This is a genomic window from Kocuria sp. LHG3120, assembly GCF_049897445.1.
Taxonomy (GTDB): Bacteria; Actinomycetota; Actinomycetes; order Actinomycetales; family Micrococcaceae; genus Kocuria; species Kocuria rosea.
This window is the reverse complement of sequence record NZ_JAFCWG010000002.1, coordinates 285,269-396,602: the sequence shown is the minus strand read 5'-3', so window position 1 is coordinate 396,602 and position 111,334 is coordinate 285,269. Positions and strand designations below refer to the sequence as shown.

Here is a 111,334-nt window from a genome sequence, read left to right as displayed (position 1 = left end):
GGAGGCCGCGGACCTCGTGAAGGTCGACATCCTCCTGCAGGGCGAGCCGGTGGACGCCTTCAGCGCGATCACCCACCGGGACAAGGCGTACGCCTACGGGGTGATGATGACCGGCAAGCTGCGCGAGCTCATCCCGCGCCAGCAGTTCGAGGTGCCCATCCAGGCGGCCATCGGCTCCCGGGTGATCGCCCGCGAGAACATCCGGGCGATCCGCAAGGACGTGCTCTCCAAGTGCTACGGCGGCGACATCTCGCGCAAGCGCAAGCTGCTCGAGAAGCAGAAGGAGGGCAAGAAGCGGATGAAGATGGTCGGCCGGGTGGAGGTCCCCCAGGAGGCGTTCGTCGCGGCGCTGTCCTCCGACGAGTCCGGGGCGAAGGACAAGAAGAAGTAGTGGCCCCCGCCCAGCCGGAGGGCCTGCCGGGCCCGCTCGACGGACTGCTGCCGCCCTCCGCCGCGGTGGGCTCCGCCGACCGCACGCTCAGCCTCTACGTGCACGTGCCGTTCTGCGCGGTCCGGTGCGGCTACTGCGACTTCAACACCTACACGGCCGTGGAGCTCGGGGCGGGGGTGTCCCAGGACGCCTACGCCGGGGACGCCGCGGCGGAGGTCCGCTGGGCGCGCCGGGTGCTGGAGGACTCCGGGGTGGCCCCCCGCCCGCTGCACAGCGTGTTCTTCGGCGGCGGCACCCCCACGCTGCTGCCCGCCGAGGACCTCGCCGCGGTCCTGGCGCAGGCCGCGGAGAGCTTCGGGCTCGCGGCGGGCGCGGAGGTGACCACCGAGGCCAATCCGGACTCCGTGACGCCCGAGTCCCTCGCGGTGCTCGCGGCGGCGGGGGTGACCCGGGTGTCCTTCGGGATGCAGTCGGCCGTCCCGCACGTGCTCGCCGTCCTGGACCGCACGCACGACCCCGACAACGTGCCGCGGGCCGTGCGGTGGGCGCGCGAGGCCGGCCTGGGCGTCAGCGTGGACCTCATCTACGGCACCCCGGGGGAGTCCCTGGCCGACTGGGAGCACTCGGTGCGCACGGCGGTGGGCTACGAGCCCGACCACGTCTCCGCGTACTCGCTGATCATCGAGGACGGCACGAAGCTCGCGGCGCGGATGCGGCGCGGGGAGGTCCCGCCGATCGACGAGGACGACCAGGCCGACAAGTACGAGCTCGCGGACCGGGTCCTCGCCGAGGCCGGCTTCGAGTGGTACGAGGTGAGCAACTGGGCCCGGCCCGCCGAGGGCGCGGACGCCGGTGCCCACCGCAGCCGGCACAACCTCGCCTACTGGCGCAACCAGGACTGGTGGGGGATCGGGCCCGGGGCGCACTCGCACGTGGGCGGGACGCGCTGGTGGAACCTCAAGCACCCCGTGCCCTACACGAACCGGGTGCGCGCCGGGCAGTCGCCGGCGGCCGGGCGCGAGATCCTCGACGCGGACACCCGCCACCTCGAGCGGGTGATGCTGGAGGCCAGGATCCGCGACGGCCTGCCCACGACCGCCCTGGCCGGCGGCGGGCGGACCGCGGTGGCCGGGCTGATCGCCGACGGGCTGGTGGAGCCCGCGGCGGCGCTGCGCGGCTCGCTGGTGCTGACCCTGCGGGGCCGGCTCCTCGGCGACGCCGTGGTGCGGCGGCTGCTCGCCTGACGGGGGCACCCCGGCCGGGGCGCCCGCACGAGGAACGGACGCACCCGTCGGGAACGGATGCGTCCGTCAGGGACGTCCCCGGCGCGGACCGGGATCAGCCGCGCGCGGCGCGCCCCCGGGACCGCTCGCGGAGGCGCTCGACGAGCCGGTCGTAGAGCCGGGTGTTGAAGCGGTAGAGGTGCGGTTCGCCGCGGTTGACCCGGACCCCGCCGATCAGGGAGCCGACGGCGAGCAGCAGCCACGCGGCGGCGGCGGCGAGCGCGAAGAACCAGCCGATGAACGGCACCGGGGCGAACAGGATCCCGGTGACCACCACGAGGGTCGGCAGCAGGGTGAAGTTCATGGCCTCCATCGACTCCTGCTCCGTGAACGGGCCGCGCCCGCGGAAGACGCGGTGGACGAGGAACGAGGGGAGGAAGCCGATGACGCCGCCGAAGTGCGCCAGGGTCGCCCACTGGTGGTCCTCGGTGACGGTCAGCGGCTGGGCCACGGGGGAGAGGCCCTCGAACGGGGCCCCGGCGTCGTCGCGGCTCGGTCGGGGGTCGGTCTGCACGGGCACGGATGTCCTTCGGCGGTGGGACCGCGGCGGGGCCGCGGACGGTGGGTGGGACACGACCATCCTACCGACCGGCCCGGAGGGCGGAGGATCGGCCCCGCGCACGTGTGCCTTTGTGACGATCTGCTGGGCGTTGCCCGTGCACGCGGGGCGCCGGGTCAGGCCCCGGGGGCGGTGAGGAAGTCGATGAGCTCCTCGACCCGGCCCAGCAGGGACGGCTCGAGGTCGGCGTAGCTGTCCACGCGGGACAGGATGTGCTGCCAGGCCCGGCCGAGGTCGCCGGGGGTGCGGTGCGGCCACCCGAGGGCGGCGGCGGTGCCGGTCTTCCAGTCCGTGCCCCGCGGGACCACGGGCCAGGCGTCGATGCCGAGGGTGCGCGGCCTGACCGCCTGCCAGATGTCGACGTACGGGTGGCCCAGCACCAGGACGTTGCCCGCTGCGCCGGGCAGGCGCATGGTCTCCGCGGCGATCCTCGACTCCTTGGAGCCGGCCACGAGGTGGTCGACGAGGATGCCGAGCCGCCGCCCGGGGCCCGGCCCGAACTCCCGCACGGCGGCGGGCAGGTCGTCGATGCCGTGCAGCGGCTCCACGACGATGCCCTCGACCGCCAGGTCGTGGCCCCACACCTTGGCCACCAGTTCGGCGTCGTGGTAGCCCTCGACCCACACCCGGGAGGCCTTGGCGGTGCTAGCGCGCAGCCCTTCGACGGCCACGGAGCCCGAGCGTGTGCGGGAGGGCTTGCGCGCCGCGGGGGCCCGGCGGGGCTCGACGACGACCACGGGCTCGCCCTCGAGCAGGAACCCCGGTCCCAGGGGGAACGCCTTGACCCGCCCCCTCCGGTCCTCGAGTCCCAGCACGCGCATCCCACCGATGGTCTCCAGGGACACGACCGCGCCGACCCAGCCGGTCGCGACGTCCTCCAGGATCATCCCCGGGGCGACCGGGACCTCCGCGGAGACCGGCCGGCGGCGGGCGAGGGCGTCGTCGTCGAGGCTGCGCGGCCCCCAGCCGTGGTGGCTCATGGTCGTCCTCCCGGGTCGCGGTGCCGCGCGTCCGGCGCGGATCAGCCGGAAGCGTACCAAACCGCGGGGGCGACCGGCCGTCGGACACGGGGGCTACACTGGACGCCGTTGGCACTGTGGCCACCCGAGTGCCAGGGCATCTTCGGGGGCGTGGACGAACCGGGGAGGAGCGACGTGAACCATCCGAGACGACTGCAGATCCTGCAGGCCATCGTGGAGGACTACGTGCACTTCCGCGAGCCGGTCGGCTCCAAGGCCCTCGTGGACCGGCACCGGCTCGGCGTCTCCTCGGCCACCGTGCGCAACGACATGGCCGCGCTCGAGGAGGAGGGCCTGATCACGGCCCCCCACACGAGTTCGGGCCGGATCCCCACGGACAAGGGCTACCGCACGTTCGTCGACCAGATCGCGGCCGTCAAGCCGCTCTCGGGTCCGGAACGGCGGGCCATCCAGCGGCTGCTGGACGACGCCGCGGACATCGACGACGTCATGGAGCGCACCGTGCGGCTGCTCGCGCAGCTCACCCAGCAGGTCGCGGTCGTGCAGTACCCGCACGCCTCCGGGGTCACCGTGCGCCACGTCGAGGTCGTGGACCTCGGCGCCGGCCGGGTGCTGGTGGTGCTCATCCCGACCAACGGCCGGGTGGCGCAGCGCGTCGCCGTGCTGCGGGCGCCGCTCGAGGAGTCCCAGCTGCTCGAGCTGCGCGCCCGGGTGCTGGCCGCCGCGGTCGGGCGCTGCCTGACCGCGGTGCCGGACGCCCTCGCCGTGATGACCGCGAGCACGGCCCCGCCGCTGCAGCCGGCCGCCGCCGCCGTGGCGGAGGCCGTCGGCGCCCTCGCGGCGGGCGGGGCCGAGCACCGCATGGTCATGGCCGGCACCGCCAACCTCGCCCGCTCCACCGGGGACTTCCACCTGAGCATCGGCCCGGTCCTCGAGGCCCTCGAGGAGCAGGTGGTGATGCTCCGGCTGCTCTCCGAGATGGAGCAGGACGCCCGCGGGGTGGCCGTGCGGATCGGCACGGAGAACGCCGAGGGCCCCCTGTCCGAGGCCGCCGTCGTCGCCACCGGCTACGGGCCGCAGTCCAAGGTGGGGGTCGTGGGCCCCATGCGCATGGACTACCCGTCCACGATGGCCGCCGTGCGCGCCGTCGCCCGCTACCTCTCCCGTATCCTCGGGGGCTGAGCCCCCGCGGGCCCCGTCCCCCGGGGCCCACCAGCGAAACCCACCACAGACCTCTCGACAGAACGGACCACGGTGAGCGATCACTACGAGACCCTGGGCGTGTCCCGGGACGCCAGCCAGGAAGAGATCAAGAAGGCCTACCGCAAGAAGGCCCGCCGGCTGCACCCCGACGTCAACCCCGGCCCGGAGGCCGCCGAGGACTTCAAGCGCCTCTCCCACGCCAACGACGTCCTCTCCGACCCCGAGAAGCGGCGCGTCTACGACGCGACCGGCAACGAGAACGGCACCGACACCGGCTTCGGCGGGGGCTTCCCCGGCACGGGGTTCGGCTTCGCCGACATCTTCGACACCTTCTTCCAGGGCGCCGGCGGCGCCGGCTCCGGCCGGCGCGGACCCGCGTCCCGCACCCGCCAGGGCCAGGACGCCCTGATCAACGTCCGGGTCACCCTCCGGGACGCGGTCTTCGGCACGGAGAAGAAGATCACCGTGGACACCGCCGTGGTCTGCCCCACCTGCGACGGCACCTGCTGCCAGGCGGGCACCCAGCCCGAGACCTGCGACGTCTGCCACGGATCCGGCCAGGTGCAGCGCCAGGTCCAGTCGATCCTCGGCACCGTGGTCACGGCGGCGCCGTGCTCCACCTGCCAGGGCTTCGGCACCGTCATCAAGCACCCGTGCCACGAGTGCTACGGCGAGGGCCGCGTGCGCGACCGCCGCCCGCTGACCGTCAAGATCCCCGCCGGCGTCTCGACCGGCAACCGGATCCGCCTCTCGGGGCAGGGCGAGGCCGGCACAGCCGGCGGGCCGAACGGCGACCTCTACGTCGAGCTCAAGGTCGATCCCGACCCCACGTTCGAGCGCCAGGGCGACGACCTGCACGCCCGCGTCCGGGTGCCCATGACCTCCGCGGCCCTCGGCACCACCGTGACCCTCGAGACCTTCGACGGCGAGCGCGAGGTGCCCGTCGCCCCCGGCACGCAGACCGGCCACACCGTCACCCTGCACGAGCTCGGGGCCACCCGGCTGCGCGGCGGCGGCCGGGGCGAGCTGTTCGTCCACCTCGAGGTCGAGACCCCCACGGCGCTCGACGACGAGCAGCGCGAGCTGCTCGAGCAGCTGTCCCGGCTGCGCGGCGAGGACCAGTCCACCGGCACCACCCTGAACTCCCCGGCCGGCTCCGGCGGCTTCTTCTCCCGGCTCAAGGACCGGTTCTCCGACCTGTGAGCCTGCCGGTCTTCAAGGTCGAGCCGGGCCGGCTCGCCGGTCTCGGCCCCGGGGCGGCGCTCACTGTCACCGGCCCGGAGGCCCGGCACGCCGTCACCGTGCGCCGGCTCGCGCCCGGTGAGCGGCTCGAGCTCGTCGACGGCGCGGGGACCCGGGCCACCGGGGAGCTGCGCGCGGGGGACCGGGACAGCATGGAGGTCGGCGTGGTCTCGGTGACCACCGAGCCCGCCCGCACGCCCCGGCTGGTCCTCGCCCAGGCCCTCGCGAAGGGCGACCGGGACCTGCTGGCCGTGGAGACGGCCACCGAGCTGGGCGTCGACGCCGTGGTGCCCTGGCAGGCCGACCGCTCGATCGTGCGGTGGAAGAAGGAGCGCGCCGCCAAGAGCCACGAGAAGTGGGTGCACACCGTCGCGGCGGCCGCCAAGCAGTCGCGGCGGGCCGCCTGGCCCGAGGTGCTGCCCCTGTCCACCACCCGCGAGCTCGCCCGCCTGCTCGGGGAGCCGGGGACCCGCGGCCTCGTCCTGCACGAGGAGGCGCACGACTCCCTCGCCGACCTGGCCGGCGCCGCCGGCGCCCCGTGGGCGGGGGCCGAGCGGATCGTCCTGGTGGTGGGGCCCGAGGGGGGCGTCGCGCCGGCGGAGCGCGAGGTCCTGGCCGGGGTGGGGGCCCTCGCGGTCCGGCTCGGCCCGGAGGTGCTGCGCAGCTCCACGGCGGGACCGGCCGCGCTGGCGGTGCTCAGCGCCGCGCTCGGCCGCTGGGCGTCCGGGACCTGATGAGTCCCGGGCGGCCGGTTCAGCCGGGGACGACCTCCACGTCCTTGTCGTCGCGCACGGTCCCGCCCTCGGCGTCCCGGCCGACGACCGTCACCACGTAGGGGCCCGGCTCCAGCTCGAGCTCGGCCCGGAACCCGGCGGTCCCGTCGCCCCGCGGGACCTCGTCCGCCGCGCCGCTCGAGACGCGCTCCCCGTCCGGTCCGGCCACGGTCCACCGGCAGTCCCGCACCTCGTCCAGCGCCCGTCCCGAGAGGGTGAGGGTCCCCTCGGACCGTTCGTCCTGCCGGGGCTCGTCGAGCCACAGCGGGGCCTCCAGCGCCTCGTCGGGGCGGAGGGGGCCGTCGAGGCGCACGGAGCCGAAGACCTCCTCGTCGGGCCGGCCGTCCACGAGCACCACGACCTCGGCCGCGGAGCCCTCCGGCAGCAGACCCGCCGTGGCCGCCGTGGCGGTCACGGTGTGCGCGAGCTGCTGGAGGGCCAGCCGGACCTCGCGGTCGTCCAGGTCCGGGCGGAAGGCCTCGGACGGCAGGTCCACGGTGATGGTCCCGCCCGGGGACGTCGAGGCGCCCACCCGGTCCACCGGGGACCACAGCGTCCGGTAGTCCGGGTCCTCCGGGGTCGCCCCGGTCATCAGCGCCGCCGCCGCCGCGATGGGGTCCACGGCCGCGGCCGCCTCGGAGGCGTCCCGGAACTCGCGGAACAGCCGCTCCTCGCCGTCCGCACGGCCCACCCAGTAGACGGGCAGCTTCGTGGTGGCCACCCGGCCGTCCGCGGTGCTCGCCGTGGTGGACGCGGCCGGCGCGGCGCCCGACGCGCTGACCGTTCCCTCGAGGGCGGTCTCCGGGCCGGTGCCGCACGCGCCGAGGACCAGGACGCCCGCGGCGGACAGGGCGAGCACGGGGAGCCGGCCGCGGGCGGACCGGGGCCGGGAACGGGCAGTGGCCATGGGGGGACGCGCACCTCGGCTTTCCGGGATCGGGTGGGGGGCGGTGCCGGCACCGGGGGAGGCCGCACCCGTCCCCCTGCCGGAGGACCGGACCATTCCAGCACAGGGCCCGTGGACGCCCCCAGCCGAGGAGCCCCGGCGGGCGTGACCGATACCAAATCGCAATGTGCGGCCGGCGACCTCCGGTGCCGGAGCCGCGCGGTACCCTGGGGAGAGGACGAGTCCCGTCCGCCGTCCCTACCACGGCGACCCACGAGAGAGCGAGAGCACGGCCCGCGCGGCCGGACCCATGACTGAGACGCTGCCCGGCACCACGCACCCCCTGACGGCCCGCACCGTCATCACCTTCCCCGACCGCGAGACGATGGTCCGGTGCCTCGGCTCCGGGGACGACACCCTGCGCCAGGTGGAGACGGCGTTCCCCGGCCTCACGACCAGCCCGCGCGGTCTCGAGCTCGGCATCGAGGGCCCCAGCGGGCCCGTGCGGATCGTCGCCACCCTCTTCGACGAGCTGAAGGTCCTGGCCGGCCGCGAGACCGCGGTCACCCCGCAGGTCATCACCCAGCTGCTCGAGCTGATCGGCAGGGACCTCACCGCCCGCCCCAGCGGCGCCCTGACGCAGAACATCCTCTCCAGCCGCGGCCGCAAGATCCGCCCCAAGACGCTGCACCAGAAGACCTACGTGGACGCCATCGACGAGCACACCGTGGTCTTCGGCATCGGTCCCGCCGGCACCGGCAAGACCTACCTGGCCATGGCGAAGGCCGTCCAGGCGCTGCAGGCCAAGGAGGTCTCCCGGATCATCCTCACGCGCCCCGCCGTGGAGGCGGGGGAGCGGCTGGGCTTCCTGCCCGGGACGCTCAGCGAGAAGATCGACCCGTACCTGCGCCCGCTCTACGACGCGCTGCACGACATGATGGACCCGGACTCGATCCCCCGCCTCCTGGAGGCGGGCACCATCGAGGTCGCCCCCCTCGCCTACATGCGCGGCCGCACCCTCAACGACGCGTTCATCATCCTCGACGAGGCGCAGAACACCACGCCCGAGCAGATGAAGATGTTCCTCACCCGGCTCGGCTTCGGCTCCAAGATGGTCGTCACCGGGGACGTCACCCAGGTGGACCTGCCGGGCAGCGCGTCCTCGGGGCTGCGCCAGGTCCAGCACGTGCTCAGCGGCGTCCCGGACGTCGCGTTCACGGAGATGACCGCGGAGGACGTGGTGCGCCACGAGCTGGTGGGCCGGATCGTCAGCGCCTACGACGCCTTCGACACGACCAACCGGCACCGCAACGAACGGCGCCGGCGCAAGGACGACGCCCGTGCCGCCCGCGACGCCGCGCCGGCGGCCCCGGACGCGGACGGGGCGGAGGCCTGATGGCCGTCGAGTTCGACCTGCAGGTCGACCCGCAGGACGTCCCCGCCGGGGACCGCGCGGCCTGGGAGGCGGTCGACGTCGAGCTGCTGGGCCGGCTCGCGGACCACGTCCTGGAGCGCCTGCACGTCCACCCCGACGCGGAGCTGTCCATCGCGGTGGTCGACGAGGACGAGATGGCCCGCCTGCACGTCGAGTGGATGGACCTGCCCGGCCCCACGGACGTGCTCTCCTTCCCCATGGACGAGATGCGCCCGGGGACCCCGGAGGAGCCCGCGGAGGGCACCCTGGGCGACATCGTGCTGTGCCCCCCGGTCGCCCGCCGGCAGGCCGAGGCCGGCGGTCACTCCGTCGCGGACGAGCTGTGCCTGCTCACCACCCACGGGATCCTGCACCTGCTGGGGCACGACCACGCCGAGCCCGAGGAGCGGCAGATCATGTTCGCCCTCCAGCGGGACCTGCTCACCGACTTCCTCGGCCGGCCCGCGCCGGTCGAGACCATGGAGTAGCGCCCCATGATGACCACTGCCGTCCTGGTCGTCGCGGCGATCGTGTTCCTGGGCACGGCGTTCGTCCTCACGGCCGCCGAGACGGGCCTCACCTACCTGCCCCGCGCGGACGCCGAGGCCATCGCCCGGGACGCCCCCGACTCCTCCGCCGCCAGGATCCTGGCCACCCCCACCGCGCACCTGCAGGCCCTGCGCTTCTGGAGCGTGTGGTTCGAGACGGCCTCCGCCGTAGCGGTGGCCCTCGCGATGTTCGACGGCCTCGACGACGTCTGGCTCGCCGGCCTCCTGGCCACCGTGGTGATGGCCGCCGTGGGCTTCGTCCTCACCGGGGTCTCCCCGCGCCAGGTCGGGCGAAGCCACGCCGCCGGCACCGTCCGGGCCACCGCCGGCCTGGTGCGCCTGCTGCGCATCGTGCTCGGGCCGGTCCCCGGGATGCTCGTGCGGCTGGGCTCCTCGGGCACCCGGGACGCCGGGAACATCGCCCCCGGCTACCTCACCGAGGAGGAGCTGCTCGAGTTCGTGGACCGGTCCACGGGCCAGGCCCTCATCGAGGACAACGAGGCGGAGCTGCTGCACTCGGTCTTCGACCTCGACGACACCAACGTCCGGGCCGTCATGGTGCCCCGCACCGACATGGTCTCCGTCGACGACGACGACACCGTGGACAACGCCCTGAACCTCTTCTTCCGCTCCGGCTACTCCCGCATCCCGGTGATCGGCGAGAGCGCCGACGACGTCCTCGGCATCCTGTACCAGAAGGACCTCGCCGAGCGGGTGCACCGGCTGGGCACCGGGCTGCGGCTCACCGGGCTCTCCGAGCTCGCCCGCGAGGTCCGCTACGTGCCCGAGTCGAAGAAGGTCAACGAGCTGCTGCGCGAGATGCAGCTCGAGTCGATCCACGTGGCGATCGTCGTCGACGAGTACGGCGGCACCGCCGGGCTGGTGACCCTCGAGGACCTCATCGAGGAGCTGCTCGGCGAGATCGTCGACGAGTACGACCGGGAGAAGCCCGAGGTGGCCGAGCTCGGCGACGGCCGCTACCGGATCTCCGCCCGGCTCAGCGTCGAAGACCTGGGCGACCTGTTCGGCCTCGACCTCGAGGACGACGAGGTGGACACGGCCGGCGGCCTGCTCGCCAAGTCCACCGGCCGGGTGCCCATCGTGGGCTCCCGCGCCACCGTCGAGGGCATCGTCCTCGAGGCCATCACCCTGGAGGGCCGGCGCAACCGGGTGGGCCAGCTCGAGGTCCGCCGGGACCCCGACTGGGTCCCCCCGGGCTCCACGGCCGTGGAGCCCGCCGCCCAGGAGTCCGAGGAGGAGACCCACCACCATGTCTGAGCCCACACCCGCCGTGCCCCCCGGGGTCGGCGATTCCACCACCGGGGAGCCGGTCCCGTTCCGCGCCGGCTTCGCCGTGCTGGTCGGCCGCCCCAACGCCGGGAAGTCCACGCTCACCAACGCCCTGGTCGGGCAGAAGGTCGCGATCACCTCGAGCCGGCCGCAGACCACGCGGCACACCATCCGCGGCATCGTGCACCGGCCCGAGGGCCAGCTCGTGCTCGTGGACACGCCGGGCCTGCACCGGCCGCGGACGCTGCTCGGCGAGCGGCTCAACGACCTCGTGGCGGACACCCTCGCGGAGGTCGACGTCATCGGCTTCTGCGTGCCCGCCGACGAGAAGATCGGCCCCGGGGACCGGTTCATCGCCCAGCAGCTCGCGGCCTCCGGCAACAAGCCGGTCGTGGCGATCGTCACGAAGACGGACACCGTCTCCCGCGCCGAGCTCGCCGAGCAGCTGCTGGCGGTCACCGAGCTGGGCCGCTCCGTCATGGAGGCCGAGCACCGGGTTCGCGCCGAGCGCGCCGAACGGGCCGCCCGCAAGCCCCGCCACCGCTCCGCGGCCGCGCACGCGCCCCGGCCCGACGCCGACGACCCGGGCTGGGCCGACGTCATCCCCGTCTCCGCCGTGGACGGCTTCCAGGTCGACGCCCTCGCCGGGCTGCTCATCGGCAGGATGCCGGAGTCCCCGGCCCTGTACCCCGACGGCGAGCTGACCGACGAGCCCGAGATGACGATGGTCGCCGAGCTCGTCCGGGAGGCCGCCCTCGAGGGGGTGCGGGACGAGCTGCCGCACTCCCTCGCGGTCGTGGTCGAGGAGATGGTGCCCCGCGAGGGCCGCCCCGCGGACCGGCCGCTGCTCGACGTGCGGGTCAACGTCTACGTCGAGCGGTCGTCGCAGAAGGCCATCATCATCGGCAAGGGCGGCGCGCGGCTGCGCGAGATCGGCACCCGGTCCCGGACCGCCATCGAGGCGCTGCTGGGCACGAAGGTCTACCTCGACCTGCACGTGAAGATCGCCAAGGAGTGGCAGCGCGACCCCAAGCAGCTGTCCCGCCTGGGCTTCTGAGCCACCCGGGGCCCCCGGATCGCGCCCCCACCCCGCCGCGTCGCCCGCCCCGAGTCCCGGGGCGGGCGACTAGCATGACACCCGGCGCCCCGGCCGGGCGCCGTCCCCCCGACCCCGGGCCCCGCGCCCGGGGCCTGCCAGGAGAGAGTCACCGTGTCCTCTACGCCCCCCGCCGCCCACGGACGCCACCGCGCCCGCCGATGGTCCCGGAAGCGCTGGGCCGCCGTCGGGCTGGTCGTCGTCCTGCTCGCGGTCCTCGGGGCCGGCGTGGCCGCGACCTGGCGGCTGCAGTCCAACCTGGACACCTCCCCGCTCGACCTCGGCGACGGGACCGGCCCCGAGGCCGGCCCGCTGGACATCCTCGTGATGGGCACCGACACCCGTGACGGCGAGGGCAACGACCGGTACGGCGACGACGAGGACAGCGCCGGCGCCGGCCTGACCGACGTCATGATGCTGGTGCACGTGAGCGAGGACCGCAGCGGCGTGACCGTGGTGTCCCTGCCGCGCGACCTGGTCGCGGACATCCCGCGCTGCACGGACCCCGAGTCCGGCGAGGTCCACCCGGCGGAGGAGGACGCGATGCTGAACTCGGCGATCGCCAACGGCGGCCCCGGGTGCACGGTCGCCACCGTCAACCAGATGACCGGCCTCAGGATCGACCACTTCATGCTCGCCGACTTCAACGCCGTCAAGGAGCTGTCCTCGACCGTGGGCGGCGTCGAGGTGTGCGTCAACGACGCCGTCGACGACCCGAAGTCGGGGCTGGAGCTGCCCGCCGGCGTCTCCTCCGTGGAGGGCGAGCAGGCCCTGGCGTTCCTGCGCAGCCGCGCCGCCTTCGGCGACGGCGGGGACACGAGCCGGATCCGCTCCCAGCAGTCGTTCCTCGCGTCCATGGCCCGCAAGATCAAGGACGAGGGGACGCTGTCGGACCTGCCGAAGCTCTACGAGATCGCCGACGTCGCCACCCGCAACCTGCACGTCGACGAGGGGCTCGGCTCCGTCCCGACGGTGGTCGGCCTCGGCACGGCGGTCCGGGGGATCGACCTGGGCAGCATGGTCTTCGTGACGGCGCCCACCGAGCCCTACGCGCTGGACCCCAACCGGCTCCAGCTCGACGCGGACCCGGCCGAGCACCTCTTCGAGGCGCTGCGCGAGGACCGGCCGCTCACGTCGCCCTCCGCGGAGCCGGCCGACGAGCCGACCTCCTCCGCGACCCCGTCGCCCGACGCCGCCGTCCCGGCCCCCACGGTCGACCCGGCCACGGTCCCGCTCACGGTCGCCAACGTCTCCGGCGTCGACGGCCGGGACGCGGACATCGCCGACGTGCTCGAGGACGAGGGCTACACGGCCGTCGAGTCCGGCCCGCAGGCCACCGAGCTGCCGGGCACGCAGATCTTCTTCGGCGCGGGGTGGTACGAGGCGGCCGTCGAGGTCGCCGAGCTGCTCGGCGTCCCCTCCTCGCAGATCGTGCCGACCACCGACGTGGTGGGGGTGTTCGTGTCGGTGGGCCAGGACTTCCGCGAGGGGGACCGGCTCGAGCTCGGGGCGGGGCTGCCCGGGGACCTCAACGGCCAGACCGCGGAGCAGTACACCTGCCAGCAGGCGGCCGGCGACTGGTGAGAACGCGACCCGGCGCGCCGGACACCCCGTGATAGGTTGAACACATGCGGACCGGGACGCTCCTCCTCCTTACGTGCCGCAACGGGGCCTGACCCGAGGACTGGATGGCCGGCCTCCCGTTGCGGAGTTCCTGATGCCCGGCCACCCGCAGACGTCTCGAGCAGAACAGGCCCCTTCCATGCGCAACTACCAGCAGCCCTCCGGCATGCCGATCCACAAGTACGTGCCGTACCAGCAGCAGTTCCCGTTCGACCTCTCCGACCGCACCTGGCCGGACCGGGTGATCACCGAGGCGCCCCGGTGGTGCGCCGTGGACCTGCGGGACGGCAACCAGGCGCTGATCGACCCCATGAACTCCGACCGCAAGCTCAAGATGTTCGAGCTGCTCGTGCGGATGGGCTACAAGGAGATCGAGGTCGGGTTCCCCTCCGCCTCCCAGACCGACTTCGACTTCGTGCGCCGGCTCATCGAGGAGGACCGGATCCCCGACGACGTCACGATCCAGGTCCTGACCCAGTCCCGCGAGCACCTCATCGAGCGCACCTACGAGGCCATCGACGGCGCCGACAAGGCGATCGTGCATCTCTACAACGCGACCTCCACCCTGCAGCGGCGCGTGGTCTTCGACCAGGACATGGACGGGATCGTGGACATCGCCCTCACGGGGGCGCGGCTGTGCCTGAAGTACGAGGAGCAGCTGAAGAACACGTCCGTGACCTACGAGTACTCCCCGGAGTCCTACACCGGCACCGAGCTCGAGTTCGCGGCGCGCATCGCCAACGCCGTGGCCGAGACCTTCGAGATCGGCGGGGACCGGGAGATGATCCTCAACCTGCCCGCCACCGTGGAGATGGCCACCCCCAACGTCTACGCCGACTCCATCGAGTGGATGTGCCGCAACCTCTACAACCGGGACGCCACCGTGGTCTCCCTGCACCCCCACAACGACCGCGGCACCGGCGTGGCGGCGGCCGAGCTGGGCTACCTGGCCGGCGCCGACCGCATCGAGGGCTGCCTGTTCGGCAACGGTGAGCGGACCGGCAACGTGGACCTGGTGACCCTGGGCCTGAACCTGCTGACCCAGGGCGTGGACCCGCAGATCGACTTCTCCGACATCGACGACATCCGCCGGACCGTCGAGTACTGCAACCAGCTGCCCGTCCCCGAGCGGGCCCCCTACGGCGGGGACCTCGTGTTCACGGCGTTCTCCGGCTCCCACCAGGACGCCATCAAGAAGGGCTTCGACCGGATGGCCCGGGACGCTCAGGAGCAGGGCCGGGGCGTCGACGAGCTGGTGTGGGCCGTGCCCTACCTGCCCATCGACCCCAAGGACCTGGGCCGCACCTACGAGGCCGTCATCCGGGTGAACTCGCAGTCCGGCAAGGGCGGGGTCGCCTACCTGCTCGCCAACGAGCACGGGCTGGACCTGCCGCGGCGGGCGCAGATCGAGTTCTCCCGCGTGGTGCAGGAGCACACCGACACCTCCGGCGGGGAGGTCTCCGGCGCGGAGCTGTGGAAGGTGTTCGCGGACGAGTACCTGCCCACCGTCCAGGACGGGGACGCCGGGCGCTGGGGCCGGTACCGGATCACCAACATCACCACGACCTCCGAGGAGGACGGGGAGAGCACCCTCGAGATCGGCCTGGACGTCGACGGCGTCCAGCACCACCGCACGGCGCAGGGCAACGGCCCCATCGAGGCGCTGCAGACGATCCTCGCGTCCGAGGGCGTGGACGTGCGCGTGCTCGACTACAGCGAGCACGCCCTCTCGGCCGGCGGCGACGCCCAGGCGGCCAGCTACGTCGAGGCCGCCGTGGGGGACCGCGTCCTGTGGGGCGTCGGCATCGACGCGAACACCACCCGCGCGTCCCTGAAGGCCCTCGTCTCGGCGGTCAACCGGGCCGTGCGGGACGCCCAGGGCTGAGCGCCCGGCGCACCGTGCGACGGCGGGCCGCCCCGGACGTGGGGCGGCCCGCCGTCGTCGTCCCGCCCGGCCCGTCCCGCTGCGCCGTCGGCCTGCGCCGTCCGCCCCGCGTGGGACAATGATGCGGTGGCCAGGACGACGTTCGCATCACGCAGCTACCGGGACGACGCCGTCGTGCTGCGCACCTACAAGCTCGGCGAGGCCGACCGGATCGTCGTGCTCCTGACCCGGGACCACGGGCAGGTCCGGGCCGTGGCCAAGGGCGTGCGGCGCACGACCTCCCGCTTCGGCTCCCGGCTCGAGCCGTTCAACGTCGCCGAGCTGCAGCTGGTCACCGGTCGCAACCTCGACATCGTCTCCCAGGCGCTGGGCAAGCGCGGCTACGGGTCGGTCATCGCCGCCGACTACGCCAAGTACACCGCCGCCGCGGCCATGACCGAGGCCGCGGAGAAGTTCACGGAGAACGACGACGAGTCCGCGGCCCAGCAGTACCGGCTGCTCGTCGGCGCCCTGTCCGCCCTGGCCCGCGGGCTGCACGAACCCGGGGCCGTCCTGGACTCCTACCTGCTGCGCGCCGTGTCCACGGCCGGGTGGGCCCCGAGCTTCACCGACTGCGCCCGGTGCGGCGCCCCCGGACCGCACGAGGCGTTCTCGGCCCCGCTCGGCGGCGCCGTCTGCCCGGCCTGCCGCCCGCCGGGGGCCGCCGCCCCCGACCCCGCGACCGTCGAGCACCTCTCCGCCCTGCTCACCGGGGCGTGGGAGCGGATCGACGCCGTGGAGCCCCGCACGGCCCGGGCCGCCGCCGGGATCGTGGCCACCTACGTACAGTGGCACCTGGAGAGGGCCGTCCGGTCCCTGAACCTCGTGGAACGGAGCTGACCATGCCCGGCTTTGCCGCCCCGCCCGCCCATCCCAGCGGCGCCAGCGCCCCGCCGATCCCGCGGCAGTTCGTGCCGCAGCACGTGGCCGTGGTCATGGACGGGAACGGGCGCTGGGCGAACCAGCGCGGGCTGCCGCGCAACGAGGGCCACAAGGCGGGGGAGGCGGCCCTGATCGAGGTGATGGCCGGGGCCATCGAGATGGGCATCCCGTACGTCAGCGCCTACGCGTTCTCCACCGAGAACTGGAAGCGATCCCTGGACGAGGTGACGTTCCTGATGAACTACACCGCCGACGTCATGGAGCGCCAGCTGCCCACCTTCCAGGAGTGGGGCATCCGGATCCGGTGGGCCGGGCGCAAGCCCCGCCTGTGGCGCTCGGTCATCAACCGCCTGGAGGAGGCCGAGCGGGCCACCCGCGACAACGACGTCGTCACCCTCACCATGTGCGTGAACTACGGGGGGCGGGCCGAGATCGCCGACGCCGCGGCCGCCATCGCCGCCGACGCCCGGGCGGGCGTCCTGAACCCGCGGAGCATCGACGAGAAGACCGTCCAGCGCTACCTCGACGAGCCCGACCTTCCGGACGTCGACCTCTTCCTGCGCTCCTCCGGGGAGCAGCGGATCTCCAACTTCCTCCTGTGGCAGTCCGCCTACGCCGAGCTCGTCTTCCAGGACGTGCTCTGGCCGGACGTCGACCGCCGCACCCTGTGGGAGGCCGTGGAGGTCTACGCCCGGCGGGACCGGCGCTACGGCGGAGCCGTCGACCGCGTCGCCGGCCCCGGCGCCTCCGCCTGAGGCCGGCGCCGTCGCAGACCGCGCAGCCAGGCGGCGAGATCCCTCTGCGCGGCCCGGCGCACGGCCTGCCGGGAGAGGCGCACGTCGTGGACGGCGCCCTCGTAGGAGCGCAGCGTCACGTCGGTGCCCAGATCGGGCGCGTGCCGGCGGATCTGCCGGACGTCCAGCACGGTGTCGGCCGAGCGCATCCGCTCGCTCCACCAGGGGCGGATGCATGAGCGGGCCGAGGTCTGCACCAGCACTGGAAGGTGAAGGTTCAAACCCTTCGCCACTTCACCCTGAGCCTGAAGGACAGCGTTGAGCCACCCCGGGGTGATGTCGAAGCTGGTCTCGGGCCGCCACCGGGCGTCGATCGGCCACTCGCCCTCCGCGTGCTCGCTGATCACCCGGTAGTAGTGGCTGCGCAGCCGGGCCCGCACCGGGACGTCCGGGCGCTGCTCGGCGAGCCGGGCCACCAGGGGGCGCAGGACGGCGCCCACGGCGTCGGAGCCGTGGCTGCCGATCCAGGGGGCGTTGAGGGCCAGTCCGTCGAGCCGGTCGGGGTGCCGTGAGGCCCACATCGCCGCGGTGAGCCCCCCGGTCGAGTGGCCCATCAGCACGAGCCGCCCCTGCGGACCGGGCAGACCGTCCTCGGCCATCACGCCGAGCGCCGCGGCGATGTCGTCGTCGTAGTCCGCAAGGTCCGTGGTGTGGCCCGGGCGGCCCTCCTCCACGGCGAGCACCTCGTCGGTGAGGTTCCGGCCGTAGCCGTGCAGGTCCAGGGCGTAGAACGCGTAGCCCGCGGCCGCGCACGTCCGGGCCAGCTCGGCGTTGAAGAAGTAGTCGGACCAGCCGTGCAGGTACAGCACGGCCCCGCGCAGCCGGCCCGGCACGAGCGGGACGTCCCCCGGCCGGTAGCGGACCACCGTGGCGGTGGAGTGGGGGGCGGAGCCGGGGTCCAGGTCCACGGTCCGCGCGCAGAAGCCGGGTCCCAGCACGTCGGGCACCCACGGGTCCGGGGGAGCACCCATGCCCTCACCTCGTGCGGGCGGCCCGTCGGGGCGCCGGTCCGTCAAGCCCCTCCGCGGCCGCCCGGCCGGAGGAGTGCCCTGTGGAAGACTGGGACCATGCGCTTCTACCCTACGTTCTTCACGGCTGTCTTCTCCCGGATGGACCCCGAACGGGCCCACCGGGTCGGCTTCCTCGGGATCCGGGCGGCGCGCGCCGCCCGGATCAGCACCGCGCTCCGGGTCTACACCCGGCCCGACCCCGCGCTCGAGGTGGAGGCGCTGGGCCTGCGCTTCCCGTCCCCGTTCGGGCTGGCGGCCGGTTTCGACAAGGGCGGTGAGGGGATCGGCGCCCTCACCGACCTCGGCTTCGGGCACGTCGAGATCGGCACCGTGACCGCCCAGGCGCAGCCGGGCAACCCCCGGCCCCGTCTGTTCCGGCTCGTCCGGGACCGGGCCGTGATCAACCGGATGGGCTTCAACAACGAGGGTGCGGCGGCCGTGGCCCCGCGCCTCGCGCAGGCGCGCCGCGAGCTCGAGGCGGACCACCGCGGCCGCGCCCGTCCGGTGCTCGGCGTCAACATCGGCAAGACCAAGGCGGTGCCGCTGGAGGACGCGGTGGACGACTACCTGCAGAGCGCCCGGGTCCTCGCCCCCCTCGCGGACTACCTCGTGGTCAACGTGTCCTCGCCCAACACCCCGGGCCTGCGCCAGCTGCAGGAGATCGAGAGCCTGCGGCCGCTGCTCGGCGCGGTGGGCCGCGCGGCCGACGAGGCCGCGGACCGGCACGTCCCGCTGCTCGTGAAGATCGCCCCGGACCTGTCGGACGAGGACGTGCTGGCCGTCGCGGACCTGGCCCTCGACCTGGGCCTGGACGGCATCGTGGCCACCAACACGACCATCGCCCGGACCGGGCTGGGGCTGGCCTCCGATCCCGCCGAGATCGAGGCGCACGGGGCCGGCGGGCTCTCCGGGGCCCCGCTGCGGCGGCGCTCCCTCGAGGTGCTGCGGCTGCTGCGCGAGCGCGTGGGGGACCGGCTGGTCCTGGTCTCCGTGGGCGGGGTGACCACGGCGGAGGACGTCCAGGAGCGCCTCGACGCCGGCGCGACCCTCGTGCAGGGCTACACCGCCTTCCTCTACGAGGGACCCTTCTGGGCGCGCCGCATCAACCAGGGCCTGGCGCGCCGGGCGGGCCGCGCCTGGAGCTGACGGCTCACCGGGGCTGACGGCTCCCGTCCAGACGGGGCGCCGCCGACGGCCGTCCCGTCGTCGGAAACGGGACTGCCCCCGGACCGTGCGGTCCGGGGGCAGTCCTGTCGCGGCCGGGCCCTGCGCCGGGCGCGGGCCGACCGGGGCTCAGGAGGGGCGCTCCCCGCGGGCGACCTGGGGCTTGGGCAGGCGGAGGCGGCGCATCGTGAAGGAGCGCATCGCGGCGTACCAGCGCACGCCGCGCTCCACGGTCCCGAACTTCGCCTGCATGGCCTTCTTCATCCGGGCCGTCGACAGCACGGCGTCCACGATGCCCAGGATCATCAGCGCCCAGATGAGGTAGACGCCGTAGGTGGCCACGTCCTGGACGGGGAAGAACAGGATGACGAGCGCGAGCAGCGCCACAACCATGAGGTACTCGCCCACGTTGATCCGGGAGTCCACCCAGTCCCGCGCGAACCGGCGCTGCGGGCCGCGGTCCCGCGGCCCGAGGAACCGCTCGTCCCCGGCCGCCATGCCGGCCTGCGCCCGCATCCGCTGCTCGCGCGCGGCGTCGCGGGACTGCGCCTTCGCAGCCTTGCGGTCCTCCGGGACCAGGGGCCGGCGCCGGGCCGCCTCCTGCTGCCGGCGGCTGGGCGTGGGCCGGCCCTTGCCCGGGGTCTGCCGCGGGGCGGCCACCGGTTCCGTCGGGGCGGCCGCAGCGGTCACCGACGTGGACCCTGCGCGGTCTGCTTCCTTCTTGCGTCCAAACACCCGTCAAGGATAGCCGACGGACCTGCCGGCCCCTGCCGGGCCCCGGACATAGGGTGGGTGCCATGAGCGAGCCCTGTGCCCCGACCGTCCCCGTCCCCGTCGACACCGTGCGCGCGGCCGTGCGCGCGGACATGCCGCGGACCCTCGAGCAGCTCGTCGAGCTGGTCGCGATCCCCGGCATCGCCTGGGAGTCCTTCGACGCCGCGCAGCTCGAGCGCAGTGCGGTGGCCGTGGCCGGCGTGCTCGCGGACGCCGGCCTGGAGGAGGTGGAGATCCTGCGCGTGCCCCTGGGCGACGGGCCGGGACACCCCGCCGTCGTCGCCCACCGCCGGCCCGCGCCCGGCCGGCCGACCGTGCTGCTCTACGCCCACCACGACGTCCAGCCCCCGGGCCGGCGCGAGCTGTGGGACTCCGAACCGTTCGTCGCCGAGGAGCGCGACGGCCGCCTGTACGGGCGGGGCGCGGCCGACGACAAGGCCGGGGTGATGGCCCACGCCGCCGCCCTGCGCGCCGCGACCGCCCACCGCGGCGACGACTTCGGCCTCGGCGTGACCGTCTTCGTGGAGGGGGAGGAGGAGGCCGGCTCCCCGTCCTTCCGGGACTTCCTGGAGGCCCACCGGGAACGGCTGGCCGCGGACGTCATCGTCATCGCGGACTCCGCCAACTGGGAGGTCGGCGTGCCCGCCCTGACCACGAGCCTGCGCGGGATGGTCGGCGCCGTCGTGGAGCTGTCCGTGCTCGAGCACGCCGTGCACTCGGGCATGTACGGCGGCCCGGTCCTGGACGCTCCCACGCTGCTGGCCCGGCTCATCGCGACCCTGCACGACGACGACGGCGCGGTCGCCGTCGAGGGGCTGCTCGCCGAGGACCGCACCGACCTGGTCTACGACGAGGAGCGGTTCCGGGCCGACGCGGCGGTCCTGGAGGGCGTCCGGCTGGCCGGGCGCGGTTCGATCGCCTCCCGGCTCTGGACGCAGCCCGCGCTGTCGGTCACGGGCATGGACGTCACGCCCGTGGACACCGCCGCCAACACCATCGCCGCATCCGCCCGCGCGAAGCTGAGCCTGCGCACGGCGCCGGGCCAGGACCCCGCCGAGGCCGCGGAGGCCCTCCGGCGCCACGTGGAGGAGCACGCGCCGTTCGGGGCGCACGTGCGCTTCGAGCTCGAGGAGACGGGACAGTCCTTCCGCACCGACATGAGCTCCGAGTCCGCGCGGATCGCCCGGTGGGCGCTGGGGGAGGCGTGGGGCCGGCCCGCCGTGGAGACGGGCATCGGCGGCTCCATCCCCTTCACCGCGGACCTCCTGGAGGTCTATCCTGAGGCCGGCATCCTCATCACGGGCGTCGAGGACCCGGACTCCCGGGCGCACAGCGCCAACGAGTCGCTGCACCTGGCGGAGTTCGAGCGCGCGGTGGTCGCGGAGACGCTGATGCTGCTCGCCCTCGACGACGCCGCCCGCCCCGGGCGGCGGATCCGGGAATGAACCCGATCGCCCATCCGTTGTGCCCGTGACAGACCCGCCGCCGGTCCGACCCCGTGCGGCACCCCTCCACAGAAAGTGAGCATCATGAGCGTCACGACCGAGAACGGCGCCGCAGTGGACGGCCTGCCCACCCACGGCGTCCAGCTGACCGACGTCGCGTCCCAGAAGGTCCGCGCCCTGCTCGAGCAGGAGGGCCGCACCGACCTCCGGCTGCGCGTGGCGGTCCAGCCCGGCGGCTGCTCGGGCCTCATCTACCAGCTGTACTTCGACGAGCGCATCCTGGACGGGGACTCCGTGCGGGACTTCGGCGGCGTCGAGGTCATCGTGGACAAGATGAGCGTGCCCTACCTCGAGGGCTCCACGGTCGACTTCGAGGACACGATCTCCAAGCAGGGGTTCTCGATCGACAACCCCAACGCCGGGGGTTCCTGCGCCTGCGGCGACTCCTTCCACTGAGTCCGTCCGCTCCTCCCGAGAGGCCCGTCGTCCGTCCGGACGGCGGGCCTCCCGGCGTTCTTAGGGGGTCCCGCGAACCGCTCCAAGAGGGGCCTCCGAGCGCCGCGCGGAAGCTGACACTGTGTCACCAGATGTCAGCGACACGGGGTAAGCTCGGAGGGAAACATTCCACCTGACTGTGTCCGGGCTCTTCGAATCGGGGCCTTCGGCGCGCAGACGACGAGCACGAGAAGAAGAGGAAGGGCCGTCTGTGAGTTCGCACACACGAACCGACAGCCTCCGGCGCCGCACGGCGAAGGTGTCTGCGGTAGCAGTCCTGGCAGCAACCGCGCTGACGGGTTGCTCGGAAGAGGCGAAGCTCGGCTGGATGCCCACCGAGCGTGGCACCACCGACAACGCCGACATGATCCTCGACCTGTGGGTCGGGTCCTGGATCGCGGCCCTCGTCGTGGGACTGGTGACCTGGGGCCTCATGCTCTGGTGCATGATCGCCTACCGCCGGCGCAAGAACGAGACCGGCTACCCGCGCCAGGTGGCGTACCACGCCCCGCTCGAGGTCTTCTACACGATCGTCCCGATCGCCCTGATCATGTCCCTGTTCTTCTTCACCGAGCGGACCCAGGCCGAGATCACGGCCCAGCACGACAACCCGGACGTGACCGTCCAGGTCTACGGCAAGCAGTGGGCCTGGGACTTCAACTACCTGACCGACGACGTCTGGGACACCGGCATCCAGGGCCACCTCGACGGCGAGGAGGGCGTCCCCGAGCGGGTGCCTACCCTGTACCTGCCCGTCGACAGCGACGTCGAGCTGCAGGTCACCTCCCGCGACGTCATCCACTCCTTCTGGGTCCCCGCGTTCCTCGAGAAGGCGGACATGTTCCCGGGACGCACCAACAACATCAGCATCACCACGGGCCGTGAGGGCGAGTACTTCGGCAAGTGCGCCGAGTTCTGCGGCGAGTACCACTCGGAGATGCTGTTCAACGTCAACGTGGTCAGCCAGGCCGAGTACGACGCCCACATCCAGTCCTTGCGCGACGCCGGCCAGACCGGGGCCCTGGGCGAGGAGTACAGCCGCGACTCCTACCCGGGCGCGGACGACCAGCAGCAAGAATCTTTTAACAACTAAGGAGTACCGGTGTCCACACTCGAGTATTCACGGGACGAGGCAGCCACTGTCGCTCCGCGCGTGGTGCCCCGGTCCAAGGGACGGATGGTCGTCAACTGGATCACGTCCACCGACCACAAGACGATCGGGTACATGTACCTGATCTCCTCGTTCGCCTTCTTCTGCATCGCCGGCGTCATGGCGCTGCTGATCCGCGCCGAGCTCTTCGAGCCGGGCATGCAGATCCTGGAGACCAAGGAGCAGTACAACCAGCTGTTCACCATGCACGGCACGCTGATGCTGCTGATGTTCGGCACCCCGCTGTTCGTCGGCTTCGCCAACGTCATCGTCCCGCTGCAGATCGGCGCCCCCGACGTCGCGTTCCCGCGGCTCAACGCCCTGGCGTTCTGGTTCTTCCTGTTCGGCTCGCTGATCGCCACCGCCGGGTTCCTCACCCCCCAGGGCGCGGCCTCCTTCGGCTGGTTCGCGTACACGCCGTTGAGCAACTCCTCGTTCTCGCCCGGCGCCGGTGGTGACCTCTGGGTCTTCGGCCTCGCCCTGTCCGGCTTCGGCACGATCATGGGCGGCGTCAACTTCATCACCACGATCATCGCGATGCGCGCCCCCGGCATGACCGTGTGGCGGATGGGCCTGTTCACCTGGAACACGCTCATCACCTCGCTGCTCGTGATCATGGTGTTCCCGCCGCTGGCCGCCGCGCTGTTCGCACTGGGCATGGACCGGACCCTGGGCGGGCACATCTTCGACCCGGCCAACGGGGGAGCGGTGCTGTGGCAGCACCTCTTCTGGTTCTTCGGCCACCCCGAGGTGTACGTGCTCGCGCTGCCGTTCTTCGGCATCGTCTCCGAGATCATCCCGGTGTTCTCCCGCAAGCCGCTGTTCGGCTACAAGGGCCTCGTGTTCGCGACCATCGCGATCGCCGCCCTGTCGGTGACCGTGTGGGCCCACCACATGTACGTCACCGGGGCCGTGATGCTGAGCTTCTTCGCGTTCATGACCATGATGATCGCGGTGCCCACCGGCGTGAAGTTCTTCAACTGGATCGGCACGATGTGGCAGGGCTCGATCACCTTCGAGACCCCCATGCTGTGGGTCCTGGGCTTCATGTTCACGTTCCTCTTCGGCGGCCTGACCGGCGTCATCCTGGCCACCCCGCCGCTGGACTTCCACGTCTCCGACTCGTACTTCGTGGTCGCCCACTTCCACTACGTCATCTTCGGCACCGTGGTGTTCGGCATGTTCGCCGGGTTCTACTTCTGGTGGCCCAAGTTCACCGGCAAGATGCTCAACGAGCGGATCGGCAAGATCCACTTCTGGCTGCTGTTCCTCGGCTTCCACATGACCTTCCTGATCCAGCACTGGCTGGGCGTGGACGGCATGCCGCGCCGCTACGCGGACTACCTGCCGGAGGACAACTTCACCTGGATGAACCAGATCTCCACCGTCGGGGCGATGCTCCTCGGCGTCTCGATGATCCCGTGGTTCTGGAACGTCTACACGACCTGGCGCAACGGCACCAAGGTCGAGGTCGACGACCCCTGGGGCTTCGGCGGATCGCTGGAGTGGGCCACGTCCTGTCCGCCGCCGCGGCACAACTTCACCTCGCTGCCGCGCATCCGCTCCGAGCGGCCGGCGCTGGACCTGCACCACCCGGAGCTGGCCGCGGAGTCCCCGCAGCAGTCCCCGGTCGACGACGGCGCCATCGCCACGCGGAAGGGCTGAGCATGAAACTCTCCATCAAACTGTTCATCCTCATCGGGGGCTTCAGCCTCCTGGTGGCCGTGGTCTACGGCTTCCTCACGCGGTTCGACGAGCTCGTCGGGTTCCCGGCGCTGCTGGCCGTCGGCGCCATGTCCTTCATGCTGGCCGTCTACCTGTGGCTCGTGAACCGCAACACCGGTGGCGTCCTCCCCGAGGACAAGCTCGACGGCGAGATCGTCGAGTCCGCCGGCGAGTACGGACACTTCTCCCCGTGGAGCTGGTGGCCCCTGCTGCTCGGCACCGGCTGCGCCCTCGCGTTCACGGCGCTGGCCATGGGCTGGTGGATCCTCGGCCTCGCCGCCCCTCTGGCGGTGCTCGGCCTGGTCGGTCTGATCTTCGAGTACTCCCGCGGCGACCACGCCCACTGACACGGGCGGCTGAACGCCGACCGTCGACAAGGCCCCGGACACCCCAGGTGTCCGGGGCCTTTCGCGTCCCCGCGCTGCGGGCGGCCGTGGCCCGTCCCGGGGGAGACCTGGGCGGGCCACAGCGTCCTCGGGGACGAGGCCGACGGCCGGGGAGCCTCTGCCGCGGCAGGCCCTTGAGCAGGCCGGCGACGACGCTCCGTGCGACGGGTGCCTGGTGCCCCAGGGCCCGAGGCAGAACCTCGGGTGGAGCCGGGGCCGGGTTCCCGGGAACCGGGGCCAGCTGCCGCCCGCGACCTCGACGACACGGTCCGGAGCAGCGGCCCGGTCACTCCGCCCTGAGCGGCCCGGTGCGTCATCCAGAGGCTCCGGTGCGCCGTTCAGGGGTTCCGGCGCGATCGGACGGACGATGCCGGATGGCACGTGGTGCACCGGTCGAAGGTCGAGGCGCAGGACCATCCCCGGGCGGTGCACCCTGGCGACCGTCCGTACTGCGTCCTCTGCCTGGTCATGGTGCGCCTCGAGCGGCTCGGTGTTCCGCGCGGGACCGTTCTCGACGCTGACCGGGTCGTCACCGCCGCGCCGTAGGCTCCGCGATGCCAGAGGACACGGAGCGTCCTCCCGCGTCCGTCCGGTGCCGGACCAGCCCGCCCGGCCCGGGGCCGCCGGAGACGCCTCGGAGACGCCTGTCGACGCCGGACGAATACTGAGCAGATGCGACGGTCGAAAAGTGAGCACTCGACGATTGGAGTGTGATCACTGTGGAAGATTGGGCGTTGATCCGTCGGCTGCATGCCGAGGGGGTGCCGAAGTCCCAGATCGCCTCGCGGCTGGGGATCTCGCGGAACACGGTCGCCAAGGCCGTGGCCGCCTCCCGGCCACCGCGCTACGAGAGGTCTGCGGGGCCCAACGCGTTCACCGATGTCGAGCCGGTCGTGCGGGCGCTGCTGGCCGAGCACCCGTCCATGCCGGCCACGGTGCTGGCCGAGCGGGTGGGGTGGTCGGGGTCCATCACCTGGTTCCGGGACAATCTCCGAGCCATCCGCAGCGAGTACGCCCCGCCCGATCCGGCGGACCGGTTGTCCTACCGGCCGGGGGACCAGGTCCAGTGCGATCTGTGGTTCCCGCCGGCACGGATCCCGCTGGGTGACGCTCAGCAGGGATCACCGCCGGTGCTGGTGATGGTCTGTTCCTCCTCGCGGTTCGTCACCGCGGTGATGATTCCCTCGCGCACCACCGGTGATCTGCTGGCCGGGATGTGGCACCTGGTGGTCGAGCAGATCCAGGGCGTGCCGCGGCGGTGGGTCTGGGACAACGAGTCCGGCATCGGTCGCGGGGGCCGCCCGGCCGAGGGGGTGGCCGCGTTCATGGGCACGATGGCGGCGACCCTGGTGCAGCTCAAGCCCTACGACCCGGAGTCCAAGGGCATCGTGGAGAGGGCCAACGGCTATCTCGAGACCTCGTTCCTGCCCGGACGCAGTTTCGCTTCCCCGGCCGACTTCAACGCCCAACTGCGCCAGTGGCTGGTGGGTGCCAACACCCGGCGGGTGCGGGCCATCGCCGCCCGGCCGGCGGAGCTGATCGCCGCTGATCGGGCCGCGATGCTCCCTGTGCCGCCGGTCGCCCCGGCGATCGGGCACCGCTGGTGGGTGCGGCTGGGCCGGGACTACTACGTGCGGGTCGCCGGCAATGACTACTCCGTGGACCCGTCGGTGATCGGGGCCATGGTCGAGGTCACCGCTGATCTGGATCGGGTGCTCGTGCGTCACCAGGGCCGGGTCGTGGCCGAGCACGCGCGCTGCTGGGCGTCAGCGACCACGGTCACCGACCCGGCGCACGTGGCCACCGCCGCGGTGCTGCACCGGGCCTACCAACAACACCCCCACCCGGTTGCCGAGCCGGATCCGCTGGTACGGGATCTGGCCGACTACGACCGCGCGTTCGGGATCGAGGTCGCCTGATGGCCACCACACCGGCCGAGACGGCCAAGACCCTGGAGTACCTCACCGCGTCGCTGAAGGCTCCGCGGATCCGTGAGGCCGCCGCCCGGATCGCCGACACTGCCCGTGCGGGGCACTGGTCCTACGAGGAGTACCTGGCCGCGGTGCTCGAGCGCGAGGTCGGCGCCCGCAATGCCTCCGGGGCCCGGTTGCGGATCACTGCCGCAGGGTTCCCCGCGATCAAGACCGCCGAGGACTTCGACTTCACTGCCCAGACGGCGATCACCCACACCGACTACGCCGCGATGGCCTCGGGGCGGTACCTGGCCGAGGCCGGCAACATCGTGCTGCTCGGGCCCCCGGGTACGGGCAAGACCCACCTGGCCACGGCCCTGGGCATCACCGCCTGCCAGCAGGGCCACCGGGTGCTCTACGCCACCGCCGTGGACTGGATCCACCGGCTCAAGGGCGCCCACGACACCGGGCGCCTGGAGGCAGAGCTGCGCAAGCTGGGCCGGTACCGGCTGATCATCATCGACGAGGTCGGCTACCTGCCCTTCGAGCAGGAGGCCGCGAACCTGTTCTTCCAGCTCGTCTCGACCCGCTACGAGAAGGCCTCGCTGATCCTCACCAGCAACTTGCCTTTCGCCCGGTGGGGTGAGGTCTTCGGCGACGTCACCATCGCCGCGGCCATGATCGACCGCATCGTCCACCACGCCGAGGTCCACACCCTCAAAGGCGCCAGCTACCGGCTCAAGACCCTGGGCACCGACTCCCTGCCCAGCACCACCCACCAAGCCAACTAGCGACATCCACTGCTCACTTTTGGGCCGTCGCTACTGCTCACTTTTCGACCGTCGCTACTGCTCACTTTTCGACCGTCGTTGACAGACGCCGGCGAGCACGGCGGCGACAACCGCCCCCGGTCGTCCGGGCCGCCCCGGCACGGGCTCTCAACGACCGCGCGGTGGCCATCGCGCATCTCCACGCCCGGCCCGGTGCATCGACCGGTGCCGGTCCGAGGGCGGGCTCCGACGGTCCCGGGCTGGTACCGGTCGCTTGCGGCCGCAGCGTCCCGCCAGGAGGGCGTGGACGCGGTCCTGCGGGCCTCCGGGGCAGCAGACCCGGGAGAATGCGGTTCGCAGGTCCTGTCCCGACAGAACGGCGCTGAGGGCCGTCGGAGGAGTCATGCGGTCATGTCTCAGCTGTGTCCGAGCGCCGACGACGGATCCACAGATGCGACAGGGCCCCGAGAGGATCACTCCTCTCGGGGCCCTGTCAGGCGTGCTGCCGGCTCAGCGCACGAGCTCCCGGTCCTGGGAACCCGTGGTGAGGGCGTCGGCCTCGTGGTGGTGGTGCGCCGCCTCGAGCTCGGCGGGGGTGACGGGGGCGACACGGTCCTCGAAGAAGAAGCGGCTGATCCGCTCGCGCGTCTTCTCCGTGGCCGTGATCTTGCCCTTGGCGTTCGGCTGGGCCGGCTCGACCTGGTAGTCGGGCATGTTGACCAGACGGTACCGCTTGTACTCGTCGAGGGGCTCGTGCACCTCGATGAACTCACCGTGGGGGAGCTGCTGCACCCGTCCGGTCTCCCGGCCGTGGAGGACGATCTCCCGGTCCTTGCGCTGCAACGCCAGGCAGATCCGGCGGGTGATCATGAAGGCCAGGATCGGGCCCAGGAAGTACAGGGCGCGCAGCCAGTACAGGACGTCGTTGACGGCCAGGTTGAAGTGCGTGGCGATGAGGTCGCCGCTGGCCGCGATGAGCATGATCGTGTAGAACGTCACGCCGGCGGCGCCCATGGCGGTCCGGAACGGAGCGTTCCGGGGACGGTCGAGGATGTGGTGCTCCCGGTCGTCCTTCGTGACCCAGCGCTCGATCCAGGGCCACGCGGCCATGAGCCCGAAGAGCACCGCGAGCGGCGCCATCGGCAGCAGCACGTTCATCGGGATCGACATGCCCCAGAACGTCCACTCCCAGTTGAACGGCCAGGTGCCGGGCATGAGGCGCACGGCGCCGTCGGTGAAGCCCATGTACCAGTCGGGCTGGGAACCGGCCTGCACCGGGGAGGGATCGTACGGACCGTAGTTCCAGATCGCGTTGATGGTGGTGGTGCCCGCCATCAGGGCCATGATGCCGAACACGATGAAGAAGAACCCACCGGCCTTCGCCGCGTAGATCGGTCCCACGGGGAAGCCGACGACGTTGTTCTCGGTGCGGCCCGGGCCGGGGAACTGGGTGTGCTTGTGCACCACGACCATGAACAGGTGGACGACGATTAGCATCAGGATGATCGCCGGGATCACGAGCACGTGGAGGATGTAGAGGCGCGCGATGATGTCGTGGCCGGGGAACTCGCCGCCGAACAGGAACATCGACAGGTAGGCGCCCACGATGGGGAGTGCCTTCAGGATCGCGTCGGCGATGCGCAGCCCGTTGCCGGAGAGCACGTCGTCGGGGAGCGAGTAGCCGGTGAAGCCGGCGACGATCGCGAGCAGGAAGAGCGCGACGCCGACGAGCCAGTTGAGCTCGCGCGGCCGGCGGAAGGCCCCCGTGAAGAACACGCGCAGCATGTGCACGGACACGGCGGCGGCGAAGACCAGCGCGGACCAGTGGTGGATCTGGCGCAGGAAGAGCCCGCCGCGGATGTCGAACGAGATGTCGAGCGAGGAGGCGTAGGCCGCGGACATCTCGACGCCCTGCATCGGGACGTAGGAGCCCTCGTACTCCAGGGCCGCCATCGACGGCTCGAACCACAGGGCCAGGAACGTGCCGGAGAGCAGCAGGATGACGAAGGTGTACAGCGCCACCTCCCCGAACATGAAGGACCAGTGGTCCGGGAAGATCTTCCGGCCGAACTCCTTGACGATAGGCGACATGCCGACACGGGTGTCGACGAAGTTCGCGATCCGGCCGGTGCCCGTCTGGGGCTTGTACTCGTAATCAGTGGACGTGGACATCAGTTCGCCTCACCCTGCATCTCCTCGACATGGGTACCGCGCTGCGAGTAGGTCGGACCGACCGGCTCCTGGAAGTCGCTGCGGGCCACGAGGTAGCCCTCGTCGTCCACAGTGATCGGCAGCTGGGGAAGGGGCCGGGCAGCCGGCCCGAAGATGACCTCACACTCGTTCGTGAGGTCGAACGTGGACTGGTGGCACGGGCACAGCAGGTGGTGGGTCTGCTGCTCGTAGAGCGCGACCGGGCAGCCGACGTGGGTGCAGACCTTCGAGTAGGCGAAGATGCCGTCGACGTTCCAGTCGGCCCGCTCGGGCGAGACGTTGACGGTGTCCGGGTCGAGGCGCATGAGCAGCACCACGGCCTTGGCCTTCTCGTCGAGGTAGCCCTCGTTGTGCCCGATGGCGCTCAGGTTCTCGGGGACCACGTGGAACGTGGAGCCGAGGGTGACGTCCGAGGCCTTGATGGGCGTGCCGGAGGGATCGCGCACCAGACGGATCCCCTCGTCCCAGATGGTCTCCTTGAGGACGTCCAGATCGGTCGGGCCGAGGTCCCGCAGCAGGCCGACGAACGGCAGGGGAGCGAGCACGGCCGCGCCGATGAGGGTGTTGCGCAGCAACGGCCGGCGCTTGATCCCGGACTCGTCGTAGATCGTGGTCAGGATGCTCTGGGCCTCGGCGCGCTGCTCCTCCGTGCGCACCGCGTGCCGGTTCTCGACCAGCTCGTGGTCCGGCATGAGGGTGCGGGCCCAGTGGACCACGCCGAGACCGATGCCGAACATGCCCAGGGCGACGCCGAGGCCGAGCAGCAAGTTCTGCAGCTGGAGGGCCTGCGTGGGCGCGGTGTTCGTGACGTCGTAGATGGGTCCGTCGACGCGGACGCCGAAGTACCCGACGAAGAACAGGATCGATCCGATGATCGAGATCAGGAACAGCAGGACGACCTGCCGTTCGGCGCGCTTGGCGGCCGTGGAGTCGATGTCCGTCAGGCGCGGGCGGTGCGGGGGCAGTCCGGGGTCGGGGAAACGCTCCATTGCCGTGGTGCCCGTGGTGGCAACGGTTCCCGACTGGTGGGGAGTGCCGTCACTGTGGCTTCCCATGTGGTCCCTCATTCTTCTCTTGGTGCAGTTGATCGTAGCTTCGGGGTCCGACATCCGCTGCCGGCACGGCCCGTCAGGCGGAGCGCGAGGTGAGCCAGACGGTGAACCCGATGATGACGGCGAGCCCGATGGTCCAGACGAACAGGCCCTCCGACACCGGGCCGAGGGCGCCGAGCCCGAAGCCGCCGGGGTTGGGGTTGTCCTCGAGGGTCTTCAGGTAGGTGATGACGTCCCGCTTCTCCTCGGGGGTGATGTTCGCGTCGTTGAACACCGGCATGTTCTGCGGGCCGGTCTGCATGGCCTCGTAGATGTGCTTCTCCTCGACGTCCATCACCGAGGGGGCGTACTTGCCGCGGGTCAGCGCACCGCCGGCACCGGCGGCATTGTGGCACATGGCGCAGTTCGCGAGGAACACCTTCGCCCCGTTGGCGGCGTTGCCCTGGGCGACGTCCAGGTACTGCTCCTCGGGGATGCCCGGGCCGGCGCCGAGGGTCGCCACGTAGGCGGCGAACTGGCGGACCTGCTCGTCGTTGAACTGGACCGCCTTCTGCTCCGCCTGGGGACCGTTCGCCTGCATGGGCATGCGGCCGGTGCCGACCTGGAAGTCGACGGCGGCGGCACCGACGCCGACGAGCGAGGGGCCGGAGGGGGTCCCGGCGCCGTCGAGGCCGTGGCAGGTGGAGCAGTTCGCGACGAACAGCTTCTCGCCCTCCTCGATGTCCTGCGCGGTGTAGGACTCGGTCTGGGCCTTGGCCTCGTTGGTGGTGGTGGCGACTGCGTAGAGCCCACCGCTGAGGAGCAGGGCCAGGACCATCAGGACCAGCACGGCCAGAGGGTGGCGTCGCTGCTGCGAAAGTGCCTTCACGTCAAACGTTCCTTTAACTCGGTGTTGGGTTGCTTGGTGCGTCCTCCGGACGGCGCGGCCTACCGGAGGAAGTAGACCACGAGGAACAGCACGATCCAGACGACGTCCACGAAGTGCCAGTAGTAGGACACGACGATCGCCGAGGTGGCCTCGAAGTGGCCGAAGCGCTTGGCGATGAAGGCCCGGCCCATGATGAACAGGAACGCGATGAGACCGCCCGTCACGTGCAGGGCGTGGAAGCCCGTGGTGATGTAGAAGGCGGAGCCGTAGGAGTTGGCCGGGATGCTGATGCCGTGGGCGACCAGCTCCGCGTACTCGAAGGACTGCACCGCCACGAAGATCGCGCCCATGAGGAAGGTCAGGGCGAACCACTCGACCATGCCCCACCGACGGACGTCGAACAGGCCGCCGGCCCGGCGGGGCTGGAGGCGCTCGGCCGCGAAGACGCCGAACTGGCAGGTCACCGAGCTCAGGACCAGGACGATGGTGTTGGCGAGGGCCAGCGGGACGTTCAGCTTGGCGGACTCCTCGGCCCAGAGCTCCGGGGCGGTGGAGCGCAGGGTGAAGTACATGGCAAAGAGGCCGGCGAAGAACATGACCTCGGAGGCGAGCCACACGATGGTGCCCACTGAGGTGAGGTTGGGTCGGTTGATCGACCCGCCTACCGGCTTGGCTGGGGTATGGGTTGCAGTCGTCACAGAGACATTATGTCGCCAAAACTCCCGGTGGACCAACCAGGGGCGGGGTCGGGCGGTTCGCGTGTCCGGGCCCCGAGGGCCCCCGCTGACCAGGCGCGCCGTCTCCCCGCGCGTCCGGGCGCGGGAGGCCGGGGATCCGGGGGCCTCCGGGACCCTGATGTGATCCGTGTCACAAGTCCTCGGCGAGGGACATCCCACGCCCGGGAGCCTGTTCGGGCCGGTCCGGCGGCGGGCGATACGATCGGGGACGTGAACACGACGACACCGACGACCGCACCGCACTTCGAGTGGCCGGACCTGATCACCGCCCTGATCTCCGGCACCGATCTGACCCGTGACCAGGCCTACTGGGCCATGGACACGATCATGTCGGGCGAGGTGTCCGACGTCGTCATCGCCGGTTTCCTCGTGGCCCTGCGGGCGAAGGGGGAGACGGTCGAGGAGCTGACCGGGCTGGCCGACGCCATGGTGGGCAACGCCCGGCCGGTCGACATCCCCGGCCCGGCCCTGGACATCGTCGGGACCGGCGGCGACCGGCTCTCCAGCGTCAACATCTCCACGATGTCCGCCCTCGTGTGCGCGGGCGCCGGGGCGAAGGTCGTCAAGCACGGCAACCGCGCGTCGTCCTCGAAGTCCGGCTCCGCCGACGTCCTGGAGGCGCTCGGGGTGCGGCTGGACCTGCCGGTCGAGATGGTGGAGTCCGCGGCCCGGCACGTGGGCATCACGTTCCTCTTCGCCCAGACCTTCCACCCGTCGATGCGCTTCGCCGCGGCGGCCCGGGCTCAGCTGCGCGTGGCCACCGCCTTCAACTTCCTGGGGCCGATCACGAACCCGGCGCGGGTCGAGGCCTCGGCCGTCGGCGTGGCCGACCGCTCGCTGGCGCCGCTGATCGCGGGCGTCTTCGCGGCCCGCGGCGACCGGGCCCTCGTCTTCCGGGGCGGCGACGGCCTCGACGAGCTCACCGTGACGGCGCCCTCCGAGGTCTGGGAGGTCCGGGACGGGCGGGTCGACCACCACGACCTCGAACCGCTCGACCTCGGCATGCCCCGGGCCACGATCGAGGATCTCCGGGGTCAGGACGCCCGGTACAACGCGGGCGTGGTCGAGCGGGTCCTGGCGGGGGAGAAGGGGCACGTGCGCAACGCCGTGCTGCTCAACTCCGCCGCCGGCCTCGTGGCCTTCGACACCGGTGTTGAGGGGTCCTTCCAGGACCGGATGGCCGCGGCCGTGCGGCGCGCGGAGGAGTCGGTGGACAGCGGCGCGGCCCGCGCCGTCCTGGACCGCTGGATCGCCCACACCGCGCGCTGAGGCGCCGCGCCTGCGGAGGGCCGACGACGACGGCGGCCGGCGGGGCGTTCCCCCGCCGGCCTCCTGCTGTCCGTGCGCCCGACCGCCGCGCGGGCTCCGGCCGGGTGGCACGAGGCCGGACGGCGGGTGGCCGTCAGTCGATGCCGAGCGAGAAGGCAGCCTCCAGGTCGTGCTTGCTGTAGGTCCGGAACGCGATGTTGGTGTTCGTGCCCACGACGCCCTCGACCTTGGAGAGCCGGTCGGCGATGACGTCCGCGAGGTCCTCGTGCCGGTGCACGCGCACCATGGCGATGAGGTCCCAGTCGCCGGTCACGGAGTACACCTCGCTGATCCCGGGGATGTCCGAGATCTGCTCGGCGACCTCGGGGATCCGGTCGGCGGAGGTCTTGATGAGGACGATGGCGGTGAGCATGGAGCACCTTTCGCGGGAGCGGGGCCGGCAGGACCGGCGGGACGGAGGGGTCAGCGCGGGCGGCGGGAGCGGGCCGCGCGCAGCCCCGAGACCAGGGCGCGGGGGCCCAGCAGGAAGACGCCGAGCACCGCGAGCGTGACGAGGACGAAGCTCGGTGCCGTGCCCTCGCCGACGAGCAGGCGCAGAGCCATGCCCACGGCCACGGCCGTCGACCACAGCGCGACGCCCCGCGGCCAGACGGCGAACGGGGCGCGGTGCACCCGCCACCCGACCCAGCCCAGGAAGAGCCCGGCCAGGAACGGCCACGCCGTGATGAGGAGGCCGGCCGCGTCCAGGGCGTGGGTGCTGCGGCCCAGGCCGGCGAACAGCAGGACGAGCAGCACGTCCACGGTCAGCGCCGCGGCCCAGGGGCCGGGGTGCGTGGTGCGTTCCTCGGGGCGGGCGGTGAGGGCGGCGGACGTGTGCATGCTGGCAGTCTAGTGCGGTGTCCGCGGGTCGCGATCCGGGACTCCCGAAGCCTCAGGTGCACCTTGAGAGTTGAGGGCTGAGGGCGAAAAAAGTCTCAACCTTCCACCAGGGGTCGATGGTCCGGGCCCGGAGGCCAGGGAGGGCCGCCGGACGGCCTCGGGTGCCGGAATACGGGTCGGGACGGCGGGGCGATCGAGGAGAATCACGTTCTCGTGCGGCGCGGCGCCCCGGTGGAGCGGCCGGTGCGACGAGCAGCGGAGGCATGCGGGAGAACGGATGCGCATGGGTGGTACATAGTTGCAGGAACACACCGGAGGGGAGCCTCCGCTCCACACTACTTTACATAATGTCGATTATCGGCGCTTTGCGGAGCAGGCTGTCCGGGGGGCAGCGCTCAGCATCCGTGTCCGCGCACGCCGTCGTTCCGGCTGTTCCGGTGAGCTCCGGACGCTCGGCTCTTCCGTGACGACACGACCCCGTCCTGCAGCGCGGATTCATCACGCGGCTCCGGGGCCGGCAGGAGCGACCCGCCGTGAGATCCCGGACGACGACGGGCCGGTGGGCCGTGGGCCTCTCCGCCGCCGGGCTCGTGCTGGGCTCGGTCGCGCCCGTCCTGACAGTCGTCCGACAGGACACTGGCACCGAGCCCGCGCTCGTCGTCGTCGCGCCGATGCTCGCAGCACCGTTACGACACGGCGGACCGGCCGTCCCGCTCCGAACAGACCGGCGCCTCTCCCCTGTCGACGCCGTCAGCAAGCCGATGTCCTCGTGTTGCGCCGCCCGGCCCTCCTTTTGTGGCCACTTGTGGGGGGATTCCCCCGTCGACCCGGCCTCGGGGGCCGGCCGCCGATACGCTCGCCGTGGCCGACCTGAATTCGCGTCGGCAAATTCTTGGTTCAAGGGGAGGACATCCGTGGGACGACGGAACACTGTGATCGTGACGGACGGCCGGGGGCGCCGGCTGGTGACCTCCGTGCTGGCCCTGTCGGTGCTGGCCCTGGCCGGCTGCGGACAGGACGACGCCTCGGACGCGCCCCCCGCGACCGCCTCCGGATCGGTCGCCCTCTCCCCCTCGCACGGCGGCCTGCAGGGCGGGAACCTGGTCCTGGCGGACACCGGCGGGGGCACCGACGGCCCGGTCACCGTCCGCTTCGGCGAGACGGAGGTGGAGTGCGAGTTCGACGACCGCTCCGCGCGCCACGCCTGCGTGGCCCCGGCCCGCGGGACCCCGGGCACGGTGGAGGTCTCCTTCGCCTCCGGCGGGAGCGACGTCGGGGAGAAGACCGCCTACACCTACACGACGCAGGGCACGCAGGACATCCCCCTCCTCACGGTCAACACGGAGACCGTGCGCAGCAACGCCGAGGCGATCCGGGCCGACTTCCCGTCGAACGTCCAGCTCGGCGCCGTGCTCAAGAACGGCGAGCCCGTGGACGTGTTCGGCAAGGTCATCGAGGACGCCGCCGAGGTCGACTACATCTTCGTGCCGAAGCTCGACGACGCCATCGCCCTGCGCGAGGCCGGCGTCGAGGCCAAGATCGCGGTGCTCTACGTCGCCCAGATCGAGGACATCCCGCTGCTGATGCACTACGACGTGGAGGTCGCCGCCACGGACCCCGCCTGGGTCGAGGCGGCGGAACAGGTGCTGTCCACCACGGGAGGGACGCTGAAGGTCCACCTGTGGGTCGACACGGGAATGGGGCGCGAGGGCGTCGTGCCCGAGGAGGCGCTCCCCCTGGCCCGAGCCGTCGAGGACGCCCCGCACCTGGAGCTCGCCGGCATCGCCACGCACTTCTCCACCGTCACGGCGGAGGACAAGGACGCCATCGAGCGCAACGACACGGCCAACACCACGGTGGCCCAGAAGAACCGCTTCGACGGTGCGGTGGCCGCGATCCGGGACGCCGGCCTCGGGCAGGACGCCCTGATCCACGCGGGGGCCAGCGACGTGCTGGACCAGGAGATCGACTCCCTCTACTACGACCTGCTGCGGGTCGGCGGCATGTTCTTCGCCAGCAGCCCGCCGGAGACGACCCTCTACTCCTGGACCACGGAGCTGAGCCAGGTCAAGACGCTCCCCGCGGGCTGGTGCATCGACTACGGGTGCACCGAGCCGACCACCGAGCCCAAGAAGGTGGGTCTCGTCAACCACATCCCGTCCCGGGAGAACGAGCTGACCTACACGGTCGGCGGCAAGCAGGTCCCGGTGCTGCTCGACCACGGCACGGTCCTGACCCTCGACCTGTCCGAGGTGCCGGAGGCGGCCGCCGGGGACGAGGTGGCCATCGACTTCAGCGCGGAGGCCTTCCACCTGCTCGACGCCACAGCACCGCTGCCGGTGACGACCACCGGCGGGTGACCGGCGCCGTTCAGGACCGACCGGCCGGGTCCTCGACGTCGTGGTCCAGTACGAGGTCGGCGTGGAAGTCCCGCGCCAGCTCCCGGGCGCGGGCGGCCCGGCGCGCGGAGGCCTCCGGCCCGACGGTGAGGTCCACGTAGACGACGGGCCGGCCGCAGGACTCCTCGAGCCGGGCCCGCAGCACCTCCGCCCGGTCGTCGCCGGGCGCGCAGCGGCCCGTGCCGAGCAGGACGAACGCGCGCTCGAAGTCGGGCTCGGCGGGAACGCCCCGCGCGATCAGGGCGGGCAGCCGGGACTGCAGCGCGGAGAGGCCGACCACGGCGGTCGCCGTCCCGGCGAGCCAGGCGCCGGCGGCGGAGACCGCCACCGAGGTGATGAGTTTCATGGATCTCCTCCTCCCGCGTGCCGGGGGTCTGTGGGGCGGACCGGCACCGGGCCGGACCGACGGACGGCGGCGTCCCGCGGTCCCGGGAGAGTCCGGCGCGACCACCGTAGAGATCCCAACGCCCCCGGAACAGCGCCTATTCCGGGGACCCCGGCCGCGGCCCTGCCGCCACGCCGCTCCAGCGTCCTGTCAGGCCCGTGGGGCAGAATGGGTCCAAGGCGAGGGTGCCCTCGCGGACGCGGATTCGGAAGGCCGGGGACGGACATGTGGGAGTGGCTGGTCGAGAACTCGTGGGTCCTGTGGCTGATCGTCGTGATCGCTCTGGCCGCCGTCGAGATGCTCACCCTGGACTTCCTCTTCCTGATGATGTCCGCCGCCGCGCTGCTGGCGTTCGGGGTGAGCTGGGTGACGGACAACTTCGTGCTCCAGGTGGTGACGTTCGCCCTCGCCTCGGTGCTGCTCATCTTCGCGGTGCGGCCGGTGGCCCTGCGCCGCCTCAACCGGTCCACGCCTGGGACCGCGTCCAACGCCGCCCGGCTCATCGGCCTCCCGTGCCAGGTCCTGGACCCCGTGACCGGCCGCAGCGGGCTGGTGCGCCTGGAGGGCGACACCTGGAGCGCCCGCTCCGTCACCGGCGAGCAGCTGCCCCCCGGCACCGACGTCTTCGTCCACGACATCGAGGGCGCCACCGTCCTCGTGGCCCCGTACCCCGCGCCGGCCGCCGACGGCGGGCCGGCGCCGCGCCCGTCCTTCTGACCCCCAAGACCGCACCGGCCCGGCGGGAACGCCGCCCGGAGCGGCACCACCGAGAGAGGCACCCGTGGACCTAGCCGTCATCGTCCTGCTCGCCATCCTGGTCGTCCTGGTCTTCATCATCCTGCTGAGGTCGGTGCGGATCATCCCGCAGGCCCGGGCCGGGATCGTCGAGCGACTCGGCAAGTACCAGAGCACCCTCACCCCCGGTCTGCACTTCCTCATCCCGTTCGTGGACCGTCTCCTGCCCCTCATCGACCTGCGCGAGCAGGTCCAGTCCTTCCCGGCGCAGTCCGTGATCACGGAGGACAACCTCGTGGTCGGCATCGACACGGTCGTCTACTTCCAGGTCATGGATCCGCGGGCCGCCACCTACGAGATCGTCGACTACATCCAGGCCGCCGACCAGCTGACGTCGGCGACCCTGCGCAACGTGGTGGGCGGTCTGAACCTCGAGGAGGCGCTGACCTCCCGCGACAAGATCAACGCCGAGCTGCGCGGGGTCCTGGACTCCACCACGGGGCGCTGGGGCATCCGGGTGTCGCGGGTGGACATCAAGGAGATCACTCCCCCGCCGTCCATCCAGGACTCGATGGAGAAGCAGATGCGCGCCGAGCGGGAGCGCCGCGCGGTGATCCTCACGGCCGAGGGCGACAAGCAGTCGCGGATCCTCATGGCCGAGGGCCAGCGGCAGGCGGCCATCCTGTCCGCGGAGGGCGAGGCGAAGGCCGCGATCCTGCGCGCGGACGGCGAGGCCCAGGCCATCCGGAAGGTCTTCGACTCGATCCACCGGGCCCGGCCGACCCAGAAGCTGCTGGCCTACCAGTACATCCAGACCCTGCCCAAGGTCGCCGAGGGCAGCGCCAACAAGGTGTGGATGATCCCCGCCGAGCTCGGCGACGCCCTGCGGGGCGTGGGCGACTTCCTCTCCAGGCCGGACGAGGACGGCCCGGACCGGACCTGGTCGGACGCGGACGAGATGCCGGAGCCCGAGTCCGCGGACGAGCCCCTCGTGAAGCCGGACGCCGTCCAGGTGACGGAGGAGGACCTGCAGCCCAACCTGGAGCGCACCACCGTCGACCCGGACGAGTTCACCATCCCCCGGCCCTCGACCATCGACCCGGAGGCCCCCGTGCGCCTCGACGACCCGATGCCGCCGCAGGACGGCCCGGCCGCCCGCTGACGCGGCGGACCCGGGCCCCGGGGAACAACCCCGGGAGCCCGTGCGTTGCACCCAGCGGATCCCGGGTCCGTGCGACCCGCCGTCAGCCCGAGCGTGCGCCACTGCCGTGGCCACCGTCAGTTATGGAGGAACCACCACAATGAGCGACCGCAGCCTCAGGGGAATGCGTCTGGGCTCCCAGTCCATGGAGACCGAGGCCGGTGTCGAGCCGGCCCCGCGCCAGCGCGTCGAGTACCGCACCGCGGACGGCGAGAAGGTCACCGTCACCTTCGCGGCGGAGGCCGAGATCCCGCCGGTGTGGGTGTCGAAGACCGGCAAGGAAGCGATCATCGTCAACGGCGAGAAGCCGGTGAACCCCAACGAGAAGCACCAGCGCACGCACTGGGACATGCTCCTGGAGCGGCGCAGCACGGACGAGCTCGAGGAGATCCTGGCCCAGCGCGTCGAGTTCTACCGGGAGAAGCACGCGATCTGATCCTGTCGCCCGGCACATGCGGAGGGTCCCACCCGGTTCGGGTGGGGCCCTCCGCATGTGCCGGGCAGCGCGCCGGTCAGAGGCTCAGCGGCGGGTGAGCTTGCCCGCCAGGGTCCTGGCGCGGGCTGTGAGCCCCCACTGGGCCACGCGCACGACGGCCTCCCGGGTCACGTCCGGGCTCATCTTGGACTCGCCCTCGGCGCGCTCCACGAAGGTGATCGGCACTTCGACGACGCTCAGGCCGGCCCGCTCGGTGCGCCAGCCGAGATCGATCTGGAAGCAGTAGCCCTTGGAGTCGACGGTCTCGAGACCGATCCGCTCGAGGGTCTCGCGGCGGAAGGCGCGGTAGCCGGCGGTGATGTCGTGGATCCGGGAGCCCAGGAGCGTCCGGGCGTAGAGGTTGCCGCCGCGCGAGAGCAGCTGGCGCTGCAGGGGCCAGTTCACGGTGCGCCCGCCGGGGACGTAGCGGGAGCCGATGGCCAGGTCGGCGCCGCGCTCCACGGCGTCCAGCAGCAGCGGGAGCTGCTCGGGCTGGTGGGAGCAGTCAGCGTCCATCTCGACCAGGACGTCGTAGTCCCGGGCCAGGCCCCAGCGGAAGCCGGCGATGTACGCGGCGCCGAGGCCCTCCTTGCTGGTGCGGTGCAGGACGTGGATGTTCTCGTCCGCGGCGGCCATCTCGTCGGCGAGACGGCCGGTCCCGTCCGGGCTGTTGTCGTCCACCACCAGCACGTGCCCGTCCGGGACGGCCTGGCGGAGCCGGTCCATCACGGTCGGGAGGGACTCGTGTTCGTTGTAGGTGGGGATGACGGTCAGTACGCGCACCGGGTGGTTCCTTTCGAGGTCTGCCTGCCGCACCACAGGGCAGGCTCCCTCGTCTTCGGACCAGTCCGGCCCTGAGGGGATGCCGGCCTGTTTTCTAAGGACGAGCGAGCCCACCCGGCAGCAGTTGCCCAGCCTAACCTGCCCCGCGCCTGCGACCAAGATCCGAACGCCGCGGGGTGGCCGGGCGCCCCGCGGCTCAGAACCCGGCGGAGCGGTACAGCTCGACGCCGTCGAGCACGGTCTGGCGGCACACGGGCAGGGACGCGCCGTCGAGCGCGGGGAGCAGGGGGGTGCGGGCGCGCGGGTCGGTGCTCCAGGCGGAGCCGGTCCCCTCGGCCTGCTGCACCATGAGGGCCTCGACGTCCCAGACGGCGAACGTGGCCGGGGTGCCGGGCGCGAGCTGGCCCTGCATGGGGTCGGGGTGCCGGGCGGCCCGCCACGCGCCCCGGGTGGAGGCGAGGAACGCGGCCCGCGCGGAGATCCGCTGGTCCGGGTCGTGGTGCTGGAGGCAGGCGCGGACGGTCTCCCACGGGGACAGCGGCACCACGGGGGCGTCGCTGCCGAGGGCCACCGGGACCCCGGCGCGGTAGAAGGAGGCCATCGGGTTCATCGCGGCCGCCCGGTCGGCCCCGAGGCGCTGCTCGTAGAGCCCGCCCGGTCCGCCCCAGGCGGCGTCGAAGCCCGGTTGCACGGACACGGTCACGGCGTGGTGGGCGAGTCGCTCGATGCCCTCCGGGTCGATCATCTCGGCGTGCTCCAGGCGGTGGCCGGCGCTGTGCAGGGCCCGCTCCCCCACGAGCGCCTCGGCGCGGTCGAGGCCGTCGAGGACGATGTCCATCCCGGCGTCCCCGATAACGTGGAAGCCGCCCTGCAGACCGGCCTCCGTGGTCGCGGCGAGGTGGGCGGCCACGGCCGCGGCGTCGAGGTAGCGGTCCCCCAGGTCGCCGGGGGCGTCGGCGTAGGGGGCGCGCAGCGCGGCGGTGCGGGAGCCCAGGGCGCCGTCGACGCACAGGTCCCCGGCGAGCCCCACGAGCGACTCCCGCCGCTCCACGGGGCGTCCGAGCAGGTCCGCCAGGGCGGTGTCGAACCGCTCCGCCACCGCCAGCGCCTCCTGGGCCGTGGCCACGAGCTCCCCCCGGTAGGGCAGCACGCGGGGAGTGGCGCCCTCGGCGCCGACCCCGTGGTTGGCGAGGGCCGTCAGCCGCACGAGGTCCTCGAAGGGGGCGACCTGCTCGGCGTTGGCCTCGACGAGGGCCACGTAGCCCTGGGCCGCGGCGTGCCGCAGGGCGAGCCGGTGCAGCTCGGCGCGGCGCCCGGCGTCGAAGTCGAGGGCCGCGGCGCGCACCCGGTCGTGGGCCAGGTTCTCCACGCGGCCGTCGCCGAGCCACCCGTCGGTCCCGGCGAGGCCCAGCCGCCGGGCCAGGGACGAGGACACCACCCCGGAGTGGACGTCGATGCGGGTCAGGTAGACCTCGCGCCCGCCGGCGGCCCGGTCGAGCTCCTCCGCCATCGGCGCCCGGCGCTCCGGCCACACGGACTCGTCCCAGCCGGAGCCCAGGACCGGGCCCGTGCTCGTGCGGGCGGCACCGGCCACGGCGTCGAGCACCTCGTGCAGGGAGCCGGCCGCCGTGAGGTCCAGGGTGGACAGCGCCAGGGCGGTCTCGGTCACGTGCACGTGGGAGTCCACGAACCCCGGGGCCAGCAGCCGCCCGTCGAGGTCGACCACGTCCATGGAGGAGTCCTGCAGGGACTGCGCCGCCTCCTCGGAGCCGACCCAGGCCACGCGGGTGCCGTCGACCAGCAGGGCCGTGGCGAACGGGTCCGCGGGGCTGTAGACGGAGCCGTTGCGGTAGAGGACGGGACGGGCGGGGACGGTGGTGCTCACGGGTCTCCTGTTCGGGGGCGGTGGTGCGCGGGGGTCGTGCGGGGCGGTCGTGCCGGTGGACGGGGCGGCGCGGGGCGGGAGGGCGCGGCTCAGTCCTCGAACGCGGAGTGGGCCACCACGCCGCGGCGCACCAGCGCGATCGCGCGCTGGCACTGGGCGCGTGTGCCGGCGTCGAGGAGATCGATCTTGGCGAGCTGGTCGAGCATGTCGATCACCTGCTTGGCCCAGCGCACGAAGTCGCCGGCGGCGAGCTCCGTGCCGGACAGGGCCGCGCTCAGGGTCGCCCCGCGCGCCCAGAGGTGCATGGCCTCCACGAGCCCGAACTCCGGCTCCGCGGTGGCCGGGAGGTGGTGCTCCTGCTCGCGGTCGGTGAGCAGGGACCAGTTGCGCACCACGGTCTGTGCGGCCCGGTCCATGGCGGCGGTCGGCAGGACCGGCTGGATTCCCTGCTCCTCGCGCTTGGCCTGGTAGACGAGCAGGGTCACGAGCCCCGCGGTGGCGGCGGGGTCGAGGTCGTCGAGGAAGCCGTCGCGCAGGCTCAGGGCGAGGAGCAGGTCCCGATCCCCGTAGATCCGCCGCAGCTGCTCGCCGGCGCGGGTCGGCCGGACCTCCCCGTCCGGGAGGGTCTCCAGGTAGCCGAAGGAGCCCAGCACCTCGGAGACGCGGTCGAAGGTCTTGGCGATCGTGTTGGTGCGGCTCTCGATCTGGCGCAGCAGCCCGTCGGTGTCCCGGCGCAGCGCCCACCAGCGCTCGGCCCAGCGGGCGTGGCTCTCGCGGTCCGAGCAGCCGTGGCAGGGGTGGCCGCGCAGGGCCTTGCGGACCTCCGTGATGCGCCGCTCGGCGGCGCTGGTGCCGCGGTCGAACTGGATGGTGTGCCCGCGGCCGCCGCCGCGCGGGGGCCGGTGCTCGTGCAGGGCGTTGCGCACGGACGAGGCGAGGTCGCGCCGCTCCTTGGGCGTCCGGCCCGTGAACTGCTTGGGGATCCGGATCCGCGAGACCGGCTCGAGCGGCCCGTCCAGGTCCTGGGCCCCCACCCGGCGCAGCTGGTGGTCGAGGGTGAGGATCGAGGGGCGTGGGTCGTCCCGGTTGGGGTCGGTGGACAGGATCACGGCGTAGCCGGCGTTGCGCCCCCGCGGGATCTCCACGACGTCCCCGGGCAGCAGGTCGTGCAGGGACGCGACGGCGTCCGAGCGCCGCTGCCGGGAGCCGGCCTTCTCCTCGGCGCGCTCCAGGTCCTTGAGCTCGCGGCGCAGGGCGGCGTACTCGGAGAAGTCCCCCAGGTGGCAGGTCATGGCCTCCTCGTAGCCCTTGAGGGACTCCTCCTGGGAGCGGACCCGGCGCGCCAGGCCCACCACGGAGCGGTCCGCCTGGAACTGGGCGAAGGAGGACTCGAGGATCTTGCGGGAGCGGTGCGCGCCGAACTGGGCCACCAGGTTCACGGACATGTTGTAGGTGGGCCGGAAGCTCGAGTTCAGCGGGTAGGTGCGCTTGGAGGCGAGACCGGCGACGGCGTGCGGGTCCATCCCGGGCTGCCACAGCACCACGGCGTGGCCCTCGACGTCGATCCCCCGGCGCCCCGCGCGCCCGGTGAGCTGGGTGTACTCCCCCGGCGTGATGTCCACCCGGGACTCGCCGTTGAACTTGTCGAGCTTCTCGAGCACCACGGAGCGGGCCGGCATGTTGATGCCCAGGGCCAGGGTCTCCGTGGCGAAGACGGCCTTGACGAGCCCCTCGGCGAACAGCTCCTCCACGAGCTCCTTGAACGCCGGCAGCATCCCCGCGTGGTGGGCGGCCACGCCGCGCAGCAGGCCGTCGCGCCACTCGTAGAAGCCGAGGACGTTGAGGTCCGCGGCCTCGAGCGAGGCGGCGGTCTCGGCCACCCGGGCGCGGATGGTCTGCTGCTCCTTCTCGCCGGTCAGCCGGATGTCCGCGGCGACGCACTGCTGCACGGCGGCGTCGCACCCGACCCGGGAGAAGATGAAGGTGATGACGGGCAGCAGGCCCTCGGCGTCGAGGCGGCGGATCAGCTGCGGGCGGGACACCCGGCGCGTCTCGGGGCTGGGCCGGAAGCCCTCGCCGCCGTTGCGGCGGGAGAACCGGTCCCGGGAGCGTCCCCCGGGCCCGCGGCCGCCCCGGCGGCCCCCGCGGGGGTGCTCGGCTCGGGCGAGCTGGAGCAGCTCGGGGTTGACGTCGGGCTCGTCGCTGCCGGGCCCCTCGAGCCGCTCGGCGGCCTCCTCCACCGTGGTGTCGTCCAGGAACAGGTCGAGCAGCCGCCCGCCCACCTGGACGTGCTGCCACAGCGGCACGGGCCGGTGCTCGGAGACCACCACGTCCGTGTCGCCGCGCACCGTGTCCAGCCAGGCCCCGAACTCCTCGGCGTTGGAGACGGTCGCGGACAGGGACACCAGCTGGACGCTGTCCGGCAGGTGGATGATGACCTCCTCCCACACGGCGCCCCGGAAGCGGTCGGCGAGGTAGTGCACCTCGTCCATGATCACGAAGCCCAGGTTCAGCAGGGTGGGCGAGTCCGCGTACAGCATGTTGCGCAGGACCTCGGTGGTCATCACCACGACGTCCGCCTCGGAGTTCACCGAGGTGTCGCCGGTGAGCAGGCCGACCCGCTCGGCGCCGAAGGCCCGGGAGAACTCGTGGAACTTCTGGTTGCTGAGCGCCTTGATGGGCGTGGTGTAGAAGGCCTTCTGCCCGCGGGACAGGGCCAGGTGGACGGCGAACTCCCCCACCACGGTCTTGCCGGCGCCGGTCGGCGCGGCGACGAGCACCCCCCGGCCCTCCTCGAGGGCACCGCAGGCGGTCGTCTGGAAGTCGTCCATCTCGAACTCGAGCCGGTGCTGGAACACGGCGAGCTCGGTCCTCGCGTGGGCGGCCCGCTGCTTGGCGGCCAGGTATCGGTCGGCGTAGGAGGACATGCATCCACCCTACTGCGCGACCCGGACGTGGCCGGGCCCACCGGGGGCCCGTTCGCGACGGGCCGAGCGGGTCAGGTGCGGAACCCGCCCTCGGGGTCGTGGCCGAGGAGGCCGAGCTCGTCGGCGGGGGTCGCGACGTCGGCCGACGCCCCCGTGCCCGCCGCGAGGCGGGCCTCCTTCCGGGCCCGCCGGCGGTCGAGGAGCAGGCACAGCCCGACGGCCACGAAGAAGAGCGTGAGCAGCGGCACGGCGAGGTAGAACATGGTCATCGGGTCGGGGCCCGGGGCGGCCATCGCGGAGACCACCATCACGAGGACCACGACGATCCGCCAGCTCTTGAGCACCGTGCGCCCGGAGAGCACGCCCAGCATGTTCAGGCCCACCAGGAACACGGGCAGCACGAAGGCGACGCCGAAGGTCAGGATCAGCTGGAGGAAGAACCGCAGGTACACGTCCGCGGAGATGAAGTTGGTCCCGCCCGCCGGGGTGAACGCGGTGAGGGCGTAGACGGCGGTGGGCAGGGTGAGCACGGCGACCGCGATCCCGCTCAGGAAGAGCGGGACGGCCGCGGCCAGGAAGCCGACCGCGTAGCGCCGTTCGGTCCGGTGCAGGGCCGGGGTCACGAACGCCCAGAGCTGGTAGAGCCACACGGGGCTGGCCAGGACCAGGCCGAGCACCAGGGAGACCTCCACCATGATGTTGAAGGACGAGCCCACCGCGGAGTAGTTGATGGAGGCCTCGCTGCCCTCCGCGGAGGCCAGCCGCTGCAGGGGCTCCGTGATGTAGGCCATGAACGGGATGTACAGGAAGAACCCGCCGACCATGCCCACCACGGTGGCCACCGCGGACTTGATCAGCCGGTTGCGCAGCTCCCGCAGGTGCTCGGCCAGGGCCATCTGCGCCTGCGGATTGGCCTTGCGCGCGGTCCGGCGCTTCTTCGGACCGCGGGGGGACTGCGAGGACATGGGGACCTTCGGGACTCGGGGCCCGCCCGGGGTGGCGGGGCCGGTCGGGCGGCCCGCTCCCCGGGCGGGGGCGCGGACCGGCCGGTGCGGCGGATCGGGGCGGCGGCGGACGCCGGGAGAGGGAGAGGGGGCGGGGGTCAGGCCGGAGGGCGGCCGGGGTGCTGCTCGGGGTCGCGCGGGGTGTCCGTGCCGGAGGCGGTGCCGGTGGCGCCGTGGTCACGGTCGGTGGTGCCGTCCCGGCCGGGCGCCACGGCCTTGCCGTCGATGACCACGTCCGAGCCGTCCGGCTGGTCGTCCTTCTTCATCTCCTTGACCTCGGACTTGAAGATGCGCAGCGACTGGCCGAGGCTGCGGGCCATGCCCGGGAGCTTGGGCGCGCCGAACAGCAGCAGGATCACCAGCAGGATGATCAGGATCATGAAGGGGCTGTCGAAGAGCCTACCCATGGAACATTCCTTTCCGTTCAGCCCGGCGGAGGTCGCTGATCCGCTGCGGCTGGCCCATCCGGTCCTTGCGCTCGATGCGGCGTCTCAGACGGGCGGTTTCTCGTTGGTCACGGCCGACCCGGTAGTCGGCCACGGCTTGCCCCACCGGTGTGAACAGGGCCGGGTCCGGGACGGCCCGGACAGGGCGCTGCACCCCGGCGGCCGCGTCGTCCCACCGCTGGGCGAACTCCCCGGCCACCGTCTCGGTGTCCCGGAGCAGGACGAAGAAGGTCTTCACCAGCCGCCACAGCATCAGTCCGAGGAACGCCGCGCCGAGCAGGACGAGGACCGTCCACAGCAGGACCCAGGACCACCAGAGCATGCCTTCCAGTATAGGCGGGCGGATCAGGCCGGCTCGGACGCCCCGTAGGCGCCGAGCGCAGAGTTCACCCAGAGTTCCACCTGCGCCACGACGTCGTCGGGCCCGATGACCGCGAGCTGGCCGCCGTAGCGGGTGACGAGCGCGCACACGGCCTCGGCCGTCTGGAACCCGATGAGCGCGGCCTCGTGGTCGGCCGCCGGCCCGGTGCGGGCCCCGCCGGGGACCCGGACCACGGCCGTGCGGGTGGCGTGGTACTGGTCGGCGATCCACCGGCTGCGCCGGTCGGTGACGAGCACGACCTCCACGGTGTCCGGGGTGCCGGGGGCGGGCGGGGACGCGGCGGCGGCCTCCTGGGCGGCGGGGCGCTCCCCCGCCGGCCCGGCGTCCTCGACGGCGGAGATCCGGTCCAGCCGGAAGTTGCGCATCCCCTCGGAGCCGAGGCACCAGGCGCGCACGTACCAGTGGGTGTTGGAGGAGAACACCTGGACCGGGTCCACGACCCGCTCGGTGAGCTCGTCGCGGGACGGGACCACGTAGCCGATCCGGATCCGGCGGCGCTGCTCCACGGCGCGGCGCACCGCGGACATGACGTCGGCGAGGGCGGGCGCGGGCGTGTCCGTGATGGGGCGGGCGCCCACCGCATTGGCGAGCACCCCGGCGTCCCCCGCGGCGCCGGCGACCTTCGCGATCGTGGACGCGACCGCCTCGGAGTCCCCGCCGGGCACGGTGCGCAGCGTCTGCAGGCCCACGAGCAGCGCGGAGGCCTCCGGCTGCGTGAGCCGCACGGGGTCGGAGAGCTCGTCCGCGTTGGACAGGTAGACGTGGCCGTCGTCCCAGGACGCGTCGATCAGCTGGTCCGGCATGTGCCCGGGCTTGCCGCACACGAACAGGGTGTTGAGGTCCGCGATCAGCTCCTGGTCGGTGATCCCGAACCGGCGGGCGGTCTCCTCGAGCTCCGCGCCCTGGTGGGCGTAGACCCAGCGGACGATCTCGAGCAGCCGCGAGAGGTGGTCCGCGGTGGAGAGCTTGTTGCGCGTGCCCTTGCGGGACTTGTTGTTCCAGTCGACCTGCACGCCGCGGAACCGTGCCACGGCGGACTCGGCGCTCCGCAGCCGGCGCACCACCGCGGCGCGCACCTCGGCCTGCATGGTGGGGGCGGTGCCGTCCCCGTCGCGGGGCACGACGACGCCGGGGCCCGCCGCGGCGATCTCCTCGGCGAGGATCTCGGTCTCCGCGAAGGGGATGTGCAGCCGGTCCCACCGGTCCACGCCGTCCCCGGCGCCGACGCCGGGCTCCTGCCGGGCGGCCATCCGGCGCAGCATGTGCGCGTGGCCGGGCCGGGCCAGCACCTCCACGGTGCGCGCGGGGGCGTGGGAGACCATCTGGGACAGGGACTCGTTCATGGAGAAGCCCTCGGGCGGGTCGAACTCCTTGCGGGTGACCGTGACGTCGGACATGATCCGCGACAGCCGGAACGTGCGGGAGTCCTTGCGGTCCAGGTCCCAGCCGACCACGTACCAGTTGCCGTAGCGGGAGCCGATGCCCCACGGCCGCAGCCGCCGGGTGGTGAGCTGGTCGGTGCTGCGGGCGAGGTAGTCGAAGCGGACCTCGCGGTGTCGCACCACGGCCGAGAGCAGCGGCTCGAAGGACGGCTCGTGGGCGGTGAGGGTGGGCTGCAGCAGCGGCGGGGCGTCGTCCTCCGGCAGGCCGCCGATGGCGGGCTCGAGCTTGCGCAGGGCCCGGCGGGCGAGCTCCCCGAGGGAGGCGTCCGTCCAGGCGTTGGCCGCCAGGGCGAGCACCGCGGACTCCTCCGCCGTGAACTGCAGCGGCGGCAGCGTGAAGGACCCGCGCGGGATCCGGTAGCGGTGGCCGTGCGTGTCGTCCGGGAACAGGGGGTCCTCGGAGACCTCCTCGATGGGGTAGCCGAGGTCGCGCAGCTCCGCCTTGTCGCGCTCGAACATGCGCTCGAACGCCTCGTCGGACGCGGACTCCGCGTACGACGGAACGGCCTCTCGGAGCTCGGCGCGGGTGTACCCGCGTTCGCGGGAGACCAGGGCGATGAGCAGGTTGAGGAGCCGCTCCGTCGATCGGGCTGCCATCCGGTGGGTCCTCAGCGCACGTCCAGGAGGTCCACCACGAAGATCAGGGCCTCGTCCGGGCCGATGACCCCGCCGGCGCCCCTGGAGCCGTAGGCCTGGTCCGCGGGGATCTCCAGCCGGCGGCGGCCGCCGACCTTCATGCCCAGCAGGCCCTTGTCCCAGCCCTCGATGACCTGGCCGATGCCCACGGTGAAGTCGAGGGGCTGGCCGCGGTTCCAGGAGGCGTCGAACTCCTCGCCGGCGGAGAACGTCACGCCCACGTAGTGGCAGGAGATCTGCTTGCCGGGGGTCGCCTCGGCGCCGGTGCCCTCCACGAGGTCGGTGCTGACGAGCTCGGTCGGGGCCTCCCCCTCGGGGAAGTCGATCTCGGGCTTGCTGCGGTCGAGCTTGCGCTCTCCGAAGGACATGGGTGCTCCTGTTCGTCGGGTCGTCGACGGGTGGTCGTCGGGATCGGAGGGGCCTCGGGGCCCACCGGGCCACCTTAGCCGACCGGGGGCTACTCCTCGGTCGCGGAGGGGGACGGCGAGGCGGAGGCCTCGTCCTCGGCCGGCGCCTCGGGGGTGTCCACGGCCGCCAGGATGTCGACGACGAAGAGCAGGCTGCCGGCCGGGTAGTCGGAGTCCTCGCCCAGGTCCTTCTCCGTGCCGTAGGCCTGGCCGACGGGCACGGAGAGGATCACGCGGGAGCCCTCCTTCTTGCCCTCGAGGCCCTCCTGCCAGCCCTCGATGACGTTGTCGAGCGGGAAGGACGCGGGGGCGCCGTTCTCGTAGGAGGAGTCGAAGGTCTCGCCGTCGGACCACTTGACGCCCACGTAGTGCGCGATGACGGTGTCGCCCTCGGCGACCTCCTCGCCGTCGCCCTCGATGAGGTACTCGGAGACGAGCTTCTTCGGGGCCCTGCCCTCCGGCTTCGCCACGGCCGGCACGCCCTCGTCGTTCTCGGTGATCTCCGGCAGCCCCTTGGGGCTGTCCTGCATGTCGCCCTCGATCTCGGTGGGGATCTTCCGGACGACCTCGTAGACCTCCACGGAGGTCGACTCGTCGCCGGCGGCCCCGGAGGTCTCCGGGGAGGAGTACGCGATGATCGCGCCCTCCTTGGCGCCCACGAGCGCGTCGTACATCTCCGGGATCGACTCCTGGAGGCCCTGCTCGAGCTGGAGCACCTGGCCGGCGCCGCGGGAGTAGGTCTCGCCGATGGACGTGCCGTCGGAGCCCTTGAAGAGCGCCGCCTGCAGGAGGATGGTGTCGCCCTCGGCGAGCTCCTCCCCGTCGCCCTCGCGCAGCTCCTTCGCGCCGGCCTCCTCGGCGTTGAGCGGGGTCTCGAACGTGACGGACGGGGCCGTGCCCGGGTCCGGCTCGTTGCTGAGCTCCACGGAGTCGACGCCGGGCCCGGAGCAGCCCGTGAGGACGAGCGCCAGGGACAGGGCGGCGCCGGAGGTGGTCAGGGTCTTTCGCACGGGTGTCTTCCTCAGAGGTCGGCCCGGGTGGGGGCGGTGGGGTCGGACGGCTCGGGCCGGGACGGCGGCCAGCCTAGTGCAGGGCGCTGGGCGTTGACTGGACGGGGCGCCCCCGCGGCGCGGCTCAGACCACGGGGGCGTCCCCGTGGGCCCGCCCCGCGGTGTCGCGCTCGCCGAGGGCGGCGATCAGGGCGTCGGCCTCCGGGTGCGCCACGGCGAACGGGTCCTTGCACAGCACCGTGCGCCGGCCGCGGTCGTTGACCTTCAGGTGCACCCAGTCGACGGTGTACTCGTGCCCGGACGCGAGCACCGCCTCGATGAACCGGCCGCGCACGGCGGCCCGCGTGGCGGGCGGGGTGCGGGCGGCCTCCTGGACGCGCTCGTCGGGGACGAAGGTCGCGGCCCGTCCCCGGCGCTGCAGGAGGTTGAAGAGCCCCCGCTCCGGGGCGGTGTCGTGGTAGGCGAGGTCCAGCTGCGCCATCCGGGGCGCGGCGAGGTCCAGGCCGTCGCGGGCGGCGTAGCCGTCGAGGAGCTTCTTCTTGATCGCCCAGTCGATCTCGGTGTCGATCGCCGAGGTGTCCTGGCGGGCCACGGCGTCCAGGGCCCGCTCCCACAGGTCGAGCACCCACGGCACGCGGTCGTGGTGGGCCCCCTCGCGGTCCACGAACCGGCGCACGGACTCCAGGTGCTCGTGCTGCAGGTCCAGGGCGGAGCGGCGGGTGCCGTCGGCGAGCAGGACCGGGCGGGTGCCGGTGAGGTCGTGGGAGACCTCCCGCAGGGACCGGACGGGGTCCGCCATGGTGCGGTCGGGCAGGATCTGCCCGGCCTCGATCATCCGCAGCACGAGGTCGGTGGTCCCGATCCGCAGCGCCGTGGTGGTCTGGGACATCGTCGAGTCGCCCACGATGACGTGCAGCCGGCGGTAGTGCTCGGCGTCGGCGTGCGGCTCGTCCCGGGTGTTGATGAGGGGCCGGGAGCGCGTCGTGGCCGAGGAGGAGCCCTCCCAGATGTGGTCGGCGCGCTGGGAGAACGAGTAGCTGGGCGTCCCGGCGTCGTCGCCCATCCGGACGGCGCCGAAGTCCTCGGGCCCGGCGGGGTGCACCCTGCCGGCGCCGACGAGCAGCTGGCGGGTGACGAGGAACGGGATGAGGATCTGCACGAGCCGGGCGAACTCGGTGCGCCGGGCGATCAGGTAGTTCTCGTGCGAGCCGTAGGAGTTGCCGCGCGAGTCCACGTTGTTCTTGAACAGGTACAGCTGCCCGCCCACCCCCTGTTCCGCCAGGGCGTCCTGGGCCTGCCGCCGGAGGTCGTCGACGATCAGCTCGCCGGCCTTGTCCTGGGCGACGAGGTCCTCGAGCGTGGCGCACTCCGCGGTGGCGTACTCGGGGTGGGAGCCCACGTCCAGGTAGAGGCGCCCGCCGTTGGGCAGGAACACGTTCGAGGACCGGCCCCAGGCCACCACGGGGCGGAAGAGGGTGCGCGCGGCCTCCTCCGGGCTGAGCGGACGGGCGCCCGGGGCGCTGTGGGTGAGGCCGAACTCGGTCTCGACCCCGTAGATCCTGCGGTCCATGGGGGCTACTGGCCGCCCTTCTGGACGAAGCCCTTCACGAACTCCTCGGCGTTGGACTCGAGCACGCCGTCGATCTCGGCGAGCAGGTCGTCGGCGCTGGTCGCGGTGGTCTGGGACTGGGCGGTGGGTGCTGTGGGGGCGGGGGCTCCGGGCTCGGGGAGCTCGGACTCCTCGCGGCGCTGGGCGCCGGTGCCGAAGATGCGTTCCTGGGCCATGACGGGGTTCCTCCTGGGGATGGTGGTCGGGGTGCTCAGCCGAGGGAGCCGGTGTGCACGAGGGCGGGTCGGGCGGTGGCGAGGGCGCGGACGAGGTGCTCGGTGTCGGGTGCCGCGCTCAGCAGGGGGTCGACGTCCTCGCGGGTCAGCTCGAGCGGCTCGGGCATCGCGATCCGCGCGCCGCGGCGGACGCCGGGCAGGGTGAGCGAGACCGAGTCCCAGTTGGCCGTGAGGACGTCGTCGGGGAAGCGGGTCATCAGCCGGCCGCGGAACCACGCCCGGGTGTCGGCGGGGGGCAGGCCGGCGGCGCGCTCCACCTCCTCGGCGGTGAAGAGGGTGCGCATCCGGCCGGCCGCGACCAGCCGGTGGTGCAGGCCCTTCTCCGGGCGCACGTCCGCGTACTGCAGGTCGATCAGCGTCAGGCGCGGGTCGTCCCAGGCCAGGCCGTCGCGCTCGCGGTAGCCCAGCAGCAGGGCGTGCTTGGCGACCCAGTCCAGGCGGTCCGCGAGGGACAGGGGGTCCGTCTCGAGGGCGTCGAGGACCTCCGCCCACAGCTCGAGCACCTCGCGGGTGTCCGGGTCGGGGCCCCCGGTCGCGTACTCGTGCGCCCGGGCGGCCTCGAGGTAGAGCCGCTGCAGCTGGACGCCCGTGAGCCGCCGGCCGTCCCGGAGCAGGACGGTGGTGGTCAGCCCCGGGTCGTGGCTGATCGCCTGCAGGGCGGCCACCGGGTCGGCGAGGGCGATGTCCGGGGCGGCACCGGCCTCGATCAGGCCGAGGACCAGGGAGGTGGTGCCGAACTTCAGCAGGTTCGACGTGTGGGAGAGGTTGGCGTCGCCGATGATGACGTGCAGGCGCCGGTGGCGGGTGCGCTCGGCGTGGGGCTCGTCGCGGGTGTTGACGATGGGCCGGTGGACGGTGGTCTCGAGGCCGACCTCGCGCTCGAAGAAGTCGGCGCGCTGGCTGATCTGGAAGCCCGGGCGCCCGCCGCGGTCCCCGATGCCGACGCGACCGGCGCCGCACACCACCTGGCGGGAGGCGAAGAAGGGCAGCAGTCCGGCGGCGAGGGCGGCGAAGGGCACGGCGCGGGGCACGAGGTAGTTCTCGTGGGCGCCGTAGGAGACGGACTTGTTGTCGGTGTTGTTCTTGTAGAGGTTCACGACGTCGAGGCCGGTCGTGGCCGCGCTCGCGGCGATCGCCCGGACCGCGTCGAGGGCCACCCGGTCCCCGGCGGCGTCCCAGAGGACGGCGTCGCGGGGGGTGGTGACCTCCGGGGAGGAGTACTCGGGGTGCGAGTGGTCCACGTAGAGGCGGGCGCCGTTGGGCAGGACGGTGTTCATCACGACCTGCCGCCAGTCCAGGGACTCGGCGTGGGACCCGATCTCCCGGAGGGCCTCGGCGGCGACCTCCTCGGCCGTGAGCACGGGCGCGACGTCGGTGAGCTGCGAGGGGTCGGCCTGGTCGCGGGGGACGGTGAAGCCGCGGGCGTCCTCGAGGGGGGTCTCGCCGTGGTAGTCCCACCCGGCGGCGGTCCGGGACGCGCCGAGGCGGCGCCGCACGAGGGCGGCGTAGGTGGTGACCACCTGGCTGGAGAGCACGGTGGCGTTGGCGTGCGGGTTGCCGGTGGCGAGCACGCCGAACTCGGTCTCGGCGCCCATGACGCGGCGGACGCTCACGCGGGCCCCTCCCCCGGGACCGGTCCGGCCGGCGTCGGTCCGGTCGGCGCCGGGGCGTGGCGCCCGCCGGGGCCGGCCGGGTGCGGGTCGCGGTGCAGGACCACGCGCAGGTCGGTGATGGTGTCGCCGCGGCGCCCCGAGATGCGGGCCCAGTCCTCGGGATTGGAGGTGTTGGGCAGGTCCTGCTGCTCGTGGAACTCCTCGTCCACCGCGCGGACCAGGTGGTCGCGGCCCAGGCCGCGGACCCCGGTGGTGAGCAGGTCCTTGATGGCCTGCTTCTTGGCCCGGTCCACCACGTTGCGGATGACCGCCCCGGAGGTGAAGTCGCTGAAGTAGAGGGTCTCCTCGGTGCCGTCCCGGTAGCTGAGGTGCAGGAACCGGGTGCCGGGGCTCTTCTCGTACATCCGGGCCACGGCGGCGTCCACGAGGGCGGCGACGGCCCCGGCGCGGGAGCCGGCGGCGTCGACCTCGTCCTGGCGCAGCGGCAGGTCCTCGGTGACGTAGAGCCGCAGGATCTCGGCGGCGCCCTCGGCGTCCGGGCGGTCGATGCGGATCTTCACGTCGAGCCGGCCCGGGCGCAGCACGGCGGGGTCGATCATGTCCTCGCGGTTCGTGGCGCCGATGACGATGACGTTGTCCAGGCGTTCCACGCCGTCGATCTCGGTGAGCAGCTGCGGGACGATGGTGGTCTCCACGTCCGAGGACAGCCCGGAGCCGCGGGTGCGGAACAGGGAGTCCATCTCGTCGAAGAACACGACCACGGGGATGCCGCGGGCCGCCTGCTCGCGGGCGCGCAGGAAGATGGAGCGGATCTGGCGCTCGGTCTCCCCCACGTACTTGTCCAGCAGCTCGGGGCCCTTGATGTTGAGGAAGTAGCCCAGGGCCTTTCCGCGCCCGGCGCGGTCCGCGGCGCGCTCGGCGAGGGAGCGGGCCACGGCCTTCGCGATGAGCGTCTTGCCGTTGCCCGGGGGCCCGTAGAGCAGGATGCCCTTGGGCGGGGTGAGTCCGTGCTCGCGGTAGAGCTCGGGGTGCACGAAGGGCAGCTCGACGGCGTCGCGGATCTGCTCGATCTGGGGGCCGAGGCCGCCGATGTCGTCGTAAGAGACGGCGGGGACCTCCTCGAGGACGAGCTGCTCCACGTCGGAGCGCTCGATGGGCTCGAGGGCGAAGCCGGTGCGGTGGTCGATGGAGACCGCGTCGCCGATCTCCGGGCGGCTCCGGCGCAGGAGCCCGGAGAGCAGCAGGACGCGCTCCTCGTCGGAGCGTCCCACGGTGAGGACGCGGTCGTGGTCGACGATCTCCTTGACGGTGGCGATCTCGCCGGTCTGCTCGTAGTCGAGGACGGCGCCGACGGTGTAGTTCTGGTCGAGGAGGACCTGGCGGCCCGGTTCGCAGGCGGCGAAGCTCACGAGCGGGCTGAGGGCCACGCGCATGCGGCGCCCGGCCACGAGGACGTCGAGGGTGCGGTCGGTGACGGCGGGACCGCTGCCCGTCTGCTCGCCGACCGGGGTGCGCCCGGGGTTGACCTGCAGCACGGTGCCCTGGCTCAGGGGCGGGACCAGGTCGTTCTCGAGGGCGCGCTTGAGCTGGGCGATCTCGGTGCGGGTCGCGTCGAGGAGCCGGACGAGCTTCTGGTTCTGGGTGCCGGCGGCGGCGAGCTGCTTGTCGAGGGCGCGCTTCTGGTCGCGCAGGATGTTGACCTGCCGCTGGGCGTTGGTCAGGGCCCGGCGGGTCTGCTCGGCGTCCGCCGGTCCGGTGCCGGCCGGTCCGGTGGTCTGCTGCGGGGAGGTCTCGTTCACGGGCGCTCCTCGTGGGGCTGCTCGGACGCGGCGTCGGGTGCGGGGTCCGCCGGAGCGGCCGCCGGTGTCTTGGCCCGGGCGGGGGCGTCGGCCGGCGGGGTCGCGCCGGCGGCGCGCTCGGCCAGGCCCAAGGCGTCGCGGCCGGCGCGGCGCAGCTTCTTGTCGGTGACGTCCCGCTCGCCGAGGGCCACGGGGGTCCAGGCCTGCAGGTCCTCCTCGCTGTACTCGGACTTGGAGGCCCGCCGCTTGGGCGCCAGCCGCTCGGAGCCGTCGGCCAGCCGGCGGGCGGAGAGCAGGAAGCCGGTGTGGGCGACCATGCGGTGGTCCGGGCGCACGGCCAGGCCCTCGACGTGCCAGCCGCGGACCATGGTCTCGGAGGCGTCGGGCTCGGTGAAGCGGCCGTCGGCGCGCATCGCCTCGGCGGTGCGGGAGAGCTGGGTGACGGTCGCGACGTAGCACATGACGACCCCGCCGGGGGTCAGGGCCGTGGCCACGGCGTCGAGGCACTCCCACGGGGCGAGCATGTCGAGGACCACACGGTCCACGGAGCCGGGTGCCTCGTGCTCGCCGAGCTCCTCGGCGAGGTCCCCGATGCTGATCTGCCACGCGGGGTGCGGGCCGCCGAACATGGTCTCCACGTTGCCGCGGGCGATGTCGGCGAACTCCGCCCGCCGTTCGAAGGAGTGCAGCCGGCCCTCGTCCCCCACCGCGCGCAGCAGGGAGATGGACAGCGCGCCGGAGCCGACACCGGCCTCGACCACCCGGGCGCCCGGGAAGATGTCGGCCATCGTGACGATCTGGCCGGCGTCCTTGGGGTAGACCACCGCGGCGCCGCGCGGCATGGACAGTACGAAGTCCTTGAGCAGCGGGCGCAGGGCCTGGTACCGGAACCCGGCGGAGTTCTCGACCACGGTGCCCTCCGGGCGGCCGATGAGCTCGCTGTGGCTGAGCACGCCGCGGTGGGAGTGGAACTCGCCGTCGTCCGCGAGCGTGACCGTGTTCATCCGGCCGCGCTCGTCGGTCAGCTGCACGCGCTCCCCGGCCCGGAAGGGCCCGCGCCGGTTGGCGGCGCCCCGCGGGGACGCGGGGGCGGGGGCGGCGGTGTGGTCAGCGGTTCCGGTCATCGGCTCACTCTCGGGGCAGGGCGTGGTCTGGTCTGGTCGTGCGGGGGCCGGCGGAGGCTCCACCGGCCCGGGGGTCCTCCCCCATTGTGTCACCGCGGCGCGGGGGGCCGGGGCGGGGGCCCGGCGTCAGCCGGCGAGCAGGCGCTCGAGGGCGGCGGTGCGCAGCACGCCCACGAGGGCGCCGTCGGGTCCCGTCACCACGTAGTGGGGGTACTCCCGGGCGGCGACGGCCCGCAGCAGGGACTCCTCGCGCAGCCCGGCGTCGAGCACGGCGTCGGCGGGCAGGTGCTGGAGCACGGACGTCAGCGGGGTTTCGGCCCGCCGGGCCGGGGGCACGGCGTCGGCCGCGGCCGGCAGGAGCAGACCGACGACCTGCCGGTCCGGGGAGACCGCCAGCACGTGCGGGACCGTCCCGCCCGGGGCGGCGGCACGGGCGAGGTGGTCGGTGACCAGCCGGTCGGTGTGGGCCAGGGAGGCGCCCTCCGGCACCGCCACGGCGGTCTCGGCCAGCGCGGCGGCGCTGACGCCGTGCACGCGGGACAGGACCGCCGCCCCGCGCAGGGACGCCCCGGCGCCCTGCCACATGAAGCCGGCGATGAGGACGACGAGCACGAGGGCGACGGGCTGGTTCCACAGGCCCGTGACCCCGGCCCCGACGACGAGGCCCACGGCGAGCAGCCGGCCCGTCCAGGCGGCCACCACCGTGCCGTGGTGCTCCCGGCCGGTGACCGCCCAGACCAGGGCCTCCACCACGCGGCCACCGTCCAGGGGCAGGCCCGGCAGCACGTTGAAGACGCCGACGATGAGGTTCGCCCACGTGGTGAGGTCGAGCAGCACCCAGCCGAGCGTGGGCGACGGCTCCCCGGTGCGCAGCAGCGTCCAGCCGGCCAGGCCGAGCGCGAGGTTCACGGCCGGTCCGGCCAGCGAGACCGCGGCGGAGGCCAGCGGGGTGCTGCGCACGTCCCCGAAGTGGGTGTGGCCGCCGAGCAGGCTGAGCACGATCCGGCCGGTGGGCCAGCCGAAGGCCCGGCCCGTCCAGGCGTGGGCCAGTTCGTGCAGCAGCACGGACAGGGCCAGGGTCAGGGCGAAGCCCAGGGACGCGGCGTAGTTGAGCGCGCCGAGCCGCGGGTAGGCGGTCATCAGCACGGGGGTGTAGAGGAGCACGGTGACCGCGGCGATCACGAACCAGGACCAGGAGAGCGTGATGGGGACCCCGCCGATCCGGCCCAGGGGGATGCCCTCGCTGCGGGGGCGGCTCACGCGCGGGCCCCGGCCACGATGCGGCCGAGGTCCTCGGGGCCCACGCCGGCGAGGCTCGGCAGCACGAGGTCGGCGCCGGCGTCGTCGAGCGGGACCATGTTGGGCACGCCCACGGTGAAGATTCCCGCGGCGGTCGCGGAGCGGATGCCCGTGCGGGAGTCCTCGACGGCCACCATGCCGGCGCGCGCCAGCGGCCGGCCGGCGCGCTCGGCGAGACCGGCGGCGCCGATCCGGTAGGGGTCGGGGGCCGGCTTCGCCGGGTGGCCGAGGTCGCCGGTGACGACGACGTCGAAGACGCCCGGGCCGCCGAAGGCGTCGAGGACGACCTCGGCCAGGGGTGCCTCGCTGCTGGTGACCAGGGCCAGGGGCACGCCGCGCTCGCGCAGGGCGGCGACCAGCTCCGGCGCCCCCTCCTTGTAGACGACCCGCTCCCGGGTGCGGGCCGCGACCCGGCCGATGAGCCGGTCGACGATCTCCCGGACACCTAAGCGCACCCCCTGACGCTGGAACACGGCGGCGGCGTCCTCCAGCCCGGTGCCGACCATGGCCAGGGCGTCGGCCTCGGTCCAGGTGCCCCCGTGGGAGCGGACGAGCTCGATCTCGGCCTCGATCCAGTACGGCTCGGTGTCCACCAGGGTCCCGTCCATGTCGAACAGCACGGCGGTGGGCAGGAGGTCGTCGGGGGACGCGGACGGGAGGCTGGACATGGCCTCCATCGTAGTGGCCGCAACACGGGCTCCTCGTGCCGGGGCCTCTTGCCGTCGATGTCCCGGCGCGTAGTGTGGGTTCTGTGAGCAACAACTTCGACGAGACGTTCCCCCGCCCCCAGGCGGGGCCGTTCGGCGTGGTCCGCGAGGACGGTGACCAGGAGCGCGTGACCGTGCTGGTGGCCGCGTTCGAGGGGTGGAACGACGCCGGGGACGCCGCCACGGACGCCGTGCAGTTCCTGGCCGCGCACTACGGGGCGAAGGACGTCTTCGAGGTGACGTCGGACGACTACTACGACTACCAGTTCTCCCGGCCCCTCGTGCGGCGGGGGGCGACCGGCGACGTGAAGATCGTCTGGCCCACGACCCGGCTCTCCACCGCCACCGTGCCCGGCACGAACCTCGACCTCGTGCTGCTGCACGGCTGGGAGCCCTCCTACCGGTGGCGCTCCTTCACCGCGGAGCTGCTCGAGCAGGCGACCCTGCTCGACGTCGACTTCGTGGTGATGGTCGGGGCGCTGCTCGCGGACGTGCCGCACACCCGGCCCATCCCGGTGACCAAGACCTCGGACACCGCAGAGCTCCAGGACGAGCTGGGCATCGACTCCTCCCAGTACGAGGGTCCCACCGGGATCGTGGGGCTGCTCTCCCACATGGCCTCCCTGGGCGGGTTCCCCACGGTCAGCCTGTGGGCGGCGGTGCCCCACTACGTGGCGCAGTCCCCCTCCCCGAAGGCCGAGCTGGCCCTGCTGCGGGAGCTCGAGGAGCTGCTCAGCATCACGCTGCCGCTGGACGCCATCGCCGAGGACGCCGAGGCGTGGGAGCGCGGGGTCAACGAGCTGGCCTCCGACGACCCGGAGATCGCCGCCTACGTCCAGCAGCTCGAGGAGGCCAAGGACACCACGGACCTGCCCGAGGCCACCGGGGACGCGATCGCCAAGGAGTTCGAGCGCTACCTGCGCCGCCGCCGCGACGAGAAGTGAGCGCCGCCGGCGCCCGGTGACGGGGACCGGACGACGGAGGGGCGGCACCCGGTCCCGGGTGCCGCCCCTCCGTCGTTCCTGCGCCGTGTCGTTCCTGCGCCGTCCGGCGGGACCGGGCCCGCCGGCGGGCTCAGAGCTCGATGCCGAGCCGGGCGTCCACCAGGTCCCGGACCAGCCGGGCGTCCGCCCCGCAGGACCCCGGGGTCCCGGTGGTCAGGGCGTCGGCGGCCCACGCGTCCAGCGCCGCCAGCGCCGCGGGGGCGTCCAGGTCGTCGGACAGGGCGGTGCGCACGGCCTCCAGCAGCGGGGCCGCGCTGCCCTCCGGGGCCACGGCCAGGGCGCGGCGCCACGCGTCCACGCGGGCGACGGCGCCGGCCAGCACGAGGTCGGTCCAGAACCAGTCGTCGGTGTAGCGGTGGGCGAGGATCGCGGTGCGGATCACGGCGGGATCGACCCCCTGGGCCCGCAGCGCGGAGACGAGCACCAGATTGCCCTTGGACTTGGACATCTTCTCCCCGTCGAGGCCGACCATCCCGGTGTGCAGGAAGTGCCGGGCCATGGGCCTGCCGGTCAGCGCCCAGCAGTGGCCGGCGCCCATCTCGTGGTGCGGGAAGACGAGGTCCGAGCCGCCGCCCTGGACGGTGAACGGGGCGGGCAGGTGCTCCAGGGCGATGAGCGAGCACTCGATGTGCCAGCCGGGCCGACCCGGGCCCAGCGACGAGCCGTCCCAGGCGGGCTCCCCGGGGCGCTCCGCGCGCCACAGCAGCGGGTCCAGCCGGTGCCGCTTGCCCGGGCGCTCGGGGTCCCCGCCGCGCTCGGCGAACAGCGGCAGCATCTGCTCGGGGGTCAGGTGGGAGACGTCGCCGAGCACCCACGCGTCGTCGTCGTCGGTGGGCAGCGCGCCCGCGGCCTCGACGTCGAAGTAGACGTCCCCGTCCGGCTCGCCGTCCCGGCCCGCCACCCGGTAGGCGAGGTCGCGGGCCACGAGGCGCTCGACGGCCGGCACGATCCAGCCGACGGCCTCGGTCGCGCCCACGTAGTGCTGGGGCGGGAGGACGTTGAGCGCGCTCATGTCGGTGCGGAAGAGCTCGGTCTGCTCGGCGGCCAGGTCACGCCAGTCCACGCCGGTGGCCGCGGCCCGCTCGAGCAGCGGGTCGTCCACGTCGGTGACGTTCTGCACGTAGTCCACCGGGGTCCCCGCGTCCAGCCAGGCGCGGTGCAGCAGGTCGAAGGCCACGTACGTGGCGGCGTGCCCCATGTGGGTGGCGTCGTACGGGGTGATCCCGCACACGTAGAGGCTCGCCCGCTCCTGCCGGGGCAGCTCCACCCGCCGCCGCAGCCGGGTGTCCTGCACGACGGGCAGGGCCGCCTCGCCAGGGAGGTCGGGAACGGGTCGGGCGGACCAGGCTTTCATGCTCACCTCGGGTGGTTCGGGGATCGGACGACGGCCGCGGGGCCTCACCCAACCTACCGGACCGGCCGCCGCCCCCGATCCGGAGGTGACGCAGGGCTCAGGCGCTGATCACCCCGAGGCCCAGGAGCACGAAGATGGCCAGGCCCAGGGCGATGCGGTACCAGACGAAGATCGTGTAGCTGCGGTTGGAGATGTAGTGCATGAACCAGCCGATGATCACGTACGCCACCACGAACGCGATGCCCGTGGCCACGAGGGTCTCGGTCATGCCGTAGGGCCCCGCCTGCGGCTGCCCCACGGACTGCGCCAGCTTGTACAGTCCCGAGGCGAACACCGCGGGGATGGCCAGCAGGAACGCGTAGCGGGCCGCGGCCTCGCGCGTGTAGCCCATCAGCAGTCCCGCCGTGATCGTGCCGCCGGACCGCGAGACCCCCGGGATCAGGGCCAGCGCCTGCGCCAGCCCGAAGAGCACGCCGTGCTTGACGGTGAGGTCGTCCAGGTGCCGGGCCTGCCGGCCCACCCGGTCCGCGACCGCAAGGATCACACCGAAGACCACCAGCATCGTGGCCGTGATCCACAGGGAGCGGAACTCCGTGTCGATGTAGTCCTCCAGCAGCAGCCCCAGCACGCCGATGGGCAGGGAGCCCAGGATGATCAGCCACCCCATCCGGGCGTCGGGGTCCGAGCGCTCCACGCGGCCCACCAGGGACAGGGTCCACTGCTTGAGGATCCGGACGATGTCCCGCCAGAAGTAGATGATCACGGCGGTCTCGGTGCCCAGCTGCGTGATGGCCGTGAACGCGGCGCCGGGGTCGGCGCTGTTGGGCAGCAGCTCGCCCACGATGCGCAGGTGCGCCGAGGAGGACACGGGGAGGAACTCGGTCAGGCCCTGGACGAGGCCGAGAATGATGGTTTCGATCCAATTCACCCGGCCACCCTACGGCACGCTCCGCGCCGGGGACGGCGGGACAGGCCCGGACGCGGCAGGAACGGCCCGCCGTGCGGGCCGTTCCTGCGGGTGCGGTGCGGGGGACGGGGCTCAGCGGGCGGAGCGCGCCCCGTCGGCGTCGTCGAGGTCCTCGTAGTCCTCCTCGTCGACGAGGTCCTCGTCGAGCATCTCGTTGTCCTCCAGGAGCTCCTCGTCGTCCTCCGAGTCGTCCTCGTCGGAGTCGTCGTCGTCGTCGGAGTCGTCGTCGGAGTCGTCGTCCGAGTCGTCCTCCTCCGCGAAGACGGTCAGCGGGGTGACCTCGTCGTAGGCGTCGTAGAGCGCCTCCTCGTAGGCGTCGAAGGCGTCGGCGATGGCGATGTAGGCGCCGTCGACGGCCGGGTCGTCGTCGCTGCGCCGGTTGGACGCGGCGACGAGGTGTTCTTCGAAGGCGCTCACGAGGGCCTGCAACGCGGCACGAGGGTCATTGCTCATGGAGTAGACGTTAGCGCTATTCCGTGCAGAATGGGGACCGATGAGAGAACAAGTCCGGACCAGCTCGGCCACCCTCACGAGGGACGCCGACCAGCGCTACGAGTACCTCCTGCTGACCGTGGCGCCGCACGAACCGCTCGGCGACGCGCGGGCCCGGCTCAGCGAGCACGCCGAGTACGGCAAGTGGGAGCTGACCCGTTCCGTGCTGCTCTACGGCGGGACCCGCAAGTACTGGCTGCGCCGCCGGGTGATGCGCGTGGAGCGCACCGTCTGAGCCCGGGACCCACCCCTGCCGGCGGGGCTCAGCCCCCGATCGGGCCCAGCAGCGCCTTGGCCACGGCCGCGTGCACGGACTCGTCGTCGGACGGGTGGTAGATCCCGGCGAGCACGTCCCGGTACAGCCGCTCCAGCTCCCCGCCCCGGGAGTACTGGGCCCCGCCCGAGCTGCGCATCGCGAGGTCGACGACGCCGCGGGCCGCCTCGGTGGCCCGGTGCTTGACCCCGGAGAACAGCAGGAACCAGCGGGGACCGTGGTCCGGGCGCCGGCGGTGCCGAGGGCGTCCACGTCCGCGGCCAGCCGGAGCAGCTGCAGCTCCACCCCGTCCCGCAGCAGCGCGGCCTCGGCGATCCGCCGGCGGACGTCGGGGCGCTCGGCACGGGGCGCTCCCCCGCCGCGGGACCGCCGGGTGCCGGCGATCTCCACGGCCAGCTCCACCGCACGGTCCGCGATCCCGGTGTAGACGGCGGCCAGCAGCAGCTCGAAGCAGCCGAAGACGCCCCACACCACCGGGTCCGGGTTCGGGCCCACCGGGGTGCGGGTGAGCACCTGCTCCGCGGGCATCGGCACCGAGCGCAGCACCGTGGTCCGGGACTGCGAGGCTCGCATGCCCATGGTGTCCCAGTCGTCGAGGACCTCGATGCCCTCCGCCGCCCGGTCCAGGAGGCCGAACACCAGCGGCGTGCCCTCCTCGGCGTCGTCGCGGGCGTGGACGATCAGCCGGGTCCACACGGGGGACAGCGAGGTGAAGATCTTCGTGCCCGTGATCCGGTAGCCGTCCGCCACGGCCACCGCGGTGGTGTCGGAGTCGAAGAGCACGGAGTCGTTGCCCGCCTCGGAGATGCCGAAGGCGAAGATCTCCCCGGCCGCGGCCAGCTCGAAGATCCGCTCGGCCCGGGCGTCCCCGCGCAGGCGCAGGGTGTGCGCCACGCCCACCAGGACGTGGTGCATATTGATGCCCAGCGCCGTGGCGGGGGCGGCCGCCGCGAGCCGCCGCTGCGCGGCGACCGCCTGCTGCAGCGTGAACCCGAGGCCGCCCCGGTCCCGCGGCACCAGCATCAGCGGATAGCCGATCCGCACCAGGTCCGCGAAGTCCTCGTCGAAGAACCGGTTCTCCCGGTCGTAGCCGGCGGCGCGCTCGCGGAACGTCGCCAGCAGGTCCTCCGGGAGCAGGGTCTCGGGCACCAGGTCCCCGGCCGCCCGGTCCTCGGGCACCTCGGCTCCGGCAGATGCGGGTGCGGGTCGTGCGGTCGCGGGCTGCGGTCCGGTGGCGGGGTGCATCTCGCTCCTGTCGGCGGTCGTCGGGGTCGTGGGTGCTCCGGCGGTCGGGCGGACCGGGGCGGGAGGGGCCGGTGGCCGGTCAGTACCGGGTCAGCAGCCGGTGCAGCACGCGGGAGCCGAACTCCAGGGAGTCCGTGGGCACGCGCTCGTCCACGCCGTGGAACATGGACGGGAAGTCGAGCTCGTCGGGCAGGCGCAGCGGCACGAACCCGTAGCCGGTGATGCCGAGCGGGTCCAGGGACTTGTTGTCGGTCCCGCCGGAGAGCATGTACGGCAGCACGACCGCCTCGGGGTCCTCGGCGTGCAGTGCGTCGACCATGGCGTCGACCACGGTGCCGGAGAACGGCACCTCGAGGGCGATGTCGTCCGACTCGAACTCGAAGGACACCCCGTCCCCGGCGAGCTCCGCGAGCTTCGCCAGCACGATCTCGCGCTGGCCCGGCAGGTAGCGCACGTCCAGCCCCGCCTGGGCGGAGCCGGGGATGACGTTGACCTTGTAGCCCGCCTCGAGCATCGTCGGGTTCGCGGTGGTCTGCAGGGTCGCGCCCACGAACCGTGCCACGGAGCCGAGCTCGGCGAGCAGCCGCTGGGGGTTCTGGGGGTCGAACTCCACGCCCGTCAGCTCGGTGACCGAGTCCAGGAACGCCCGGGTGGTCTTGGTGAGCTCCACGGGCCACTGGTGCTCGCCGATGTTGGTCAGCGCCCTCGAGAGCCGGGTGACCGGGTTGTCGTCGTTGATCTGGGAGCCGTGCCCGGCCGTGCCCTGCGCGTTGAGGCGCAGCCACATGAGGCCCTTCTCCGCCGTCTGCAGCAGGTAGGCCCGCCGGCCGCCGATGGTGGCCGAGTACCCGCCGACCTCGCTGATGGCGTCGGTGACGCCGTCGAAGAGACCGCGGTGGTGCTCCGCGATCCAGTGGGAGCCGTACACCATGCCGGCCTCCTCGTCGGCGAAGAAGCCGAAGACGATGTCCCGCCGCGGCCGGTCCCCGGTGCGCACCATGTGGCGCAGCACCGAGATCATCATGGCGTCCATGTCCTTCATGTCCACGGCGCCGCGGCCCCAGATCATGCCGTCCCGGATCTCGCCCCCGAACGGGTCCACGGACCAGTCCGCGGCGACCGCGGGCACCACGTCGAGGTGGCCGTGCACCAGCAGGGCGTCGGCGGAGGGGTCGGTGCCCTCGATCCGGGCGAAGACGTTGGCGCGGCCGGGCGCCGACTCCAGGACGGTCGTGGCGAGACCGACCTCCTCGATCAGCCCGGCCACGTACTCGGCGGCCCGCCGCTCCCCCTTGGCGTCGCCGCTGCCGTAGTTGGAGGTGTCGATGCGGATGAGGTTGCGGCAGATCTCGACGGTCTCGCCCTCGGGCGACGACGCCGCGGCCGCCGCGGCGGGAACGGTCTGAGGATCGGTCATGGCGGTCCTTCCTGGGGTTCCTGGTGGGCGGGTGGGGTTCAGCGGACGGCGGTGTCGCGGCCGGGGTAGCTCAGCAGCACGAGGCGTCCGGACTCCTCGACCACGACGACCTCCTCAGTCTCCCCGGGAGCGTCCTCGGGGGCGACCTCCAGCCGGTACCCCTCGGCGGTCTCGACGGCCTCGCCCTGGACGGCGAGCGTCTCGTAGCGGGAGGTGTCCGGGTGCCACCGCTCGAGGTGGACCCCGCAGTACTGGGAGCTGCCCTCCGTGGCCCGGTGCACGAAGTCGTGGGACAGCAGCTCGCAGGCGCCGTCCCAGTCGCGCTCGGCCATCGCGTCGACGAACGCCCGGGTGGTGCCCTCGGGCGTCCCGAGGTCGGGGCCGCACCCGGTCAGGCCGACGGCGGCGGCGAGGACGAGGCACAGACGCAACGGGGCCCGGACGCCGGTGGCGCGGGTGGCGTGGACGGTCATCGGGCTCCTCTCCGGGCGTGCGCTTCCAGCCTATCGTCACCGGCACCGGTGCGTTCGCCGCGCGGACGGGACGAGAACCGCTCACTGTAACCACGGGAATTCCGGCCGTCCGGTACATTCCGTGATGTCGTCGTTATTGTTCTGTGATAAACGAAACAATTTCACACATTTCCTATTTGCAATGGGAATTCCCTAGCATTTCCCTGGGCGCCTTCCCCAGCCCAATCTGTCTCGTCGTCCGGCCGGACGACGATAGCCCCCCGCCGCACGGAACCCCCCATTTCCTCCGTGCGTGCAGACAGACCAGGAAGCAGAAGCACCCATGGCGAAACATCGCTGCGCTCCCGCGCGCCGTCACGGCCGCATGGCCTCTTTGGCCCTCTCCGCCGGCATCGGCGTCACCACGCTCGCCGGCACCTCCCTGCTGGCCGGTCCGGCGGCCCACGCCGCCGCGCAGGACATCGTCGCGGTGGACGCCGCCACGCGTCAGGCCGACGCCCAGCTGATCCTCGACGAGATCAACCGCTACCGCGAGTCCCTCGGCGCGAAGCCGCTCAAGTACTCCGCCACGCTGTCCCAGGTGGTGCAGAAGGAGTCCGACCGGCAGATCGTCGAGGAGAAGTTCTCGCACAGCACCACCTTCCTCACCGACCCGCGCACAGGGCCCTGGACCAGCGCCAACGAGGTCATCGCCCTGGAGCACCACCGGGACGTGCGCGCCCTGGTGGCGTGGTGGAAGTCCTCGGCCGCCCACGACAAGGCGATCAAGGACCCGCGCCACGAGGTGATCGGCATCGGCCTCACCTACGCGGACGGCCGGCTCGAGAACGCCGGGCGGCCCTGGCAGGTGCTCTCCACCGTCAACCTCTACGGGTACGCCAACGGCGGGGCGCCCGCGGACGCCTCGACGCGCGTGAACGGGGCTCCGGCCTACACCTATGAGACGACGCCCGTCCAGCCCCCGGCAGGCTACGGCGTGGCCGGCGCCATCGGCGCGAAGTACCACGCCCTGGGCGGCGCCGCGGTCGTCGGTCAGCCCGTGACGGCGGAGCGCGGCGGGCTTCGGGCCGGAGGCGTCTACCAGGAGTTCTCCCTGAACGGGCGCAAGACCACGATGTACTGGAGCCCCGCCACGGGCGCCCGCTGGGTCGAGAACCCCACGGCCATCGGCCAGAGGTTCGTGGCCGCGGGGCGGGAGAACGGCTACGGCTTCCCGACCACGGAGGAGCGCCGGCTGGCCGACGGGTCGTCCTACCAGGTCTTCGACCGGGACGGCCGTCGCACGAAGGTGCTGTGGACGCCAACCCACGGGGCCCGCGCCGTGCTCGAGACCGGCGCCATCGGCAACGCCTGGAGGGCCGCCGGCTTCGAGCGGGGCTACGGCTACCCGGTCACCGACGAGGTCCGCAACGGGAGCACCGTCCACCAGCGCTTCTCCAACGGCTACCAGGTGAACTGGTCCTCGGCCACCAGCCAGGTGTGGGTCACCGGCTGGTGACCCGGGTGCCCCGGGGCGCGCTCCCCGGGGCACCCGGCCGGGCTCAGTGCTCGAGCACGATCTTGCCGAAGTGCCGGGCCGACTCCATTTCCCGGAACGCGTCGGCGGCCTCGGCGAGGGGGCGGCGGCGGTCGATCACCGGCCGCAGCCCGGTCGCCTCGAGCGCGCGCACGAAGTCGGCCTGGTCCCGGCGGCTGCCCACCAGCAGTCCCTGGAGGCGCGCCTGGCGGGCCATGAGCATCGCCGTGGGGACGTCACCCGCCGCCCCGGTGAGCACGCCGATCAGGGAGATGTGGCCGCCGACCCGCACGGCGCGGATCGACTGCGCCAGGGTGCCGGGGCCGCCGACCTCGATCACGTGGTCGGCGCCGCGCCCGTCCGTCAGCTCCTGGACGGCGCGTCCCCACTCGGGGGTCTCGCGGTAGTTGATGACGTGGTCCGCGCCGAGCCGCCGGACGCGTTCGAGCTTCTCGTCGGAGGAGGAGGTAACCACCACGGTGGCGCCCACGGCCTTGGCGAGCTGCGTGGCGTAGACCGAGACGCCGCCGGTGCCCAGGGCCAGGACCACGTCCCCGGCCCGGAGCCCACCGTCCACCACGAGCGCCCGCCAGGCGGTGACGCCGGCCGTGGTGATGGTCGCGGCCTCGGCGTGGGACCACCCGGCCGGGGCCCGCGTGAACCACGTGGCGGGACGCACCACCGCCTCCCGGGCGTAGCCGTCGAGCCCGTCCCCCGGGACGCGCCGGAAGTTCCCGTCCACGGGGGGGCCGTCCTGCCAGAGCGGGAAGAAGCAGGAGACCACGGCGTCACCCTCCGCGAGGTCGTCGACGCCCTCCCCCACGACCTCGACGACGCCCGCGCCGTCCGCCAGCGGGATCCTCCCGTCCTCGGTCCGCGTCCCGCCGGAGACCACGAGGTAGTCGTGGTAGTTCAGGGAGCTGGCGTGCACGCGGACGCGGACCTCGCCGGGGCCCGGCGCGCCCGGGTCGGGTGCCTCCCCGAGCTCGAGCCGGTCCAGGCCGCCGGGGGCGGAGACGGTCAGTTGCTTCACGGGTGGTCCTCCAGGCGCTGCGGGGTCGTCGGTCGTCGCCCACGATAGCCGCCGCCCCCGGGAGTGTCATCAGCACGCTTCGGATCCCCGGTGGGGCGGGGTCGCGACGGCCACGGCCGCTCCCGGCCCGGTCCGCGGACCCGGCCGGGCTCGCTCAGTGGGCACCCACCGCGCGGGCGTGCCGGGCCGCGGCCTCGGCGCCCTGCGTCCACCGCTCCCCGTGACCGGGCAGCAGGGTGCGCGCCCCGGTGGCGGCCACCGCGTCGAGGGAGGCGAGGGCCACTGCGGAGTCGTGGGTCGCGGCCCCGGCGACGATCTGCGGGCCGCGCCGGCCGGTGTAGGGGTCCAGCGTCACGAGCGCGTCACCGCTGAGCACGGTCCCCCGGCCGGGCAGGTCCAGGACGCAGTGCCCGTCCGTGTGGCCGGGGGTGTGGACCACCACCGGCCGGCCCGGGACCGGCAGGACGGACCCGGCCTCGAGCGGGCGCAGCTCCCGCACGCCCCGGACCGCGAGGGCCCCGGCCGCCGCCATGCGGCCGAGCAGCGGCAGGGACCGCGGGTGGGTGAAGGGGTAGAGGAACCGGTTGCGCTCGGGCCGGTACCGGTACGGGTGGGCGGCCAGCCGCGCGTCCGCAGGGTGCCCGTGCACCGGCAGCCGCCACTCCTCCTGCGCCCGCCGGGCGAAGCCCACGTGGTCGAAGTGCGCGTGCGTGAGCACCAGTGCCCTGACCTCGTCGGGGCGCCGCCCGCGCTCCTCGAGTCCCGCCAGCAGCATGGGCCACATGCTCGGCAGGCCGGCGTCCACGAGCGTGACGCCGTCCTCGTCCTCGACCAGGTAGCAGTTGACGTGGGCGTGGGTGATGCGGTGGACGCCGTCGGCCACTTCGGGGGTGAACATGGGTCTCCTCACTCGATCAGTGTGCTGATCGTACCTGCCGGGCGCCGGCACCGACCAGGCATCCGCCCTGCCGGGCGGCGCCCCCCGGTACCATGGGCCCACGCAGGGCCCCGGTCCGCGGATCCCCCGGTCCGCCCCGGAGCGGGCCCCGCCCTCCCCCGACCTGAACCCCCCGAAAGGTCCCGCTGTGAACGCTCAGCGCCCCGATGCCCTGCCCACCGTGGAGATCGTCGCCGTGCCCTTCCACCGGCTCCGCCGGAACCGGTGGGCCATGACCTTCGTCCCGGCCGACGGCGGGCACGCCGTCCGCCGCACGTTCCCGGAGTTCCGGGACGCGGTGGTCGCCGCCCGCGGCCTCGCCCTGGCCGGGAGGACGCCCGTCAGCGCCTGAGCCAGGCGGCTCCCACCGCCGCCGGTGCCTCTGCGGCCGGGGGTCACTCGGCGAGCGCCTCCACGAGGACGTCGGCGACGGCCTGGCTCGACTGGGGGTTCTGACCGGTGATCAGGTTGGCGTCGCGGATGACGTGGCTGGACCACGCGGGGCCGGTCTCCACGACGGCCCCCTTCTCCCGGAGCACGGTCTCCAGGAACCAGGGGGTGTTCTCCCCGGTGCCGCCGCCGAGCTCCTCCTCGTTGGTGAAGGCGGTCAGCCTGCGGCCCGCGAAGAGGAACGTCCCGTCGTCCTGGGCGCTGAGCAGCGCTGCGGGGCCGTGGCAGAACGGGGCGATGAGCCGGCCGGTCCGGTCCGAGGAGGCCAGGATCCGGCCGAGCGAGGGGTCGTGGACGAGGTCCGCCATGGGACCGTGGCCGCCGGGCAGGACCACGGCGTCGTAGTCGTGCTCGTCGGCCTCGGCCAGGACGCGGGGGGCGGCGAGCTCGGCGTCGATCTCCTCCAGGTAGGTGCGGAACTCGTCGGCCCGCTCCTGGCCCCCGGTGACGTCCGGGGAGAGGCTGACCCGGTCCACGGTGGGCCGGCGACCGCCGGGGGTGGCGATGTCGACGGTGTGCCCGGCCCGGCGCAGCGCCCGGTGGGCGACGACGAGCTCCTCCGCCCAGAAGCCGGTGGGGTGCTCGGTGCCGTCCCGCATGGTGAGGGAGTCGGCCGCCGAGACGATCATCAGAACACGGGCCATGATGGTCAGCTCCTCAGCTGTGCTGTCTGTCCGGGTGTTTTCCGTCGTGCGTGCCGCAACGGCTCCGCCCGCGCGCTTATTCCGTCCGGCGGCCCAGGAGGCGTCGCTATGCTGACCGGGATTCCGGCTCGACCGAGGAGGCCACCATGGACCAGCACGACGAGGACCAGCACCGCGAGCAGCGCGCCCACCGGCGCAGGGGGCGGCGCACGGTCGTGATCACCGGCGCGAGCGACGGCATCGGGGCCGCCGCCGCCCGCGAGCTGGCGGGACGGGGCCACGACGTCGTCGTCGTCGGGCGATCGGGCGAGAAGACCGCGGCGGTGGCCGCACCCCTCGGGCTCCGGCACTTCACCGCGGACTTCGCGCGGCTCGACGACGTGCGCCGGCTCGCCCGGGAGCTGCAGGAGTCCGTCCCGCGGATCGACGTCCTGGTCAACAACGCCGGCGGGATCTTCGACCGCCGCGAGCTGACGCCCGACGGGCACGAGATGACGTGGCAGGTCAACCACCTGTCGCCCTTCCTGCTCACCCACCTGCTGCTCGACCGGCTCGTGGCGGACGGCGCGGCGGTGCTCAGCACGTCCAGCGTCGCGGCCCGCATCGGCCGGCTCTCGCCGGAGGTCCTCGTCGACGACCGGCGCTGGTCCCCGCAGGGAGCCTACGGGGACACGAAGCTGGCCAACATCCTCTTTACCCGCGGTCTCGACCGCCGGCACGGGCCGCACGGCCTCGCCGCCGCGGCGTTCCACCCCGGGGGCGTCGCGACGAACTTCGCCTCGGGCACCACCACCCCCCTGCGGTTCCTGTACCGCACCCGCCTGGGCCGCCGGCTCATGATCACCCCGGGACGGGGCGCGGAGACCCTGGTGTGGCTGGCCGAGGGCGTCGCCGGCGAGGACTGGCGCTCCGGGGGCTACTTCGAGAAGAGGCGGCCCGCCCGCGCCCCGTCCCGCGCGGCCGACGACGCGCTCGCGGACGCCCTGTGGCGGCGCAGCGCCGAGCTCGTGGGGCTCATCCCGGGGCGCCCGGCCGGCTGAGCACCAGGGCGTCGACCTTCGCCCAGAGCTGATCGACCGTCCCGTCGTTGACGAGGACGGCGGTGATCCAGCGCGGGTCGATGCCGGCCTCCGAGGGGTGCGGGTCGTCCGGGGCGGGAGCCCCGGGGCGCACCACGTGCACCACCCGGCCCCCGGCGGCCGTGATGGCCTCTGCCTCGACGTCGAAGCGCACGTCCGTGAACACGACCGGCCCGCCCAGGCGGCGGGCGGTCTCCAGCCCGCGGTCCGCCCACACCGTCTCCCCGAAGACGGCCTTGCCGGCCTCGTTGCCGACCTTCTGCAGCAGCGTCCGGATCTCCCGGTGCACCGGGTCCCGCGCCTCGTCCTTGAGCAGACCCCAGTCCCCGCCGGCCTCCGCCAGCACCGTGTCGAGCCGCAGGGGCCGGCCGTCCCGGACGCCCACGAGGGGGTCCAGCTCGGTGAGGAACAGCCGCAGCGGGTCCGCGAAGGCCACCCGTGCGTAGCCGTGCGCGACCACGAGGCGGTCGCCGCACGTGTCCTTGCCCGACTGCTTGCGCCCGTGCAGCCCGATCAGCCGCGGGCGGGGGTCCGGTTCCTGGGCCATGACGGGTCTCCTCGGGTCGTGCGCCGACGTGGTCCAGCGTACGGACGGGGGCACGGCGGCGCACGGGGCACCACCCGCCGCAAAGTTGCACTATGATGTCGTGAGTGCAACATCAAATCGATCTCGGGGGCTTCCGGTGACGGCGGGCGCACGGGAGCAGCGCATGCGCCGGACCCGCCGCTCCCTCATCGCCGGCGCGCGCCGGCTGACCGCCGAGCGCGGGCTGGCGGGGTTCACCGTGGACGAGCTCTGCGCGGAGGTCGGGATCTCCCGGCGGAGCTTCTTCAACTACTTCGCCTCCAAGGACGACGCCGTGCTGGGCACCCCGGCCCGGGACCCGCTCGAGGCCTTCGGCGAGCAGTTCGTGGCCGGGGGCTCCGCCCCGGACGGGGCGCCGCTGCTGAGCGCCCTGCAGGAGCTGGTCGTGCAATCCTTCGCCCTGCTGGAGGGCCCGCACGACCGGACCCTGCTGCTGGACGTCCTGCGCCGCGAGCCCGTGCTGCTCCAGCGGCTCACCGAGACCATGGAACGGCGGCTGGCCGAGCTGACGGAGCTCATCGCGCGCCGGCAGGGCTGCGGGGAGCGGGACCCGTTCCCCGGAGTGGCCGCCGCCATCGTCTCCCACCTCGCCGGGCACACCGTCCACGAGCTCCTTGAGACCCGGCCGGCCGGCGCCGACCCGGACGAGTCCCCGCCCCTGGAGGAGTTCGCGGAGCTGCTGGCCCGCAACGTCCGCCTCGCCGGGGCCCTGCTCTCCCCCGGCGCCACCGCCCCGCCGACGGCGCCGGACGCCGCCGCGGACACCCGCTCAGCCACTCCCCCCGACACCTCTGACCCGTCCCCGGACACCGAAGGAAGCCCATGACCACCACCCCGCCCGCGGTCGCGCAGGACGCCCCGCTGCTGGTGCTGACCCAGAAGCGGATCTGGATCATCTTCTCCGCCCTCATCGCCGGGATGATGCTCGCCAGCCTCGACCAGACGATCGTCTCCACCGCCATGCCGACCATCGTCGGGGAACTGGGCGGCGTGGAGCACCAGGCCTGGATCACCACGGCCTATCTGCTGGCCACCACCATCGTGATGCCGGTCTACGGCAAGTTCGGCGACGTCCTGGGCCGGCGCAACCTCTTCCTGGTCGCCATCGCCCTGTTCACGCTCGCGTCGGTGGGCTGCGCCCTGGCCACCGGGTTCTGGCAGTTCGTGACCTTCCGCGCGCTGCAGGGGCTCGGCGGCGGAGGACTGATGATCCTCTCCCAGGCGATCATCGCGGACATCGTCCCGGCCTCCGAGCGCGGCAAGTACATGGGCCCGCTCGGCGGCATCTTCGGGCTCTCCGCCGTGGCGGGGCCGCTGCTCGGCGGCTACTTCGTGGACCACCTCACCTGGCAGTGGGCCTTCTACATCAACATCCCCATCGGCATCGCCGCCTTCGCCATCGCGTGGTTCACCCTGACCCTCCCGCACAAGCGCGCGACCCGCAGGATCGACGTGGCCGGCGTCCTGCTGCTGTCCGTGGCGACGACCTGTCTCATCTTCTTCACCGAGTTCGGCGGCAACGCCGAGCACGGCTGGGGCGCGCCCGCCACCTGGGCCTGGGCGGGCGGCATGGTCGTGGCCACGGCGCTGTTCGTCTGGAACGAGACCCGGGCCGAGGACCCGATCATCCCCCTCGGCCTGTTCCGCAACCCGGTGTTCGTCAACGCCACCGCGATCGGCCTCACCCTGGGGCTGGGGATGTTCGCCGCCATCGCGTTCGTGCCCACGTTCCTGCAGATGTCCTCCGGCACCTCGGCGGCGGAGTCCGGGCTGCTCATGGTCCCCATGATGGTCGGGCTGATGGGCACCTCGATCTGGTCAGGCCTCAGGATCTCCCGCACCGGCCGGTACAAGGGCTACCCGCTGGCGGGCACGCTCGTCACGGCCTCGGCCATGCTCGCCATGACCACGCTGGCGGCCGAGACGCCCATCTGGCTGATCTGCGTCTACCTCCTCGTGCTCGGCGCGGGCCTGGGCCTGATCATGCAGGTCATCGTCCTCGTGGTGCAGAACGCCGTGGACCCGTCCATGGTGGGCACCGCCACCAGCACCAACAACTACTTCCGCGAGGTCGGCGCGGCCCTCGGCGTGGCGATCTTCGGGGCGATCTTCACCAACAACCTCTCGGAGCAGCTCACGGCGGTCTTCACCGGCGCCGGCGCCTCCGCCGCCCAGGCCGGGGAGGCGACCGCCACCCTGGACCCGCAGACCCTGGCGCAGCTGCCCGAGCCCGTCCGCGAGGGCATCGTCACCGCGTACGCCGACTCCCTCGCCCCGGTGTTCTGGTACCTCGTCCCCTTCATGCTGCTGGCCTTCGTCCTCGCGGTGTTCCTCAAGCAGATCCCCCTCTCCGACACCGCCGGCATGGTGGCCCGCGGCGAGGCCATCGGCGGCGCGGAGGCCGCCGCGCACGAGGCCGCAGCGAAGAAGGCCGCCGCGATGGAGGCCGCGGCGCAGGAGACAGCGGCGCACGACGACGCGCGCCGAGCGTCCTCCACCGGCACTCCCGCCCCCTGACGGGTCCCGGCGTCCGGCCGGCCCGGAGCGGGAACTGGCCGAAAGGCCATGTGCTTCTGTGAACACCCCCGGTAGGCTCGGGCCCGGGCCGGATCCACGCCCGGCCCGGGCCCCACCCACCCCCTCGGAAGGAACTGTCATGATCAGACTGGTTGGCGAGTTCGACGCGTTCTTCAACCCCAACTTCACGGCCATCCTCGGCATGTTCTTCGACCTGGTCCGCGCGGTGCTGCTCGGCGGCTGAGCCCCGGTCCACCCCGCGCCCTCGGCGCCGCCGGAGCCCCTCAGGCGGCGCCGTCCGCGTTCCCGGAAACTTTCGGCGGTCGGCGCCGCCTGCTAGGTTCTGCGCATCAGGCACCCGGCGGATCGGCCGCCCCCGCAGCGCAGACCCGAGGAGGTCGCCGTGAGCCAGCACCACCACGTCGGCGGAGCCACCGGCGTCGGCACCCGCGCCGTGGTGGTCCGCGGCGGCCCCGTCCTGCGCACCGAGCGGCACACCGTCGTCGACGAGACCGACCGGACCGTCACGGTCGACGACGGCACCCGGTTCGCCAAGACCACCGGACCGGTGCGGGACGCCCCGGAGGCCGACCCCGCCGAGCCCGACGGCGCGCACGCCCCGGTCCGGCTCGTCACCGAGGGCCACCCGGCCTTCGAGCAGCTGTGGGCGGACGCGGTCCTGAGCACGTTCACCGACTCCGACCACACCGCCTACGTCGAGGGCCTGATCGCCTCGAACCGGCTCGCCCGGCGCGGCGACGTGCACGCCCACTACGACGTGGCCGCCATCATCGACGAGCTCGCCGCCCTGCACCCCGACCTCGAGGCGATCCCCGAGGACCTGTTCTGGGCGGTCGTCGACCGGCACGGCCGCGAGGACGACCGGGACGTCACCCCCTGACGCCGTTTCGGGACCGGCGCGCCGGTCCCCGGCTCAGCCCAGGCGCCCGTCCGAGTGCCGCAGGTAGCAGCCGGCGCACATCGACTCGTAGGACACGGCCGCACCGTCGATGGCCACCTGGTCGCCCTCGAAGACCGGCTCCCCGTCCACCGTGCGGGCGTTGAACATCGCCTTCGACCCGCAGCGGCAGATCGTGCGCAGCTCCTCGACCGTGTGGGCCACGGCCAGCAGGCGCGCCGCGCCCGGGAACGCCTCCGTGCGGAAGTCGGTGCGCAGCCCGTAGGCCAGCACCGGGACGCCGTCGAGCACCGCGATGCGCAACAGGTCGTCGACCTGGGCCGGGGCGAGGAACTGCGCCTCGTCCACCAGCAGGCAGTGCACCGGTCCGCGCTCCCGCACGGCCGCCCGGAAGCGCTCGCGCGCCCCGTCCTCCGGGGCCAGCAGCAGGTCGACCCGCCGGGACTCCCCCAGCCGTGAGACCACGGTGTCCGCGCCCTTCGAGTCGATCGCGGGCTTGGCGACGAGGACCGTCTGGTCGCGCTCCTCGTAGTTGTGCGCGGCCTGGATCAGCACGGTGGACTTCCCGGAGTTCATCGCCCCGTGCCGGAAGTAGAGCTTCGCCATCAGCGGGTCCCGGCGGGCCGGGGGGCGAGGGTGGTCATGCGGGTTCTCCTGGGATCGTGCGGGGTGCTCGGCGGGGGCGCCGTGCGTGCCGGTGAACACCCTACGTCCGCCGCGCGGCCGGCCGGCGCCCGGCGCGACGGCCGGACCCGGCGCCCTCCGCCGCTACCCTGGAGCCCATGGGCTGGCACATCGGCACCTCCGGGTGGAGCTACGACCACTGGGAGCACGTCCTCTATCCCCCCGGCACGGCCCCGGCCAAGCGCCTGGAGATCTACACCCGGGCCTTCTCCACCGTGGAGCTCAACGCCAGCTCCTACCGCTGGCCGCGCAGCAGCACCTTCGCCGGCTGGAACCGGCGCCTGCCGGAGGGCTTCCGGATGACGGTGAAGGCCCCCCGCGGACTGACGCACGCGAAGAAGCTCTACGCGCCCGAGACCTGGAGCCGGCGGATCGCCGAGTCCTGGCACGAGCTGCGGGACCGGCGCGGCGTGCTGCTCGTCCAGCTTCCGCCGGCGCAGGCCCGCGACGACGCGCGCCTCGACTGGTTCCTGGCCGGGCTGCCCGACTGGCTGCCCGTCGCCGTGGAGTTCCGCCACGACAGCTGGGTGCACCCGGAGGTCTTCGGGCTGCTCCGGCGCCACGGCGCGGCGTACTGCGTGATGAGCGGGGCCGGGCTGCCCTGCGTGCTCGAGGCCACCGCCCCGTTCGTCTACGTCCGCTTCCACGGCCCCGACCACCACCACCTCTACGCCGGCTCCTACTCGGACGAGGACCTGGCCTGGTGGGCCGACCGGATCCGGGAGTGGCACCACGGCGGCCGCGAGGTCTACGCGTACTTCAACAACGACGGCGACGGCCACGCCGTGCGCAACGCCCTGACGCTGCGCCGGCTCCTCGAGGGCGGCTGAGGAGATCCCCGGCCGGGCGCAGGACGCCGTGCGCGGGATGCCGGGCCCGGGCATAGGATCGGGCCATCACCGTCGAGCAGGACAGGAGCCGGAGATGGACCGTTACCCCGAGCCCGCGGACCGCGACGAGGCCTGGGCGGAGACGAGCCAGGAGGGACTGGGCGTCCGAGACGAGACCTGGCTGACCGCCACCACCGACGAGAGCAACCGGCGCGCCGGCGCTCCCCCCGAGGAGGCCGAGGACGACGCCCCGCCGCCGGAGGACCCGGAGGCGGGGACCGGGCGCCCGTCGGACGACGAGTAGCCCCCCCGGCCGGTCAGTCCTGCGGGCTCCACGTCTCCCCGTCCGCGAGGGCGTTGAGCTCGTAGGCGGTCCGCCCGTCGAGGGACTCGCGCAGGATGTCGGCGTGCCCGGCGTGCCGGGCGTTCTCCTCGACCATGTGCAGCGCCACCCACCGGGCGGGCCACGTCACCAGGTCCCGCGGGAACCACGGGGCGTCCGGGACGGGGATGCGGGCCTCCGGGTCCGCGGTGCGCAGCCCGGCCTCGACGCGGTCGGCCAGCGCGTTCAGGGCCGCGCCCAGGGACTCGGCGGTGTCCTCCGGGCGCACGGCCTGCGGCAGGATCGCCCCGGCGGCCCAGCCGGCGTCGTCCAGCGGCTCCCCGGAGGTCCGGCCGGGATCCGTGAGCACGGCGAACGGACCGTGCCCGCCGATGAACAGGACGTGCCGGGCCAGCGCGCCCAGGCTCATGGCGCTCGCCGAGGGGGTCGCCCGCAGCTGCTCGGCGTCGAGGCCCTGGAGAGTGGTGGCGACCTGGCGGATCTGCTGGCTCGCGAAGGCCGCCAGGGCGTCGCGCTCGTCGGTGACGGTGGGAGTGAGGAAGGGCACGGTGGGCTCCTGAGGTGTCGTGCGGCGCGGGGCTCAGCGGGTGTGGGCGTACAGGTCGCGCAGCAGGGCGAGCTCCGCGCCGTGGTGGATCAGCTCGCGGTTGATGTGCAGCACGAGAGCGAGCATCGGCAGGTCCGCGTACGGGCCCTCCACCGGGCCGCACGGGCGCGCCAGGTCCGCGTCCGTCAGCGAGTGCACGCCGGCCGTCCAGCGGGCGAACTCGCGGTCGACCTGGGCCAGCGCCTCCTCCGCGGTCTCGGCGTACGCCCAGCTCTGGTAGGACGCCTCGGGGCCGGCGAAGTGCCCGTGGCTGCGCGCGGCGAGCACCCCGACGACGACGTGCGCCAGCCGCCAGGCGATGGTCGTGAACGGCGCGGGCACCGGTTCGGGGAAGGCGAAGTCCAGCACGAGCTCCCCGCGGCCCGTCTGCATCGGGGTGCGTTCCTCGGCCCGGGGATGGACCGTCCACGCGGACCCGCCGGTGGGGTCGAAGAAGTACTCCTCGTCGGTCAGGCCGGTGAGGCGGGGCCGCAGCTGGTGGGTCCAGTGCCGGTCGATCTGGTCGGCGGCACAGGCGGCGACGTCGAGGTCGGTCATGGCGGTTCCCTCCTGGTCGGGGCGCCTCCGGCGCAGCGTCCGGTGACAGGTCCAGTGTCCTCCCCGACGCGGACAGATCCTGTCCGCATCCGAGCAGCACCCGTGCCGTGACGGATGCCGCGCACTGCCTCCGTCCTCCCGGCGGCAGCTCCAGACTGGCGCCCATGGCGGTCCTGGACGTGGGGCGCATCGTGCTCGGCATGGCGTTGCGCTCGTGTCCCTGGACGGCCGGGTCAGCGGCACGGACGGCACGGTGCTGATCGGCCGCCGGGACGCAGCCTCCCCCGCCGGGGCGCCGGACCCTCCGTCGGACCGGCCGCCCGCCGCACCCGGTGTCGACGGGCCACCGGCCGGGGAGGCCTCGGCCGGTGTCTCGCTCGTCCTCGTCGTGGTGGCGGTGGGGCTCCTGGTGGCCGGGGCCACGGTCCTCGTCGAGGGGGCGGTCGACGTCGCCACGGCCCTGTGCGTCAGCGGCCTCGTCGTCGGGCTCACGGTGGTCGCCCGAGGGACGTCCCTGCCCGAACTGGCGGCCTCCGTCGTCGCGGTCCGCCGAGGACAGCGGGATCTCGCCATCGGCAACGTCGTGGGCAGCTGCCTGCTGAACCTCGGACTGGTGCTCGGGTGCCGGCGATCCTCGTCGACAGCGGCCTGCCGGTACCGGCGGCGGCCGTGGCCCTGGACATCCCGGTGATGCCGGCCGCCGTGGTGGCGCTGCTGCCCAACGCCTTCACCGGGTTCCCCGTGGCGCGCTGGGAGGGCGGTCTGTTCCTGCTCCTGTACTTCGTCTACACCGGGTACGTGCTACTGGCGGCCACCGAGCACGACGCCCTGGAGGGGTTCAGCTCCGTGATGGTCTCGTTCGTGCTGCCCCTGGTCGTGATGACCCTCGTGGCGGTGAGCGCCCACGAGCTGGGCCGGCGCCGCGAGCGCCGCGGGCTCGGCGGGCCGGCGGGCGCCCCCAGCCGCCGCGGGTGGGCCGGGGCACGGTCACGGTCAGCCGGACCGCAGTCCGCTCACACCGTTGCCGAGAAGCACCGCGCCGATGACGACCAGCACGACGGTCATCACCCAGGAACCGTTGGCGGTCATCCACCCCTTCGCGGCCGCCAGCACCGTGGCGGCCCGGTCCCCCAGGACCACGTGGAGCAGCACCGGGGCGGCGACCGCGGCGCTGGCGACCCCCGTGAACAGCAGGAGCGCGAGCACCTGGTGCGCCACGGACGCCGTGGCCGTCGCGATCGCGGCCGCCCCCGAGACGACCAGCACCGCGTTCTTCGGGTTCACCGTGACCAGCAGGAACGCCACGGCCAGGGCCTTCGAGGGCGTCATCGTGTCGACCGCCGTCATCCACCGCGGCGATTGCGACCCCTCGCGCGACCGGCTCCGCCACTGCTTGACCCCCAGCAGCAGCAGCGTGCCGCCGAGCACCACCCGCAGGACGCCGACCCAGGGCGCGGGATCGTCGCGGGGCAGGGTCGTGTCGACGACCAGCACGGTGAGGGCGGCTACGACGGCGATCCCGGCGATCCAGCCGGACAGGAACGCGGTGACCGCGCTCCGGGTCCCGCTGGTGACGAGCATCAGCACGATCACGGCGACGGGCAGGGAGGCGGCGAGCAGTCCCAGCGCGATCGGGAGACCCGCGGCTGCGGCTGCCGGCACGACGACCTCCTGGGAACGGGTGCCCGCGACCGGGCCGCTGACGCCCGGGGCTGCGGTCGAGCCGACCGCTCCCCTCGACGAGGGCTGGGACCCCGGGCACCCGGGCCCACCCGTCGTGCGACGCGGACGATCGGAACACCGGCCTCGGGGGCACGTCCTTCTCCACCAGGGTGGAGGTCGCGGGGGCGGCCGCGGATCACCCGCCGCGGGTGGTCGTCCTCAGCGTCCCGGCGATGTCGCGGGCCCAGGCCTCGATCCGGGGCCAGTCCCGGTGGTCGCCGAAGCGCCCCCCGGTCCCCCGGAGGAGGAGGCCGGCCCAGCCCGGCAGCTGCTCGGCCTGCGCTACCCCGGACAGCAGCAGGTGCCCGCGCGGGTGCACCACCTCCCGCAGGGACGCGGCCAGCCGCCGGTTCTGGGCGCGGCGGGCCGGTTCGCGAAGGATCCGGGGCAGGGCCGCGGACATTCCCACGCTGAACAGCCACACCGGCCGGGTCCGCAGCACGGCCTGGTGGCGGTGGACGAACGCGGTGGCCACCGGCAGCCAGTCCTGGTCGTGGATGGCACTGCCCAGCACGACGGCGTCGTAGTCGCCGAGACCGTCCTGCTGTTCCATGGGCCCGACGTCGACCGACGAGCCTTCGTCCCGGAGCACGTCGGCGATCCGCCGGGCGATCTCTGCCGTCGATCCGTGTGCGCTGGCATGTGCGACGAGAATCCGCATCTCCGCCTCCCTCTCGGTCCTGCCCCCAGCGTAGGCCGACGACCGGCCGGACCGGGTGACGACCGGGGACGCGGGACGTAGCGTAGAACCATGAACGATCTCGTGCTGTCCCTGACCAGCTCCGCGGCCGCCGGAGCGCTGACGCTGGTCTCCCCGTCCGGCTGGTCGCCCCGGGTGCGCGCCGCGTACGTCGTGGTGCCGGGAGTCCTGGTCGCCGGCGCAGGAGGGTGGGTGCTCTCCCGGAACACCGGTGGGGAGGACTCTGTCGTTGCCGGTGCCGAGGTCGGGCCCCTGGCCGACGGGAGCCCTGTCGCGGCGCAGCGGCTGCCGGTGGCGGCGCGGGCGGCGCTGCTGCTGGGTCTCGGCGCGGCGACGTGCGGGGTCCAGGCCGCCTCGCTGCGGATCGACGCGATGCTCGAGCGGTGGCTGGTCGCCGGCGGGGCGGCCCATCCGCGCCGGTGGATGGCCGCGCTCGCGGTGCTCGCCTCGCTGGGCATGGACGCCGCCGGGGACCGCATGAGCGCCCTCGCCGGGGAGGACCGCCGGCCCGTTGCCTGACGACCTCCGCCGCCCCGGGCGCGGCGGCTGTTACGGTTCCCCCAGCAGGCGCCGGACGCCCGCGTCGCCCATCGACCCCCGACTCCGACTCCACGAGGAGCACCACCATGGCCGCTGAGCCCGTCGCCCGGCAGACCGACCCGGTCCTCGTGCCGTTCGGCGCCCCAGCCGTCTCTCCCGCCCCGGGCCGTGGTGAGACCGGGTCGCGGGCTCGTCGCGCCCCCGGGTCCCGCAGCCGGCCGCGCCGGCCGGTCCGCTGAGCCCGGGTCACCGGACGGTGGACGAGCGGCGGAGGCTGAACCAGGGCGGTGCCGTGTACCCCGGTGCGCGCGCGGTGGTCATCCCCGCCCGCACCGAAGCCACCGGGGAGCCCACCACCCGCCGTGTGGTCGTGGCCGCCGACCGGAGGAGCTTCACCCTGGACGACGGTCAGATCTACGAGCGGCTCTCCGGGGCGCTCTGGTCCCAGCGGCGCTCCCCGGACGTCGGCACGCTGCTGGTCCGTCAGGCCTGCACCGAGGGCGCGGCCCTGTTCGACGGCCTCTGGCGCTCGGCCGCGGACCCGTCGCCGCGGACGGCGGCCGAGGTCGCCGCGGCGCAGGAGGCGGCTGTGGTTGAGGCACTGCGCGCCCGGCACCGCGTTCCGCCCTGGTCGAGGCCGGACTTCTACTACGACGTGGTCCGGGCGCGAGAAGCCCTGGCCGGTCTGAGCTCGGACCTCTCCCGGATCCCCGACGAGAGGTTCTGGGCCGTGGTGGAGCGCCACCGGCGCACTCCCGCCGAGATCGCCGGGCTCAACCAGCCGGTGGGGCCCGACTGTCTCACCGCGGAGCACGGGACCTGCCGGCGGTGCCGGCCCGTGCACGTGTGGGCGTGGGTTGCCGAGCGCCGCTGGAGCCACCACGGCGGTGACCCGTCCGTGGTCTACGACGTCGAGGCGATCGTCGCCGTGCTCGAGCGCATCGACCCCGAGTACCGGCACACCCCGGGCCGGGTCCTCACCCGTGTCCTCGACGAGCACCACCGTCCGGAGCAGGGGGCCGCCCCGTGAGCGCGGCGCCGACGGACGGCGCACCGCGCACCGGACCCGGGCCCGCCCCCGTCCGCACGCCGGCCCCAGCACGCCACCCGATCCCCTCGACGACAGGACGTCCCATGCGCCGACCCGTTCCCGCTCTGCTCGCTCTCTCCGCCCTCGCCCTGACCGGCTGCGCGCCGACCGCCGACGACATCCAGGCGATGGTGGCCGGCGGGGCCACCTACGAGGACGCGACGGCGCTGCGCGACGACGTCGTCGGGGCCGGCATCGACTGCCCGGGCACGGACCAGCTGCGCGCCCCGGCCGACCCGGAGACCACCTACCTGGACTGCGCCAACGGACGCATGGCCATGGCCGTCACGGACTCCGAGGAGCGCATGGAGGGGCTGTTGAACACCCTCAGCAGCGAGCAGGGCGCCTCCTTCCTGCACGCGGACAACTGGGTCGTCATCTCGAGGGACGCGGCCCCGCTGCAGCAGCTCCGGGACGAGCTCGGCGGGGACATCACCACGAACCCCTGAGCGGTCACGGTGCCGCTCGCCGTCCGCCCGCACGGATCGTGGGAGCCCGGCACCGCCGCACGACGGACGCCCACGGCCCCCCTCACGGACGTGCCCCCGGCCTGCTACGACCAGGAGGCGGTCGTGAGGAGGGAGAAGAGAGGCTCGAAGTCGTAGCTCGTGGTGCTGTTGGTCATGACCACGATGCCCAGGCCGTGTTCTGGGTAAAGACGCATGACGTTCCAGAATCCGGCGCCGGCCCCGAAGTGCTCGACCCACTGCCCCGTTTCCTGGGTGGGGCGGCGGAACCAGCCGATGCCGTGGTCGAAGGGCTTCCCCGGGTGCTCGATCACGCGCATCGATCGGGCCGTCTCAGCGGACAGGATGCGGTGCCCGTCGATCTGGCCATCACCCAGGTGCAGCCGCAGAAACCGCCCGGCATCCGTCACGTCGCCGACCAGACCGCCGTAGGCGGCTCCGTCGACGTAGAAGGGCCGCAGGCCCAGGTAGGCGCCGTGACGCGTCCCGGCCACCCCGGGTGGGAGCAGACGGCGCAGCAGCGGATCGGCGGCGCGCGGGGCGCGCACACAACCGGTGGCGGCTGGTGCCTCCGGGCGGTAGGTGAACCCGGTGCTGGTCATGCCCACCGGATCCAGCACGGCTTGCCGCAGATAGGACGTCACCGGCATACCGCTCACGGCTTCGATGATCTGACCCAGCGCAAGATAGCCGACGTTGGTGTATCGGGCCCTGTGCCCCGGGGCGTGGCGGTAGGCGCGCGGTCGGCTCATCACGGACCGCAGCAGGTCCTCGGCCGCCGGCGGCTCCTGCTCGGCCGGGTGCACCCATCGCAGCGGCAGAGGATTGGACAACCCCGCGGTGTGGGTCAGCAGCTGCCCTACCGTGGGCTGGGAGGCACGCGGGGCGCGCAGACCGTCCACATAGTCGGCCACCGGGGCGTCCAGCTCGAGGCGACCGTTCTCGACCAGGGTCATGGCGGCCGTGGCGGTCACGATCTTGGTCATGGAGAACCACAGATACACCGTGGCCGGAGTCGCGGGCGCCTCCGTGGCCAGGTCAGCAGTTCCGAACCCGCCGGCGTACAACGACCGCTGTGAGTCGACCACGACCAGGGACAGTCCCGGGATGCGCCCGGTGCGCATCATGGTCATCACCGCCTCCGCCAACCACTCAGGAGTACCCCCTGGCTGGGCCCCGGAATCACCGGGGTGGTTCTCGGATGGATGGCTGTGCATGGCATCCCCCAGATGCGCGACTCCACCGACGTCGCAACGGTCTGACGCCACCTTGAAATTCTGTCGCTGCGGTGTCAAGACCGAAACCGTCCAAACCATACAGACGACGCAGACGGAGTCCGCCAAGACGCTGCGCTCGGCCCCTCAGCGCCAAACGACGACCGATCCCGCCGTGAACCGCTGCAGACACCTGCGTCCGCAACGGGAACCAGCGCGGCGGGCATATGAACCCCCGCTGCAACGCCGAACTTCCGAGAAGTGATTGGTAGCCAGCCATATTTAGAGAGGCGACGGCGCCCTCCTGACCGTCTGGTTCGCCGCCGGCGCGGCAACTGTGGCCTCAGCTTGGAAGCACGACGAGCTCGCCGCTGTGCGCTCTGCGGCCGGCCCTCCGGTGAGGAATCCGCCCGACTGCGGAGGCTGGCCCCCTCTTCTGTGTCGAGACGTCCGGCTGTGCCAGGCGGTAGCTTCGGCACCATGGACCAGGACGGGCGTACGAAGGAGGGGGCGTCTCCACAGGTCGACAGCACCCCGATCCCCTCGGCTTTGCGGGTTCTTCGGGGCAGCCTCTGGGTGGGTGCTCTGTTGGTGGTCGGTCTGCCGTTGCTGGTCTGGTGGCAGTTCGGAGTCCTGCGCGAGGACCAACGCGGCCTGTGGACCTCGGCCGTGTCCCTGGCCTACATCCTGCTGGTGAACTCGGTCTCCCGGCGCACGCACGTACCGGGTCCGCGTCCCACCCAGTACGTGGCCCGTGATCGGGTGGGGTGGATCCTCGGCAGTGCCTCCTCGACCGTCACCGTGCCGCAGGACCCCCAGTTGCGGGCCGCCGCTGGCGCGGTGGCCATCTGGCGGATCGAACTCGCGGCGTTCGTCTTTTATGCCGCGGTGGCGTTCGCCCTCACCGGGGTGCTGCGCTGGTCGTCCTTCTGGGGGTTCATCGCCGGGCTGCTGACCGTGTTCGCCCTCGTTCTCATCAGCAGGGCCCGCCGCAGCTGGGTCTTCCTCACCTTCCTACACGCCGAGGAACGACCCCACGATCCCGGCCGGGGGCACGGACTTCGCCGTGGCTGAGCCCATTAGGGATTGTGAGAGGACTCCGCGCCCATGACGGACATTGCGGCCCTGCTGGCGGTGGCCCACTTCATCCACGAGGGGAGAACCGATGAACGAGCACGCATCTGAGCACCCACGGCCACCGGTTGCCCCGCGCCCCGGGCCGAGGGCGGTGCTGTGGTTGGGTCTGCGCATCCTGCTGTGGGCGGTGGTGCTGGCGCTGGCTTTCGCCGCGGGCCTGTGGCTGATCATCGTCACCGCCCCCAAGGGTGGAGGGGCCGTGATCGGTGCCCCTCTCGTCGCCATGCTCGGGCCGTTGCTGCTCAGCGTCCCCTGGGCTCTCGTGCGCGGCTGGCGTGAGGGGCACCGGGTGGAGACGTATGCGTTCTGGCCGGCCGCCTACCTGCTGGCCGCGTTGCTGGGCACCCCGGTGCTGGTGTGGAACAACGGCTGGTTCACCCCGGGAGCCCTGCCGCCCGGACAGGCCCTGCGCGACATCGCCGGCACGGTCGTCTTCCTGAGCGTGTTGGCGCTGCTGGCATCAGCGGTCGTTGCTGGCGCCGCCGCAGCGGCAGCGGCCACTGCACGCTGGGTCCGCCGGCGGCACGCCACGTCTCAAGCCCACCCCTGAAGCTGACAGGGAAACCCGACAGGAGGCACCATGGCCACCGGAAAAGCTCCGATCAGCGGCACCCTCGCGATCGCCTGTGGCCTCCTGGCGGCGACCACCGTGATGATCACCGTCGTCAGCGGAAGCTCTTGGAACACCGTGGTGAGTGCTCTGACCACTTTCGCGATGTTCGTCATCGTGTGGCGAGGAATGAAGAAACAAGACCGGGAGTACCAAGGGCGCTTGGAACGCCTGAAGCAGCGCTTGAGAGACGAATAGCGCTCCCTCCAGATCAAGAACCGCACATCCAAGGCGGCGGACCCCGTAGATCATCGAAACCGCGGCAGCCTCCGCGACGCTCCTCGTATCGCACTGCTTCCTCAACTACTGACGCTGAAACTGCTGCCCGCCGGGTCGTGCCTGAGCGTGCAGCACCGTGAGATAGATCAGGCTTCGGCGGAGCCGGAAGGCAGACACCAGCGCCATGCCTATCGGGGCACCGAGAAAGCTCGACCACGGCGCTTCCGGACGGATGAGCATGCCCAGGACGACTCCCAGGACGAAGAAGATGAGCACCACGAACATCTGGAGCTCGGTGCAGGCAACCGCCGCCGCGGTAGCCCGCACCCCCGGATCCACCGGCACCTCCCTGGTCTTGATGACCGACGAAAGCGCCCACTTCCACCGCTCCTGCCTGACCCGCTTGTCCAGTCGAGGCTGCGACGGCTGCACGAGATACTGGACCAGCCCGGCCAACGCAAAGAGCAAGAAGACGACCAGGAACCACCATCCGTCCCCCGTTCCGCCAGGCAGGACCACAGCCACCAGCGGAGGACCGGCCACAGCGACCAAGGAAGCCGGTATGGAGCGCACTGCCAGCTGACCCACCGTCGGCGCTGCAGAGCCGTCCATCAGCCGGGCGTGAGCCCCCGCGTCGCCGCTACTCGTCACGCTCACGACGCTACCGGCCGGTTCGGGCGGGAACCACGACGCACAAAAGGGGAACCTCAACTGCACGTGCCGATGCCCATGCACCCGCGACGATTAGAAGCGTGATCGGTCCCTGTCGTTACGGGGCCGCCCAGGTGTGAGCATCCCGGACTCATTCAGCAGGAGTGCACCTCCTGCCGCGGGGAGAAAGAGGAGGGCGGGCAGCCATTCAGTAATGGCGAACAGGCCCAGTGCGAGAAGGAGAACGACGATCGCTGCGACTCGGACTTTGGTGTGCATGACATCACTTCCATTGAGTTCGCGAAGCCTAACATCGGCCTCCAGGCCCCCTTGCCACCCGACTCGCCGGGCGGAATCCCAGCGCAAGCAGGAACTTCTACCGCAGCACGGTTCGCCGCTAACCGGGCCCCAAGTAAAGCCTGGCGTAGTGGAGGTCTTCCCTGACTGGTGTTCACCTGTGGTGGGAGCGGTGGAGCACAGCACGGCGGGTCGCCTCCACGCTGGTGCTGACTACCCGCTCCAGCGGCCCCGGACCGAGTGTTGCTCGTTGCCAGGTCCGGGCAACCAGCGCTACGACTACCAAGGGCAGGAGGTACCACAGAGAAGGCTGGTCGTAGTGGGCCTGGAAGGACAGCGCCACCAGGTGGGCGGTGTACAGGGTAAGACCCATCGCGCCCAGTGCCGACAGCGGCAGCAACCACGCCCCGAACTTCCTGGTGGCCAGCAGCAAGCTCCCCAGCACCAGCAGTCCCACGCCCAGGCCGGCCGCGATCGTCCACGCGGTGCCAGTGGGCGCGGGAATGAGCGCCGGCCACCAGGGCGAGTCGGTGGGCAACACCTCCGGGCCCCACACCCGCACCTCCATGCTGGTCCGGTTGCTGGTCAGCAATCGGTCGTACCCGTCGAAGGCGTTGGACACCACGAAGGCCGCCTGGGCGCAGATCACCAGTAATGCTCCCACCACCAGCACCCGGACCTGGACCCCCGTGTCACGCAGTCGCATCCGCCCCAAGCCCAGCCCGACCAGCAGACAGGTCATGTACGACAGGATCGGGTGACTGCCGGTGAACAGCAGGTGGGAGATCCTGCCCGCGGCCCCGCTCACCCCGTCGACGGAGGTGGGGGTGGAGGGGGCATACGCGGGCATGACTTCGGTCATGGCCTGCATCAGCAGCGGGCCCACGATCCACATGAGTGCCGCGCAAACGAACAACGCCGTCGCCGACAGGTGCAGAAACGGAATCGCCAGCACGAGAAAAACCGCGTAGTAGATCAAGATGTTGTCCGCCGGGGCACCTTCGGGCATCAGTGCCCCGGCCCCCAGGCCTACAGCGGCCATGAGGATCGCCTGCACGGCCATCCCCATCCGATCAGCGGCCAGCCACCTGCCTCGGTGTGGAAATCGTCCCCCGGAGTCGAAGGCGAGTCCCACCCCGGCCAGCAGGACAAACAGTGCCACCGGAGCCCCCGACAGGAGCAGGCCCGACCAGGTCGACTCCTGGATCTCGTGGTCATCGGCGGGCATAAAAGGCACCGCCAGCAACCCGAGCAGCGCTAGCCCGCGGGCCGCGTCGATGCCGTCCCACCATCTCGAGGACCTGCGGGCACCGTCGGCGGCACCCGCCAGGGCGGGCCCCTCCGTTCTGGATGTCCAACTCATGATTGCCTCGATCTCCGGAGCGGACCCGGATTTACGGCCCCAGCCGCCGGGACCATCCTGTGCTAAGGATCTCTGCTGCACCTGTCGTTGCCGTTGCGAAAGCCTGTAGGTTCCATAAGATTCTGCGAACCCTACGGTGCACATCAACCTGACCTCCGCCGCATTCAAGTCGTTGACGACCGCTCGCTCACAAGGTGGTCGGCACCGGCAGCTCCCGGATCCGCCGGTAGAGCGTGGCGCGGGACATCCCAAGGTCCCGGGCGACCTGGGTCGCCGGCTCCCCGCCGTCGATCAGGCGCAGGGCGTTGCGGATCTGGGAGTCGGTGAAGGTCTGGGGCCGTCCGCCGAAGTCCTTGCCGGCGGCCCGACGCTTGGCCACCGAGTCGGTGATCCGCTCTCGCTTGATCTCCAGTTCCATTTGGACCAGCGCGGCCATGACGGTAAAGACCATGGAGCCCATCGGTGTCGCGGTGTCCACGTCTCCCCCACCGAGGTTGAGCACCCGCAGACCGGCACCCCTCCCCCGCAGCGCCTCGGCGAAGGTCAGCATGTTCTGCGTCGACCGGCCCAGGCGATCCAGCGTGGTAATCACCAATGTGTCGCCCTTCTCCAGCGCAACCACAGCACGGTCGAACTGCGGGCGTGACGCGCGTCCTCCAGACACTCCATGGTCGATGTAGACATCAGCGCGCCGCACGCCGGCGGCCAGGAGGTCATGCACTTGACAGTCTGCGTCCTGTTGCCGCGTCGAAACTCGCGCGTACCCAATCAGCTTGCCCACGTCCACCCATCTGTCTCGTAACTAACGTTGAGTACTCGATTTTTGGAGACCTTGATAAAGTACATAGATACGAGACATGCCCGACCGCGGAAACATGCGGACGCAAATTTTCCCGACGAGACGTCTGGCATCCCATGCCTTGCGATCCACTGTCATCCTCAATCTTCAGGCTGCTCTGCTTGGTATCGGCAAGGTCATGGGTCGGATCGGTTCGCGGCCTGTGACTGTGGGGAGGAAGTGCTCCGACACCAAGCACGTCAGCCCCGTCCAGCGCCACATCCTCAAACCTCTCGCCAACGGCTACCGCCAGGACCACACTGTCTTCGTGGTGAAAGACATTTCCCACCCGTAAGGCCGGGCGCATGGCCCGGCCTTGCGCATGCCCGCGGGGATCCTCAATACACCCCCGAGAAGAGACGCCGCATCGGTCAGGAAGCCCCGCAGGGCATGCCCCCCTCGCAGGTCCCTTCCACACCATCGTCGCCTCGGACCCCATGGCCCTTCACGCGGCTCTGAATAGTGGCGCAAATGGGGACAACATGAAGATGGATCTTCTTCCTACTAGAGAGTAGGTTCGGGGTATCACGCAGGGCCGCCGGTCGGGGGGCCGGTCGGCCCGGCGTGGAGCACGCCAGGGAGGCCAGTCGGGGGGCTGGCTCCTCGGCGGTGATCATGCCGCCGCCTTGGTGGGCAGAAGTCCTGTGACCATGTGATCAGTCGTCGGGGGACGTCTCTTCTGCTTGCCAGGGCGCGGCAGCTCTCCTTCACGGTGACCGGGTCCAAGAACTCTTCGGTGGTGCACGTGGCCGGTCCCACAGGTCACGGACTGGGTCATCGAGGGGGCCGGCGCACCGGTAGGGACGGATGAGCCGCAGCAGGCAGTGGCCAACACGCCCCTGACGATGACCGTCCTGGTGAATCCACGACGTCCCTCCGGCCGCGACCGGAGGAGCAGCAGATGGACACTGAGCAACCCCGCCACACCTCAGGCGCCTCCACCCTGGGCCCAGCGGCCCGCGCCGCCGTCTTCCAGGCATTGCGCCCGGCGCTGGAGGCTCTCACTCTTGAGGCCGCCGCTGATCCCCGGCTCAGCGCCGAGGCACGACGTGTTCTGCGGGCCGTGGCCTGCACCGGAGCCGGGAACGCACTGGCCCTGGCTGATCTCGCCGCCCGATCCAGTACCCCCAAAATCCGTGTTCCCGTGGTGCTGACCGAGCTTGAGGGCCACGGATACCTCGATCGTCTGGCCCGCATCGCACCGCACCTGGCGGCAACCCTCCCGACACCAACCGCCCCCTCCTCTGCTGAGCTCCGCAACGTCACCCACGGCCGCGACGAAAGACCCGAACAGCAGACACACCCGGGGCCATGACACCGACCCAGCCCACCGGCGACCTCCAGCCAGGATCCGGACCAGGTGAGAGGCCTGGCATCCCCGGGCTTGAAAGGCGGCCTGCTGTCACATTGCTCAGCCTGCTTCCATAGTTGTCGGCCCCGTGCTTACCCTGGGCCATCACCATCGGGCCCCCCAGACTCGGCGATGCGACCGCGCCTCAGGCCGCCACCGCCAGACGATCCGTCACCTGCGAACAGGAAGAAGGCATGACCATCTCCGTCTCTGGGGCTCTGGCCGTTGAGCTGCACCCACTCACTCCCACCCAGTGGGTTGCCACCTACTACCCCATGGTGGCCACTCCCGTGGGTCGCTGGGCCGAGGTCACCTGGGACCTGCACCAGCACCCGATGCCCGCCGCCTCCGTTCCGCGGGAGCCGGCACGGTGGCTCGAGGCGTGCAGCCCCGATCCCGAGCACCCCTGCTACGCCGGCCACCGGGAGTGGGCCGCCGAGCTGGCCGCCGGCTACGCAGCTGCACTGGCAGTCCACGACAGCGAGGCCGTCAAGGAACCCCTCTCGGCTCAGGAGGCGCAGCTGCTGGGCGAGGACACGTTCCTCGTGCCCGCCGGACAGCTCTCGGAGTGGGTGCTCGACGATCTCGACGGCGAAATCTCAAACGTCTGCGGCTGATCCTGTACACGGACCAGCCTTTCTCGCACCAGCCACCCACTCCGGAACACCCCTATTAGCAACCGCACATGGATGTGTCATGTTGTGAACCCCAACACACCCCCGGAATTGCCGGACGGGGCGGGAGCGAGCATCGTGGCGTATCAGGGGGACAGGTGATCTGCATCAGACCATCCTCCAGCTTCTGGCGCGTCGACCGGCCGCACCGTGGTTCCGGGGGGATCCGAGGTGCTGGCCAGATGACTGGTCCGCGCAGAAGCAACTGGGGCGGGGTGGCGGGGGGCCGCCCCGCCCCCGTCACACCCCGCCGCGGCGATCATAGGATCCGTCCCCGGCGGAAAGTCTCGCGTCCACGGCCTCAGGAGCGCGGGCGCCCTACGCACTCCACCCGATTCCGTCACCGACTACGGTGGTGCTGCCGCTGAGGTGCAAGGCAGAGGCGGGACGCCCAGCGCGGGGAAGCAGCACCGACTCGATCCCTCGGGGGTCTCAGTAGCGGTCACCGGGCCTCTCGCTGTCATGCAGCCACGAACTCAGAAACCGGGTCTGGATCGCGACGGAGCGCTCGAAGACGGGCTCGTGGTGATACAGCAGGCCGAAGTGCCCGCCTTCGAGCTCGTGCACCTCCTTGGGACCGCCCAGCGCGGCGAAGGCCTGCCTGGCCACGGCCGTCGTCGAGCCGGGCATCTCATCGTCACGGGCCAGCAGAAAACAGGTCGGGACCAGCACATGTTGGGCCCACAGCACCGGTAGCCACATCGGTTCCTCCGGGGCGGTGAGGACCACCTGGTTCTCCCACCCGGTGCCGAATCGCGCCCCGTACTCCAGGAACCACCGCAGCGCGGTCAACGGCTTCAGCGCCGAAGGCGCCGAGAGCTGGTCGGCGGAGACCACCGGCATCGGCCCGCGCCACCGCTCCGGCTCGGCCCGCACGGATCCGCCCAGGAGCCGGGCCCGCATTCCCCGATACAGGGCCCCGTCCGGGTCCGGCGGCGCCGGATGCCGGCCGCAGGCCGGCGTCTGAGCCACCACCGCGCGCACCCGCTCGTCCACGCAGGCCACCGCCAACACCTGGGCAGCGCTGTAGGAGTCCCCCCACAACGCCACCCGCTGGGGGTCCACCCGGTCACAAGCAGAGACGGCATCGAGGGCGTCCCGATAGCCCCGGGCCTGGATCCACGGATTGATCTCTCCTCGGGGCTCACCCCGACTTCGACCCACACCTCGGTGGTCGTAGAGGAAAGCCGCGACACCGTGATCAGCGAACGCCTGGGCGTAGCGGTCAGCGACCATCCCGTGAGCAGTGGCGGAAAAGCCGTGAGCCATGACCACCACCGGCCCCGGCGCAGCCGCGGGAGGCAGGAACAAACGACCGGCCAGCACCGCACCCTCGGGACGAAAACGGATCTCCACCACAGCTGGCACCTCAACGCCCCCCCGATCCCCGCACATCCCAGAGCCAGACCACCAACCGCTGCAGGTCCACCGCCGTCACCCCGGCGCGACCGAGGCCCCAATGTGATGCTTCAAGCGTAGTGAGCCGGGCAATGGCATGTCCCGGCAGAGCCTGAGACGGGGGTCAGCAACCCACCACACCTCCCGCACCACCGGTCCCCGGAAGTCCGATCGCACCCCCAAGTGTCACGCAACCAAACTGCCTCATGTCGCATGGGTGACCGGTGGTTTCTCGCCATGGTTCCATCTGCTCAGTATTAGTACGGCGTCGACATTCGGGCCCCCTCGAGTTTCTTCTGCACGAGGCGTCGTCATGTCTTCCCTGTACCTTCCCCAGGCCGGGCGCGGAAGCAGACAATCCCACCATGACTACTCTCACGCCCTGCCTGTGGTTCGACACCGAAGCCCAGGACGCAGCGAACTTCTATCTCACGGTGTTCCCCAACTCCCGGATCACCGACATCACCTACTACGGCGAGGCCGGGCCGCGGCCGGCCGAGATGGTGCTGACCGTGGAGTTCGAGCTCGACGGTCATCCGTTCACCGCGCTCAATGGCGGGCCCGAGTTCAGCTTCAGCGAAGCGGTGTCGTTCCAGATCGACTGCGCCGATCAGGCGGAGGTGGACCGGTACTGGGAAGCTCTCACCGCCGACGGCGGGCAGGAGAGCATGTGCGGGTGGCTCAAGGACAAGTACGGGCTGTCCTGGCAAATGGTGCCCCGCAGGCTCGTCGAGCTGCTGGCCGATCCCGATCCGGGCCGGGCGCAGCGGGTGATGGCCGCGATGTTGTCGATGCGCAAGCTCGTCATCGCCGACCTGGAGGCCGCCGCCGGCGTTTCCTGAAACACGGAGGGCACGCCTCGAACCGCCGGCGCGCATCTGCTCATGCGCCGCGGCAGGTGCCCATGGTCCACAGGTTGCCGCCGCCGTCGCGGATCGTGAACTGGGGGGAGCCGTGGTCGGTGTCCGTCAGCGGCTCGAGGACCTTCACCCGACCCCCCGCACACAGAAAAACACCCCGGACACACAAAAACACCCCGGACCACAGGTCCGGGGTGTTTCCGATGTCCTGAGACATCGCACTGTGCGCGAGGGGGGACTTGAACCCCCACCCTCTAATACGAGGACTAGCACCTCAAGCTAGCGCGTCTGCCTATTCCGCCACCCGCGCGAGTGGATCCAGGGCGAACGTGGTGCCGTTTCCGGCCGTTCCTCCTGAACGCAACAGAAAATAAGGTACCACATGCGCGGCCGCCGTTCACATCGGCGCCGCTGTCCGGAGGAGCAGCGCGACCGCGCCGAAAATTTTGATGAAAACCCCTGAGTAAGTGCACTTCCGGCTTCCACCGCGCCCCGCCATGCGGTTGAATGGTGGCTGAGCATCTCCAGGATTCTCCAGCTGACCTGGGGCGATGCTCGTTCGAGGGTTGCGTTCGCGCCACCGGGGAGCCCCCCGTCCCCGCCGGTGCCAGGGACCCTCGACACGGCCGGGGACCCCCCTCACCTGTGCCGGCGGCGGCCGCCGCCGCCCCGTTCTCCCACGGGACCACGGTGGCCGCCGCCTCTCACCGTCCGGCGCCGGCACCGCCCGCCGAGGGCGTGCGGTGCCGCGGCGACTCAGAGGACGGAGCGGTAGACCTCCAGGGTCCGCTCGGCGATGGACTCCCACGCGAAGTGCTCCTCGGCGCGGCGCCGGCCGGCGGCGCCCATCTCCCGGGCGCGCACCGGGTCGGAGACCACCTCGGTCAGCGCGGCGGCGAAGTCGGCCACGAACTTCTCGGGATCGACCGGCGTGCCGGTGCCGTCCTGGGCCTGCTCGATGGCGACCAGCCGGCCCGTCTCCCCGTCGACGACGACCTCGGGAATGCCGCCCGTGGCCGAGGCGACCACGGCGGTGCCGCAGGCCATGGCCTCGAGGTTGACGATCCCGAGCGGCTCGTACACGGACGGGCAGGCGAAGGCCGTGGCGCCGGAGAGGATCTGGACGATCTCGCGGCGCGGCAGCATCTTCTCGATGAGCACCACCCCGGACCGGGTGGCCCTCAGCTCGTCGATGAGCGCGTTGACCTCGGCCCCGAGCTCCGGGGTGTCGGCGGCGCCGGCGCACAGCACGAGCTGCACGTCCTCGGGCAGCAGGGCCGCGGCGCGCAGCAGGAACGGCACGCCCTTCTGCCGGGTGACACGGCCCACGAACGCCACGGAGGGCTTGGCCGGATCGATGCCGTAGGACTCGAGCACGTCGGTGCCCTCGTCGCGCACCCACTGGCTCACGTCGATGCCGTTGTGCACCGTCCGGACCCGGTCGGGGTCGACGTCCGGATAGGACCGGAGGATGTCCTGGCGCATCCCGTCGGAGACGGCGATGATCGCCGCGGCGGCCTCGTAGGCGGTCTTCTCCACGAAGGAGGAGACCGCGTACCCGCCGCCGAGCTGCTCGGCCTTCCACGGGCGCAGGGGCTCGAGGGAGTGCGCGGAGAGGACGTGGGGGATGCCGTACATCAGCGACGCGAGGTGCCCGCCCATGTTGGCGTACCAGGTGTGGGAGTGCACCAGGTCCGCGCCGGCGATGTCGCCGATCATCGCGAGGTCCACCCCCAGCGTCTGGATCGCGGCGTTGGCGCCGGCCAGGTCCGCGGGCACGGGGTAGGCCTGGACCTCGACGCCGTTGACCCGGGGCTCGCGCGGAGCACCGAAGCACCGCACCCTCAGGTCGACGAGCGGGGCCAGGACCCGCGAGAGCTCGGACACGTGGACTCCGGCGCCGCCGTAGATCTCGGGCGGGAACTCCTTGGACAAGATATCTACTCGCACGGTTCCGAGCGTACTGCAGGATCGGCACGGTGCCACGGGGAATCGCGCGCCGGGATCCGTGCGCGCCGTTCCGGGAGACACATCAGGACTCCTGTGCGAGCGGTCACTCCCCTGCGCGGCTGTTAAGACACAATGAAGGCGCCTGTCGAGTGGTTCCGCACCGCGAGGCGGAGATGTTGCGCCCGATTGCCGAAGAAGACAGAGAGGTTCCCATGCCCCACCGTAAGAAGGTTCTCGCGATCGTCCTGGCCGGAGGCGAGGGCAAGCGCCTGATGCCGCTCACCGAGGACCGCGCCAAGCCCGCGGTGCCCTTCGCGGGCGGCTACCGGCTGATCGACTTCGCGCTGTCCAACATCGTGAACTCCGGCTATCTCCAGGTCGTGGTGCTCACCCAGTACAAGTCGCACTCCCTGGACCAGCACGTCACCCAGACCTGGCGCCTGTCCGCCCAGCTGGGCAACTACGTGGTCACCGTGCCGGCCCAGCAGCGGCGCGGCAAGGAGTGGTTCCTGGGCTCCGCCAACGCCATCTTCCAGTCGATGAACCTCATCGACGACGAGAAGCCGGACATCGTGGTGGTGGTCGGCGCGGACCACGTGTACCGGATGGACTTCTCCGACATGGTGGACTTCCACGTGCGGTCCGGGGCCCGCGCCACCGTGGCGGGCGTGCGCCAGCCGATGGAGATGGTGACGTCCTTCGGCGTGATCGAGACGGACCCCGAGGACGTCACGAAGATCACCCGCTTCGTGGAGAAGCCCCAGAGCACGGCCCCCCTGCCGGACGACCCCAACGCCTTCTTCGCCTCGATGGGCAACTACGTCTTCGACACCGACGCGCTCGTCGAGGCCCTGCGGGCCGACGAGGCGAAGGAGGACACGAGCCACGACATGGGGGGGGACATCATGCCGTGGTTCGCGGACCGCGGCGAGGCCGCCGTCTACGACTTCACGAACAACGACGTCCCGGGCTCCACGGACCGGGACCGGCAGTACTGGCGCGACGTCGGCACCCTGGACTCGTACTACGACTCCCACATGGACCTGATCCGCCCGCTGCCGGTGTTCAACCTGTACAACTACGCCTGGCCGCTCTACACCAACGAGATGCAGGCCCCGCCGGCGAAGCTCGTGCGCGGCCCGAGGGGCGAGGGCGGCATCGCGACGGACTCGATCCTCTCGCGCGGCGTCCTGGTCACCGGCGGGCGCGTGACCGAGTCGGTGCTCTCCCCGAAGGTGCTGGTCAACAACGACGCCACCGTCAACCAGTCGATCCTGCTGCCCAACGTCCAGATCGGCGAGGGTGCCGTGGTGGAGCGGTGCATCCTCGACAAGAACGTGGTGGTGCCCCCGGGCGTGAAGGTCGGCGTGGACGCGGAGCAGGACCGGGCCCGCGGCCTGACCGTGACGCCCTCCGGGCTGACGGTCGCCCCGAAGAACTTCCGCTTCGAGAGCTAGGAGTCCCACCCGTCACGGCGGGGCCGCCCACCTCGGGGAGGTGGGCGGCCCCGCCGTCGTCACGCGGTCTGCGTGACCTCGACCTGGACCTGCAGCCCCGAGGTGCCGCCGCCGCCGGTGACCATGCCCTTGAGCGGGGTGACGTCGGTGTAGTCGCGACCCCGGGCCACGGTGACGTGGAAGTCGGTGAGCCGCGTGTGGTTGGTCGGGTCGTAGGCGTACCAGCGGTCGTTCCACCACTCCACCCACGCGTGGGACTCCCCCGGCACGGTCGTACCGATGCCCGCCTCGTAGTCCGGGTGCAGGTACCCGGAGACGTAGCGGGCCGGGATCCCGATGTGCCGCATCATGCCGATGGCCACGTGCGCGAGGTCCTGGCACACGCCCTTGGCCTCCCGCCAGGCGGCCTCGGCGTCCGTGTGCACCCCGGTGACCCCCGGCACGTACTGCATGTGCGAGGCGATGCCCCGGAAGATCGCCGCGGCCGCCGCGGCCGGGTCGGCCGCCTCCTTGCGGATCTCCTCGGCGACCTTCTCCAACTCGGGCCCGAGCCGGGTGAGCGGGGTCTGGGGCACGTGGTCGGAGACCGCGTCGAGGACCTCGGGGGTCGCCAGCTCCTCCCAGCTCAGCCCGTCGGCGACCTCGTCGCCGGGCCGCCGGTGCACCTCCACCGTGGCCGAGGAGCGGACCTCCAGGTGCCGGTGCCGGCCCTGGATGTCGAAGGCCGCGACCCGGGTGCCCCAGTAGTCCCGGTAGTTGCTGACCGTGGCGGTCCCCGGGCTCAGCGTCAGCTCCGCCTCGAGCACGATCTGCTCGTCGTCCGAGAGGGGCGTCATCCGGGCCTCGTTGTAGGACTTCGAGACGTTGTCGTTGTAGTCGTAGCGGGTGACGTGGTCGATCTTGAGCCGGGTCACAGCATGCCTCCGAACCAGGACGCCTCGACGGCGTGCGAGAAGTACTTGGTGCTCACGGCCTCCGACGCCCTCGCGCACGCGGCCTGGACGTTGTTCAGGTGCTCGGGCAGCACCGCGATGAGGTCCTCCGCGTGGTGGAACTCCAGCGCCGTGCGCGCCTCGCCGATGATCCGCCGGGCGTCGTCCTTGAACCCGACCCGCTGCAGACCCGGCTCCAGGCCCACGAGGATCTCCTCCGCCGTGGTCAGCGCGTGCAGGATCGAGCGGGGGAAGAGCCGGTCCAGGAGCAGGAACTCGGTCGCGGACTCGTCGCTGAACGTGCCGTAGCGGGTGCGCAGGAAGGCCTCGTACCCGCCGGCGCAGTGCAGGATCGACACCCACGACATGCCGGAGGTGGACGTGGACCGGGTCCACAGCAGCCGGGACGTCATGTCCGCCCGCTCGATCGCCGCGCCCAGGGACAGGAACATCCAGGACTCGTCGTGGGACATGGTCATCTGGGTCTGCCCGCGCACGGTGGCCATCCGCTCGATGGTCCAGTGGCAGACGCGGAAGGTGCCGACGACGTCGCGGCGGTGCTGGCCCAGGCCGTAGTACGTGGAGTTGAGCGACTCCCACATGGCCGAGGACACGGTCTCCCGGGCGCGGCGGGCGTTCTCGCGGGCGGCGTGCAGGGAGCCCGAGATGGAGGTCAGGCAGTCCTTGTTCCACGCGAGCTCGTGGATCATCGACCGGACGCTGTAGTCGCCGTCCCCGGGCTCCACGCCCATCACCGCCATGATCCGGCGCACCTCGGCCTCCTGCTCGCCCACGGGCAGCTGGGTGATCCGCTCCAGGTGGACGTCGAGGATCCGGGCCACCCCGTCGGCCCGCTCGACGTAGCGGCCGATCCAGAACAGGGACTCGGCAATGCGGCTCAGCATGTGGGCCCCTCTCCGGTGCGGGTCGTCGCGGTGGTGCCCGCGGTGGTGGTCACGGCCTGTTGCTGTTGCTGCTGCTGCTGGCCGTTGTCGCCCTCGTCCTGCCAGGACGCGGAGACCGGCCACGTGTGCACCGAGGAGTCGACGTCCGGGGGCGGGGCCTGGCCGGGGTCGAGGTCCTGGGTCTGCGGCTGGCCGAGCACCCAGGTGTCCTTCGAGCCGCCGCCCTGCGAGGAGTTGACGATCAGTGAGCCCTTCTGCATGGCCACCCGGGTCAGCCCGCCGGGCAGCACGTAGACCTCCTCGCCGCTGTTGACCGCGAAGGGCCGCAGGTCCACGTGCCGGGGGCTGAACTCCCCGTCCGCGAACGTGGGCACGGTGGACAGCTGCAGCACCGGCTGGGCGATCCACCCGCGCGGGTCCGCCAGCACCTTCGCCCGCAGCTCCTCGAGCTCCGCCGCGGTGGCCTGGGGGCCGATGACCAGGCCCTTGCCGCCGGACCCGTCCACGGGCTTGACGACCAGCTCGTCCAGGTGCGCGAGCACCCAGGCGCGGGCTTCGTCCTCCTCCAGCCGGTAGGTGTCCACGTTGGGCAGCACCGGCTCCTCGTCGAGGTAGTACCGGATGAGGTCGGGGACGTAGGAGTAGGTGAGCTTGTCGTCGGCCACACCGTTGCCGATCGCGTTGGCGATGGTCACGTTCCCGGCGCGGGCCGCGTTGACGAGTCCGGAGCAGCCGAGCGCGGAGTCGGAGCGGAAGTGCAGGGGGTCGACGAACTCGTCGTCGATCCGCTTGTAGATCACGTCCACGCGCTGCTCGCCGTCGGTGGTCCGCATGTAGACCTTGTCGCCGCGGACCACGAGGTCGCGGCCCTCCACGAGCTCCACCCCCATGAGCCCGGCCAGCAGGGTGTGCTCGAAGTAGGCGGAGTTGAACACGCCCGGGGTGAGGACCACCACCACGGGGTCCTCGGCGGCCTCCGGGGCCGTGGCGCGCAGCGCCTTGTAGAGGTGCCGGGGATAGGCCTCCACGGCGCGGATCGGCTGCGACATGAAGGCCTCCGGGAGGCCCTTGGTCATGGCCCGCCGGTTCTCGATGACGTAGGAGACCCCGGAGGGCACGCGCACGTTGTCCTCCAGGACCCGGAACACGCCCTGCTGGTCCCGGACCACGTCGATGCCCGCCACGTGGATCCGGACGCCGCCCGGGGGCCGGAAGCCCCACACGCTCCGGTGGAAGTGGGCGGAGGAGGTGATCAGCGCCTTCGGCACGATCCCGTCGGCCACGACCCGCTGCTCCCCGTAGACGTCGTCGAGGAAGCACTCCAGTGCCCGGACCCGCTGCTTCACGCCGCGCTCGATGACGTCCCACTCCCCGGCGGTGATCACCCGGGGCACGATGTCGAGCGGGAAGGGCCGCTCCTCACCCGCGAAGTCGAAGGTCACGCCCCGGTCGAGGAAGGAGCGGGCCATGGAGTCGGCGCGGGTGTTGACGTCGCTGAGCGAGAGGTCGTCGAGGACACCGCCGATGCGGTCGTAGCCGGGGCGGACCTGCCGGTCCGGCGTGTACATCTCGTCGTAGGCCGCCGCCACGGCCATGTCGGCGGCGTAGTTCTCGAACAGGTCGGACATGTCGGGCGATCACATGCCTTTCGGGGTCGGGGCGGGCAGTGTGTGCAGTATGGACGGGCCGTATTTCGCAGCGGTAACCCGGTGGCCGAGGCTCCTCCCGATTGTGTCACGCGCCGTGCGCCGGAGGGCCGGAGGACGTGCCCCTACGATGGGAGGGCGTGTCCGCCGGGAGGCGGGCCCGCGACCGCAACCGCGACCGCCGCCGCGGCGCGGCGGACCCGACGGAAGGACACGATGGACGCCCCGGACCCCCAGTGCCGCGTCACGGTGGTCGTGGCCACCCGCAACCGCCGGGAGGAGCTCGTGGCGCACCTGGGCCGGCACGAGGGGCCCGTCGTCGTCGTGGACAACGCCTCCACGGACGGCTCCGCCGAGGCGGTGCGCGCCGCCCACCCGCACGTGCAGGTGCTGGAGCTGCCACGCAACGTCGGGGCCGTGGCCCGGACCGTCGGCGTCCGGCTCGCCCGCACCCCCTACGTGGCCTTCGCCGACGACGACTCGTGGTGGGCCCCCGGGGCGCTCGCCCGCGCCGCGGCCGTGTTCGACGCCCATCCCCGGCTCGGCCTGATCGCCGGGTCCATCGCCGTGGGCCCCGAGGAGCGCCCGGACCCCCTCAACGCCGTGCTCGCCGCGTCCCCGCTGGGCATCCCCACCGGGGCCCCCGGCCCGGCGCTGCTCGGCTTCGTCGCGTGCGGGGCGATCGTGCGCCGCTCGGCGTTCCTCGCGGCCGGCGGCTTCGACGACGTCGTGCGCTTCCCCGGCGAGGAGGAGCGTCTCGCCCTCGACCTGTTCGACGCCGGCTGGCGGCTGTCCTACGTGCCGGAGATCCGCGCCCACCACCACCCCTCGCCGCACCGGGGCTCGGACGAGCGCCGGCAGGTCGCGCTCGTCCGCAGCCACCTGCTCACCGTGCTCCTGCGCCGGCCCTGGCATGTCGTGGCGCACGAGCTGCGGAAGGCGCTGCGCGGCGGCCGCGCGGGGCGCCGCGGTCTGCTCCGCGCCCTCCCCCGCACCCCGGCGGCGCTGCGCGCCCGGCACCGGGTGTCCCCGACCACGGAGGCCGCGCTCGCGCTGCTGCACGGCCCCGCCCCCGCCGACCCCGCCGCACCGGAGGAGAGCCCATGACCGAGACCACCCCCGCACCCCCGCCCGCGTCCGGCCCCGACGCCCGCGTGGCGGTCGTGATGATCACCCACAACCGCCGGGAGGAGGCCCTGCTGGCCCTGGCCCGGCTGCGGGAGCTCCCGGAACGGCCGCACGTGGTGGTCGTCGACAACGGCTCCGGGGACGGCACCGCGGACGCGATCCGTGCGCGGCACCCCTGGGCGGAGCTCGTGGCGAGCCCCGTCAACCTCGGGGCCGTGGGCCGCAACGTCGCGCTGGAGCGCGTGGACGCACCGTTCGTGGCCTTCTGCGACGACGACACCTGGTGGGAGCCCGGGTCGCTGCGCCGGGCGGCCGACGCGCTGGAGACGCACCCGCGGCTGGGCGTGGTCACGGGCAGGATCCTCGTGGAGCCCGGGTCCCGGGAGGACGCGATCAACGCGGAGCTGCTGCACTCACCGGTCGAGGGCCCCGCGTGGCTGCCCGGCCCCGCCCTCGGCAGCTTCCTGGCGGGGGCCTCCGTGGTCCGCCGGGCCGCGTTCCTCGAGGTGGGCGGGTTCAGCGAGCGGCTGTGGCTCGGCGGCGAGGAGGAGCTCCTGGCGGCGGACCTCGCGACCGCGGGGTGGGAGCTCGTGCACCTGCCCGACGTGGTGGTCCACCACCAGGCCTCCACGGTCCGGGACCCGCACCTGCGGCGCCGGCACGGACTGCGCAACACCCTGTGGTTCATCTGGCTGCGCCGCCCGCTGCGGGCGGCCCTGCGCCGGACCCGGGACGTGGTCGGCGCCGCCCCGCGGGACCGGGTCACGGCGCTGGCCCTGCTCGACGCCCTGCGCGGTGCGCCGTGGGTGCTGCGCGAGCGGCGGCCCCTGCCCGAGCGCGTCGAGCGGCGGTTCCGGGCGCTGGAGGAGTCGCAGCGCGCCAGCGCCGCGCGCCGCTACGTCAGCTGAGCGCCCGGCGGACCGGACGGCGGAGCGGCCGGTGGAGCGCCCCGCCGGGCCGCCGCGGCCGGGCCCGCGCGCTCAGCGCGCCCGCACGGCGGTCTCCGGGAGGCCGGCGCCCTCCCGGAACCACTCGACGGTGCGCTCCAGCCCCACCGGCCACGGGACCTCCGGGGCCCAGCCCAGGACCTCGGTCGCGAGCGTGGTGTCCGGGCGGCGCACCATGGGGTCGTCGACGGGACGCTCGACGAACTCGACCCCCGAGGACGTGCCGGTCGCGGCGATGACGTCGTGGGCGATCTGCAGCACGGACAGCTCGTGCGGGTTGCCGATGTTCATGGGCCCGCTGTGCCCGCTGTCGGCCAGGGCGAGGATGCCGCGGACGAGGTCGGAGACGTAGCAGACGGAGCGCGTCTGGGTGCCGTCCCCGGCCACGGTGAGGGGCTCACCGGCCAGGGCCTGGCGGATGAACGTGGGGATCGCCCGGCCGTCGAAGGGCCGCATCCGGGGCCCGAAGGTGTTGAAGATCCGCACGATGGCCGTGTCCACCCCGTGCTCGGCGCGATAGGCGACCGTCAGGGCCTCCGCGAAGCGCTTGGCCTCGTCGTAGACCCCCCGCGGGCCCACCGGGTTGACGTGGCCCCAGTAGCTCTCGGCCTGCGGGTGCACCTGCGGATCGCCGTACACCTCGGAGGTGGAGGCCAGCACGAACCGGGCGCCCTTGTCCTTGGCCAGGCCCAGGGCGTGGTGGGTGCCGATCGAGCCGACCTTGAGCGTGTGGATGGGCAGCTTCAGGTAGTCGATCGGGGACGCCGGGGACGCGAAGTGCAGGACGAGGTCCACGTCCCCGGGCACGTGCACGTAGTCTGTGACGTCGCACTGGACGAGCCGGAAGCCGGGGTCGCCCACGAGGTGGCCGATGTTGGCCGCGGAGCCGGTGAGGAAGTTGTCGAGGCACACCACCTCGACCTCCCGGCGGCGCAGCTCGGTGCACAGGTGGCTGCCCAGGAAGCCGGTCCCCCCGGTCACCACGGCCCGGCGGATCGGACGGGTCGCGCTCGCGGCGGTGGTCGCGTTCGTTGTGGGATTCACGGTGCTCCTGACGGATCGGGTCGGATGGGAACGGCTCGGCGAACGGGCCGGGTGGTGGGCGGCGGGCCTCAGGGCCGGGCCGGGACCCCGGCGCCCTGGGCGAGCTGGGCGCGGGCGGCGGCGAGGACCTCGTCGGCCGTCACGGCGGCGAGGCGGGCGTCCAGGGCGTCCGCGTGCGGATCGCCCCACGTCGCGGCCGCCGGGTCACCGTGCCACAGCACGGTGTGCAGCCCGGGGTCCACCGCGGGGCCCCACCGGGCCGGCGGCGTCGGGCCGAAGAGGACCACGGAGCGCACGGCCAGAGCGGTGGCCACGTGGGCGACGCCCGTGTCGCCGCTGAGCACCGCGGCGGCGCCCCCCACCGTGGCGGCCAGCTCCGGCAGGGAGAGCCGGCCGCACCGGTTCTCCGCCGAGGAAAGCCCGCCGGTGACGGTCGCGGCCAGCTCCGCCTCGGCGGCGGAGCCGGTGACCACGATCCGGTGGCCGTCCGCGGCCAGGGCCTCCGCCACGGTCCGCCAGCGGGCCGCGGGCCAGCGGCGGGCGCCGGAGGCGGCCCCCGGATGGATCACCACGGGGGCACCGTCGGGCGCCGGAGCGTGCTCGCGCAGCAGCAGGTCCTCGGGGCCGCAGGGTCCCCCCGCCGTGCGCACCAGCCGGCACCACCGGTGCACCTCGTGCTCGTCGGCCCGCCACGCGGGGCCGGCGTGCCCGGCGGCGGCGAAGGCGACGAGCCGCTCCGGGCCGGTGGCGAGCAGCAGCTCGTGGCTGCGCGGACCGCGCCCGTGCAGGTTGACCGCCACGTGCCCGCCGGACAGCGGCGGGAGCGGGCCGAGCCCGGACGTGGGCAGGACCGCGTCCACCACGCCCAGCTCGGCCAGCCAGGTGCCGATGCCCTCGGGCGCGGCCAGCACCAGCCGGTGCCGGGGCAGCATGCGCCGGACCCCGCGCAGGGGCGCCACGCCGGTCAGGCCGTCGCCCAGGCCGAGGGCGCGCAGCACCAGCACGTCGCCCGGTCCGACCTCGCCCGGGTCCACGGTGCGGGGGCCGCGGGGCTCAGCCCTCACGGCCGGCCCGCTGGAGGATCGCCGTGGTGGAGCGCCCGGAGAGGTAGGGCAGGACGGTGACCTCCCCGCCCCAGCCGCGCACGTCCACGGCCTCGGGAAGCTGCTCGGGAGTGTAGTCGCCGCCCTTCACCCACACGTCGGGGCGCAGGACGGACAGGGCCGCGCGGGGGTCGTCCTCGTCGAAGACGACGACCGCGTCGACGCTGCGCAGGGCGGCCAGCACGCGGGCGCGGTCCTCCTGGCCGACCACCGGCCGGCCCGGGCCCTTGAGCCGGCGCACGGAGTCGTCGGAGTTCAGCAGCACCACCAGCGCGTCGCCGAGCCGGCGCGCGGCGTCGAGGGAGGCGATGTGTCCGGCGTGCAGGACGTCGAAGCAGCCGCCCGTGGCCACGACCGTGCCGCCCGCTGCGCGCACGTCCACCAGCAGGTCCTGGACCTCCCGGGGCAGCCGCTCGGCACCGGGGTGCAGGCGCGCGCGGCCCTGGTCGCCCTGGGCGCGGCGGGTGCGGAAGGTGGCGGCGCCGCCGGCGGCGACCCACTGCCCGGCCGCCTCGACGGCGGACTCCACGGCCGTGGTCACGTCCGTGCCCGCGCCGAGGGCCAGGGCCGCGGTCGAGGCGAAGCGGTCCCCTGCCCCGCACGGATCGGTGTTGCGCACGGGAGCGGCCGGCACCAGCTCGGTGCCCGTGGCGGTCGCGAGGTGGGCGCCCTCGGCCCCGGCCGTCACCGCCACGGCACGGGCCGACCACCGCTCGCGCAGGGTGCCCGCGAGCTCGCGGGCGCCGGTCGACGCGGGGGCACCCAGGGCGGCGGCGGCCTCGGCCGCGTTGGGGGTGACCAGGGCGCAGCCGGGGACCGGCTCCCCGCCGCGCGGGTGGGGGTCCCAGACGACCGTGCCCGTCCGGGCGTGCTCCGCGAGGGCGGCGCGCACGGCGGGGTCGCGGGTGACGCCTCCCCCGTAGTCGGACACCAGGACGGCGTCCGCGCCCGCGAGGACCGCGGAGACGTGCGAGGCCGAGACGCCCACCGGGGTGCCGGGCCCGCCCTCGTCCACGCGCACCAGCGTCTGGCCGGCGCTGCGGATGCGGGTCTTGGTGCGGGTCCCGCCCTCGTGGCCGAGGCGCTCGAGGGCCACCTCCCCGAGGGCGGCGGCGAGCTCGTGGCCGGCGGCGTCGGCGGCCACGGGTGCCAGCAGGGTCACCGTGACCTCCACCGGGACGGGGCCCACGGCGGGCGGCAGGGCGCACAGCAGCGCCGCCAGGCCGGCGCCGCCGGGGCTCGCGAAGACGTCACCGACGTCGACCACGGGCACCGGGGCGTCCGGGCTCAGGCGCGTGGACGTGCCGTCGACGTCCCGGTCCAGGAGGGCATCGCCGACCACGACGATGCGGACGGGGCTCATGCGACCCCCGCCCGGACGGCCGCCCCGTCGGCCCGGGCGCCGGAGGCCCCGCGCACGGCCGGGCCGGCGTCAGGAGGCGGGACGAGGCGCGCGTCGACCGCGGCGCACACGGCGTGGAGCAGCATGAGGTGGACCTCCTGGATCACCGAGGTGCTGGACGCGTCGACGGTCAGGGACTCGTCCGCCCGCTCGGTCAGCGGATTGGGGCCGGGGCCGGTGAGCGCCCAGACGTGCAGGCCGTGCTCCCGCGCCCGGTCGGCCGCCGCCAGGACGTTGGGGCTGCGGCCGCTGGTGGACAGCACCACGAGCACGTCGCCCGCCCGCCCGTGCGCCTGGACCTGGCGGGCGAACACCTCCTCCGCGCCGTAGTCGTTGACGATGGCGGTCAGGCTCGAGGTCTCCGCGGACAGGCACACGGCGGACAGCGGCCGCCGGTCGTCGACGAAGCGGCCGACGAGCTCGGCGGTGAAGTGCTGGGCCTCCGCGGCGCTGCCGCCGTTGCCCACGGCGAGCACGCGTCCGCCGTGCGTGAGCATCCCGGCCAGGCGGGCGCCCCACCGGTCCACCACGCCGGCGTGCTGGGCGGCCTCGCCCGCGGCGACCGACAGCTCGTCCAGGTGGGCCCCGAGCCAGTTCTCGGTCTGCCGGAGCAGCGGCGGGTGCTCCCGGCGGTGCCGGGCGGCGACGCGGGCGTAGGACCGCTCGGTCTCCTGGGCCACGTGCCGCCAGCCGAAGAGCCGCTCCACGCGCTCCCGCCCGGCGCGCCCCATGCGGGCGGCCAGCTCGGGGTCCGCCAGCAGGGTGCGCAGGGCGGCCGCGGTCCCGGCGACGTCCCGCGGGGGCACGTGCAGGCCGGTCACGCCGTCCTCGATGCTGTCGAGCAGCCCGCCCACGGCGCTGCCCACCACGGGGCGGGCGCACGCCATCGCCTCGAGCGGGACCATGCCGAACGGCTCGTACCAGGGGGTGCAGGCCACGACGTCCGCGGTGGCGAGCAGCGCGGCGGCGTCGTCGTGGTCCACGCGGCCGAGCAGCTCCACGCGCTCGGCCACGCCGAGCTCCCGGGCCAGCGCCCGCAGCCGCAGGGCCTCGGGGTCCCGGTCCAGCTCGGCGCGGGCGGGGCCGCCGGCCACGACGAGCTCCGCGTCCGGCAGCTCGGCGAGGGCGCGCACGACGACGTCCACGCCCTTGCGCTCCACGAGCCGGCCGAGCGCCACGATCCGGGGCCGCCGGTCGCCGGCGGGCGGCGGCACGGGGACGAAGGCGTCGAGGTCCACGCCGCACGGGACCACGTCGATCCGTGCGGGGTCCCCGCCGAGGGCCAGGAGCTCGGCCTGTTCGTCCCGGCAGGTGGCCAGGACGAGGTCCGCCGCGGCGACGAGCTCGTTCTCGGCCGCGAGCCGGCCGGTGGGGCTGGTGTCGGCCGCGCCCTGGTGGCGGCGCTTGACGGCCCCGAGCGCGTGGAAGGTCTGCACCACCGGGATCTGCATCGTCTCCGCGGCGCGGCGGGCCGCGATCCCGGACATCCAGAAGTGGGCGTGCACGAGGTCGGGGACCCCGCGGTGGGCCCAGTCGCGGGCGAGCCAGCGGCCGAACTCGTCCATGTACGGGGCGAGGTCGTCCTTGGGCAGGAGGCTCGGGGGGCCCGCCGGGACGTGGACCACCTGCGCCCCGGGGGCGAGCTCGACCACGTCGGGCAGCCGGGCGTCGTCGCGGCGGGTGTACACGACGACGTCGTGGCCCAGCCGGGCGAGACCCGCCGCGAGGGCGGCCACGTAGACGTTCTGCCCCCCGGCGTCGACCCCGCCGAGCGCGGCCAGCGGGCTGGCGTGCTCGGAGACCATTGCGATTCTCATGCTGTCACCTTCTCCAGGATGCGGTCCCACTCCGCGAGGAAGCGGTCCGCGCCGTAGTGTTCCAGGGCGTGCTCGCGGGCGGCGGCGCCCGCGGCGGCCGCCGCACCGGGATCGTCCAGCCAGTGCCGGGCGCGGGCGGCGAGGGCCTCCGGGTCGTTGGAGAGCAGCCCCGCCCCGGGCGGGACCGCCCGGGGCGCCTCGGTGGTCGAGAGCCCGAGCACCGGCATCCCGATGGTCATCGCCTCCAGCAGCGCCAGGCCCAGGCTCGTCCACCGGTAGGGGTGGTAGTAGGCCCGGTGCTCGCCGAGCGCCGCGTGCAGCTTCTCCTGAGGATAGTTCTCGTGCAGCCGCCCGGCCATGTGGGGCGCTTGCTCGGCGAGCTGGTCCATCCCCATGCCGTACACGTCCACGGGCAGCTCGCGGGCCAGCGCGGTCAGCAGGTCGGTGCCCGCGATCCGCCCGCGCCGGACGGGCTCGTTGACCACGGCGGCCAGGCTGGCCGTGCGTCCCGTGTAGAGCGGTCCGGGGTCCAGGACGCCGTGCTCCACGACCTCGGTGGGCGCGTCCCCGTTGTCCCACATCATCCGGTTGAAGTGCGTCACGTGGACCACGGGGATGTCGGAGCGCCCGGCCAGGGGGTGGCGGGTGGCCACGGCGGGCCCGCGCGGGGTGTCGTGCTCCACGTAGACCGCCGGGACGTCGCTCCCCGCCCGGCGCCCGGTCCACCGCTCGAGCAGCTCCAGCTCGTGGGGCCGCTGCAGCAGGACGACGTCGAACGCGGTGCCGGCCAGCTCCTCGGGCGTGCACTCGACGGCGGCCGCCGGCCAGTCCCAGGTCTCGGCCCGGCCGCGGCCGTCGGGGCCGCGGTCGGCGACGACGGGCAGCAGATAGGTGTGGGGACCGTGCACGAACGATGTCGTCCACGATCCGTGGACGTGCCAGGTCAGGATGCGCACCCGCGTCCTCCTTCCGGTTCGGGAACAGTGGCGAGGGCCCCGGGAGCGCCGTGCACGAGCTCCTCGACGGCCGCGAGCACGGCCGCCGGGGGCACGGAGGACAGGCACGGGTGGCCGGGCACGGGGCAGTCGCGGGCGCGGGAGCCGCGGCAGTCCGCGCCCTGGTCCCCGAGCAGCACGACGGGCACGCCCCAGGGCGCCCAGCGCTCGGGCGGCACGACCGGGGAGAAGAGGGAGACCACCGGGGTGCCCACGGCCGCGGCCAGGTGCGCGGGTCCGGTGTTGCCGACGACGACGCACGCGGCGGCGTCCAGCACGGCGGCCAGGCCGGGCAGGTCGGTCCGGCCGGCGAGGTCCAGCACCGTGCCGTCCGGGGCGGCCTCCCGGGCCGCGGCGCGGGCAGCCGCGGTGAGCTCCCGCTCCCCCGGCCCGCCGGTGAGGACGACCGGGCGCCCGGCCGCGGCGAGTCCTGCCGCGAGGGCCCCGGCGTGCTCGGCGGTGAGCCCGCGGGACGGGACCGAGGCGCCGGGGTGCAGCGCCACGAACCCGTCCGGCAGCGCCGACACCTCGGCCGGGAGCTGCGGGAGCGGGCGGCGCACGGCCAGGCGCAGGTCGGCGGCGGCGGGCTCGGGGGCGCCCGCCGCGACGGCGAGCGCACACGCCGCCTCGACCTCGTGGCCCCCGCCGGGCGGGTCCGCGCGGCGGTGCCGGACGTCCAGCAGCGACCCGGGGTAGTCCTCGCTCGTGGCGACCACGCGGTCGATCCCGGCGAGCCGGGCCAGCAGCGCCATGGGCAGGGGGCTCTGGTGGAAGGACGTGAACACCACGGCGAGGTCGTAGCCGCGGGCGGCGAGGGCGTCCACCAGGTCCTCGGTCGTCTCCCGGTCCACGGGCGGGGGCCGGAAGCCCGACCACGGCGCCGAGTACTCGAGGACCTCGTCCACGTCCGGCAGCAGGCGGGCGGCCGCGGCACCGGACGGGGAGGCCAGCAGGTCCACCGGGTTCCCCAGCCGGGCCAGGGCCCGCACCGCGGGCCCGGTCAGCAGGACGTCCCCGTCCGAGTCGAGGCGGACGGCGAGGGTGCGGCCCACGATCAGCCCCGGGCCCCGGCCGAGACCGGGCGGGCGTCGGGCCGGGCGGCCGTCCCCCCGTCCGCCGCGGGGGCCAGGACGGCGGCGACGGCCTCGCGCAGGGTCCGGGCGACCACCGGGGCGGCCGCTACCTCCTCCTCGCGGGTCACCGGCGTGGGGACCAGGACGCTGCGCGCGCCGGCGGCCTGGGCGGCCTCCACGTCCGCGCCGATGTCGCCGACGAGCACGCACTCGGAGGGGTCCACCCCCAGCTCCGCGGCCGCGGCCAGCACCATGCCGGGCCGGGGCTTGCGGCACGTGCAGTCCTGCTCGGGGGCGTGCGGGCACAGCTGCCAGGTGTCGAAGGGGCCGAGCAGCCCGGCCACGCGGGCGTTGACGGCGTCGACCTGCTCGCGGGTCAGCAGGCCGCGGCCGATGCCGGACTGGTTGGACACCACGCCCACCCGCAGCCCGGCCGCGCGCACGGCGTCGACCGCCTCCCGGGCCCCGGGGACCAGCTCGACCGCGTCCGGGTCGCCGTTGTAGGGCACGTCGTGGACCAGGGTGCCGTCCCGGTCGAAGAGCACGGCGCGCACCGGGACGGGCCAGGGCCCGGTCCCCCGGTGCCGCCACCAGCCACGCGCCTTGTGCCGCACGGCGGCCACGGGGATCGTGACGCTGGTGCGGACCATGCGGCT

General features: G+C 72.9%; 107 protein-coding genes, 1 tRNA gene and 2 pseudogenes (2 of these 110 cut by a window edge). 49 read left to right on the top strand and 61 right to left on the bottom strand.

Going from position 1 to position 111,334, the window contains the following annotated elements; genetic code table 11:
* Together lepA and hemW are read left to right on the top strand one after the other, a co-directional pair.
* Positions 1 to 391, top strand: the final stretch of a protein-coding gene (lepA, locus tag ACP7CD_RS05830; RefSeq protein WP_017833970.1) for a translation elongation factor 4. 1,466 nt of this gene lie to the left of the window's left edge; only the last 391 of its 1,857 coding nucleotides appear in the window; the start codon falls outside the window, past its left edge; its stop codon occupies positions 389 to 391.
* On the top strand, positions 391 to 1,635 hold the full coding sequence (gene hemW, locus ACP7CD_RS05825; RefSeq protein ID WP_144836118.1) for a radical SAM family heme chaperone HemW: 1,245 nt from the start codon (positions 391 to 393) through the stop codon (positions 1,633 to 1,635). Before lepA ends, hemW begins: the two co-directional genes overlap by 1 nt.
* Positions 1,636 to 1,729: 94 nt before the next feature.
* Here the strand turns inward: hemW and ACP7CD_RS05820 are convergent, their stop codons facing one another.
* Both ACP7CD_RS05820 and ACP7CD_RS05815 read right to left on the bottom strand, forming a co-directional pair.
* A complete protein-coding gene (locus ACP7CD_RS05820; protein ID WP_109244398.1) occupies positions 1,730 to 2,194 on the bottom strand; it encodes a DUF4870 domain-containing protein in 465 nt (154 codons plus the stop codon).
* Between the two features lie 155 nt (positions 2,195 to 2,349).
* The gene (locus tag ACP7CD_RS05815; RefSeq protein WP_109222631.1) at positions 2,350 to 3,213 is read right to left on the bottom strand and encodes a DUF3097 domain-containing protein; all 864 of its coding nucleotides are present in this window, start codon (positions 3,211 to 3,213) and stop codon (positions 2,350 to 2,352) included.
* A gap of 174 nt (positions 3,214 to 3,387) precedes the next feature.
* On the opposite strand from ACP7CD_RS05815, the gene hrcA reads away from it, so the two are divergent.
* The 3 genes from hrcA (at position 3,388) to ACP7CD_RS05800 (ending at position 6,392) form a co-directional block, all read left to right on the top strand.
* The gene (hrcA, locus tag ACP7CD_RS05810; RefSeq protein ID WP_368828159.1) at positions 3,388 to 4,395 is read left to right on the top strand and encodes a heat-inducible transcriptional repressor HrcA; all 1,008 of its coding nucleotides are present in this window, start codon (positions 3,388 to 3,390) and stop codon (positions 4,393 to 4,395) included.
* Positions 4,396 to 4,467: 72 nt separating this feature from the next.
* Positions 4,468 to 5,619: a molecular chaperone DnaJ gene (gene dnaJ, locus ACP7CD_RS05805; protein ID WP_144836116.1), complete on the top strand. Its 1,152-nt coding sequence runs from the start codon at positions 4,468 to 4,470 to the stop codon at positions 5,617 to 5,619.
* Positions 5,616 to 6,392: a 16S rRNA (uracil(1498)-N(3))-methyltransferase gene (locus tag ACP7CD_RS05800; protein ID WP_017833976.1), complete on the top strand. Its 777-nt coding sequence runs from the start codon at positions 5,616 to 5,618 to the stop codon at positions 6,390 to 6,392. The genes dnaJ and ACP7CD_RS05800 overlap by 4 nt, the downstream gene beginning before the upstream one ends.
* 19 nt (positions 6,393 to 6,411) lie before the next feature.
* Here ACP7CD_RS05800 and ACP7CD_RS05795 read toward each other — a convergent pair whose 3' ends face one another.
* The gene (locus ACP7CD_RS05795; protein WP_186374882.1) at positions 6,412 to 7,338 is read right to left on the bottom strand and encodes a GerMN domain-containing protein; all 927 of its coding nucleotides are present in this window, start codon (positions 7,336 to 7,338) and stop codon (positions 6,412 to 6,414) included.
* A gap of 289 nt (positions 7,339 to 7,627) precedes the next feature.
* Between ACP7CD_RS05795 and ACP7CD_RS05790 the strand changes: the two genes are divergently transcribed.
* The 8 genes from ACP7CD_RS05790 to ACP7CD_RS05755 all read left to right on the top strand — a co-directional run bounded on the left by ACP7CD_RS05790 (position 7,628) and on the right by ACP7CD_RS05755 (position 16,849).
* Positions 7,628 to 8,713 (top strand): PhoH family protein, encoded by a 1,086-nt coding sequence (locus ACP7CD_RS05790; RefSeq protein ID WP_426119387.1) that lies wholly within the window; start codon positions 7,628 to 7,630, stop codon positions 8,711 to 8,713.
* On the top strand, positions 8,713 to 9,219 hold the full coding sequence (gene ybeY / locus ACP7CD_RS05785; RefSeq protein ID WP_109222625.1) for an rRNA maturation RNase YbeY: 507 nt from the start codon (positions 8,713 to 8,715) through the stop codon (positions 9,217 to 9,219). The genes ACP7CD_RS05790 and ybeY overlap by 1 nt, the downstream gene beginning before the upstream one ends.
* A 9-nt stretch (positions 9,220 to 9,228) precedes the next feature.
* On the top strand, positions 9,229 to 10,557 hold the full coding sequence (locus ACP7CD_RS05780) for a hemolysin family protein (RefSeq protein ID WP_109222694.1): 1,329 nt from the start codon (positions 9,229 to 9,231) through the stop codon (positions 10,555 to 10,557).
* Positions 10,550 to 11,626, top strand: a complete 1,077-nt coding sequence (locus tag ACP7CD_RS05775) for a GTPase Era (RefSeq protein ID WP_035928448.1) — start codon at positions 10,550 to 10,552, stop codon at positions 11,624 to 11,626. The genes ACP7CD_RS05780 and ACP7CD_RS05775 overlap by 8 nt, the downstream gene beginning before the upstream one ends.
* A 153-nt stretch (positions 11,627 to 11,779) precedes the next feature.
* A complete protein-coding gene (locus ACP7CD_RS05770; protein ID WP_426119384.1) occupies positions 11,780 to 13,249 on the top strand; it encodes an LCP family protein in 1,470 nt (489 codons plus the stop codon).
* 178 nt (positions 13,250 to 13,427) lie between these two features.
* Positions 13,428 to 15,173, top strand: coding sequence for a 2-isopropylmalate synthase (gene leuA, locus ACP7CD_RS05765; protein WP_017833983.1), 1,746 nt, complete (start codon positions 13,428 to 13,430; stop codon positions 15,171 to 15,173).
* Between the two features lie 126 nt (positions 15,174 to 15,299).
* The gene (gene recO, locus ACP7CD_RS05760) at positions 15,300 to 16,052 is read left to right on the top strand and encodes a DNA repair protein RecO (RefSeq protein WP_017833984.1); all 753 of its coding nucleotides are present in this window, start codon (positions 15,300 to 15,302) and stop codon (positions 16,050 to 16,052) included.
* A gap of 2 nt (positions 16,053 to 16,054) precedes the next feature.
* Positions 16,055 to 16,849, top strand: a complete 795-nt coding sequence (locus tag ACP7CD_RS05755; RefSeq protein WP_017833985.1) for an isoprenyl transferase — start codon at positions 16,055 to 16,057, stop codon at positions 16,847 to 16,849.
* Here the strand turns inward: ACP7CD_RS05755 and ACP7CD_RS05750 are convergent.
* Positions 16,801 to 17,859 (bottom strand): alpha/beta hydrolase, encoded by a 1,059-nt coding sequence (locus ACP7CD_RS05750; protein WP_426119380.1) that lies wholly within the window; start codon positions 17,857 to 17,859, stop codon positions 16,801 to 16,803. The two genes, ACP7CD_RS05755 and ACP7CD_RS05750, sit on opposite strands and share 49 nt — an antisense overlap.
* 96 nt (positions 17,860 to 17,955) lie before the next feature.
* Here ACP7CD_RS05750 and ACP7CD_RS05745 point away from each other — a divergent pair, with 96 nt between their 5' ends.
* A complete protein-coding gene (locus ACP7CD_RS05745) occupies positions 17,956 to 19,044 on the top strand; it encodes a quinone-dependent dihydroorotate dehydrogenase (protein ID WP_426119378.1) in 1,089 nt (362 codons plus the stop codon).
* 147 nt (positions 19,045 to 19,191) lie between these two features.
* Here ACP7CD_RS05745 and ACP7CD_RS05740 read toward each other — a convergent pair whose 3' ends face one another.
* Positions 19,192 to 19,752 (bottom strand): DUF3043 domain-containing protein, encoded by a 561-nt coding sequence (locus tag ACP7CD_RS05740; RefSeq protein WP_017833988.1) that lies wholly within the window; start codon positions 19,750 to 19,752, stop codon positions 19,192 to 19,194.
* Positions 19,753 to 19,859: 107 nt separating this feature from the next.
* On the opposite strand from ACP7CD_RS05740, the gene ACP7CD_RS05735 reads away from it, so the two are divergent.
* The 7 genes from ACP7CD_RS05735 (at position 19,860) to istB (ending at position 27,741) form a co-directional block, all read left to right on the top strand.
* A complete protein-coding gene (locus ACP7CD_RS05735) occupies positions 19,860 to 21,281 on the top strand; it encodes a dipeptidase (protein ID WP_017833989.1) in 1,422 nt (473 codons plus the stop codon).
* A gap of 84 nt (positions 21,282 to 21,365) precedes the next feature.
* Positions 21,366 to 21,737 (top strand): HesB/IscA family protein, encoded by a 372-nt coding sequence (locus ACP7CD_RS05730; protein ID WP_017833990.1) that lies wholly within the window; start codon positions 21,366 to 21,368, stop codon positions 21,735 to 21,737.
* Between the two features lie 250 nt (positions 21,738 to 21,987).
* On the top strand, positions 21,988 to 22,869 hold the full coding sequence (coxB, locus tag ACP7CD_RS05725; RefSeq protein ID WP_031283271.1) for an aa3-type cytochrome oxidase subunit II: 882 nt from the start codon (positions 21,988 to 21,990) through the stop codon (positions 22,867 to 22,869).
* Positions 22,870 to 22,878: 9 nt separating this feature from the next.
* Positions 22,879 to 24,591, top strand: coding sequence for an aa3-type cytochrome oxidase subunit I (ctaD, locus tag ACP7CD_RS05720; RefSeq protein ID WP_095651087.1), 1,713 nt, complete (start codon positions 22,879 to 22,881; stop codon positions 24,589 to 24,591).
* Positions 24,592 to 24,593: 2 nt separating this feature from the next.
* On the top strand, positions 24,594 to 24,998 hold the full coding sequence (locus ACP7CD_RS05715) for a cytochrome c oxidase subunit 4 (protein WP_017834559.1): 405 nt from the start codon (positions 24,594 to 24,596) through the stop codon (positions 24,996 to 24,998).
* Between the two features lie 749 nt (positions 24,999 to 25,747).
* The gene (gene istA, locus ACP7CD_RS05710) at positions 25,748 to 26,956 is read left to right on the top strand and encodes an IS21 family transposase (RefSeq protein WP_426119373.1); all 1,209 of its coding nucleotides are present in this window, start codon (positions 25,748 to 25,750) and stop codon (positions 26,954 to 26,956) included.
* On the top strand, positions 26,956 to 27,741 hold the full coding sequence (gene istB, locus ACP7CD_RS05705; protein ID WP_426119371.1) for an IS21-like element helper ATPase IstB: 786 nt from the start codon (positions 26,956 to 26,958) through the stop codon (positions 27,739 to 27,741). The genes istA and istB overlap by 1 nt, the downstream gene beginning before the upstream one ends.
* Positions 27,742 to 28,230: 489 nt before the next feature.
* Here istB and ACP7CD_RS05700 read toward each other — a convergent pair whose 3' ends face one another.
* From ACP7CD_RS05700 to ACP7CD_RS05685, 4 genes are all read right to left on the bottom strand, one after another.
* Positions 28,231 to 29,892, bottom strand: a complete 1,662-nt coding sequence (locus ACP7CD_RS05700) for a cytochrome bc1 complex cytochrome b subunit (RefSeq protein ID WP_017833532.1) — start codon at positions 29,890 to 29,892, stop codon at positions 28,231 to 28,233.
* A complete protein-coding gene (locus ACP7CD_RS05695; protein WP_426119368.1) occupies positions 29,892 to 30,986 on the bottom strand; it encodes a Rieske 2Fe-2S domain-containing protein in 1,095 nt (364 codons plus the stop codon). The genes ACP7CD_RS05700 and ACP7CD_RS05695 overlap by 1 nt, the downstream gene beginning before the upstream one ends.
* Positions 30,987 to 31,059: 73 nt before the next feature.
* Positions 31,060 to 31,851: a c-type cytochrome gene (locus ACP7CD_RS05690; RefSeq protein ID WP_426119366.1), complete on the bottom strand. Its 792-nt coding sequence runs from the start codon at positions 31,849 to 31,851 to the stop codon at positions 31,060 to 31,062.
* 59 nt (positions 31,852 to 31,910) lie between these two features.
* Positions 31,911 to 32,549, bottom strand: coding sequence for an aa3-type cytochrome oxidase subunit III (locus ACP7CD_RS05685; protein ID WP_109269383.1), 639 nt, complete (start codon positions 32,547 to 32,549; stop codon positions 31,911 to 31,913).
* A 249-nt stretch (positions 32,550 to 32,798) separates the two neighbouring features.
* Between ACP7CD_RS05685 and trpD the strand changes: the two genes are divergently transcribed.
* Positions 32,799 to 33,857: an anthranilate phosphoribosyltransferase gene (gene trpD / locus ACP7CD_RS05680; RefSeq protein WP_426119364.1), complete on the top strand. Its 1,059-nt coding sequence runs from the start codon at positions 32,799 to 32,801 to the stop codon at positions 33,855 to 33,857.
* A 133-nt stretch (positions 33,858 to 33,990) separates the two neighbouring features.
* Here trpD and ACP7CD_RS05675 read toward each other — a convergent pair whose 3' ends face one another.
* Positions 33,991 to 34,269, bottom strand: coding sequence for an Lrp/AsnC family transcriptional regulator (locus tag ACP7CD_RS05675; protein ID WP_017833527.1), 279 nt, complete (start codon positions 34,267 to 34,269; stop codon positions 33,991 to 33,993).
* A gap of 50 nt (positions 34,270 to 34,319) precedes the next feature.
* Positions 34,320 to 34,736 (bottom strand): DUF3054 domain-containing protein, encoded by a 417-nt coding sequence (locus tag ACP7CD_RS05670; RefSeq protein WP_426119361.1) that lies wholly within the window; start codon positions 34,734 to 34,736, stop codon positions 34,320 to 34,322.
* 914 nt (positions 34,737 to 35,650) lie between these two features.
* Between ACP7CD_RS05670 and ACP7CD_RS05665 the strand changes: the two genes are divergently transcribed.
* Positions 35,651 to 37,096: an alanine racemase gene (locus ACP7CD_RS05665; protein WP_207307535.1), complete on the top strand. Its 1,446-nt coding sequence runs from the start codon at positions 35,651 to 35,653 to the stop codon at positions 37,094 to 37,096.
* A 10-nt stretch (positions 37,097 to 37,106) separates the two neighbouring features.
* Here the strand turns inward: ACP7CD_RS05665 and ACP7CD_RS05660 are convergent, their stop codons facing one another.
* Positions 37,107 to 37,481: a hypothetical protein gene (locus ACP7CD_RS05660; protein WP_017833524.1), complete on the bottom strand. Its 375-nt coding sequence runs from the start codon at positions 37,479 to 37,481 to the stop codon at positions 37,107 to 37,109.
* A gap of 264 nt (positions 37,482 to 37,745) precedes the next feature.
* Between ACP7CD_RS05660 and ACP7CD_RS05655 the strand changes: the two genes are divergently transcribed.
* The 3 genes from ACP7CD_RS05655 to ACP7CD_RS05645 all read left to right on the top strand — a co-directional run bounded on the left by ACP7CD_RS05655 (position 37,746) and on the right by ACP7CD_RS05645 (position 39,892).
* A complete protein-coding gene (locus ACP7CD_RS05655; protein ID WP_017833523.1) occupies positions 37,746 to 38,237 on the top strand; it encodes an NfeD family protein in 492 nt (163 codons plus the stop codon).
* 64 nt (positions 38,238 to 38,301) lie between these two features.
* Positions 38,302 to 39,417, top strand: coding sequence for an SPFH domain-containing protein (locus ACP7CD_RS05650; protein WP_426119358.1), 1,116 nt, complete (start codon positions 38,302 to 38,304; stop codon positions 39,415 to 39,417).
* Positions 39,418 to 39,556: 139 nt separating this feature from the next.
* Positions 39,557 to 39,892: an RNA polymerase-binding protein RbpA gene (locus ACP7CD_RS05645; RefSeq protein ID WP_031283042.1), complete on the top strand. Its 336-nt coding sequence runs from the start codon at positions 39,557 to 39,559 to the stop codon at positions 39,890 to 39,892.
* A gap of 84 nt (positions 39,893 to 39,976) precedes the next feature.
* Here ACP7CD_RS05645 and ACP7CD_RS05640 read toward each other — a convergent pair whose 3' ends face one another.
* From ACP7CD_RS05640 to ACP7CD_RS05565, 16 genes are all read right to left on the bottom strand, one after another.
* A complete protein-coding gene (locus ACP7CD_RS05640; protein WP_109244335.1) occupies positions 39,977 to 40,714 on the bottom strand; it encodes a polyprenol monophosphomannose synthase in 738 nt (245 codons plus the stop codon).
* Between the two features lie 196 nt (positions 40,715 to 40,910).
* On the bottom strand, positions 40,911 to 42,599 hold the full coding sequence (locus ACP7CD_RS05635; RefSeq protein ID WP_426119355.1) for an amidohydrolase: 1,689 nt from the start codon (positions 42,597 to 42,599) through the stop codon (positions 40,911 to 40,913).
* An 89-nt stretch (positions 42,600 to 42,688) separates the two neighbouring features.
* Positions 42,689 to 45,526, bottom strand: coding sequence for a DEAD/DEAH box helicase (locus tag ACP7CD_RS05630; RefSeq protein ID WP_035923908.1), 2,838 nt, complete (start codon positions 45,524 to 45,526; stop codon positions 42,689 to 42,691).
* A gap of 71 nt (positions 45,527 to 45,597) precedes the next feature.
* Positions 45,598 to 46,491, bottom strand: coding sequence for a twin-arginine translocase subunit TatC (tatC, locus tag ACP7CD_RS05625; RefSeq protein ID WP_426119353.1), 894 nt, complete (start codon positions 46,489 to 46,491; stop codon positions 45,598 to 45,600).
* Positions 46,492 to 46,628: 137 nt separating this feature from the next.
* Positions 46,629 to 46,937, bottom strand: coding sequence for a Sec-independent protein translocase subunit TatA (tatA, locus tag ACP7CD_RS05620; protein ID WP_035923909.1), 309 nt, complete (start codon positions 46,935 to 46,937; stop codon positions 46,629 to 46,631).
* Entirely contained in the window at positions 46,930 to 47,298 is a 369-nt protein-coding gene (locus ACP7CD_RS05615; RefSeq protein ID WP_426119351.1) for a hypothetical protein, read from the bottom strand. Before ACP7CD_RS05615 ends, tatA begins: the two co-directional genes overlap by 8 nt.
* Positions 47,299 to 47,321: 23 nt before the next feature.
* On the bottom strand, positions 47,322 to 49,397 hold the full coding sequence (locus tag ACP7CD_RS05610) for a helix-turn-helix transcriptional regulator (RefSeq protein WP_017833514.1): 2,076 nt from the start codon (positions 49,395 to 49,397) through the stop codon (positions 47,322 to 47,324).
* Positions 49,398 to 49,408: 11 nt separating this feature from the next.
* Positions 49,409 to 49,804, bottom strand: coding sequence for an FKBP-type peptidyl-prolyl cis-trans isomerase (locus tag ACP7CD_RS05605; protein ID WP_017833513.1), 396 nt, complete (start codon positions 49,802 to 49,804; stop codon positions 49,409 to 49,411).
* An 89-nt stretch (positions 49,805 to 49,893) separates the two neighbouring features.
* The gene (locus tag ACP7CD_RS05600; protein WP_109244332.1) at positions 49,894 to 50,853 is read right to left on the bottom strand and encodes an FKBP-type peptidyl-prolyl cis-trans isomerase; all 960 of its coding nucleotides are present in this window, start codon (positions 50,851 to 50,853) and stop codon (positions 49,894 to 49,896) included.
* Between the two features lie 124 nt (positions 50,854 to 50,977).
* Positions 50,978 to 52,423 carry a Pup--protein ligase gene (gene pafA, locus ACP7CD_RS05595; protein ID WP_109222712.1) on the bottom strand — a complete coding sequence of 482 codons (1,446 nt, stop codon included), beginning with the start codon at positions 52,421 to 52,423 and terminating at the stop codon, positions 50,978 to 50,980.
* Positions 52,424 to 52,428: 5 nt separating this feature from the next.
* The gene (locus ACP7CD_RS05590) at positions 52,429 to 52,638 is read right to left on the bottom strand and encodes a ubiquitin-like protein Pup (protein WP_109222713.1); all 210 of its coding nucleotides are present in this window, start codon (positions 52,636 to 52,638) and stop codon (positions 52,429 to 52,431) included.
* 35 nt (positions 52,639 to 52,673) lie between these two features.
* A complete protein-coding gene (gene dop, locus ACP7CD_RS05585; protein WP_426119347.1) occupies positions 52,674 to 54,311 on the bottom strand; it encodes a depupylase/deamidase Dop in 1,638 nt (545 codons plus the stop codon).
* The gene (gene arc / locus ACP7CD_RS05580) at positions 54,308 to 56,110 is read right to left on the bottom strand and encodes a proteasome ATPase (RefSeq protein WP_017833508.1); all 1,803 of its coding nucleotides are present in this window, start codon (positions 56,108 to 56,110) and stop codon (positions 54,308 to 54,310) included. Before arc ends, dop begins: the two co-directional genes overlap by 4 nt.
* Positions 56,107 to 57,234: a tRNA (adenine-N1)-methyltransferase gene (locus ACP7CD_RS05575; RefSeq protein WP_426119344.1), complete on the bottom strand. Its 1,128-nt coding sequence runs from the start codon at positions 57,232 to 57,234 to the stop codon at positions 56,107 to 56,109. Before ACP7CD_RS05575 ends, arc begins: the two co-directional genes overlap by 4 nt.
* Positions 57,235 to 57,360: 126 nt before the next feature.
* Positions 57,361 to 58,494: a site-2 protease family protein gene (locus tag ACP7CD_RS05570; protein ID WP_426119342.1), complete on the bottom strand. Its 1,134-nt coding sequence runs from the start codon at positions 58,492 to 58,494 to the stop codon at positions 57,361 to 57,363.
* Positions 58,491 to 59,201 carry an HAD family hydrolase gene (locus ACP7CD_RS05565; RefSeq protein ID WP_017833505.1) on the bottom strand — a complete coding sequence of 237 codons (711 nt, stop codon included), beginning with the start codon at positions 59,199 to 59,201 and terminating at the stop codon, positions 58,491 to 58,493. Before ACP7CD_RS05565 ends, ACP7CD_RS05570 begins: the two co-directional genes overlap by 4 nt.
* Positions 59,202 to 59,275: 74 nt before the next feature.
* Between ACP7CD_RS05565 and ACP7CD_RS05560 the strand changes: the two genes are divergently transcribed.
* Positions 59,276 to 60,184, top strand: coding sequence for a PAC2 family protein (locus ACP7CD_RS05560; protein WP_109244326.1), 909 nt, complete (start codon positions 59,276 to 59,278; stop codon positions 60,182 to 60,184).
* Between the two features lie 130 nt (positions 60,185 to 60,314).
* Here ACP7CD_RS05560 and mshC read toward each other — a convergent pair whose 3' ends face one another.
* The 3 genes from mshC to ACP7CD_RS05545 form a co-directional block, all read right to left on the bottom strand.
* A complete protein-coding gene (gene mshC / locus ACP7CD_RS05555) occupies positions 60,315 to 61,598 on the bottom strand; it encodes a cysteine--1-D-myo-inosityl 2-amino-2-deoxy-alpha-D-glucopyranoside ligase (protein WP_017833503.1) in 1,284 nt (427 codons plus the stop codon).
* Between the two features lie 97 nt (positions 61,599 to 61,695).
* Positions 61,696 to 62,526, bottom strand: a complete 831-nt coding sequence (locus tag ACP7CD_RS05550; protein ID WP_017833502.1) for an undecaprenyl-diphosphate phosphatase — start codon at positions 62,524 to 62,526, stop codon at positions 61,696 to 61,698.
* Positions 62,527 to 62,637: 111 nt separating this feature from the next.
* Complete coding sequence (locus tag ACP7CD_RS05545; RefSeq protein WP_181821094.1) at positions 62,638 to 63,018, bottom strand: primosomal protein; 381 nt, start codon at positions 63,016 to 63,018, stop codon at positions 62,638 to 62,640.
* Positions 63,019 to 63,058: 40 nt separating this feature from the next.
* Here ACP7CD_RS05545 and ACP7CD_RS05540 point away from each other — a divergent pair, with 40 nt between their 5' ends.
* Complete coding sequence (locus tag ACP7CD_RS05540; RefSeq protein ID WP_035923920.1) at positions 63,059 to 63,292, top strand: DUF5703 family protein; 234 nt, start codon at positions 63,059 to 63,061, stop codon at positions 63,290 to 63,292.
* A gap of 315 nt (positions 63,293 to 63,607) precedes the next feature.
* On the opposite strand, the pseudogene ACP7CD_RS05535 reads toward ACP7CD_RS05540, so the two are convergent.
* The 3 genes and pseudogenes from ACP7CD_RS05535 to ACP7CD_RS05525 all read right to left on the bottom strand — a co-directional run.
* Positions 63,608 to 64,246: pseudogene (locus ACP7CD_RS05535) on the bottom strand (acyl-CoA dehydrogenase family protein); the annotation flags it as partial.
* 409 nt (positions 64,247 to 64,655) lie between these two features.
* Positions 64,656 to 65,993 (bottom strand): M20/M25/M40 family metallo-hydrolase, encoded by a 1,338-nt coding sequence (locus ACP7CD_RS05530; RefSeq protein ID WP_109244324.1) that lies wholly within the window; start codon positions 65,991 to 65,993, stop codon positions 64,656 to 64,658.
* A gap of 38 nt (positions 65,994 to 66,031) precedes the next feature.
* Positions 66,032 to 66,466 (bottom strand): hypothetical protein, encoded by a 435-nt coding sequence (locus ACP7CD_RS05525; RefSeq protein WP_017833810.1) that lies wholly within the window; start codon positions 66,464 to 66,466, stop codon positions 66,032 to 66,034.
* A 364-nt stretch (positions 66,467 to 66,830) separates the two neighbouring features.
* Here ACP7CD_RS05525 and ACP7CD_RS05520 point away from each other — a divergent pair, with 364 nt between their 5' ends.
* Positions 66,831 to 67,964 carry a CAP domain-containing protein gene (locus ACP7CD_RS05520; RefSeq protein ID WP_426119338.1) on the top strand — a complete coding sequence of 378 codons (1,134 nt, stop codon included), beginning with the start codon at positions 66,831 to 66,833 and terminating at the stop codon, positions 67,962 to 67,964.
* A 43-nt stretch (positions 67,965 to 68,007) separates the two neighbouring features.
* Here the strand turns inward: ACP7CD_RS05520 and ACP7CD_RS05515 are convergent, their stop codons facing one another.
* Complete coding sequence (locus tag ACP7CD_RS05515) at positions 68,008 to 69,015, bottom strand: zinc-dependent alcohol dehydrogenase family protein (protein WP_426119336.1); 1,008 nt, start codon at positions 69,013 to 69,015, stop codon at positions 68,008 to 68,010.
* Between the two features lie 154 nt (positions 69,016 to 69,169).
* Complete coding sequence (locus ACP7CD_RS05510) at positions 69,170 to 69,913, bottom strand: MBL fold metallo-hydrolase (protein ID WP_426119334.1); 744 nt, start codon at positions 69,911 to 69,913, stop codon at positions 69,170 to 69,172.
* A gap of 187 nt (positions 69,914 to 70,100) precedes the next feature.
* On the opposite strand from ACP7CD_RS05510, the gene ACP7CD_RS05505 reads away from it, so the two are divergent.
* The gene (locus ACP7CD_RS05505) at positions 70,101 to 70,304 is read left to right on the top strand and encodes a hypothetical protein (RefSeq protein WP_426119332.1); all 204 of its coding nucleotides are present in this window, start codon (positions 70,101 to 70,103) and stop codon (positions 70,302 to 70,304) included.
* A 43-nt stretch (positions 70,305 to 70,347) separates the two neighbouring features.
* Here the strand turns inward: ACP7CD_RS05505 and ACP7CD_RS05500 are convergent, their stop codons facing one another.
* Entirely contained in the window at positions 70,348 to 71,046 is a 699-nt protein-coding gene (locus ACP7CD_RS05500; RefSeq protein WP_426119330.1) for a type 1 glutamine amidotransferase domain-containing protein, read from the bottom strand.
* Between the two features lie 146 nt (positions 71,047 to 71,192).
* Here ACP7CD_RS05500 and ACP7CD_RS05495 point away from each other — a divergent pair, with 146 nt between their 5' ends.
* Positions 71,193 to 72,086 (top strand): SDR family NAD(P)-dependent oxidoreductase, encoded by an 894-nt coding sequence (locus tag ACP7CD_RS05495; protein WP_426119328.1) that lies wholly within the window; start codon positions 71,193 to 71,195, stop codon positions 72,084 to 72,086.
* Here the strand turns inward: ACP7CD_RS05495 and ACP7CD_RS05490 are convergent.
* Positions 72,061 to 72,672: a hypothetical protein gene (locus ACP7CD_RS05490; RefSeq protein ID WP_336649414.1), complete on the bottom strand. Its 612-nt coding sequence runs from the start codon at positions 72,670 to 72,672 to the stop codon at positions 72,061 to 72,063. The genes ACP7CD_RS05495 and ACP7CD_RS05490 overlap by 26 nt on opposite strands.
* Positions 72,673 to 72,835: 163 nt before the next feature.
* Between ACP7CD_RS05490 and ACP7CD_RS05485 the strand changes: the two genes are divergently transcribed.
* The 3 genes from ACP7CD_RS05485 to ACP7CD_RS05475 all read left to right on the top strand — a co-directional run bounded on the left by ACP7CD_RS05485 (position 72,836) and on the right by ACP7CD_RS05475 (position 76,129).
* Positions 72,836 to 73,537 (top strand): TetR/AcrR family transcriptional regulator, encoded by a 702-nt coding sequence (locus ACP7CD_RS05485; protein ID WP_426119326.1) that lies wholly within the window; start codon positions 72,836 to 72,838, stop codon positions 73,535 to 73,537.
* A complete protein-coding gene (locus tag ACP7CD_RS05480; protein WP_426119324.1) occupies positions 73,534 to 75,228 on the top strand; it encodes an MDR family MFS transporter in 1,695 nt (564 codons plus the stop codon). Before ACP7CD_RS05485 ends, ACP7CD_RS05480 begins: the two co-directional genes overlap by 4 nt.
* A 403-nt stretch (positions 75,229 to 75,631) precedes the next feature.
* Positions 75,632 to 76,129, top strand: coding sequence for a hypothetical protein (locus tag ACP7CD_RS05475; protein ID WP_017833799.1), 498 nt, complete (start codon positions 75,632 to 75,634; stop codon positions 76,127 to 76,129).
* A 33-nt stretch (positions 76,130 to 76,162) separates the two neighbouring features.
* Here ACP7CD_RS05475 and ACP7CD_RS05470 read toward each other — a convergent pair whose 3' ends face one another.
* Positions 76,163 to 76,753 carry a thymidine kinase gene (locus ACP7CD_RS05470; protein ID WP_017833798.1) on the bottom strand — a complete coding sequence of 197 codons (591 nt, stop codon included), beginning with the start codon at positions 76,751 to 76,753 and terminating at the stop codon, positions 76,163 to 76,165.
* Between the two features lie 176 nt (positions 76,754 to 76,929).
* Here ACP7CD_RS05470 and ACP7CD_RS05465 point away from each other — a divergent pair, with 176 nt between their 5' ends.
* Entirely contained in the window at positions 76,930 to 77,661 is a 732-nt protein-coding gene (locus tag ACP7CD_RS05465; RefSeq protein WP_017833797.1) for a DUF72 domain-containing protein, read from the top strand.
* 94 nt (positions 77,662 to 77,755) lie between these two features.
* Positions 77,756 to 77,965: a hypothetical protein gene (locus tag ACP7CD_RS05460; RefSeq protein ID WP_017833796.1), complete on the top strand. Its 210-nt coding sequence runs from the start codon at positions 77,756 to 77,758 to the stop codon at positions 77,963 to 77,965.
* 13 nt (positions 77,966 to 77,978) lie between these two features.
* Here ACP7CD_RS05460 and ACP7CD_RS05455 read toward each other — a convergent pair whose 3' ends face one another.
* Together ACP7CD_RS05455 and ACP7CD_RS05450 are read right to left on the bottom strand one after the other, a co-directional pair.
* Complete coding sequence (locus tag ACP7CD_RS05455; protein ID WP_426119320.1) at positions 77,979 to 78,551, bottom strand: DUF664 domain-containing protein; 573 nt, start codon at positions 78,549 to 78,551, stop codon at positions 77,979 to 77,981.
* Positions 78,552 to 78,584: 33 nt separating this feature from the next.
* Positions 78,585 to 79,148, bottom strand: a complete 564-nt coding sequence (locus tag ACP7CD_RS05450) for a DinB family protein (RefSeq protein ID WP_426119318.1) — start codon at positions 79,146 to 79,148, stop codon at positions 78,585 to 78,587.
* Between the two features lie 214 nt (positions 79,149 to 79,362).
* Here ACP7CD_RS05450 and ACP7CD_RS05445 point away from each other — a divergent pair, with 214 nt between their 5' ends.
* Positions 79,363 to 79,839, top strand: coding sequence for a sodium:calcium antiporter (locus ACP7CD_RS05445; protein ID WP_426119316.1), 477 nt, complete (start codon positions 79,363 to 79,365; stop codon positions 79,837 to 79,839).
* Positions 79,840 to 80,141: 302 nt separating this feature from the next.
* Here the strand turns inward: ACP7CD_RS05445 and ACP7CD_RS05440 are convergent, their stop codons facing one another.
* Together ACP7CD_RS05440 and ACP7CD_RS05435 are read right to left on the bottom strand one after the other, a co-directional pair.
* The gene (locus tag ACP7CD_RS05440; protein ID WP_426119314.1) at positions 80,142 to 80,810 is read right to left on the bottom strand and encodes a GAP family protein; all 669 of its coding nucleotides are present in this window, start codon (positions 80,808 to 80,810) and stop codon (positions 80,142 to 80,144) included.
* 196 nt (positions 80,811 to 81,006) lie between these two features.
* Positions 81,007 to 81,531 (bottom strand): flavodoxin domain-containing protein, encoded by a 525-nt coding sequence (locus ACP7CD_RS05435; protein ID WP_426119312.1) that lies wholly within the window; start codon positions 81,529 to 81,531, stop codon positions 81,007 to 81,009.
* A 90-nt stretch (positions 81,532 to 81,621) separates the two neighbouring features.
* On the opposite strand from ACP7CD_RS05435, the gene ACP7CD_RS05430 reads away from it, so the two are divergent.
* The 3 genes from ACP7CD_RS05430 (at position 81,622) to ACP7CD_RS05420 (ending at position 83,649) form a co-directional block, all read left to right on the top strand.
* A complete protein-coding gene (locus ACP7CD_RS05430; RefSeq protein WP_284563720.1) occupies positions 81,622 to 82,089 on the top strand; it encodes a hypothetical protein in 468 nt (155 codons plus the stop codon).
* Positions 82,090 to 82,402: 313 nt separating this feature from the next.
* A complete protein-coding gene (locus ACP7CD_RS05425) occupies positions 82,403 to 83,140 on the top strand; it encodes a hypothetical protein (RefSeq protein ID WP_426119310.1) in 738 nt (245 codons plus the stop codon).
* Positions 83,141 to 83,244: 104 nt separating this feature from the next.
* A complete protein-coding gene (locus ACP7CD_RS05420) occupies positions 83,245 to 83,649 on the top strand; it encodes a hypothetical protein (RefSeq protein ID WP_426119308.1) in 405 nt (134 codons plus the stop codon).
* 104 nt (positions 83,650 to 83,753) lie between these two features.
* On the opposite strand, the gene ACP7CD_RS05415 is transcribed toward ACP7CD_RS05420, so the two are convergent.
* Positions 83,754 to 84,800, bottom strand: coding sequence for a serine hydrolase domain-containing protein (locus ACP7CD_RS05415; RefSeq protein WP_426119306.1), 1,047 nt, complete (start codon positions 84,798 to 84,800; stop codon positions 83,754 to 83,756).
* A gap of 657 nt (positions 84,801 to 85,457) precedes the next feature.
* On the opposite strand from ACP7CD_RS05415, the gene ACP7CD_RS05410 reads away from it, so the two are divergent.
* The 3 genes from ACP7CD_RS05410 to ACP7CD_RS05400 all read left to right on the top strand — a co-directional run bounded on the left by ACP7CD_RS05410 (position 85,458) and on the right by ACP7CD_RS05400 (position 86,826).
* A complete protein-coding gene (locus tag ACP7CD_RS05410; RefSeq protein ID WP_146202113.1) occupies positions 85,458 to 85,955 on the top strand; it encodes a hypothetical protein in 498 nt (165 codons plus the stop codon).
* A 163-nt stretch (positions 85,956 to 86,118) separates the two neighbouring features.
* Positions 86,119 to 86,568, top strand: a complete 450-nt coding sequence (locus tag ACP7CD_RS05405; protein ID WP_109269358.1) for a hypothetical protein — start codon at positions 86,119 to 86,121, stop codon at positions 86,566 to 86,568.
* 30 nt (positions 86,569 to 86,598) lie between these two features.
* Positions 86,599 to 86,826 carry a hypothetical protein gene (locus tag ACP7CD_RS05400; protein WP_426119303.1) on the top strand — a complete coding sequence of 76 codons (228 nt, stop codon included), beginning with the start codon at positions 86,599 to 86,601 and terminating at the stop codon, positions 86,824 to 86,826.
* Between the two features lie 105 nt (positions 86,827 to 86,931).
* Here the strand turns inward: ACP7CD_RS05400 and ACP7CD_RS05395 are convergent, their stop codons facing one another.
* The 3 genes from ACP7CD_RS05395 to ACP7CD_RS05385 form a co-directional block, all read right to left on the bottom strand.
* Positions 86,932 to 87,504, bottom strand: a complete 573-nt coding sequence (locus ACP7CD_RS05395) for a hypothetical protein (RefSeq protein ID WP_095651123.1) — start codon at positions 87,502 to 87,504, stop codon at positions 86,932 to 86,934.
* 445 nt (positions 87,505 to 87,949) lie between these two features.
* On the bottom strand, positions 87,950 to 89,158 hold the full coding sequence (locus tag ACP7CD_RS05390; protein ID WP_229586405.1) for a heparan-alpha-glucosaminide N-acetyltransferase domain-containing protein: 1,209 nt from the start codon (positions 89,156 to 89,158) through the stop codon (positions 87,950 to 87,952).
* 187 nt (positions 89,159 to 89,345) lie between these two features.
* Positions 89,346 to 89,939: a recombinase family protein gene (locus ACP7CD_RS05385; RefSeq protein ID WP_095651130.1), complete on the bottom strand. Its 594-nt coding sequence runs from the start codon at positions 89,937 to 89,939 to the stop codon at positions 89,346 to 89,348.
* A 958-nt stretch (positions 89,940 to 90,897) separates the two neighbouring features.
* Here ACP7CD_RS05385 and ACP7CD_RS05380 point away from each other — a divergent pair.
* Both ACP7CD_RS05380 and ACP7CD_RS05375 read left to right on the top strand, forming a co-directional pair.
* Positions 90,898 to 91,311: a hypothetical protein gene (locus ACP7CD_RS05380; protein WP_126346323.1), complete on the top strand. Its 414-nt coding sequence runs from the start codon at positions 90,898 to 90,900 to the stop codon at positions 91,309 to 91,311.
* A 230-nt stretch (positions 91,312 to 91,541) separates the two neighbouring features.
* Complete coding sequence (locus ACP7CD_RS05375) at positions 91,542 to 91,964, top strand: hypothetical protein (protein ID WP_095651125.1); 423 nt, start codon at positions 91,542 to 91,544, stop codon at positions 91,962 to 91,964.
* A 489-nt stretch (positions 91,965 to 92,453) separates the two neighbouring features.
* On the opposite strand, the gene ACP7CD_RS05370 is transcribed toward ACP7CD_RS05375, so the two are convergent.
* The gene (locus ACP7CD_RS05370) at positions 92,454 to 93,380 is read right to left on the bottom strand and encodes an alpha/beta hydrolase (RefSeq protein WP_426119299.1); all 927 of its coding nucleotides are present in this window, start codon (positions 93,378 to 93,380) and stop codon (positions 92,454 to 92,456) included.
* A gap of 404 nt (positions 93,381 to 93,784) precedes the next feature.
* Here ACP7CD_RS05370 and ACP7CD_RS05365 point away from each other — a divergent pair, with 404 nt between their 5' ends.
* A complete protein-coding gene (locus ACP7CD_RS05365) occupies positions 93,785 to 94,261 on the top strand; it encodes a VOC family protein (protein ID WP_426119297.1) in 477 nt (158 codons plus the stop codon).
* 242 nt (positions 94,262 to 94,503) lie between these two features.
* On the opposite strand, the gene ACP7CD_RS05360 is transcribed toward ACP7CD_RS05365, so the two are convergent.
* Together ACP7CD_RS05360 and glgA are read right to left on the bottom strand one after the other, a co-directional pair.
* Positions 94,504 to 94,589: transfer RNA gene (locus ACP7CD_RS05360), tRNA-Leu, on the bottom strand.
* 446 nt (positions 94,590 to 95,035) lie between these two features.
* Entirely contained in the window at positions 95,036 to 96,229 is a 1,194-nt protein-coding gene (glgA, locus tag ACP7CD_RS05355) for a glycogen synthase (RefSeq protein ID WP_031283439.1), read from the bottom strand.
* Positions 96,230 to 96,441: 212 nt separating this feature from the next.
* On the opposite strand from glgA, the gene glgC reads away from it, so the two are divergent.
* Positions 96,442 to 97,686 carry a glucose-1-phosphate adenylyltransferase gene (gene glgC / locus ACP7CD_RS05350; RefSeq protein ID WP_017834311.1) on the top strand — a complete coding sequence of 415 codons (1,245 nt, stop codon included), beginning with the start codon at positions 96,442 to 96,444 and terminating at the stop codon, positions 97,684 to 97,686.
* A 59-nt stretch (positions 97,687 to 97,745) separates the two neighbouring features.
* On the opposite strand, the gene ACP7CD_RS05345 is transcribed toward glgC, so the two are convergent.
* From ACP7CD_RS05345 to ACP7CD_RS05335, 3 genes are read right to left on the bottom strand one after another with little or no spacing between them, the layout of a single operon-like run.
* Complete coding sequence (locus ACP7CD_RS05345; protein ID WP_017834312.1) at positions 97,746 to 98,600, bottom strand: transglutaminase family protein; 855 nt, start codon at positions 98,598 to 98,600, stop codon at positions 97,746 to 97,748.
* On the bottom strand, positions 98,597 to 99,523 hold the full coding sequence (locus ACP7CD_RS05340) for an alpha-E domain-containing protein (RefSeq protein ID WP_017834313.1): 927 nt from the start codon (positions 99,521 to 99,523) through the stop codon (positions 98,597 to 98,599). The genes ACP7CD_RS05345 and ACP7CD_RS05340 overlap by 4 nt, the downstream gene beginning before the upstream one ends.
* On the bottom strand, positions 99,517 to 101,151 hold the full coding sequence (locus ACP7CD_RS05335) for a circularly permuted type 2 ATP-grasp protein (RefSeq protein WP_017834314.1): 1,635 nt from the start codon (positions 101,149 to 101,151) through the stop codon (positions 99,517 to 99,519). Before ACP7CD_RS05335 ends, ACP7CD_RS05340 begins: the two co-directional genes overlap by 7 nt.
* Positions 101,152 to 101,385: 234 nt before the next feature.
* Between ACP7CD_RS05335 and ACP7CD_RS05330 the strand changes: the two genes are divergently transcribed.
* Together ACP7CD_RS05330 and ACP7CD_RS05325 are read left to right on the top strand one after the other, a co-directional pair.
* Entirely contained in the window at positions 101,386 to 102,276 is an 891-nt protein-coding gene (locus ACP7CD_RS05330) for a glycosyltransferase family 2 protein (RefSeq protein ID WP_017834315.1), read from the top strand.
* Complete coding sequence (locus tag ACP7CD_RS05325; protein ID WP_017834316.1) at positions 102,273 to 103,205, top strand: glycosyltransferase family 2 protein; 933 nt, start codon at positions 102,273 to 102,275, stop codon at positions 103,203 to 103,205. Before ACP7CD_RS05330 ends, ACP7CD_RS05325 begins: the two co-directional genes overlap by 4 nt.
* Before the next feature lie 72 nt (positions 103,206 to 103,277).
* Here ACP7CD_RS05325 and ACP7CD_RS05320 read toward each other — a convergent pair whose 3' ends face one another.
* From ACP7CD_RS05320 to ACP7CD_RS05285, 8 genes and pseudogenes are all read right to left on the bottom strand, one after another.
* Positions 103,278 to 104,288: an NAD-dependent epimerase/dehydratase family protein gene (locus ACP7CD_RS05320; protein ID WP_017834317.1), complete on the bottom strand. Its 1,011-nt coding sequence runs from the start codon at positions 104,286 to 104,288 to the stop codon at positions 103,278 to 103,280.
* A gap of 68 nt (positions 104,289 to 104,356) precedes the next feature.
* Positions 104,357 to 105,352: a glycosyltransferase family 9 protein gene (locus tag ACP7CD_RS05315; protein WP_232035305.1), complete on the bottom strand. Its 996-nt coding sequence runs from the start codon at positions 105,350 to 105,352 to the stop codon at positions 104,357 to 104,359.
* Positions 105,342 to 106,754: a PfkB family carbohydrate kinase gene (locus ACP7CD_RS05310; RefSeq protein WP_095651644.1), complete on the bottom strand. Its 1,413-nt coding sequence runs from the start codon at positions 106,752 to 106,754 to the stop codon at positions 105,342 to 105,344. The genes ACP7CD_RS05315 and ACP7CD_RS05310 overlap by 11 nt, the downstream gene beginning before the upstream one ends.
* Complete coding sequence (locus tag ACP7CD_RS05305; protein WP_410200000.1) at positions 106,751 to 107,290, bottom strand: D-sedoheptulose-7-phosphate isomerase; 540 nt, start codon at positions 107,288 to 107,290, stop codon at positions 106,751 to 106,753. The genes ACP7CD_RS05310 and ACP7CD_RS05305 overlap by 4 nt, the downstream gene beginning before the upstream one ends.
* Positions 107,291 to 107,431: 141 nt before the next feature.
* A pseudogene (locus tag ACP7CD_RS05300) lies at positions 107,432 to 108,610 on the bottom strand (glycosyltransferase); the annotation flags it as partial.
* Positions 108,607 to 109,566, bottom strand: a complete 960-nt coding sequence (locus tag ACP7CD_RS05295) for a glycosyltransferase (RefSeq protein ID WP_109268967.1) — start codon at positions 109,564 to 109,566, stop codon at positions 108,607 to 108,609. The pseudogene ACP7CD_RS05300 and the gene ACP7CD_RS05295, both read right to left, overlap by 4 nt.
* Entirely contained in the window at positions 109,554 to 110,657 is a 1,104-nt protein-coding gene (locus ACP7CD_RS05290) for a glycosyltransferase family 9 protein (RefSeq protein WP_017834322.1), read from the bottom strand. Before ACP7CD_RS05290 ends, ACP7CD_RS05295 begins: the two co-directional genes overlap by 13 nt.
* Before the next feature lie 2 nt (positions 110,658 to 110,659).
* A protein-coding gene (locus ACP7CD_RS05285) for an HAD-IIIA family hydrolase (protein WP_426119290.1) crosses the window boundary here: on the bottom strand, positions 110,660 to 111,334 show its 3' end. It continues 969 nt past the right edge of the window; only the last 675 of its 1,644 coding nucleotides appear in the window; its start codon lies beyond the right edge, outside the window — the gene reads right to left on this strand; its stop codon occupies positions 110,660 to 110,662.

Bases quoted from the DNA above. Each gene is read 5' to 3' on its own strand.
- ACP7CD_RS05420 (WP_426119308.1), top strand. From the start codon at position 83,245: ATGCGCCGACCCGTTCCCGCTCTGCTCGCTCTCTCCGCCCTCGCCCTG.
- ACP7CD_RS05700 (WP_017833532.1), bottom strand. From the start codon at position 29,892: ATGTCCACGTCCACTGATTACGAGTACAAGCCCCAGACGGGCACCGGC.
- ACP7CD_RS05545 (WP_181821094.1), bottom strand. From the start codon at position 63,018: ATGAGCAATGACCCTCGTGCCGCGTTGCAGGCCCTCGTGAGCGCCTTC.
- ACP7CD_RS05470 (WP_017833798.1), bottom strand. From the start codon at position 76,753: ATGGCGAAGCTCTACTTCCGGCACGGGGCGATGAACTCCGGGAAGTCC.
- ACP7CD_RS05500 (WP_426119330.1), bottom strand. From the start codon at position 71,046: ATGGCCCGTGTTCTGATGATCGTCTCGGCGGCCGACTCCCTCACCATG.
- ACP7CD_RS05365 (WP_426119297.1), top strand. From the start codon at position 93,785: ATGACTACTCTCACGCCCTGCCTGTGGTTCGACACCGAAGCCCAGGAC.
- ACP7CD_RS05565 (WP_017833505.1), bottom strand. From the start codon at position 59,201: ATGTCCAGCCTCCCGTCCGCGTCCCCCGACGACCTCCTGCCCACCGCC.
- ACP7CD_RS05380 (WP_126346323.1), top strand. From the start codon at position 90,898: ATGGACACTGAGCAACCCCGCCACACCTCAGGCGCCTCCACCCTGGGC.
- ACP7CD_RS05755 (WP_017833985.1), top strand. From the start codon at position 16,055: ATGCCCGGCTTTGCCGCCCCGCCCGCCCATCCCAGCGGCGCCAGCGCC.
- ACP7CD_RS05390 (WP_229586405.1), bottom strand. From the start codon at position 89,158: ATGAGTTGGACATCCAGAACGGAGGGGCCCGCCCTGGCGGGTGCCGCC.
- istB (WP_426119371.1), top strand. From the start codon at position 26,956: ATGGCCACCACACCGGCCGAGACGGCCAAGACCCTGGAGTACCTCACC.
- ACP7CD_RS05310 (WP_095651644.1), bottom strand. From the start codon at position 106,754: ATGAGCCCCGTCCGCATCGTCGTGGTCGGCGATGCCCTCCTGGACCGG.
- ACP7CD_RS05575 (WP_426119344.1), bottom strand. From the start codon at position 57,234: ATGACCGGAACCGCTGACCACACCGCCGCCCCCGCCCCCGCGTCCCCG.
- ACP7CD_RS05615 (WP_426119351.1), bottom strand. From the start codon at position 47,298: ATGCTCTGGTGGTCCTGGGTCCTGCTGTGGACGGTCCTCGTCCTGCTC.
- ACP7CD_RS05775 (WP_035928448.1), top strand. From the start codon at position 10,550: ATGTCTGAGCCCACACCCGCCGTGCCCCCCGGGGTCGGCGATTCCACC.
- ybeY (WP_109222625.1), top strand. From the start codon at position 8,713: ATGGCCGTCGAGTTCGACCTGCAGGTCGACCCGCAGGACGTCCCCGCC.
- ACP7CD_RS05530 (WP_109244324.1), bottom strand. From the start codon at position 65,993: ATGACCGATCCTCAGACCGTTCCCGCCGCGGCGGCCGCGGCGTCGTCG.
- ACP7CD_RS05330 (WP_017834315.1), top strand. From the start codon at position 101,386: ATGGACGCCCCGGACCCCCAGTGCCGCGTCACGGTGGTCGTGGCCACC.
- ACP7CD_RS05675 (WP_017833527.1), bottom strand. From the start codon at position 34,269: ATGCTCACCGCCATCGTCCTCATCAAGACCTCCGCCGACCGGATCCCC.
- glgC (WP_017834311.1), top strand. From the start codon at position 96,442: ATGCCCCACCGTAAGAAGGTTCTCGCGATCGTCCTGGCCGGAGGCGAG.
- ACP7CD_RS05610 (WP_017833514.1), bottom strand. From the start codon at position 49,397: ATGGCAGCCCGATCGACGGAGCGGCTCCTCAACCTGCTCATCGCCCTG.
- ACP7CD_RS05490 (WP_336649414.1), bottom strand. From the start codon at position 72,672: ATGGCCCAGGAACCGGACCCCCGCCCGCGGCTGATCGGGCTGCACGGG.
- ACP7CD_RS05815 (WP_109222631.1), bottom strand. From the start codon at position 3,213: ATGAGCCACCACGGCTGGGGGCCGCGCAGCCTCGACGACGACGCCCTC.
- ACP7CD_RS05695 (WP_426119368.1), bottom strand. From the start codon at position 30,986: ATGGGAAGCCACAGTGACGGCACTCCCCACCAGTCGGGAACCGTTGCC.
- ACP7CD_RS05780 (WP_109222694.1), top strand. From the start codon at position 9,229: ATGACCACTGCCGTCCTGGTCGTCGCGGCGATCGTGTTCCTGGGCACG.
- ACP7CD_RS05660 (WP_017833524.1), bottom strand. From the start codon at position 37,481: ATGAAACTCATCACCTCGGTGGCGGTCTCCGCCGCCGGCGCCTGGCTC.
- ACP7CD_RS05605 (WP_017833513.1), bottom strand. From the start codon at position 49,804: ATGTCCTTCGGAGAGCGCAAGCTCGACCGCAGCAAGCCCGAGATCGAC.
- ACP7CD_RS05590 (WP_109222713.1), bottom strand. From the start codon at position 52,638: ATGGCCCAGGAACGCATCTTCGGCACCGGCGCCCAGCGCCGCGAGGAG.
- ACP7CD_RS05645 (WP_031283042.1), top strand. From the start codon at position 39,557: ATGAGCGACCGCAGCCTCAGGGGAATGCGTCTGGGCTCCCAGTCCATG.
- ACP7CD_RS05495 (WP_426119328.1), top strand. From the start codon at position 71,193: ATGGACCAGCACGACGAGGACCAGCACCGCGAGCAGCGCGCCCACCGG.
- ACP7CD_RS05750 (WP_426119380.1), bottom strand. From the start codon at position 17,859: ATGGGTGCTCCCCCGGACCCGTGGGTGCCCGACGTGCTGGGACCCGGC.
- ACP7CD_RS05480 (WP_426119324.1), top strand. From the start codon at position 73,534: ATGACCACCACCCCGCCCGCGGTCGCGCAGGACGCCCCGCTGCTGGTG.
- ACP7CD_RS05325 (WP_017834316.1), top strand. From the start codon at position 102,273: ATGACCGAGACCACCCCCGCACCCCCGCCCGCGTCCGGCCCCGACGCC.
- ACP7CD_RS05430 (WP_284563720.1), top strand. From the start codon at position 81,622: ATGAACGATCTCGTGCTGTCCCTGACCAGCTCCGCGGCCGCCGGAGCG.
- ACP7CD_RS05525 (WP_017833810.1), bottom strand. From the start codon at position 66,466: ATGACCGTCCACGCCACCCGCGCCACCGGCGTCCGGGCCCCGTTGCGT.
- ACP7CD_RS05795 (WP_186374882.1), bottom strand. From the start codon at position 7,338: ATGGCCACTGCCCGTTCCCGGCCCCGGTCCGCCCGCGGCCGGCTCCCC.
- ACP7CD_RS05540 (WP_035923920.1), top strand. From the start codon at position 63,059: ATGAGAGAACAAGTCCGGACCAGCTCGGCCACCCTCACGAGGGACGCC.
- ACP7CD_RS05305 (WP_410200000.1), bottom strand. From the start codon at position 107,290: ATGCTCACGCACGGCGGACGCGTGCTCGCCGTGGGCAACGGCGGCAGC.
- tatC (WP_426119353.1), bottom strand. From the start codon at position 46,491: ATGTCCTCGCAGTCCCCCCGCGGTCCGAAGAAGCGCCGGACCGCGCGC.
- ACP7CD_RS05745 (WP_426119378.1), top strand. From the start codon at position 17,956: ATGCGCTTCTACCCTACGTTCTTCACGGCTGTCTTCTCCCGGATGGAC.
- leuA (WP_017833983.1), top strand. From the start codon at position 13,428: ATGCGCAACTACCAGCAGCCCTCCGGCATGCCGATCCACAAGTACGTG.
- ACP7CD_RS05670 (WP_426119361.1), bottom strand. From the start codon at position 34,736: ATGCACACGTCCGCCGCCCTCACCGCCCGCCCCGAGGAACGCACCACG.
- ACP7CD_RS05435 (WP_426119312.1), bottom strand. From the start codon at position 81,531: ATGCGGATTCTCGTCGCACATGCCAGCGCACACGGATCGACGGCAGAG.
- ACP7CD_RS05460 (WP_017833796.1), top strand. From the start codon at position 77,756: ATGGACCGTTACCCCGAGCCCGCGGACCGCGACGAGGCCTGGGCGGAG.
- ACP7CD_RS05715 (WP_017834559.1), top strand. From the start codon at position 24,594: ATGAAACTCTCCATCAAACTGTTCATCCTCATCGGGGGCTTCAGCCTC.
- ACP7CD_RS05340 (WP_017834313.1), bottom strand. From the start codon at position 99,523: ATGCTGAGCCGCATTGCCGAGTCCCTGTTCTGGATCGGCCGCTACGTC.
- ACP7CD_RS05335 (WP_017834314.1), bottom strand. From the start codon at position 101,151: ATGTCCGACCTGTTCGAGAACTACGCCGCCGACATGGCCGTGGCGGCG.
- ACP7CD_RS05465 (WP_017833797.1), top strand. From the start codon at position 76,930: ATGGGCTGGCACATCGGCACCTCCGGGTGGAGCTACGACCACTGGGAG.
- ACP7CD_RS05400 (WP_426119303.1), top strand. From the start codon at position 86,599: ATGGCCACCGGAAAAGCTCCGATCAGCGGCACCCTCGCGATCGCCTGT.
- tatA (WP_035923909.1), bottom strand. From the start codon at position 46,937: ATGGGTAGGCTCTTCGACAGCCCCTTCATGATCCTGATCATCCTGCTG.
- pafA (WP_109222712.1), bottom strand. From the start codon at position 52,423: ATGGACCGCAGGATCTACGGGGTCGAGACCGAGTTCGGCCTCACCCAC.
- ACP7CD_RS05415 (WP_426119306.1), bottom strand. From the start codon at position 84,800: ATGACCATGATGCGCACCGGGCGCATCCCGGGACTGTCCCTGGTCGTG.
- ACP7CD_RS05510 (WP_426119334.1), bottom strand. From the start codon at position 69,913: ATGTTCACCCCCGAAGTGGCCGACGGCGTCCACCGCATCACCCACGCC.
- mshC (WP_017833503.1), bottom strand. From the start codon at position 61,598: ATGAAAGCCTGGTCCGCCCGACCCGTTCCCGACCTCCCTGGCGAGGCG.
- ACP7CD_RS05485 (WP_426119326.1), top strand. From the start codon at position 72,836: ATGCGCCGGACCCGCCGCTCCCTCATCGCCGGCGCGCGCCGGCTGACC.
- ACP7CD_RS05450 (WP_426119318.1), bottom strand. From the start codon at position 79,148: ATGACCGACCTCGACGTCGCCGCCTGTGCCGCCGACCAGATCGACCGG.
- ACP7CD_RS05520 (WP_426119338.1), top strand. From the start codon at position 66,831: ATGGCCTCTTTGGCCCTCTCCGCCGGCATCGGCGTCACCACGCTCGCC.
- ACP7CD_RS05655 (WP_017833523.1), top strand. From the start codon at position 37,746: ATGTGGGAGTGGCTGGTCGAGAACTCGTGGGTCCTGTGGCTGATCGTC.
- ACP7CD_RS05790 (WP_426119387.1), top strand. From the start codon at position 7,628: ATGACTGAGACGCTGCCCGGCACCACGCACCCCCTGACGGCCCGCACC.
- ACP7CD_RS05730 (WP_017833990.1), top strand. From the start codon at position 21,366: ATGAGCGTCACGACCGAGAACGGCGCCGCAGTGGACGGCCTGCCCACC.
- ACP7CD_RS05375 (WP_095651125.1), top strand. From the start codon at position 91,542: ATGACCATCTCCGTCTCTGGGGCTCTGGCCGTTGAGCTGCACCCACTC.
- ACP7CD_RS05735 (WP_017833989.1), top strand. From the start codon at position 19,860: ATGAGCGAGCCCTGTGCCCCGACCGTCCCCGTCCCCGTCGACACCGTG.
- ACP7CD_RS05630 (WP_035923908.1), bottom strand. From the start codon at position 45,526: ATGTCCTCCTACGCCGACCGATACCTGGCCGCCAAGCAGCGGGCCGCC.